We start from the raw sequence: 115343 nt of genomic DNA on the forward strand, positions 1-115343 counted from the left end.
CCTTATTTAATATAGAAGAAAGCGTATATTTAGCTGTGCGATAGTCATTATAAAAACGATTTCTCTCCATACCATCCCACTGGCTGTGAAGGCGGTTCATTGTGCTATCCAGACCGTTCAGCTGGTTATACAGTATGCCGTGGGCATTGGCAAATTGGGAGGCCACGTTATCCAGCTGCTCCGGTGTGACTTGGATTTTTGTCATGGTGATCACATCCCATCTTCGAAAATAGGAGATAGACATTAAAGTTTACAGTAATCCTTATTTCATATTGTAAGCTATAGAGGTCGGACATTCATGAGGATTTATACGTATTTGTGTATCCAGAAGCAGTTCCTTTGATATAATGAATCCATATGAGTTTATTTCGACAATATATTATTGAAAGTCAGGTGTAAGGACATGTCAGACAAAAAAATTATTTTTTTTGATATCGACGGTACATTACTGGACGATGAGAAGAAGATGCCGTTAACGGCTGAAAAAGCTGTCTTTGCTTTGAAAGAGCAAGGACATGAGGTAGCCATCGCAACAGGACGTGCGCCTTTTATGTTCAAGGATATCCGCGAGCAGTTAGAAATTGATTCCTACGTTAGCTTTAACGGGCAATATGTCGTGCTCCGTGGGGAAGTCGTCGCTACCAATCCGCTGAATCGAGAAGCCTTGCAAGCGATGACTGATCTGGCACTCACACATAATCATGCTCTCGTATATATGGATCATATGGACATGAAGGCTAATATTCCTAACGATGAGCTTGTGGAGAAATCGGTCCAAACGCTTAAGGCCAAGATTTCGGTTGGGTACGATCCGCTCTATTTCCAAGGGAGAGATATTTATCAGACGCTGTTAATGTGTACAGCAGAAGAAGAGCCTTACTATGAAGCGGTATTCAAAGCATTTGACTTTGTACGCTGGCATCCAAGTTCAGTGGACGTTGTTCCTCACTCTGGCTCTAAAGCAAAGGGAATCCGCGAAATTACATCCAGACTGGGCATTGCCGATGAGAATCAATACGCTTTTGGCGATGGATTAAACGATGTGGAGATGCTGACAACTATACATAACAGTGTCGCGATGGGGAACGGTTGTGATGAAGCCAAAGCCGCTGCTAAAATGGTCACAAAACGCGCAGATGAAGACGGTATTTTATACGGACTGCAAAAGCTTGGTTTGTTAAGCTAACAGAATTGTTTGACACACTGAGCATGTTTCGGGAAAAATCAAGTCGGTTTAATGACTTAGATATGAGAAAATAGGAGGTTGTCGTTGGTATGGAAACGGAAGGCTTACGCAATGTCGAACAGCTAGCCCTGAAGAAGTACAAAATTTACAAGCAAAGCCTGCTCCGGTATTTGGCGCGTTCCATGCTGGCGAGTATGTTTATCGGATTCGGCGTTATTGTCGCCTTCAAGACGGGTAACTTTTTTTACATGGAGCATTCTCCATTCACTTATCCCATGGCGGCGCTCACCTTTGGGGCAGCCATCATTCTGATCGCGTACGGCGGCGGTGATTTGTTTACTGGCAACACCTTCTATTACACCTATGCTGCGCTCCGTAAAAAGCTGCGCTGGGGTCAGGTGCTTCGATTGTGGACTGCCAGCTATGGAGGTAACTTGTTAGGTGCGGGGGTATTCGCACTCCTTATATACCTGACAGGGCTGTTTGACTCCTCCAGCGTGAACAGCTTTCTGCTGAACGTAGTTGAGCATAAAATGGAAGCGCCTGCAATGCAGCTATTCTTCCGCGCTATTTTGTGTAATTGGCTGGTCTGCCTCGCCTTTTTTGTGCCGATGTTTATGAAGGAAAATGGCGCAAAGATGTTCGCTATGATGCTGTTTGTATTCTGCTTTTTCATTTCGGGATATGAGCATAGTGTAGCTAACATGTGTACTTTCGCCATTGCGCTCGTGCTGGACCATCCGGGTACGGTCTCTGTCGCTGGCGTCATCCATAATCTCGTTCCGGTTACGCTTGGGAATCTGGTGGGTGGCGTGCTGCTTATGGGGGTTATGTACTATTCGGTGAATCTCCCGTTTTTGGACGAGGAAGAACATTAAAAAAGAAGCCGTGGAACCTGAGTTCCATGGCTTCTTTGCATTCATTTTGAAAAATAGCGTAAAACAGTGTCTGCAGATCCTTCTTTGCTGTTTATTCTGCTTGAGCAGGAAAATGAATAAATTCCTCCAACTCCTTGAACAGCTTTTTGGGATTGATGTTGTCAGGTACAACCAGAGTTAGCGGCTCATCCAGCTTGAGCACATACATGCCTAAAATGGATTTGGCATCTGCCATGCCGCTTTTGCCATGAATCCAGATGTCATACGTATAATTGGATACGATTTGATTGATCTTCTCAATATCCTTAACGTTTTTTACCTTGATGGGTGTCATCATTGCACAGCTCTCCCCTGCGTTGAATTGGGGCTTACGAAACAAGCCTTAACATCACTATACCCTATTTATTAAGAACGTTGCACAAACTTAATTTAGAAAATAACATGCGGCGCGGAGCTAACCTTCCAGTAGCTGCCGACCTTTTCAAAATTCACGGTGATTTTCTCGTTTGGCTGTTTGGCTTCTGCCGGATAAGGCACGGTCAGCAGGTAGCTGCGCTTCACCGGAGTCATAGTTACCATTTTCGCCGTAGCTCGGCTGAACTCTAGCAGATTGCCTCCGTCTGCGTTCAATTGAGCGAGTCTACCATTGACCTCAACAAAAAATTTACTGACAAATTGCTCGCTGGCCTGTTTGGTATATGCCTGCGTTAGATAGTTGATCAATTTGGTCTTCGTACCGATGTCCTCGGACAAATAGCGGTAGCTTTTACCGTTCAACTGGAACGCTTCACCCACCGAGTTGCCACCGCTGATGGCATACTGATAACGAGAATGTGCCTCCAGCACAAGCGGAATCGCACTCTCGTGGTTCAGCTTGTCCAGCTGGGTTGGTTTCACGCTGGTAGCCGTAGCTGCAGCTGGCGCCGAAGTGGACGGCTGCTGCGGCTTGGACGGCTTGGCAGTCGATGGTACGGACGGGACAGCCGCTGGCGCTACCGACGTAGATGGGCGCGGTGCTGGTGCAGACGGAGCTGCTGGTTTAGCCGTTTGGACGGAACCTGCGGCTGGGGCTGTTGTTGCTGGAACTGACGGCGCTTGCGCAGGAGCCGGCGTCGTAACAGACGCAGATGCTGCTGGTGCTGGCACCTGGGCCGGTACGGTAGCTGACGGAACGGCGACGCTTGGTTGCGCTGCGTTCGCTGGAGCGGACACAGCGGGCGCAGCAGCGGCAACCTGTGCCGCGCTCAAAAGTGTGGCCGCAACACATAGTGCGGATAGTTTCGTATTTATTTTCATACTTCTATACACCTCCATAATCATATGTCTGCATAAACTGCACACGTCTCTATTATAAGAATTTTGTTTCTCGATTGGGTTGCTAAATTGTTTCTATTTGCCTTTTTTTGTTCATTCTGCGCGAAGTTTGTCCGTATTTACCGGGAGCGTAGGTTCTGACCGCTTCTCCTGCTTTTCCTCGATCTCTTCCAGGGATCGTGACATTTGCTTCATAGATTGGTCCAGCTGCTCCAATCTACGGTTAAGGGTGACGAGAATGTATTTTAACAGAATCAGGCTTAGTGCTGCAGGGAATCCGACATTAGTTACGAGCTCGATCATGCTTTCTGTCGTTAAAGAACTCACAGATTCCGCCTCCTTTTCCATACATAAATTACCTCGATAAGAACTAATGTTCCCATTATTATGGAAATCATACGTACTCTTCTATGCCCATAACAAAAAGAGCCCCGATTAGCCTGGAGCCCTATCTGATACTATTCATTTAACCTGCACTCACCCCACTATCGAGCTGCTGCACATCAAGGAGTGTATATGTTCGGCTGCTGGGGCTTGGACATCCCTTCTCCCAAATAAAATCCGGTGTGCGGTGGCTGATTATAGGCTACGTTCTGCCAGGCCACACTCAGGCGGTACACCGGATCATGCATAAGCGTGTAAAATCGGTGTTCTGACTCATAAGTTGTTGTATAGATACGAAGCGCCGAATTATCACTTTTGCGCCAAATGACTTCCTCCCGCCAGTCACCGAACAGATCAGCCTGCAGCGACGGCGTTCCTTTGGTCCCGTTATTGGAACTCGTCCCTGTGGCCGTAAGCAAGTTGGAAGTCGTCGAGTTCGTATAGTTCCACTTGTCGATTTTACCAGCGCTTGAGGAGGTATGATCCAGCAGTTCACGGAGGAGATCCCCATCCCACCAAATTCCGAAGTTAATGGAGGACGGCATCGTGTTGGTAATGAGCTCTCCCTTGGCTGAACGTAACCCAATGCCCGGTGCCCATTGCTCGTTTCCTTTGGTACGCGGATCAATGTCTGCCGACATGCCTCGTCCGGTATCCTTGCCTGTTTTTACGCCCCATAAAATGTTGCCATTACGCGGATCATACATGGCGGCTCCGTAAGTGGCATTTTTGTCCTCGTTCACCTTGAACACTTCATAACCTGAACGATCCGGGTCCAAATCGCCGACATGAAGTGCATCGCCGTGCCCCATCCCCGTGTTAGCCAGCTTCGCCCCGTTATCGTCTACAACCAGCGAGCCATACACGATCTCATCCTTATCATCTCCATCTACATCTGCCACGCTCAAACTGTGATTCCCCTGTCCAGCCGTCCCGGCGTTGGTGGAGCTATTGCTGTCAAAGGTCCAGCGGCGGCTTAGATTGCCGTTCCGCCAATCATATGCGACTAGAACGGTGCGCGTGTAGTAACCACGTGCCATCACTATGCTGGGTCTTACGCCATCCAGATAAGCAACCCCGGCGAGAAAACGATCCACACGGTTACCATAGTTATCTCCCCAGCTGGACACCGTTCCGCGCGGAGGTACATAGTCAATCGTGCTAAGAGCCTTGCCTGTATCACCTGAGAACACAGTTAGAAACTCGGGACCTTTCAAAATATATCCACTCGTGTTGCGATGATCAGCCGAAGCGTCGCCAATCTTTACTCCTGTACCATCTACCGTGCCGTCTGCTGTCTTGCATACAACCTCTGCTTTACCATCTCCATCAAAATCATAGACGAGAAATTGCGTATAGTGTGCACCAGCCCGAATATTCCGTCCCAGATCAATTCGCCATTTGCGTGTTCCATCCAGCTCATATCCGTCCAAAAATACATTTCCCGTATAACCGGATTGCGAATTATCCTTAGAATTGGAAGGGTCCCATTTCAACACAATCTCATACTCGCCATCCCCATCGAGATCCCCCACACTGGCATCATTGGCATTGTACGTGTAGTTCACATGATCCGGGGTTGTGCCTCCTGCAGGCTGCTGGATGGGAACGTCCAGATAGTTGTTGTTCCATACCTTTACCGCTAGTGAAGCAGCCTGCTCTGCTCCATTGACCACAGCACGAACGGTATACGAAGATGATGTCGTACCTGCCTTGTCCAGAAAGTTGGTTCTCGATGTAATCGGCGCATCATTCACCTTGCTTGACCCTCTGTACAGATTGAAGCCAACCGAATCCGCTTCCGTACCCAATAAACGCCAGCTCACCAGTATCCCCTCTGGTACCTTCACTGCGACAGTTCCCCTGTTCAGCTTCTCCATTTGCCTCGTAGACGCAGCTGAGATTGGGCTATCCATTGGAGTGACTACTCCACACAACATGACACCAAGACAGAGCAACACAGTATGCCGAAATTTTTTGTTCATCTGATCATTAGCTCCTTTCATGGTTTGTATTTTCAATAAATTTATTTTATAGGACTGATAAGTTATGGTTGTTTAAATCTTATGATAGCGCTTGCATCATTGTAAAGGGACGATTCCGTCCTTTTTGTTCAAAAATCCGGGCTAATGCTTTAAAAATCAGAGGTCCATGAATAATCGTTCTTCGTCAGCTATGCTTTGGATATCCTCTGAGCTAATACTGATATATTGATAGCCTTCTGCCTGTTGTTTTTTCAATGCCAGTTCCTTCATAAAACGTGGGCTGCCCTCTCCGGCATCCTCATCGTACACAAGCAATAAACCGTCTGTTTTGCGGAAAAGGAGTTCATCCCGTGCCTTGAGTTGCCATATTCCCTGATACGGCTGGCGGCTAACCACTCCCACATAGTCAACTTCGGCACAAATCTGCTGAAAATATTCCTTTTTATCCTCTTTCCATTTTTCCTCCATATTTTGATAAGCCATCATAATAGAGCATTTTAAGTGAGGATATTGCTCCTTTAATGCAATGACGACCTCGCAAGCCCACAAGTCCACCCCGTATTGACCAGGGGTAATTACCCATTCCAGCCCTTCTTCGATCAGGGGAATCAGTCTGCCTGCAATCGCCTTTTTAATGTATGGAATACCTTCGTGCTTTTGACTAAAAATATTCAGCTCATGGGCACGATAGCCAGAAACGAGCAAGTTTTTCATCATCTCATCGTCCTTCTGAAATTATCATAAAGATTATTGTAAAAACGAACCTCTGCCCTATGGGCTTAACAAGGTTCGTTTTTGGGAAGCTGGTGTTAATTTAGCATTGCTTTTTGGTGCTTAATATTTTTATTACCTCCGCATATCACGCCTTGGACGAGTTTACACGCCGATCTTGAATTCTAACATTGTTGCTCAATATACCAGCATCGCTACTTACTTTGAACGATGGGTAACTTGGATCTGCCTCAAGCCGCATTTGGCTATCGAACTGCTGCTCCTGCTGCCGATCTACCCAAAAAGAATACGAATCGGACTGAATTGCTGTGTCGGTTGCATTCGGTGCATCGATCACCAAAATGGTAAGTACGCCGTTGCATCCACAATCCTCTGTATCATAAAACAACTTGAACATGCCTGGCCGTCCTGAAAGGACCATTGCTAGCCTTTCAACCGACAAGGAATCCAACTCTAAATGTATACTCATGAAATGAATTCTCTCCTTTGTAATTGAAGTGTTTGGATATATTAGGACTCTACAACTTCAAAAAGTCTAAATATAAACTATATTTTCATTATAATCATCTAAAAACTTTAAGTACAAGGAGATCATTAATGATCGCATTTACAAAAGGATACACTGCACCTAGCTTGGCAGCAGGTATTGCCTCTCTCCTGTTAGGTATGGTTCCTAGTGAAAAAGAAGCTCTCAAAAGTAGGATTATTAATGGTTAGTGGGAGATGGGATATCTTCAAGACTTTTTGGAGGACAACCGAGGGAAATATGATTTGATTGATGTCAAATTTTTATTTATTAAATATGAAACAGAGGGAGTCGCTCCCTTACTTGTCGATCAGTCAGTCTACTTGCTACAGATACCCCGGCTGGTTAAAACCAGCCTTTAGTTTCAACCATGTATTAAAAAGGGCTCTCCTGAATTTCTCCAGAAACCCCCTACTTCTCAATCAATCAGCATTGCAGCTTCAAATGTAGCGTTCGTTTTTTGAATGAAAACAATTCAACTGAAGGAACTGGTACGAGATCCCAATGTCTTCGGAAGACAACAATTGAGCCGAGGAACATGCCAAGCACGAGGAACATTAAAAAGACGTTCCTGCTTTCCCAGAAACGTCTTTTTCATTCCGATCAAGTCATTTTATTCCGCTTTCTTTTCCATCTTCTGATAACGATAAACAAATAAGTAAACAGAAATCCGAACAAAATAATACCTATTATGACTGCAATCAGAGCAAGTAGACATGCTTACCAACCCCTATTGTTTCCAAACCTTAGACACTCTTCTTGGCTATAAAAGACTTTCTAAATAGAAAAGGAGACAAGATAAGCAAAATCCCTAACAACAAGAAAATAGACCCGTACAAATATAGATAAAAATCTTGAGCAGGGATTAACATACCCATTTTGTAAATTGCTTCACCACGTCCACGAGTCGTAAGAATATCAATCGCCTGCTCGGTTACAATTAGACCAGCGATTAGCATAATAAAAAATACTACCGCTCTTTTCAAATTCCACTTTACTTTAGAGTTAGTTGATACTCTCTTTTCTCTGGTCATAAAAAACTTTCTGAATAGTAAAGGAGACAAGATAAGCAAAACCCCTATCAACAAAAAAATGGACCCATATAAGTATAGATAAAAATCTTGGGCAGGGATTAACATACCCATCTTGTAAATTGCTTCACCACGTCCACGAGTCGTAAGAATATCAATTGCCTGCTCGGTTACAACTAGACCTGCAATTAACATAACAAAAAATACTATTGCTTTTTTCAAATTTCACTCACCTCCCTTCACAAAATAGTATAGCTGTAAAAGCTAGTAAAAAAAAGAAAAAACAGGTTCCAGTAAAAAGGAAGCTGTTTTTAATTCACGTTTTAGTTTACGTAAACATTCCCTGCTCCGCTTGCACCGTAACCTTGTGGTTGGGTTAGTCCAGTGATTCTGATATGATATCCACTACCTGGCGGGATACCATCAAAGGTTCTACTGTACCAGGTTTTTGAATTGTTTTCAGAACTGTTTCCATATATTTTCTCTGGGACACTCCAATCTTTCCATCCATTCCATACATCTTCCACAATCTCATATTTATTTTTAGCTTCTACGCCATTAATACCTGTGTCTTGCCATCCTTGATTGTCGCAGAATGGGATGAACCGTACAGTTCCATATTGAACCCCACTAAGTCTATAATAGTCTACAGCCGCATTTGTAGAAATTTCAGATGGATTCAGTGCTTTAACGGTTGCAGGATTGCCATCACCAAGAACCAACTTCCACTCTTCACCATCTTTGAGTACTTTCAAATTTTGTTTTTCCCCATCCTCTTTGATTGTAACTGCTACACTCGAATCGGATTCTTTTTGGGCACCAACAACTTCAATTTTATCAAAATCAGTTTTTTTACTGCATCCGAAAAATTCTTTTCGTGCATAGCAGTTAAGTATTTTGTGACAACTTTTTGAGCCTCTTGCTCGGATTGATCGACAGCAGTTTCGGATGTAGCTTGATCTTTTGTTAAAGCTTCAGAAGCAGAAACCGAAACTGAAGTATCAGCCGACGGAACAACAGGTGCAGCGGATACAGAAGTACCTAATGCAGCCACCATTGTAAGTGTAGCATCATATATCCCCCGATATGTTTTTTATTGTGGTTTTATAACCTTAAAAGCCCCCTCTTGTATTAACAGAGAAGGCTTTTAAGCGCAAACAGATGTTTTTGATTACACTTATCGTTTTCCACATTTGCAAGTTTTCTTGATTTTTTTCACTTTCTTCACAACGCTGCTTTTACCACTATTTTTGCGCGAGCTGTTGTTGTTTCCGTTATGGTCTACTCTGCATTCCTCGCAAAGATCCCAGTGGTCACCATACCAGCAAGCTCTGCGACATCTTCTGTGACATCTGTGTTCTGGAGAGTTATATTGCGTTATTTTCTTTTTTACTGGACGACGTGTATTAGCCAATTGGATTCACCTCCCCTCATGCTCTATTACATGCTAAGAGGATGAAAAATGCTTGTACTAATAACAGAAGACAAATCAATCAAAATTGATAACGGATCGCTACTTCAATTACATTGAGGACACGAGGGAAGTTAACAGAGGCAAAACCGATTTGGTTACAAATATAGGAAAACTACATCATAAAAAAATACCTGGCATAAGCATAAGTAAGTAAAATATTAGACTAGATATACAGTTCCAAGCGTCTTTTCAATTTTCAAAATCGGCAAACTCGATAAAATAAGTATCCGATTGTCCCAAAAAAAAGACAGCAGCAGCCTTGGACGAGAAATAAAGTCCTAGACTACCGCTGTTTGATTAAACAAACGTTTCCCTTTAGCTTAATGCCAAAAGGAGTAGAGACCGCGAAGGAAAACTACTCCTTGGAGTGTTGAACTTTCATTCAAGGATACTATAATTCTCGCTCATTGAAGTCTTAATCTTTTGTTACAATTCTTCCATTCTTGTGTTAGCCGGAGAATATGACCCGGTAGATTGATGGGAAACGTTGAAAAGCAAGCTACTGCCAAGCATAACTCATGCATAACTACACATCTTTCTCCATTAGAAGCATCCAACCAAATCTGTATGGAAATCTCTAATTTTTTACCAAGCAATCCTTATAAACTAATTTCGCAAAAGTGAGTTTACCAAATATTGTAAGATACATGCAGTGAAAACCTTCAGCTTTTCTGTTCGAAGTTTTTTTGCCTCCCCCCAATATACACAATTAAGGTGTATGCCTTCCCACATATTGATAAGTACCTTTCGGGTATGCAATCCACTCATTCTGCTGATTAAAAACGGGCGATCCGCATGTTATACCTTGTTTACGAACAAATGTCCCACCTTGAGGAAACAATTGATCCTGCGAATGAGGCTCTCCAAGCACATCTACCACAGTTCCATGATATTTTAGTACATATGCGACCGTATTAAATTCGCTTGGGTTATAAAAATGACCCTCTTGATTAAAATAGGAAACATTTGTAACATCCATAAAATTGTAAAAGATGCTGTTTATGATCAGATACGGTATTAATGGGTTAACCGGATATAGCGCTATGCTGGACACGTTCATGCGGTTCGTATTTTTCATGAATTGGTGAACCTCCAGCTCATATCCTTCTATTTTATGAGAGAAGTCACATTCTCGGTTGTAAAACAATTGCAGCACGATGCGACCGTCTCCACCATCGACATATTGTGAAAAGAACAAAAAAAATGCCTCCTGTGGTTCCTAATGAACCTGAAATATAATCGCTCTGCCAGGCGGTACCACTAAATACAACGTGAACGTCCAGCTTTGTAACATCTAATTAGATCAAAGTTGAGCTATAAGTAGAGCCAGTGACTGTATAGGTGAAAAACACGCTCGCTCTACCACCTTTCCCATCCTCTGCTGTCACAAACACCTGTGTGCTTCCTGCTGATTTGGGCTTTAACGTAAGCTGTTGACTTGCTACTTCTGCTTTTACTACGTTTACATCTGAAGTGATCGCATGATACGATAGCTCATCCTGATCAGCACCAAAAAATACATTTTTTAAATCTACTAGTGTATCTCCAGAACCTACAATGCCATATTGATCGGGAGGAACTGTGGCTGTAACAGGTACATGGTTAGGTGTGGGTGTTGGATTCGTTATAGAACTACCACATTCCTCATGACTCACCGGAGCACCCGGGTGGAAAGCTCCTGTTGGGTCCTCAGTCATTAGACCTGCCGCACGCACCGCCTCGGTAAAAGATACTGTATTCGCTTTACTCACAATTACTGACGTGTCCCCTTTCTTTTCCACATGAACAAAGCTGTGGTCTTCATGCCATACCTGCCAGCAACATCACGATTAGCGCCTTCTGCCATTCTTTATTGGTTCTTGATCACCAGTTTTTCCTCGTACACGGTTCATTCTTTTGTTAGTGAAAAGATCTTATCATCCGCTTCTGAACCGATTCTGAACAATATTAAAATTTTATTTATTCACAATTGGAACTTGGTAGAGAAAAAAGAGCACTTAGCCAGTTAGGGCTAAGCACTCTAAAATTTTTATAAACATTGATGTAGAGACCGTATCAGGAAGTTGTAGGCTCCCATTGAAAGGTAGCTGCTGACTTGGATGGAAGGGTTGATTTGAAAACGTGATTTCCCTGCCGAACCTTAAAGGTCTTGGTGTTCTCTCCCGTATTGGCGGCAATCAGGACCAGCGTACCATCGGGGTTACGATAAGCGACTGTTTCGATACTTCCACTATAGTGGGTAGAATCAATACGTACCGCACCTGGACGAACAAATTTGCTGGCATGTCCAATCGCATAGTATTCTACATTTTTTGTAACGGCACCGCTTAACGGGTCGATGGTCACTACACCTCTGCAGTTGGTACATCCACCATTGGCCGGACCGCCGGATGGATCAAGTGCAATATTCCAAAAGAGGACGTTTTGCGACCAGTTTCGAGGTGCACCAATAATCAGCTTGGACATATCCCAGCTTAAATCATCTCCAAAGCCTGAGCTCCATGCTCCTCCGCTGCATTCTGTCATATAAACAGGCTTATCCGGAAAAGCATCGTGCACGTCTGTCATCGCTGTCGGCTCTCCTTGGTAGCAATGAAAGGCTGTTCCGTGCGTATAGCTTCGAGCCTGTTCGTCTCCCAGCACGGTCTTGGCATATTCACTCCCTGTATCCCAGTTATGGTCAAAGGCAATAATGTGGGTAGACAAATCGTTTCGACTTAAAGCAGGGCCTAAGTATTGCTTGATAAATTTCGCCTGCTCCACTGCTCCCATACTCATGCTGGGATACTTGGACGTGGTGAATTCCGGTTCATTTTGAATGGAAATCGCCTGAATTGGGACTCCCTCGTTCGCAAAGGCTTGTATATAACGAACAAAATAGTCAGCATACGCCTGATAGACACGCGGATCGGTATAGTCCAAATACCAGCCGTTATATATCTGCTCACCATATTTCATCCAGGGCGGGGCCGTCCAAGGAGTCCCCATAATCCGTAGATCCTGGTTTCTTCTCAGAATTTGCTTCAGCACATCGATCACATCCCGATCCTTGGCAATGGAAAAATGATTTAGCTCATAGTCCTTGCCGGTTGCCACATCATCGTAAGTATAGCTGCTAGGTTGTCCCTGTTCATCCACTGAATAATCTGATGCTCCTATGGTATGGCGAATATAGCTTAATTGAATGCCGCCAGCTGTAAACAAATCATTGAGCAACTGGTCACGCTGATTGGCAGACATGCCATGATTCATCAGATATGCGGACGAACCGGACACGGCTGCACCAAACCCTTCTATCGTCTGGTAACGAATATTGGGTCTAATCTCAACCGTCAGTGTATCCGCACTCGCTGCAGCTTCGTTACTGTCGTCTATTCTCCATGGAATTGGGGCTTGCTGTGTTAGACGATTCGCGGGGTCCGGTGTGGTTAGCCACATACTGACATTCTTTTCGCCTGCCGTGTTCACACCATTCTGCATAGCCAGACTGACCAGAATAGCACCAATCAAGATGATAGCTGCAACTATAAGCAGCAAGAAGTCAGAACGTCGTTGTTTTTGGAGTTTCTTCATCTATATCCTCCTCTCTCTATAATCATCCTGTCTCCATCGTTCCTACTATTACAGCTTTCACTCGGTTTTCCCTTTGCATACCTATTAAATCCTATTAGAATGGTTACCTACTTATAGCAAAAGAGAGCCGGTGCTAGTGCCCGTGCTCTCTTGAAATTTAACCACTTTAAAAGGAATATAACGGGATTACTTTTTTGCCTTTTCTGTAGAGGTTGCCGGAATCGTAACACTTCCTGTCAGTCTTGTATCCTGAGAGGAACTGCCTACATAAATCGGAACTTCACCAGATGGCATAACCCATGCTTTGGATTTTTCATCCCAATAAGAGAGAGCTTTCGGGTCAAGCTCAATGCGGACTTTCTTCTCTTGGCCCGGCTTTAATTCCACCTTGGCCCAACCTGCCAGTTGACGGGATGGGGTCTCTACATTGGTCGGGAGCTTACCGCTGTATACCTGTACAACCTCAGCTCCAGCTTTTTTCCCAGTGTTTTTCAATTTAAGCGAAACCTCGACTGAACTTGTACGATCGGATTTCTTTCCACTCGCATGCTGTTTTACCTTCAAATCACTGTATCCGAAAGTCGTGTAGGATAAACCGTGTCCAAAGGAGAACACAGGTTGGATACCCGATTTTTCATATCCACGGTAGCCTACAAAAATACCATCTGAATAGTCACCCACTCCATTGACACCCGGAAATTTCTCCGGTGAGGATACAGGTGTAGACTGCTCGTTAACCGGGAAGGTTACCGGTAGCTTGCCAGAAGGATTTACATCCCCAAACAAGACGCGCGCTATGGCATTCCCTTGCTCTTGACCAGCAAACCATGCCTGTACGATCGCAGGAACTTTGTCCTGCCAGGTGTCCATCTGCACAGCTCTGCCGCTCATTTGTACCACAATGGTTTTCGGATTGGCAGCGGCAACCGCACGGATCAGCCGATCCTGATTGTTCGGCAGCTCCATATCGGAACGCTCCACATATCCTTCGCTCTCATACGTACGTGTGACCACAATCGCAACATCCGATTTTTTGGCCAGCTTTACAGCATTGTCAATCAGCTTGTCTGTCGTATCTGCCGGAGGCTCCCAGCCCAGACGAACCATACCGCCAGAATCGCGACCATTTGTTGGATAATCGGCACGATATTCAATACGTATCTTATGTTTTTCCCCCGCTTTGAACGAGATGTTTTTCTTCGTTGTTTCCAGCTTCGTACCCTGATTATCTACAAATAGCTTATCATCAAGATACAGCTTGCTTGATCCCAAACTGGTTAATGACAATGCATAGTCACCATCCTTGGGAGCTGCAATAGCCCCTGTCCAGCGTGCAGATATCAAACCGTTCAGGGTCGTGGGTGTATTAGGAACTTTAGGGGACTTCGCATTGAAACCCTGATAATTATAAAAGCCAAGGTTCATATTGACTTGATCATCATTGCGCACAAGAATCGGATTGCCTTCCATCTTGTTATTCTTCCAGTATTCGCCTCGCAGTCCCTGCTCAGCATCGCCATAAGTCGCATATCCAACACTGATATTCTCTTTCTGATCGGATGTGGTCAGCAACGAAGACGGAACAGCTGATGGACCTGGCATAATGTCCCCCGCAGAAATAGGATCCGTGCCCGGTGCATACTGGACGGTAACTCCTTTGCCTACACGATTACGAATGCCCTCCAGCGGACTCACCGTGTACGTCGGGTTCACCAACGAACTGCCTCCGCCTGCCACAGTGCCGTTATCTGCATCTGGACCAATCACAGCAATGGATTTGAGTTTATCTTGAGACAACGGTAATACGTTGTTTTTATTTTGAAGCAGCACCATACTTTCCTCAGCCAATTGACGGGCTGTTTTACCATGGTCACGGGCATCAATTTGATTATTTTGAGCCGGGTGATCAAACAAACCTTTACTGAACATCTGCACCAGAATACGCTTAGCTTTATCATCAATCGTTTGTTCACTTACTTTACCAGTCTTGACCGCATCAAGCAGTTGATCTCCCCATTTACCATAAGGGGTTCCCGGTGTTTCCAGGTCCAAGCCGCTATTTGCCGATTCGACTGTACTCAGATTCGCGCCATAATCACTCATCACGAAGCCCTGGAATTGCATTTCCTTTTTCAAAAGGTCTGTCAGGATGGTCTTGTTCTCACATGCCGATTCGCCGTTGACCTTGTTAAAGGAGCACATAGCTCCGCCCAAATCTGCCTTGGCAATAGCCTCCTCAAACGGGCGTATGTAAATTTCATGCAGCGCACGGTCACTGACTTTGACATTTGTCGTGAAACGCTCCGTCTCCTGATTATTCATAAGGTAATGTTTCGCAGTCGCCAAAACAGGATGGCTTTGTACACCTTTGACATAAGCGGTCACCATTTGCGATTGCAGTAGCGGGTCCTCGCCCATAGATTCAAAGTTTCTCGATCCCCATGGAATACGGGCAATATCCATCCCCGGTCCAAGCACCACATTATGAGTTGTATTAAAAGCCTCGTCTCCAAGCAAATCTCCATATTGTTTGGCAGCCTGAGTATCCCACGTTGCAGCCAGTGCAATAGGGGCCGGCAACGCAGTTGATTGCTTGTCCTGCACATCCGGATTGGCGATCCGCACACCCGCAGGTCCATCTGCCATCTTTAACGCTGGAATACCCAACCGTTCCATCGAATTATTATAAAATCCATAATAATTGTTGACCTTACCAGTCACCAGATCTATTTTTTCTTCCAGCGTCATTTCTTGTAACAGCAATGCTGTCCGTTTCTCAGCCGACAGGGACGTGTTCATCCAAGGCCGATCTGTCCGGCTTCCTGCCGCTCCTGCAATATGCATAGGTCCGATCACAACAGCCGCAATGACTGTCATCATCACCATACGGAACACCCATGTTGATTTTACTTTCACGTTTGTAATTCCTCCTTGATGTTTGGTCATGAGGTGAATGCCTATTCAACGCTCACAGGCTTGCAAAGGCTCTCGACCCTGCGAGCTCCAACAAAAATCCAGAGCCACGGGGTAAGCAAGCAAATCAGCAAAAGCCGCAATGGCTCAAGTGACACGTTTACCACCCTACCGCACATTTTCGGAAATTTCATTGAAAGTTTTTGGAAGAAGAACACTAGGACCTTCATTCTTTCTCATAAAAAGAGAGCGCTAACAATTCAGTTAACCGATCATAAGATTACACTTTTGTAACTTTTTAATGACGTAATTTTTAACTATTTATAATCATAAAAAATGATTCATATGTCCCACACTTTGACATGCTTCTATGGTCTTTTTTAGCGTGTGACCAAAGCCTCTATTTTAGGGAATTGGGAATACTTATGTATAAAAAAGTTCAGATAACAAAAAAATCCAGGAACCTGAACGGTCCCTGGAAGCACTGTGGATTCAATGTGATTATTCAAACGGATACCGAAGTCCCCACTGTGAACGAATCTGATCCATCAATTTCATGATTCCTAATGATTCATCCAAAGAAATAGTAGAGCTTTCGAGCAAACCTTCGTTCAAGCAGCGCCCGACTTCTTCTGCCTCAAAAGCATAGCCTGTAGAGGAACGATCATCCTGAAAGTTCTGTGCCTCTTCACCGTCCACAACTAAAGTAGCCGATGTACCATTCAGGAACGACGGAATGTGAATATAGCCCTTGGTTCCATGGATATAAGCTTCATTCGTCAGTCCGAGACGAACTGCCCCATTAAGCATAGCTGTACGTCCTTTTCCATAATCCAACATGATTGAAAATGTCTCATCAACGCCAGTTTCCCCGATATAAGCAGTACTCCATACATGCTCTGGTTCAGGGCCAAACACCATCGAAGCAAAAGAAACGGGGTAAATTCCCGCATCTAATAATGCCCCTCCGCCCAGCTCGGGATTCAATAATCTTCCCTCTGGGTTCCAATCTATGCGAAAACCGAATTCCGCCTTCACCAGCTTCACTTCACCAATACGTCCCGCATGTATCCACTCCCGCACTTGGCGAATCGGAGGCAAAAAACGCGTCCACATTGCTTCCATCAGGAATAGCTTATGGTCACGGGCGTAACGGATTAGTTCCTCCAACTCTTTGCTGTTGACGGTGAAGGGTTTCTCACATAAGACGGCTTTGCCCGCTCGTAGAGCTGCTAGAACATTTTCTTTATGAAAAGGATGAGGAGTCCCTATGTAAATAGCATCGACCTCGGAATCTTGCACTAATTCCTCATAGCTACCATAAGCCTGTGCCATTTGATGCTTGGCTGCAAATTCGGTAGCGCTTTCAATATTGCGTGATCCAACGGCGTATCCTTCTCCATTCGTAACATGTTGCAGATCGGCAACAAACTGATCTGAGATCCATCCCGTACCGACAATTCCCCATTTAATCTTTTTGCTCATACTTGTATCCCTCCCAGTTGTATAGTTAACATTGGCTTACACGGTCTTCTTCATTCTAGCAAACACCTGTCCTAAACAAAAGGAATTCCTGCTCGGCGGCAGTTTGTATTGCAGCTCGGCAGGAAGGCAGCGAGGCGAGCACGAAGTCAGTTTTGAGCAGGAATTTCCTTTAGGATCATCTTGGTTCAGGCCATTTATTAAATGGTGTATTTGTAAAACTTTTTATCTACTTTCATAACTGGAAAGCCCATTGGCAATTCATCAAGAGCTATACTAACAAATCCATTCTTCTCATAAAAATGATGAGCGGCTACGAATTGCGGTGTTGTTCCAAGATAGATTCCCTCAACAGACCGTTCCTTGGCCCATCCTATGGCATGCTGAAGTAATTGATTCGAAACATTAAAGGCTTTGCCTCTATAGTTTTGTTTGACAAACATCTTTCTGAGCGCCGTCTTATGGTTTCCGATATTTAGTAAGGCAACCGTCCCTACTACGATTCCTTCGTGAAGAGCCACCCAGAAGTTGCCGTTACCATGCTGATAAAAGTTTTCAATATCAAGCAGATCAGGCTGATCTTCTTTAGTGATGGCGATATTATATTCGTTCTGTTGAATATGTAGAATTAAATCGACTACTTGCGATTGATACTCAGTTGTGTACTCTTGTAAAAGGATACTATTTATCATCGCTGTATTCTCCTATTATCGTCAATTGTGATGTCGTAAGCTTCCCTTCAAAACCAGGAACAACTTTTTACGCATATCTCCTTATTCGTGCTCGATTCATACCTGATATTAAATAACTCAACCTCCGCAGCTAAACTTAGCTTCCACTTGCACAGTCGATGATTTGAAACCTTGTCTAGATGCGAACGTTGAGTTAATTATGAATTTCTCTATATTACAATTTCTATCCTACGCTTGAAGCTGTTCAAGAATTTGTGGGTCCTTGATTTTCTGATCATCAGCCAGCAACGCTATTTTGGATAGAATCTCGGCTGTTCTTGGATCCTCATCCAGAAACGGCAGGAAGATGCGACCACGATGCTGCGAATGCACCGGAATAATGTGCAGTGCTCCCTTGGCTTGCTTGTAGACCCCACCGCTTCCGAGGTGCACCGCATACTCGCCAAGATTCCCATCTATACGTGCGTAATTCCCATCTAAGCGTACATTGCTAATTTTTAGCAGACGAAGGGATTCCTGTACAATGACCTTACGCATTTCAACGGTTGTCAGACTAGCCTCTGGATCAACGCCGCCTACATGAGCAACACTGACGACCAGATCCACGTCCCGCATAACTTCAGAGAACAGAACAGGTGGAACCTCCTCCAAAGGCACGCTCTTATATGTTGTCCGATCAAAGAACTGCACGGTCTCCAGTGTAGGAGCCTCAGTATCCGCTGGTGAGAACCAGTCGGCCATGGCATACAGGTTCGCAATCAGATTCTCGGCATAGTACACCTTCTGGAGTCCGTCTTCATAGCTGACTGTCCATTGGCGACTTTTTAGTAAGGATACCGTTTTATTCGGCTGTACCTGATGTCCCGCATACCGACGGGAAACTGTCGCGTTGGCACGTTCATCAGCATTCAGCAGATACAGCTCACGGAACACCTGCTTAAATGGCTGGCGTATCTGGCGGTCGAATAAGTCCTTCTGGAATTCGCTCCAACGACCACTTTCGTACAAATGAAGTGGATGTGCAATAACCAACTTATCCTCTTCTCCAATAGTATGCTGTTCAGCAGAAGGAGCAGTCAACACCAACGTATCCCCATTAAAATAACCGAGGTGATCACCAGCTTTGAAAACCAGTGTCCTCACCAGCGGAGCAAGCACAGGATTGCCTAACAATCCTCTTAATTCCTTCACCATAAAGGTCGTACCAGACTCCATAGAGCGTTCCAATTCTTTGCGAGCTCTGCGATATTGGTCTACCAGATCTCCTTTAAGCTCTTTCAACGCCGTAACATACTCATCCTTCTTGAAACGAGCCGGAATGGATTTCAGCGTCTTCCCTTTGCTGACAATTTCAATATCTGCCGTTCCTTCATCATCAATGACCAGTTGTATCGTTGTAGCCTCATCCAAGGCATGGGGCTCAAAATAAGAGCGGAGATCATCCAGCTTGCGAGCTTCCATGTCCCAGACGAGACGGGTTACGTCATCATAACCTGCATTACGTGCCAAATTCCCGAGCGCAATCCGTGAAACCAGTGCCTCACTAGCCTTCCGCTGTGCCCCAAATTTCTTGCTTTGTTCCAGAAACTTCTGGATAAAATCATAACGTTCGCGGACATCTGGTTCAGGCGGCTCGGCAAGTGGAATCAAACTGTAGGTCAACAAATGGTCTTTGTTTCGCTTATCTTCCACTGATTTTTCCATTTCACTCCGTTTCAGCTTACCCAGCGTTGCATCCGCAAACAATTGGGATCGACGATGATTGGCTCCAGCCGAAATATACTTGGCACAGTCGTACAGCAGATCAAATCGTTCCTCGCCCAGCGTCTCATAGGCCTCATGAAACCAGTGAATATCAAAGGCACCATCATTAAAATCCTGCGGAGCTATCGGTGAATAATGAGCTACAATCGTTTCCTTCTCAGCCGAAAAGCCTTCATTGATATGCGCATGGAAGTACCATGCTGCACTGCGAAGTCCTTCCCACCCGAGATAGCCTGCTACAATCTCAATCCATTGTGGGGCATACATTGCCGCCTCCAACAAACGTTTATCTGTAATTTTAGTTTTCTTCAGCTTCTCCTTGAGTAATGCAGCATCCTCGCCATCACTTGGATAACATGCCTTGAGCAAGTGGCTGAACGATTCTTTTTTGGTAATACGATCACCGTAGCCATACACATAACCACGCACGAACGTTTCCTTGTCGAGCCCCTCCAGAATACGGATAAAATAATCCATGCCTTCAATCCGGCTCAGACCCATCACCTTTGACGTGGCTTCGGTAGGCAAATCGCCTCGAACCAATTCAACCTCCAGCAGTCGATCAATAACCGTACGACGTATCTCCAAAAATTCTGGCTTGCTGGAAATCCATGTATTACGAGCATTGGTTAAGGTGCTCATATGCCTTCTGCTTTCACTACCGGCCAGCAGCTCCCGATACACTTCACCTACACTGATCAGTCCTTTTTCATAGGCTTTGAAGTGATCCTCCAGATCCAGCGGAGAATAAAAACGATTTTCCATGCCTGGCCATTCTGCGTAGTTCACAAAGGTATGGAAAAAGCGCTTAAAGGACTCATTATCATGGACTCGCCCTTTCTCCAATGCCAACCACGGGCCGGACAATAAATGAAACATTCCCATATCCTCTACAGGTCTATCCTTAGGCATACTTTGCATTAGTGAATTGAAGGCAAGGTCGATTACGTCAAATGTTTCGGAACCGGCTGTGTCCATAAAATAAGCATTAATTAATGTGCTTACCTGATCGGAATAGGTCAGCTCTGCCATCCACTTTTGAACCTCGTTAATCCGCTCTAAAGGATACATTTGTTCGGCGAAGTCTTTACGCCATCCTTCTAGCAGCTTTTGCTTGCTTTGTTCTGAATAGCCAAAGTTAAATGAGAAATATCGATAGTAGCGATCCAACGTTTGGTCCATTGGCTCCAATCGATCATAAAAAACAAGCTCCAGCAGATCACGTGCTTCTATGCCGCTTTCCTGCAAATAACGTTCCCATTCCTCATAAAGAGGATATAAAGACAGCCTGGAATCTACTTCTTCATCGACCTGAACCAGTCGTAGAGGGCGAAGATTCGTCCCAATAAGCAATGTATCTTTGTAGCCTGAATAATACTCCGCAGTATATTCCACATCACGATGATGATGAATAAGCTCATCCAGTCCACTCAAAAACTGCTTGAGCTTCTCCAATGGACTAGCAAAAACATCGGCCATTCGGAAATCACCCAGATCAACCTTCTCTTCCAACCAAGCTTCCTTGACATTCGGATCGTACAAGCCAAAGCCGTTTGTCCCTGTATAAGCATCCTCCTGTCCCAGCTTGGACAGCAGTTGCTCCTCTTTGGCGGTGGGTTGCTGAATGATATCCGCTAAAGCCCGCAGATTTTCATACTGCTGGGCACGATCCGGGTCTGCATATATCTTTGTCAATATTTCCAGTCCACCCAATCGTTGCAGTTCCGCCTTCGCACGAAGCAAGCGTTCCAATGAGCCAGCGAGCGGATCTTCCGATTGTGAAAGCAACACACCAATGACACTTTGTCGCAACGAGCCTGTCTTGAGCTTTAATAAAGCTTCCATTTGCTGCATTTCTGGTTCCGACAGCGTCAGCTTGCGCGCCTTGGCCACAGCGAACTCACGGATACTCATACTTTTGTCAGACAAGCTGGAAAAAATAAAATCACGCTGTACCGCATCCTCAGGGTTCTGCACAAAATGGTTCAATATCTCGCCGCGCAGATTAGGGCTAATCTGATCCTTTAAGGCTATAATTTCCCCAATCCAGGAAGCATCCATATCATAACCAGCGAGATACAGCATTTTTTGAATAGGTGCATCCGAGCGGTGATACAGGTTTACATAATCCAGCACCTTGGAAGGCTCGGTAGACTCACCCTTTTTCATATGTACAAATAGATTATGAAGTCGTTCAAAATCCTTACGACGCTCCTCTTTGCTCTCCAGCAAAGGAGTGCGCGCCACTTTAACGATTCGATCCGCGACCGTCCCGCCTTCTACCCATTCATAAAAATAATCAGTTGTATAGTTCGTCAGTATCCAATAGCGAAGCTCCGGGTCCGTCTCATCCAGATATTCTCTCGCAATTCCGAGGCGCAGATCCTTGTTTTTAGTATTAGACAGTACATACTGTGCTACAATCTTCTGGTATGCTGCTCCCTGCTCCATAAGTTGGCGAACCTGTCCATATAAATCACGTTCCTCATGTACTGCCGTAGCCCACAAGCTCATATACAGTTCGTTAGCATTTGAGCTGGTCAGCCATTCCTGGCGCAGTTCAGTGCGAGTTAATGCTTCATATGCCTGCTCGATCAGCTGGCGAACGACCCGCTGATTGGCAGATTCCAAGCCCATGCCCGTCCACACTGCAAGCGCCCGCACTACCGAACTGTATCGAATGAAGCCTTGGTCGATGATCACCTTTAACAGATAAATGAGAGCCTGAGGAGTTCCTTCATCCATTTGCTCCACAATGCTTTGGCGCAATCCCTCTTGAAGCCTGGCCGCTGCCAGCAGCTCGCCAATCATGTGATAATTCTCATCTTGATGGCTTAGCAGCATGCCTTTAATCATATTGCGCGTAAGTAGCGCCGCCTGATTATCCCCATAAATAATAGCTTTTAGCGCCTCTAGCACCTGTGAATTGCCGTTGTCTAGCTCGTAAGCAATCCAATCCCCAATCGTTTCCTGAATCCGGTAATCCCTGCCTGGTTCGTAATCCTTTTTCGTTAAATAATCCATTATAGAGAATCCGATACAGTCCATTCGGATCAACTGCACCATTTTTTTATAAACCCGGGAAGTATGAGCGGTAATTTCCGAAGTGCGAAACGGTCTGCGCTCATACCCAGTGCTGTAAGGATATTCGGTCACATGCTCGGTTAGATGTGCAAACACATCGCCAGCTGTTTGTCCAATTAGAGAACGCAACACTTCTGCCAGTGGCTTGAACAGCGGTTCTCCGCTTTCTGCCGCCCGTTCTTTCAGTATTTGCTGACATTTGATAAATGGCTCCTCAACCTCTTGTATGTAATGAAGCTTACCCAGTTCCACAACATACTGAGCCAACTCCTGCTGTTGTCCACCCAGTTGCGCCGCGCGCTCTTTCAGTGTGGCGAAATATTCTTGCTCATTGTTCTCCTGATGCATATTTCATCTCCTCCTCTACCATAGGCCTCCAGCCAACATTGTGAAGCGTATAAATACAATCTCATCCCCTGCATGAAGTGACAAAGGAGCGTCCAGTTCAATCGCTTCCTCATCACATACAAAAACCCTGTATAAACCATCCTCAAAGGCCTGCATCGCCGTGTTCACGGCAGCCTCAATATTAGGAACACCATCATTATATATGGAACCGAATCCAACTTTGCCTGTCTCGCCTTGTGCCTGAATTTCCTCTCCCGTGAGGAACGGAATCAGCGCGACACTCTCCTGCTTTTCCCGTAGCTTTTGAACATTCAGGGCAACGGTTGCTGTAATCAAATCTCGCAATGTTTCTGGAGTAGGGCTCAGCTCTATTTCCTGTTGTGCGAGTGCGGGTTTACGCTTTCCCAAACTTTTTACAGTTACAAACAGCTTCATATTGTTTCCCTTCCTTTTTATTGACGCTTTTGAACCGTTGTCAGCTGAATTTCTCGACCCTCCTACAAACATCGTTAATAAAACATAAAACGAATGTTTGTTCGTATATTTATTTTAATAGGTTCCTTATCATTACTCTATCACCCTTTATGACCAAAATTCACAGTGCTGTAATACACTAAAATCTTAAAAAATAAGACTTTGTACCCTGATTTCGATGAATTTTACCCATATTAAGGATGAAAAAGAAAAAGACCTGCACAAGGGAGACCATCTGCTCTTCACAGACTGCACTCCATTATACAGGTCAAATATCATCAAAAATAATGTTTCAATACTTATTTCAGGATTTTGCAAAATTCGATTCCAGTCGCTCCAAAGTGCAAGATATAGACGAACTAAACCATTTCGATCTATATCTTATTCATTGGAAGTCGCTTATTGGATTTTTGCAAAATCCTCATTTATTTAAAATGCTGGAACCACGCTATCCTTGTAATTGTCCTCAAAAAATTTGCGTACTTCCGGTCCGGTCATTCGTTTTGCCAGCTTTTGAATGGCATCGGAATCTGCATTATCCTTACGCGCTACCAAATTAATGGCAAAGTGCGTATCATCTTTTTCGGTAATCAGCGCGTCCTTCTTCGGTGTCAGACCGAGCGGCTTGGCATATGCGGGATACATGGCAGCCATGTCCACATCATCCAGCGACCGCGCCAGCATCAACAAATCCACTTCTTTAAACACAAACTTTTTCTTATTCTCAATAATATCAGCCTGTGTAGCATTATAGCCTACACCTTCTTTAAGCTTGATTAGACCGTTTTGCTCCATCATTACCAAAGAACGTCCGGTATTGGCCGGATCATTGGCAATGGCAATCGTCGCACCTTCGGGCAGGTCTTTAATGTTCTTGTATTTTTTGGAGTACGCGCCATAAATGGCGTTGTAAATCGGTTTTACCGCTACCAAATCAGATTTGTTGCTTTCATTATATTGTTGCATAAACGGAGCATGCTGAAAGAAGTTAGCATCCACTTCACGGCTTGCCAATGCGTTGTTCGGTTGGATATTGTCTGACAGCACAACAATTTCCAGATTGACTCCGTCCTGTTTAAGCAGTGGCTTCACGATATCCAGCACATCTGTCATCGGTGGGATCAGCGTGGCTACTTTCAAGGTCACTTCTTTTTGGGATGTTGCTTCTTTAGTTGTTGTTTCTTGTGTAGCCTGCTTCTGACCACCGCATCCGGCAACCAGCAGCATAACCACTGCAAATAGTGTAAGTAATTTCAAGTTCGTTTTCATGTTGTTTTTCCGACTCATTCGATGATGAACCTCCAAATTAGTTGTGATTGGGAAGATAAAAAATGAGTTACAGTGGGAGGTCGAGCCGCTTCGCGTGCAGATTGTTCTTCCGATCGCTGTTGAAATGGGATTCTCTCATTTAAAGTGATGATAGGTTAGAATCCCATTTCAAAGGCGAACGCTGACGCTTCTCCAGAACAATTCTGCCCGCTCCGCTTTTGAGATACTGTAAGGTCATTTTTATTTCCCATAGTGGGTGGTGCAAGTGTAATGCCATACAACTTACCATTTACCGCTTGTCGATCCGGCGGGATATGGTGCTTCCGGTGAACTGGATCGTTTGTACGAAAATAATCATAACGACGATGGTGAACGCCATCAAGCCTGTTTCAAACCGCTGGTAACCATAGCGAATGGCAAAATCGCCTACCCCGCCGCCGCCCACAATGCCCATCACCGTGGAGTAGGAAATGAAGCTAATGGTGGATGTGGTCAAACCCAGTACAAGTCCGGAACGGGCTTCCACGTATAGAAATTTAAAAATAAGCTGGAGGGTGGATGCTCCCATAGACGTAGCGGCTTCAATCACACCCTTGGGCACCTCAAGCAACGATTGTTCCACCAGCCTCGAATAATAGGCGATGGCTACCACTGACAAGGGAACCGTAGCTGCCATCGTGCCCAGCGCCGTGCCTACCACCAAACGTGTAAATGGAATCATAAACACCACGAGCAGCAAAAACGGAAACGAGCGGATGACATTGACCAGACTGTTCAGTATGGTGAAGAGCAGTCGATTTTCATATTTTTGCCCTTTACCACACAAATATAAAATCGTTCCTGCCGGAAGCCCTAACAGTACAGCTGCTGCGATAGAAATCCCCACCATGATAAACGTCTCCCCGATGGCTTTCCATATCTCTGACTGATACTGCGCAATGATGCTCAACATGTCATTCATCAGCTTCACCTGCTTCCAAGGTTGAACCTACCATAGGGTCAGCTACATGTTTCGTTGAAAGTAAATGCCCGTCCCGCATTTCGGATACACGGGTACAAATATTGCGTACCACGTCCATATCGTGTGTGACGATTACAATCGTAACTCCCAGTTCACGGTTGATCTCCCGTAACACACCTAGAATATCCGCAGTCGTCTGCGGATCAAGGGCCGAGGTCGGCTCATCACAAAGCAGCACCGCAGGACGATTCGCCAGTGCTCTGGCAATCGCCACACGTTGCTTTTGGCCTCCGCTCAGTTGTGCCGGATACTGTTCTGCCTTATCCGCTAAACCAACGAATTGCAGGCATTCGCGCACGCGTTCTGCTCTCTCTTTTTTCGCGACACCTGCCAGTTCCAACGGCATTGCTACATTTCCACTTACCGTCCGATTATGAACAAGATGATAATGCTGAAAAATCATCCCTATGGATCGCCGCGCTTCACGGAGATGTTTTTCCGGCATGCGAGTCAGATCTTCCCCGTTCACAACCACGTTTCCCTCATCCGGCCTTTCCAATACATTCATCAACCGGAGTAACGTAGACTTGCCGGCACCGCTGGCACCTATGATACCGTGAATTTCCCCTTCCTCCACTTGAAGAGACACGGATTGAACCGCATGAAATGGGCCGCTTGAGGTGGTATAATGCTTGTTTACCTGATGCAGCGTAATCATGAAACTTGGCCTCCTGATGATCCATTACTGCGGGAAAATGTAATAAGCCCGCCAGCCCAGGCGGGTCTGTACGAGCCGTCAATTCCCATTGCATTAATATACCACAGAGCAGAAATCGGGCAAAGCCTTTTGACAACAATTAACGTACATCCCATACCCCCACATAAGGAAAGCAGGTACCAAGTCCCCAAGCTAGCATCAGCAGCACCACAAAATACAAAATAAATATAATATCTACAGCCGAATAGCCGATCGCATAATAATACGTACGCTTGGTTTCATTAGCAAAACCCTTGGCTTCCATGGCTATAGCAATGCGCTGCGCACGCCGGATACTTTGAGCGAGCAGCGGAATGGCGTACCTGCGCAGCGTGGCATACATATTCCATTTGGACACATGCTGGTGCAAACCTCGAATACGGTGGGCATGTCTCAAAGCCTGAAATTCATCCAGCATCATCGGCATCAACCGCATAGCTGCCAAAAAGCTGTACGCATACTTGGGAGGGAGCTTCCATTGCTGCATCAGTGAATAAAAAAGGCTCACCGGACGAGTCGTTAAACCAAACAGCAACCCTGCTGCGGCCATACTCAGTGCACGAAAACCCAGATGCATCCCTCGGAAAAAGCTTTCCTGCGTAATATGGATCAGGCCCCATGTCCACCAGGTCGTCACTCCCTTGCCAAACATCATCATGCCTGTTGAGGTTGAAATAAACACCAATATAAAGGGAGATCCATACAGCAGCAGCCGCTTCCATGGATGGCCTGACCAGACAAGCAACAGCAGCATAGCACATGTAACATTAAACATAACGTTCGGATCATGGATGACTATAACGATCACAAACAGCAGAGAAAACATTACGAGCTTTAGGCCCGGATTCACACGATGCAGCCATGTTTCATGATGAGGAAAGGACAGACTCATACTGTAGTTCCCCTTTCTGAATCCGCCATATATCAGTACAATATCGACGGACAATTTCCGGGTCATGCGTAACCATCACAATGGCCGTGCCTGCCACTCTCAGCTGTTCCAACATATCCAGCATGACAAAGGTATTACGCGCATCCTGCCCAAAAGTCGGTTCGTCCAGCAGCAGCACTTCCGGCTCCCGGATCATTGCCGTAGCAATACTCAACCGCCTTTTTTGGCCCAGCGAGAGCTGATACGGATGGCGCTCATCCAGCCGCTCCAGTCCGAATTGCATAAGCATTCGATCCACTCGTTCCCTACACTGTTCAGCTGTAAACAAACTCTTGGGTAACGAATACTCCAGTTCACTTCGCACGGTGTTCGCTACAAATTGCAGCTCTGGATTTTGAAACGCGAACCCAATGCGCTCAGCCAGTTGCTCCGTATTGCCTGCCTCAGCTCCGCACACGCGATAACACCCCTGCGTGTGAAGTAAGCGCATCATAGAGAGCAAAAGCGAGCTTTTGCCAGCCCCGTTTTCACCGACCACACCAACCCAGTCGCCAGGCTTCACCTGCGCTTGCTCCACATAAATGACTGAGCTCCCTCCCCGAAGTCCGCTAAAATGTTCCAACTCCAGCAAATTTGTTGTACATGCTGAAGTGGACGGACTATCCGCAAGCAACGCATCATTCTGCTGCGTCATAGAATCATTCCAACGTGGTGAAGACGATTCATCCCATACTCCCGGATACCATACGCCATACTCGGATAATGCCTGCCGGTGTATATGAAATACTTCTTCCGCCCTTCCGTCCGCAATAATCTCCCCTTGAGCAGAAAGCACCACAATCCGATCCACATCCTGGACAATTTCATTAATTTTATGCTCTACAATCACCATCGTCTGGTCTGCCGAAATGTTGCGAATGGTATCCCACACCTGTGTAGTGCCTTCCTCGTCCAACAAGGCTGTCGGCTCATCCAAAAAAAGCACTTCCGGTTCCATAGCCAGCACCGATGCAATCGCCAGCCGCTGTTTCATTCCTTGTGACATGCTGGCAATGGGCAGATGTATATCATCCGTTGGAAGACCAACCTGCATTAGCAGCTCGCGAATACGGGATGGCATCTGCTCCCTTGGAACCTGCTTATTTTCCAATACAAAAGCCAGTTCCTCGTCTGCATATGACATACAAAATTGTGTGTCGGGATCTTGAAATACAATACCAGAGAGACTCGGGATCACGGCAGCATCGTATTTCATAGGCACTTCTATCGTGCGTGGAATCAGACCGCTCAGCACCTGAAGCAGCGTTGATTTGCCGCATCCGCTCGGCCCCAGTAGCAGCAGCTTTTCCCCTTTGCGAACAGATAAGGACATATTGTGAAAAAGCAGCTCTTGCTCACCGGGGAATTTCAACCGAAGACGGGTGATCGAAGCCACCACATCTTCGTTGGCCGGGCTCATCAATCCAGCCCCTTATAATCTTGTTCCGTTGCCGGTCTCAAACTTCGCGTAACGCCGGTTACTTCCAATGCCTTAGCCAGATAGAAAGCGAATATTCCAGCAATCACAATACTGCCAATCATCCGAAATCCAATATACAAAACATAGTTCCAGGTCGATAGCTGATCAATATACCCATAGCTGAAGTCTAAAATCAGAGAAGTGACAGCCGCTCCTGCCGCAGCTAGTGAAGCAATCCACAGGTTGGCGTTCCGATATAGAAAAATCGCAAAGAACAGCTCCGCTCCCAAGCCTTGCAGCAAACCGTAGTACAAGGTGGACATGCCCCATTCACTTCCCAAAAAAGCACTGACGGTTGCCGCGGCCACCTCTGCCAAAATCGCAACACCCGGTTTGCGAATGATGAGATAAGCGAACGTGCCAGCCATAAACCACATGCCATACATTAGTTGTTCGGCGTGCATACCGAATGGTTTCATCAAATCATAGGCAGGTCCCCATATTTTGTAGACCAGCCCAAACACCACGGAGATTACAATCGTGACCAAAATATCAGTCAGCTTCAGTCCTTTGGACGCCCTTACATTCGTATTCATTGTTGATACGCTCCCCTTTTTCTTTAAAATAGGCCATTTGGCCATAAAAAAAGCCTGTCCGGAGCTGAATCTCCAGGCAAGCTTTATGCGCAGTCATAAAATGATCACCATACATTATCAGTTGTCGACATATCTCATATAGCACAGCAGTCTACTGCACTAAAACCAAGCCAAAGTCAGGTACAGAACAAGACACGCTTGTCCGTCTGCAACTTTTTACAGACTGTAGCTCATTAACTTGATATAGGATATGAAACGTTTCTATCGACTAGCCGCCGCTAATCGGCGGTATTCCTGTTTCTTGTAAGGTGTTCTAGGTTTCTCTACGCTGGCATTACCCAGATCAGATTTCACGGTCGGCGGCAAGGGCCACCCTCTCAGCCTGACTATCTCAAGCTCCCGACAATGCTTTTTAATTCACTATAATATATACCACATCCATGGCTTTGACAATCCTATAATCCGAAGAAACGTTTGGCCGTTTCCGTCGTCGCAATTTCGATCTCCATCATGCTGCGGCCTGTGCACTCGGCAATCGTAGCGGCGATGTGAGCGAGATACACCGGCTCATTACGCCCTTCTTTGGGCTTCACGGGCAAATTACGCGGGGTCAAAAATGGAGCGTCCGTTTCAATCATCAACCGGTCCAATGGAATATCCCTGACCAGCTCCCTTAGATGCTTGCCGCGCCGTTCATCACAGATCCAGCCCGTAATACCGATATACAGTCCCATCTCCACATACGTATGCAATTCCTGTGCAGTGCCGGTAAAACAATGCACCACCGCTTTATCAACAAGCCCCTGATGCTCTCGCAACATAGCGACAAAGTCCTCATGCGCATCTCGTTCATGCAGGAATAAAGGCATATGCAGCTCCCCCGCCAGTTGAATCTGCTCTCCGAACCATCGGCGCTGTACATCACGCGGAGAAAAATCACGGTTATAATCCAACCCGCATTCCCCTATGGATACGACCTGCGGCTGAGCCGCAAGTTGGCGGAGCTGCTGAATTGTATCTCTGCTGCAACTTTTGGCATCATGGGGATGCACGCCAGCCGTCGTGTACAGTTTACCCGGATAACGAGCCGCATACTGAGCAGCCTCCCGACTGCTCCGGACACTGGTTCCGGTAATAATTAACGGTGTAATTCCTGCAGCCGCTGCTCTCTCTACCACCTGTTCCCGATCTGCATGAAACGAACGGTGCATCAAGTTCACACCAATATCAATTAACGGTGTACTCCTATCCATCTCAATCCCTCCTTCGCAAACTACAATCTCGGATCAATCGGCTCCGATTCCAGAGATAGCGCGGCAAGGACGCATTCATGAATACGATCCACCGTATCCTTGCGGACAAAACGTTCTACGCCCTCCATACCAAGCGCTCCTTCCATCAGGGCATGACGCTCCTTTTTGTTCGTTCGGCGCTGCTTCAGACGCTTTAAATTCTCAGGGACAAGATAATCCATACCGTAAATGATATGCAAATACTTCCGGCCTCTCACCTTGATTGCAGGCTGAATCATCTTGTCCCGATTTTTCATCAAAAAGCGTTCCGGCTTGATCACAATGCCCTCATGACCATCCTCTGTCATCTCGTTCCACCAGCGGATAACCTCTTCCTCGCTTGCTTCGTCCGTGATGACCCGATACTCTGTCTCCATAAACAGCGAGGACAGTCCTGCTAGCTCCCGGTTGTGCTCCATATGCCAAAGATGAGATTGGTCAAAAAACGTCCGGCCGCTGTGGGCCAGTGTATGAAACGGTGCAATACGAATTTCATCCAGCCCGTCTACATCCCAGCAATATTTTTGAAAAGCTTCTTGGAACGTTACGGCATTGCCATATTTCCGTTCCATTTCCTCCAGCCAGTCTCCAACCTCCCGGCCTGCAGCCTTCGCTTGCTTCAGCTTGTCTACCAGCTTACTGCGATCCAGCAGAGCTGCTTCACCCACATGCGCATACTGTGCGGCAATCAGTTCCCGAGCCTTGAGATTCCACGGTACTATTTCCGCATCCAGCAACACGAAATCCGTCTGATTCCGCTCAAAATACCCGGCAGTCTGTAGATCGACATTCAGCTTTTCCAGGACCTGCTTCGCAAGGCCTGGTTCAAAGAAAGGGCGGCCGCTGCGGCTGTAGATCGTGCCTAATGTCGGGTATCCTACATATTCGACAGCTGCCTGTTCGTTTTTGAATAATAGCAAAATCGCCCGGCTACCCATATGCTTTTTCTCCGCTACCATCGTCTGTACGCCTTGACCACGATAATAAGCCAGCGCCTCACGCGGATGCTCCAGATATCCTTCTTCTGCGGAAACCGTGGGAGCAGGACTCATAGTTGGTGGAATGTACACCAGTTCCTCCATCGGTACTGTCACATGTGACACGGTATCTATAGCGGATTTGACCCATTCTCCTTGTACGCGCACTTCGCCATACGATTCCGTCAGTACACTGTAACCAGCGATGAGCTTACGTAAATTCGGCGGGGAAAACCGTTTTTTCTGCCACCTGACAAGTGGGCTATCGGGGTCATTCGCATAATTCTCATGAGCCGGTACGCTGACAAATTCCTTTTCCGGATAACGATAAGCGGTCAGCATGCCGCCAAATACCACACCCTGATCAATATTCACCGTCTGGTTCACAATCGTAGGCTGCGGTCTCGGATCATGTCCCCATACTACTATTTCTCCCGATTCATGGTCTACGAACCAATCTTTGCGGATTGGTTTTCCGTCTGCATCCTGACCATCCGTATCTCCATAACGACAGTAATCAGAAATACGTGCCGACTGTTTGCCAATAAAATGATCCTTAATCCCCGCATGAGTCACAACCAGGTGTCGCAACCCATTTCTGCCGAAAATAAGATGAGAGGGCGCATGTAGCAGAAAATCCCTCAGCTCGCCTCTAAGCTGTTCCGCTGCTGCCTTACCCGCTTGTTGTTCATATTGAACCAGTTCCTCTGCAAATCGTTCATCTCCATGATTGAGAGTTACTTTTCTTCCATCAAGGTAACGACCGATTTTCCAGCCATGATTGCTGTCAATCATGTAGGCGAGTCCAGCATCCACGTGCTTTTTCCAGAACTGCACCGCTAATAACGATTCTGGGCCACGGCTCATCACATCTCCGACGGATACCAGTCTTCTGCCTTCTGGATGATGATATAGTCCTTCCGTATCTTCCATATATCCGAGCCGCTCTAGCACTTCCAGCATCTCCCGGTAGCACCCGTGGATGTCACCAATGATATCAATGCCTGCACCTATATCATGAAACAGCGGCTGAGCACGGCGGGCGAAGTTAAGCTTTTCTACATCCTTGAGGACATAACAAGCGTTAAAACCTTCTTCCCGGATACCGCGCAGGTTCCGCTTTAACAGCTGTGCCTGCTGCTTGACCCGTTGGCGACCACGCGGATGCGCCCTACCTGCATCACGTTCCAGCAGCACAGATTCGGGCACATCCAGCACCAAGGCCATCACTGGTACATGCGCTTTGGCTGCCAGCTGTACATATTTCTGGCGATCCTCAGCATACAGATGGGTGGCATCCACAACCGTCAGCTTATTCAGACGACAGCGCATAGCCAGAATGGTATCCATCGCTTCAAACGCCTTGGCTGACATCTGCTGGTACTCATAAAACAGCACGTCCGATTCCAGCCTTGGAAGTCCGCTCCAGTCTATAAATTCCGTATCTCCGACCAGCTGGCGAAAATGATCTGAGGATACCACTTCCGTTTTCAATAGAATCCCTTCGCTCACCAGCCTGTCCAGTAAAGTGGTTTTGCCACTATTCGAGGCCCCTACCAACACAACCAGTCCAGCATGCGGTAGATTAATCGTTCGTTCGGATGAAATGCTCATGAATTCTTCGGCTCCTTTCTGCGCGTAAATACAGCCATTTGGGTCGGTTGTCCAAAGCCTTCGACCTCTTCTCCGATCCCTTCCAGCGCTAATGAATAAGGAGCTTCCTCAATCCAATGCTCGCATCGTTCACGAAACTCGCTTCTGCTCCATTCAAAACGGTGATCGCCATGCCGCAGCTCTTGCTGATCCATACGATACACCTCATTATATTCTCGATTGGGAGTCGTCACGATCAGCACACCCGGCTGATATTCTGTCACAATCGTATCCATCACCCGGTTCAGACGATGCTTATCCACATGCTCAATGACTTCACACAGGATCATCACATCTTTTCCCCGCAGTTGTTCATCATAATAAAAGAGAGAGCCCATCATAGGTGTAGGGCGAATTGCATCGGCATGCCTTTCCAGCTTGGCAAAACGCTCCACAGCCCTCACCTGTGCATATGCAGACGGCTCCACCGCCCAAATCTCTTCAATGCCCTTCATTCGAGCCATCCGAGCCGAAAGCTTCCCTTCCCCTGATCCAAAATCTACGATTTTCTGTCTTCGGGGCAGCTTGCGAATCACATCCATAATGGCTTGATACCGCAGCTCATTTAGCCGCATTACAGGCTGTTGCTTTCCTTCCTCCAGTGACTGATCTTGCTGCTGATCCTGTTCGTGATTACGGTTTTGTTCTTGGACCGCATGTTTTTCAGTCTGTGTAGCAGCAGAATCAGATTGCTCAAATTGCTCAATCAGATTGGTAAAATGAAGCGTGCGTCGAATGATGAGCTCGCGCATCGGATGCTCTTGCAGCCAGCCTTCACCGTAACGTCTCAGCTTGTCAAACTCTTCTTCGCTAATATAGTAGTGCTTATAATTATCCAACACTGGAATCAACAGCAATAACTGACGCAGCGCATATTGCACCGTCTGATGGCCACTTAGCGTGACATATCTGACGGTGCTTCGATTTTTCAGCTGAAAAGAATAATCCGCTTCACCTCGTTCGATGGTCACTTGATAGCCCAGCGGCGCAAATAGTCCCTCCACCACAGCATCCGGCAAATCCGACGCAACAGGCCCAAACGATAACTCCAGCGCAAAAGGATGCGTCACCCACGCTGTATAGTCTTCCTTGGGTTTGCCGTTCAGGGCTGTGCCAAGCGCGCCGCGAATATAGGTACAGAACAAGCTGCTGGTTACAAACTCCCGGTCATTAATATATTGTGTAATGTCATAGCTATCCGGACTGTTTTTGACCAAATCTATTGAATCTGGTGAAGCCTGAATGACGATTTCTGCCTCTTCCTCTGTAAAAGTGGTGTACACCATGCGTACACGTGCACCCTTTTCCGTGCGATCATACGTATTGTAAGGGTTCTTGGCGAGCAAATGCGAAATCATCCCAGCATTGTTTCCGGTTGCTTTTAGCGTGATGTGCATACTCCACTTCTCCTTCCCTGCTTATGTTTTCCATACTTCATTCACCGCAGCGCGGAACATCTCGTCCAATTGCTGATCCCGTCCGCCCTCCATATGCTGAAGCAAAGGCGCCTTCTGTTCAAAATAAGCAATTTGCTGTTCAATAAAGTCATTCACCACCGAAAGCTGCGGCTCCATATCCAGCTCCTCACCCGCTTTTTTACGCTCCAGCAAAAGCTCGATCACCTGATAAAGTTCGGTATCAGCCGGAATGAATTCCTCCAGCAAGTCTACGAATTCCATCGGAGGCATGCTGTTGTATCGTTCAATCCAGCCACAGGCCAGCAGCGGGCGCAGCACGTAAAAATACTTTTTAATCTTCACCTGTTCACCTTGCAAATAATCCCGATAATTTCCCCGCGCCATATTCAGATAATGGTACATACATGACTTCGGAGAGAAGGTTAACGGCGAGATCGCACGAATCTGATCAGCCACTGAATACTGCTCCAGATAGGGAATCGGAGATTGCAGCCATTCCAGCAAAGGCGGATTGGATTTGCGAAATAAATGGAGCGCCTTTTTCAAATCCCAGCCGTTTATATCCAGCATATTGCTGATTGGCCGCTCAATCACATCCCGCTTATCAAAAATAGATAAATACCATTCTATGGGTCTTACATAAATAAATCGAACATCATAGTCACTGTCCTGTGAAGGAAACCCCCATGCCCGACTGCCTGATTCACAGGCGTATACAATGCGCACCTGCTCCTCCTGCTCCAACGCGCGCAGCTCACGCAAAATCGTTTCGCGCATTTCCGGTTGAATGAAACCCTGCCCATGCTTCACATCTGTCATGTTGTTCCCTCCCTTATCATTAAAGTAATTCCCGAATCTGTTCTCTAATCGACTCCTCCGTTTCAGCTACCGATAAGCGGCGAAGACGCTCTGTCGTTTCCTCACCCCACATCTCAGAAGGCCATTCCTTGAGTACATGAAGCGCTGCATGACGATTGGAGGTCACCGGACTCCAGAGTCCGGCAGCAACTAGCTCTTGCCCCATTCCTTCGTAAGAAGACAATAGCTGAAGCAAAATACCCAGACACTGATGCGCTTCATACTCCGGTCCAAAGCCTGGCACATCAGCAGGACCAGAAGCAATCTCTTCCAGAGGCAAGCGCTTGTCTGCAAAAGCCACCAGCTTACGAGCCCGTTGTTCATCCTCTGTCCTGATGAGTTCAAAGTACAGATTAGGCTTGACTGGGTGTTTGCTTAATTGATCAAATAGCACGGGCCATACATCTAGTGCTAACATTCGAGCTGCGCGAATGGCACAGTGAAGATGCGGTGAATCTGCATGATGTAGTTCCTGCTCTACCAGCTTCATCCACTGCGGATCGTCCATCATCTGCTGGCATATCGACGCGTAACGTTTACGTAATTCCGGCGTCCATTCATGCTCATAACGTGCCTCCCATGAATCGTCTTCTTCATCGAGGAAGTCCGCAATATCCATGATGATCGTAAGATGCTTCACAGTCGTACACATAGTCTAGCATGACGAAGGTAGTTGCCTATGACCATAGCGGCATGCTCATAATCGTCTATACTTTCCGCAGGTCCGCCTGCCGCCAGCAAAGCCGACAGTATATCGCCTGCTCCGTCAAACAACTCCCGATCAATGTGCGGTACAGCCATGGCTGTATGCAGCTCGCCTTTATGAGCGCATTCATAAGCAAGGTACTCATACATGACATTATTGCGGAATCCTTCCCGTAATAACCAATCACGTATTTCCTGCCGCGCCGGCTCCAGTCGTTCCACGACGTGAATACGTCCCCAACCATGTACCTGTAAGGCTAAATTATACAACTGCTCATTGGCCTGATCCGAAATATTACGGATAGCTACAGCCGCATATAGCGTGAATTCATCATGCTTGGCTAGTGTTAAAATAAGCTCGTGGTGCTGCTCTGTCTCCAGCAATCCGAGCAGCGCAATACCGACCTTCACCACATTGCGATGTGCTCCGTGTTCGGCCAGCCAACGCGCCTCCTCATACAATCGATCCGGCTGAATTGCTGGATGTTCGCGCACCGCATCTAGCAGCGGATCAATCAGGCTGAGCGCATTTCCCTCCATCAAGCGTACATACGTCTCACGTCTTGTTTTCATCCCTGGCTTGCGGCATTGTCTGGACAACAAGTGTGCTAGCTCCTTAATTTTCTCAGTCTCTCCATCTCCGCCAGCGCCATGATGTCCAAACGCTCCATCTAGCCCTCCTGCCACCCAACGCATCGTATGACCTGCCCAATATTCCTCATCATCCGGCAAATGATCATCCGTAAGCCTGCCCTGAGGGTCCAATCCCTGCTTAATCGTTTCATAAATCGAAAGCTTACCTACCCATGGATATAACACTTCATTTTTGAATCGTCCAAACATGTTGCCTCACCCTTCTGTTATGTATGACTTTTTACTTATCGTGCTACCTTATGTCCCTATAATCCTTTATTTTGGAAGTCATGAACATGGTGAAAGTATTACAAAGATGAATAAATTACCTTTTTCCTGCATCCCTTCCCTGATAGAATAAAGGGATACTTGTTTTCGGAGAACGGCTACAGAAACGGGGAATGCATCATGGCGAGAGAGAGTTTTGATAAAGAAATTCAATTCCTGCGTATGCTCACACTAACAAGCGGCGCTTATAATCGGCAGCAGTTTGCAGACAGACTTGGCATTTCGGTACATACCTTTGATAAAACGATCCGGCGCCTCAAGGAAATCGTCCAATCCGTACAACAGCAGTTGCCTGCGGAACAGGGACATGATTTTAATGAGATGCTGCGCTTTAATTATTACGAATCCACTGATCCGTTATTGTTATTCCTGTTTCGGGCCAAATCGCTCAAGGAATCGGAAAGCGTCCGCTTATCCCTTCTGCTGACAGCGCTGCAATCACAGCCTATGACCACCATGGAACTGCTGGACGCTTGCTGCAATGGGCTGCCTTCCGACAGTGCACTGCCGGATGAAAAAACAATCCGTTCTGATCTGAAATATCTGGTCGAAGTCGGCGTAGTTCGTAAGGAGCCTGGCGGCAGACCCTATCGCTATGCTGTCCGTAATGATCTGGTGACAGAACTGACGGACGAGGAATTACTGGACTTATATGATTTTGTGGACGTTATGGCCAACACTCAGCTCCCCTCTGTGCAGGGATATCTGTTGCGAGATCATCTTAAAAAGGCCATGCGCCGCCAGCTCGGAGATCGGGAGATGGCAGAGCCTTTTTTATATAAATACCATTATTATTCACGCATTCTGGACGAAGCCCATATTCATCCGCTTCTGCATGCCATTCGGCAACGCCGCTGCGTAACCTTTTTATATTTTTCGGCATCCAAACGAAGCATGTACGGGTCACAGAACACAAACCCACGATTTGAAAAAGAGACTGAAGGCCGTGAACATACCATTCTGCCCTTGCAAGTCATCTATGATCATCAATATGGACGTTGGTACGTGCTTGGTCATGTGGGCGGCAAAGGAATCATGAAGTTTCGTATGGAGGGCATGACCCAATTGGTGGAGGGCAAGCCTGTCCCAGAACAGCTTTATGCCGACCTGTTAGCCGTGTTGGAGGAAAAAATGCGGTACAGCTGGCTTGTTGATACGGGTCGTCCCGTGAAGGTAAGGGTACGTTTTTTTAATCCCGAAGGGGCAAAACGCAACTTTATTCGGGAACGTGTGCTGTCACAAGGACAATGGGGTACGATTACGGAGGAAGAAAGTGAATCCTTTATCTACGAAATCACAGTGAATGGAATCACTGAGATTAAACCGTGGATTCGCAGCTTCGGATCAAGCTGTGAGGTATTGGAGCCCCAGCGGCTGCGTAAGGAATTCAGACAGGAATGGAAGGAGCTGCAAGCCTATTATGAGCCTGTTCGAGAAAATATTTAACTATCAGATTGTCTCACGGTTGGATGAATCGGGCGCTTTTGCTACCACCTCGCAGGAAAGAGTCTGGCTTAAGTCCATGCTTGCAGACTCGGCAGCGACAGAGGCTTTTACCCCGTCTACACTTGATAAGCTTCGGCAATTACTTGCAGACGACGAGCCATTGGAGGCCGATGGCAGCCTGCGCGAAAAGGCAGGAGTTCCTGCTGCTTCGGTTTATCATCCGCTCCTGCGTGAATTGCGTTCCATTCTGCGATCCCGTTCAGGCATCTGTATGACCTACAAACTGCGCAACGGACGCCTACATGAGCGAATGTCCGGATTTCCCTATAAGCTGGAGTTTTCCATGGTCAAAAAAGAATGGAGTCTGCTATGGTATAATCGCCGACATCGCGCATTCATGTCTACTAAACTATCCAACATCGTAACCGTTACGGAGGATGAGATTCTTCCTGAAGAAGCCGAGAAGTTTACCCAACGAATACTCGGTATACTGGAGTCGCGCAAAGAACAGGGCATCATTGAAATTATTCCTGTATACAACGGTGAAATGTCTCGTATTTTATATGCTTTTTCCTGTTTTGAAAAAGAGGTCGAATATGTACAGGAAGCTGATACCTATCGTATTACGCTCACCTTCCAGGCAGACGAATGTGAATATGTGCTATCCAAAATCCGTTTCCTTGGCAAACGTGTCAAGGTCGTCCAAGGCTCACGGCTGATCTCACGAATGAAAGAAACAACAGCCAAAGCCCTCGCACGGTACGAAGAGGAATAGCTGCTGCAGAAATTAGGATCTATCCATGTAAAAAGCCCCCCCTCCGTCTGTTAATGAGACGAAAGGAGGGCCTATTAAATACAGTACGTATAAACGAAACGAGGTCATGTACTTACATCCGCACACGTCTGCTGTAACAAGCTAGTCCGTAATGTCAGTTACGGCAAGGCTTGTCCACGTGCACTGACATACAATTGATACCATTCCTCACGGGTCATCAGCTCGCTCTGGCGTTCAGCATCCTGACATGCTTGGATTCGTTCAGGATTGGCGCTGCCAATGACAGGCTGAATCCGTGCCGGATGCTTCATAAGCCAGCCCAGGACGATCGCTTCGCGTGTCGTCCCCTTTTCAGAGGCCAGCTTCTGCACCAGTTCTGCCGTCTTATGGATATGCTCAGGTTTTCCTTCCAGAGAACCTCCGCTAAAACGCCCCTGCGCCAGCGGTCCCCAAGCCTGGAGCTGAATATCCTCAGTTTGGCAATATTCCAGCAAACCTTCGCCAAAATGTACATTCGTCCCCGCCTGCTGGTTCACGTGTACGGTCTGATCTATAAAATGCAGATGTGCCAGGCTCATCTCCAGCTGATTAGCAATCAGCGGCTCCGTTAGGCTGCGCTCCAGAAAACGAATTTGGCTTACATTCATATTGGAAACGCCAAAATGCCGTACTTTGCCGGATGTCTTAAGCTCGCTGAACGCCTTTGCTACTTCTTCCGGCTCTACCAGCGGATCGGGGCGGTGCAGCAGCAGGATGTCTAAATACTCAGTACCCAGACGCTTCAAGATACCATCTACGGACTCCATAATATGATCATATGAGAAATCAAAACGGCCTGGGAGCGTGCCATCCGGCAAAAAAATGCCGCATTTGGACTGAATTACGATTTGTTCACGCAATCCGGGCTGTCCCTTTAAAATCCGACCGAAAATTTCTTCCGCTTTTCCCATACGATAGATATCCGCATGATCAAACATCGTAATCCCGATGGATTGTGCAGCTTCTACAGCTCTCTCCGCTTCAACGACATGCTCCTGTGTATACGGTGCATGGCTCCATTCTCCACCAAAAGGCATGCAGCCAAGTACCAGCCGACTATCGGAGATTCCACGTTTCTGTAAAGGCATAATTTTCATGCTGCTCCTCCTTGAACCCTCAAAGTATTCCTTGCTTCATCAACATTCGAATAGTTCGTCAAACCGCAAAAATCAGACGGAAAACATGTCGTTTCCCGTCTGATTTTATTTTAGTTACTTATTAGACAGCCCTTCTTATATGTAATAATCAATAGCCAACTTCAGCAGATAAAGCGCGAGCAAATGCAGCGGATAAAACAAATAGAAGAAGGTTCGTGGACCTTTTCCCCTCTCTCCGTTATATCGGGATAGCAAAGGGAGTGCAAAAATACAGGCCCCGCCGATCGCAAACGGATAAAGATATTCGTTCATTGTGCTGGCGTTGATGCCCATGATGCTGAGCGAATCGGGAACAGCCCATATAATGATGACTCCGAAAATGAACATAAGCGCAATTATTGCAATAATCCATCCGTTGTAAATCTTCTGTTGTTTGCGAGCCACATAGAAAGCCAGAACCAGGAACACTCCAATCACACTCCAGTCTCCCAAAAGAGAGACTACGCAAAGAGCCGAAATAGCCAAGTATTTAAGCACAGGATTGGTCGTGTTGTCATAGAACCATATTGCCAGTAGGCCCATCAACAACGTTAGCATGATGTTTCCCGAAGTATACCAATCTTTAAATACCAATCCGTAAGGCACCACACTGGCTAGCCCGGTTAGAGCAAGGCGCATTGTATATTTTTTGAAGCTTCTGGTATGGATATATCCTTCGGCTACAAAAAAAGCCATGATAGGCAATGTAATTCTGCCTACCACCTGAAAGCCCAAAAAATCGGCAAAAAATAGCCCTCCAATATGATCAATTAGCATTGCCAATACTGCAATTAATTTTAAACTGGTGGCATCAATGCCTTTCACCTCTGCTTGAACGGATAATCTTTGTTCCATATTCCTCCCCTTTTCTTCCCGAAGAACTATGCCCTCCGTATCTATTCTATTCGTAAACAGGTCTGTTCAGGAGGCTCCGGTCTCCCATCTTATCTAAGAGGTGCTTCAACAATTGGCGGGAAACGGGAATAATGCGCCTTGCTTCTCCGGAATTCTGATTGGTTTGAAAAATGATCTCCTTCTTGCTCTTATCTATAGATTCCACCTTCATCAGGTTTACGATAAATGCCCGATGACACCGGAACAACCTTGGGTCCTTAGCCTCAATATCTTTCAGATCGCCGTAAAACTCAAGAGTTCTGTTTTCGGAAACCAGACGGATTTTGTGGGGAACACCGGTTGTTTCAAAGTAATAAATGCTGGAGAAGGAAATTTGAAATTTCGTAAATTTATTGTCGAGTATAAACCAATCATTGACATCCAACACAGGCTTTCTTTGATGGGCAACAACAAGAACTTCTCTGACCTTTTTTTCCATTTCATCCTGAGTAGCATCCTTGATAATGAAATCAAGAGCTGCTACCTTATATTGGAAGGTAAGCGGAGACAGATGACCGTGGGTAGTTACAAAGACAATATGCCCATACATATCATATTTTCTGATTTCCTGGGCAACTTCCAGTCCCTTCATCTGACAACCAGAGATTTCAATATCAAGGAAATACAAGTTATTCGCACAAGCTTTAGATTCAAAAAGCAGGAGATCCGGCTTACTGGTGGCAATGAGATTGCTGCAGCAGATGCCAAGTTCCTCGCAGCTTTTACGGACCATCTTTTCCATTATGCGCTGCTGGATAAACTGATCTTCCAGAATAAAAATATTCATGATGTCGCTCTCTTTATAATTAATGTTTGCGTGAAAAAATCCGGTTCCTTTTTGGTATCCAAAGTTACATACTTGTTGCTGCGCAGCACCTTTGCTATATTGTACAAGCCAAGACCTCGATTGTCCGCTTTCGTTGAAAAGTTCCGTTTGTAGAGATCATTCACCTTAATCCCGTCAAGTGCAGAATGATTATAAGAGTTTCGTATCGTCACCGTCTGAATATCGTCTTCATGGATCAGCACAATATTTATGGACGGATTGCAGGTCTCTAGTGCCGCATCGATTGCATTGTCCAGGAAACAAGAGATTACTCTGCAAAGGTCTATAATATCCATATACATTTCACTGATACCGCTATCAATTTCCAGTTTTACGTCAACTCCACGCTTCTTTGCCACCAGCACCTTGGATGTAATAATACTCTTGAGCTCACTCACGTCCAGATTAATCAGGTTATCCAGACTATAGGAATATCCGTTCAACTGTGAGGCAGTAGGTTGGATAGAACTCTCATATATCCGCTTGATCATCGCCAAATCCCCAGTTCTGATCCCCTCGTCCAGCATTAACAGGATATTGGTATAGTCATGTCTGAAGCCGCGGATGTCTTCGTACATTTTTTCAATCTCCATAATATAAGCCTCCAGCTGCAGGTATTGTTCCGTCTTGTTCTTCTCTAGCTCACGTTCACGCAGGAAGCGATACAGCCAATTGATCGTCATCAGGAAGATGGAGGTCAAGCCGATCAGCATCAACACAATCTTTAATCTGCTTGGATACGGATTGTTGCTTTCACACTCCGAATAGATAATCAGTCCTAGTCCGATGATCCCCAAGACTAAGATTAAAGAAGCTCCGACGATAAGCTTAATCCGATATATCTTCAAAAGCCTGACCGCCGGAGTAGGAAACAAATAAGACACAAGCTTTCGGAGCGCCAAGTAGATCAGCGGAGGTGAACAAGCGGTTAGGAAGGGCGCCGTCCATTTGTTTTTATATTCATAAGGAACCGCATAGCTGATTACCGTTATGAAATAACCCAGCAGTGTCGTAATGAAGATGGTAAGGATGGCGTAGAAGCCTATGACCCACAAGGATTCATATTTGTCGGTCAACCACCCGTATAATGCCAGTAGCACAAATAGAAATAGGTAAACAATCAGTCCGAAGTTATTCAGAGCTGTTATTCCGATAAAATAATACATGACTAAAAACAGCAGCAGCTTATAATTCATACGGAAAACGCTTAGACCATTGCCGCTGACCATATGATATATTACAAGATAGCTGGTGTATTGCAAAAAATAAATGCCGGATGTAATCATTTTTTGTTCAATTTCCAAACTTTTGGGTTGACTGGTTCATAGAACAACCCGAAACAAATCCCTCCTCCTTCACCTCTTTTACTCATATGCTCCAGTAGCTTAGCCTTGAGTCTCTGAGTATGGTTATTTCTGTATTCTTTAATATTCTTGATATTGTTCATAATTGGCATAACTCCTTCTCATTATGGAATAGAATACTGGTGTGATGACAACTGCTTCAAGAAACAGCCCAAATATTAACCAAGGATAAAAATCTAGTGCGATGGCCATGAAAACAAACACTATACTTAAAAAGATAGCTTGTAATCTGCATGCTCTTCTGAACTTCGGATCTACCAATGGATTGCACTCCGTATCGGCCGGAGCGTATCTGACAATCAGAATGATAGAAAGCAGACAGAGCGTCGCCAAAAAAAAGCGGTTCCATTCTACTTCCTTTAAGAGCCAGGGAACAAACACAAAGGTCAGTAGACTGACCCAGGTGCAATGATGCGACTTGCGAGCATGCCAGCCAAAGGACTTTCGCCGGACCACTGTATAGGAAAGCAGCATCGCAGCCGTTTCGGCTAATACACCGAGCAAACAGGCACTGATCAATACAAGAAGTATTTTTTCTGTGCCAGCCAGTATGTTCTCCAGATAATAAAGCACATAAGCACGCTTCTCCGCTTCCAATTCTTCGTCTTGAAAGTATTTATCAACGATCCACGTTGACAATTGATGATACAACGCCACCGCCCCTCCCTAACTTAATTGTGCGGGAAGCTGGAATTGAACATAATCACGATATTTATCATGCCAACTCATTAATTCGTGATGCGTGCCTACCCCGTTACTTCTCCTTTATCCAAAAAGATTATCTGGTCCGCTTTGTAGATGGTTGACAAACGATGAGCGATAACAATGGTCATTTTATTCTTGGAGAGAAGCTTGATTACATCATGGACGAGCTGCTCTGACTCGCTATCCAGGTTGGCGGTAGCTTCATCAAACAGCAGAATCTCATGGTCTGAAAGCAAGCATCTGGCAATCTGGATTCGCTGCTTCTGTCCCCCCGATAATTTGACTCCCCTTTCTCCAACAAAGGTATCCAAACCATCCGGTAATTGATAAATTACCTCCTTCAAGCCTACTGTATCAAGAGCCGCATAAATCTCATGGTCATCCGCGTCTCTGTTTAGGCCATATACCAGATTGTCTCTCACTGATCCTACCAGTAAGTCACTATCCTGCATAACATAGGATATTTTGCGACGCCATTCTTCTGTCCTAATCTTATCCAAATATACATTATTGTAATAGATTTCTCCATTATATTCTGAGTAAAATTTCTCTATTAAAGAAAATATTGTTGTTTTTCCCGAGCCGGAAGGCCCTACGATCGCTGTAGTGGTACAGCCTCTGAAGGTTAACTCCACGTTGGATAATACCGGTTGGCCCTGGTTGTACGAGAAAGAAACATTGGCAAAATGCAGGATATCCGAATTCTGATCATGACTTTTCATGTCCGGCACACTGCCTAACTTTTCTTGCTTCTCATCTCGCTGGTTATATATGGTATAAATTTCCTTACTTGCTCCCTTGGCCTTTTGATACTGCGAGAAAAAACTGCTGAGCTGGGTCAGAGGCGAAACCATTGTAAACAAATAAAAGATCATGGATACCAGAGTACCTGTAGTGATATGTCCAGCGGCAATGCCGGCGCTTCCATACCAAAACATTCCTACCAAAGCTAGCATGATGATAATTGTGACAATCGGCTCAATGACAGCTGACAATATTCCCTCTTTGATGTTCAAGCGAAAGATACGTCCAAGTATCTCCCGAGTATATTTCATTTCAAGCTTTTCCGACGTCGTCGCTTTAATGAATCTGATGTTATAGAGAATTTTGGATAACTCACCGGAAAAGTCTGCGGCTGCATCCTGTGCCTCAACCGCTACCCTATTCATCCTTCTTCCAATGGGATAGATTAGTAGCGCCGTTATAGGAATCAGAGCAACGAGTACACTCATTAATCTCCAATCCAACACAAATAACATGATGATGCAACCAGTGACCATCAGGACATCAGCCAGAATAGAAGGCAGAGTGATAGCTAGAAAATTACTTACAATAGCAAGGTCGTTCGTCATTCTGCTGATGATTTTGCCGTTCTCGTTGTTATCAAAATAATTAACCGGCAAATGGATAATTTTTTCCCAAATTTTCAGTCGCAGTTCCTGAAAAAACTTGCTCCCCACATATCTGAGGAGCAGAGAAGACACGGCGTTTAAAATCCCTCCGGCCAGAAACAGCGAAATAAGCACAGCTGCGGTCTGGATCGTCAGCTCCATAGCTGAGATCTTATCGACAAGCTTGCCTGTCATGATCGGCAATACTAATGAAAAAGCGGCGGAAATCAGTGTAAATACGATGCTCCAAGCAAGCGCAAGCTTGGGCCATCTCGCAATTTTGATTAACTTCAGCAAGGAATGGGCCGTTTGTTTTTCTTCACCGATCTTTTTATATGCCGTGCTCTCCATATTCAATTCCATTATGGCTTAATCACCTATTTCTCTTTGTGATTTTCGTATTCTAGCAAAAACTTCATTGCCATTGTATAGACACCTGCGGCTATCGCTACCATGACAATATAGGAGAGCGACAGCTTGGTTCCTATCCAGTCCGTTTGGTTGCTTAACTGGAACAGTAAGAAGCACACGGCGCTTCCGGCAAGAAACTCCAAAGAGTAGGAGAATTTCCGCCCTCTCTTCAACCTATCTAGTATAATATCCACTATAATTACAGCGGATGTAAGCATAAAAGAAATTTTATACAGCATAATCTTATCTTCAGCAACAATCTGCTGATCCTCAAAACTTGCAAAGTATCTGGCCAAAATTGTACCGATTACTAGGTATAATACGACAACTAGCACATTTATTCCGACACATTCGGCTGTGCTGTAGGTAATAGTCCCTTCGCTTCGTTGAACCAGGGTCGCTGCCAAGCTTGAAATAAACAGGACCAGAAACCAAATATAAAAATATGCATCCAGTTGAAAAGAGAGAAAATCGGTAATCAGTCCCACCATGACTGTAATAATTTCTTTTAATAAAATGAACATTACCGTCTCCTCCTGTTAGCTAAATACCAGCATCTGCTTCCATGTACTCAAGTTCTCATTATCACAGGTCAGCAGTGTCAGCAATACACCTGCACATCCATCGAGCAGCCCAACTTTATCGAGAGATAACGGATCATCGACGCTTCCCTCAAGGTCTATAAAAGGTACTCCCTCACCAGTATTTCGATATGATAACAAACGATGCAAAAATTCATCCTTAAACGGCATGGCTGCCGCACGGCTGAAATGGTGCTGAATCAGGACCAAGCCTGCATAGCCGTGACAGATCGTCGGTGAAATTACCTTTCTTAGCGAATCTGGTCTGGAGTAGACGGTATTGAACAATTGCAGAGCCTGCTGCTGCAGTGCTTTGTCCTCCAGGGCCAATCCCAGCCGGAACATAGCCACAGAAGCTCCCGGTGTGCCGTAACACCATGCATCTCTGTGATAACCTGGATTCCGACTAGTCTCTGCGGATTCATCCGGTGTGAACATATTAGGTATGACAAGGGTGCCGTTCCACTCCCTGATACTTCCGTGTAGAAAAGTCTTGGCAACTTCCAGTACTTCTCTCAATCCAGTTAACGGGTAGCGGCGGAGATGTGCAACGGCCAGCAGATTAATGGCTCCTGTAATTCCGTGCGCCATGCCAAGATTATAATAAATGGTCTGTTCGGGAAGTTCCTCGAAATGTCTCAGCTTGCCTACAGCATCCGTAATCAGTTGAAGTATCTTAAGGAGCACTGCATCCAGCTTCCCAACGTATCTGTCCTGGCGTTCCTTAACCTCCATTAATGTAGCTGCAATCCCCGTCCAGCCTGAAATCAAATCCAAGTCGCTATCCTCAATCAAAGAGTCTTCCAATTTCCCTCTTGTCTCCTCATAGAACTCCCCGTAGCTGCTAAGAAACATATCCAGCGTCTGCGAGAGCACATTTGTATATCTTGTTGAACCTCTTGAACACTCGTTGAACAGATAAATAACGCCTGCTAATCCGGTATACAGTGACAATGAATGGAACGGTATATTACCGATTAAACGCACAATCTCCTGATTGTACTTGAAAGCAAGCGCAGCCCACCCTTCCCCCGGGTAAACTTCATCTAGCTTATCCAGAAGAAGGCTGATCCCGGGGTATCCTGAAGCCAGCGATATCAGCTCCATTTCAGGGTAATCATGCATGGCGTGCTTCTTGATTAGCAGGGTTACAGTATCTATATCTTTGTAAATTTCTGCGCTTTGCCTGACTATTTCAGATAAATTTCCCGGGACTTGTTTGACCGCCATAAGCTCCTCCTCAATAGGCAACATGATATTTGCTTACCTGTAAATAATCTTCCAAACTGAAGTAGCATAGGTGTAGGGCAAGCTCTTCTTTTTCCCGGTCCAGGCCGAACACTCTGTTGCAGAACATGTGCATGATGCTGAACATAATATCATCGTAGTAATTGGTTCTGTCGTCAGCTTCCCGGATAGCCGTGAAATATGCAGCGTATTGCCGCAACCTGTCGTCTTTATCGCTTGCTGGCATGGATATGGAACGGGTCTGTTGAATCCTTTGGAATAGCGCTTCTTTGTGTTCCCGGTACTCCTGTCTGAATTTCTTTGGATCAATAATCGCAGCCATAGCCTTCAATTGATCTTCTACCAGCGGATACGCGCAGTTCACAACCTCAAAAAGTCCGGTGCAGCAAAATAACATCTGATCGGTTGCATTAATTGACCTCTTCCCTGCATAATAGCCTGAAACTAGATAAGAATCGATAGCAAATAACCTCTCCGCTTGTTCAATGAAGGCTGTGCCGCCATACCGCAAAATTTCAGGCCGGTAAGGAACAACCGAATAGGAACTAACCAATCCGGACGAGGTTACAGTATTCAGGAAATCAAAAACATAGTTCAAGGCCGTGAAACGCTGATGCTCTACGCTTCCCGACATTTTGCACCTTAGCCTGATATGCGGCTCCTTATCTGCATACTGGACAAAAAAAACCTGGTCAATGAAGTACTCGGCGCTATTGTCCATGAATGTCTTAAATGCACTGCCCAGCAAATCGGTTAGCAGTTCCTGATTGTAATATACCTGCAGGGATATCCAATCCGAACCTGGATAATAAACAGCATTCACCGAAGAACTCAGCACTTTATTTAAGCTTTTATCGGTAGCCTGTGCAGACAATCTGTCTATCGGCAAGTACTGAAACATCGGGCTTTTGCAAAAAAATACGCACTCCTCCATATACCGGTTAACGGAAGCGAACAATTCTTTCTCCGTCTCCATAATAACAGCCGCCTTGCCTTCCGGATTCCGCGTATATTCTTTGTGCAAAAGCTTTCGATGATGATGGCGATCCAAATCCAGCAATAGCTTATTGTCCAGCTCCACCAAATATACATATCGCGGAATGTTATACTTTATGATCCAATCCTCCAAAAAGGCCAAAAACTGTTCTTCGCTCTGGAGCCGTTTATCCGCATATAATGTCCATTTTTTAGGGCAGATGATGATATTTTTATAGGTTACTCTCGGTGTAAAAGAAGAATCATAGAGATACTCCTCCAGATGGGACCATCCGGTCTGATACTGCAGATTAATATCATTCAGAAACCGGATCAGATAAGGAGCCAGCTCTGTATTGTACATGCTACTGAGTTTTGGAAATACCAGTTCGCCTGTTTCCCTGTGCTTTAGATAAAAGTATCCCGAATCCTCCACACCTACCAATAATTGGGAAATATCCAAATTCCGATTCTCGGGGAACGTGGCCATATCCATGGATTGATCCGGTGTTGGGCCTGCCGTCATAATATTAGTTATTTTGGGGCTGAATGGGTAAAATGAGATTTCAGCGGCGCTCTCCCCTGCTTTCTGATCCTTCGGGTTCCTGACAAAACGGAAGATTTCATCACGGCTATCTTTGTCAAACATGTAGGCAAATCTTCCGAAGCTCTGACACGCTTCCAATGATCCGGCTCTGTTGTTTAAATAAAACGTAACTTCACCTTGTTCATTCTCCATGCACGAATAATACAAATCGAACGAGACATGGACATTCTCCAGACTCAATTCAGACAGCTGTTGGATTTTGGCCTCGTCAAGCACGATATCCGAATGATTGGCAAGCGCTTCAGTCTGCCACTCAGCAATTAGCGCCTTGAGCTGTCGGAACCTGCCTTCATCCTTATGCCTGTGCTTATCTCCATTCTGGTAGTGGCTCTTGTACTCTTCAGGTTTGCCGAGCCCCAACGTCTTACTGAACAACTGCAATAAAGGCACTTCTTCATATACTCCGTACTTCTCAGTAAATTGCTGACGATAGTCGGAAAGTGTATCCTCTTTCCTGTACGTAGAAAGCATGCTCAATATTGAAGCTACTTGGGCCAACGCTTGCCTATCGCTGTCCGATAAGTGAATTTCATTTGCTTGATTCAGCCTTACGTCTATTTTGACCAAGTCGCCCTGATACTCGGGAAGGATAAGCTGGACTAGTTTTCGGACAGCCTCAATGCCTTCGCGTTTGACCGCAGCAACTGTGATGTCCTGAATGGCATGTCCAACTCTCTCCAAAATATCTGCGTAATATGCTGCCTTGGGAGCAGCGAGCATCTTTAGTGTACGGATCAGATGCTCCAAAGGAGCGCTATCCCGAGGATTGGGAATCATCTCACTTACCAAAAAGCCTTGTTCTATCAATTGCTGCAAAAAATCTGTGCTGATCGTGTCATCCACGCCGAAGGCATCTTTTATAGCTTGCATAAGCTGCAGAAAAGTCTGCTGCTCTTTATCAAGGATCTTCATGATGAAATCTATGACCGGGGTTTTGAGAATAGATATATTTTCAGTGCTTCGTTCCTCCTGATCTGCTGCAAACAGAGTCTGATAAGAGATGACGAGCCTGTGATGGTCAATGTAAGAGGTGTTATTTACACTCAGTCTCAATTCATTGCGGACATCCGCATCCCCATGGAAAAGCCCTATTAAGCGGTAAATTAGGCTATAATCCGGAGTTGCCCAGACGACATGTTCTCCGGCGCCTCCCGTGTTTCCAAACCGGGAAATGCCTACTCCCGCGAACAGTCCAAACGGTGTTGGTCTACAAATTGCCCGCGAAATGAACTTGCTTAGACTAAGGATAAGATTCCGCTTTTTTTTGGACTTCAATGTTCTGCCTTGTTCCAGGCTTTGCAGTGCAGCGTAGGTCGAGGGGCTGGAGACATAAATGGAATCCATCAACCCCTGCTTCTGAACGAACCGTACAAGTCTTTCAAGATATTCATCATCGTCTAGTTGTTCATGATCAAATATCCGCGTATAATACTCCATGCCAAGCAACGTCTTCCGGTACATGTAATTTTCCGAGATTTCAAAGTTTTCCAACATGCAATCAACCTCTCATCTGTCTTAAAGCACGAATTGAACCGGCAAGGCTTACTTCATAATAATTCCGCTGAACATCAATCGGTCTCGCGCCTTGACGGAGCAGACACTCCATTTCTCTGCGCCCGGCATTCATCCCCTGCGCGATAAGCTCTCCGCTAAGAGAGGCAACAACTCCGCTGAATAAGGCGCTGGCAATACTCGTACCGATACCTACTGTGTATGCTTTGTCAAATCCCAGCACTTCGTATAAATAATCCTCTGTGTCGAAGCTTGATTTGGCAACCATTACCCAATCATTGTTGTAATTGATTTCATACTCATCACCACTAGGCGCAAAAAATTGGCCGCTGAGCGTATTACTGAACCCGGAGATATCCCCGTTCTTATTAGTTGATCCAATTGGGTATACTCCCTTTAAATTCGCAGGCACTCTGTACTCCTGCGTAATATCGCGTCCATCGTTTCCTGCGGAACAGACTACCCAGATGCCTTGCGCATTAGCGCAGTCAACCAAAGCCTGAAACCGATTGAACTCGAATAAGTCGACCTCATATTCTGTACGATAGCTGATGTTGATAATTGGATATCCTTTAGCAATACCCTCTTCCAGCGCTCTATACAACCATTCAAGCTTGCTTATTCCTTTTTTGTCCGTAATTTTGTAGACAACAACCCGAGCGAAAGGGCATATCCCCTTCAATATATATTTGCCGGTAACAGAGCTAACCATTTTTGTACCATGCCCGACGTAATCGCTTAGACAAGGCTCATAAGGTACAAATGACTTGCATTCTGCCTCAACTAGATTACCTTGGATCTCTGAGTGGGATTTATCGACGCCTGTATCAATAAACAGGATAGTAAGCGGCTGACCAACAGTTGCACCACAACTAAAATGATCGGTCAGCCGGGCTACATGCCAATTATATATATTAGGTTTTATCATGCAATCTCCATAATGTAAGTAGGGGTAGCCCATTTCACTACCCCTGACTTACGAATCGCTTATGAATTATTTACAATTGGAACAAGAACCGGTACAGATACAGGTAAGAGTTTTACATACTGCTTTGGATACCTTAATGGTTGTCTTGATGATTGAAGCTTGTGGGCTAAGCTCACTGGCCTCATAGCTCTTTCTTAAATCAAGGTCAAACATTTGATCTACTTTCATTTTCCTCTTCCTCTCTAAATTAAATTCTAATAAACATGATTTCAGTGGTACCCCTTAATCATGTTTATTGTGAGTGACTGTATGTCATATCTTGCTGTCGATGAATAAAGAATATATCTAATTCTCCCGTTTTTTAAACTTTATTCCTAAAAGGTATTCCAAACCTCCTAAATTGCAGTCATTTTGCTTCCCATGCGGCATGACAAAAAAAATACCGACACAGAGCGGAACGATTGACGCTTAGAGCATGACGGATGCTTGCAAGAATCCGGTATGTTCCTATACAGGTGTCTCGTATAAGTCGGCTGAAGAAGAGATGCTTAGCAAAAAGCGCTCGCCCTATGTTTACGATACGCTGGATCTTGTGGACGAACTGCGATTTTTTTCAAACAGGACATGACTGTAAAGGAATTGACCGACGCACTACGTGTACACGGCATCTCATAAGTTGACCCGTTTGAGGCAGCTCTTGCTGAAATGGAGAATAGGCTTGGTGTTTCCTTCTCTGATTACTTGGTTTTTTCAAGAGGATCCTGAAGAAACAAATAAGGTCGAAGAACGGAACATGAACCGTGAGACTTTTAAAATTCTCACGAATATAAGCTATAATCGACAATTAATTAGCCATAACCTTATGAATTGTGGCTTATTGATTTGTCAGGAGTGAAATTAACCTATGAATATGGCAAAGATGTATTCAATGTTTATGTCTACCATATCGCCAATTCACTTCTGTAACTTCGATTAATGAGGCTGGATCTTACATATAAATGAGTCGAATCTCTTTGACCCGATCCCCATCTTTTTATCCGAATATCCCCATGCTCAGATAACGCTCTCCGGTATCCGGGGCAATGCAGAGTACCCGTTTGCCTGCTCCCAAACGCCGGGCTTCCTGAATGGCCGTCCATATTGTAGCCCCACTGGAGGGCCCGACGAGAATCCCTTCCTGAGCAGCAATCGCCCGTGTCATCGCAATCGCATCCTCATCGGAAACCTGTATGATTTCGTCATACACTTCCGTATTCAGCACGGTGGGAACAAAGCCCGGACTCGTTCCCACCAGCTTATGCGGACCGGGTTTTCCCCCAGATAGGACGGGCGAACCCTTGGGCTCGACCACAACAATCCGCAGATCCGGCAAATGCTGGCGCAGCACTTCACCTGTACCCGTAATGGTACCACCCGTTCCCGAAGAAGCGACGAACACATCCAACCGCCCCTCCGTCTGCTCCAAAATTTCAAGTGCCGTGGTTGTACGATGGATATCAGGATTTGCTTCATTTTCAAACTGATGCGGGATAAAACTCCCTTCAATTTCTGCCCCCAGTTCGAGAGCTTTACGAATCGCTCCTGGCATCCGTTCTTCCGCTGGTGTCAGTACGACCTCAGCCCCATAGGCTTTTAAAATATTGATCCGTTCCTTCGTCATATTCGAAGGCATTACCAAAATCGCACGGTAACCTCGAGCTGCCGCATTCATCGCAAGACCAATCCCCGTGTTGCCACTGGTTGGCTCAATAATCGTGCCTCCCGGCTTGAGATGTCCCGCCTTTTCCGCCTCGGCAATCAGATTGCCCGCCGCCCGATCTTTAACACTGCCGCTTGGATTAAAATACTCCAGCTTCACATACACTTCCGCATCCTGCGGTCCTGTGAGCCGTTGCAGCCGCACACAAGGCGTATCTCCGATTAAGTCCGTAATACTATGTACCACTTTAAGTGTCATTGTTATATCCTCCCCGGATCATTCCTTACAACGTCATTTCCTATCTTCATATCATACTACCACCAAAATAACATAATTGGCTCCTTCCAACCTGTCGCTTTTGTAAATTACACAAACCTTATCAGCTTAGTATGTAAAATTCTTGCAAAATGGGTCGCCAGATGTCGGCTGGAATGATATACTCGCATTACTATTTTTCAGGAGGATACAAGAAACTTATGAGTACTCAAGAAAATATGACAGCTAATCGCTTTCCCCCCTCCTTGCTATGGTTAACCCTTGGTGCCTTCGCCATCGGCATGACCGAATTCGTCATTATGGGACTTCTGCCCAATGTAGCCCATGATCTTCATGTTACGATTCCGCAAGCCGGGCAATTAATCACCAGTTACGCGCTTGGTGTAGCCATTGGCGCACCTGTGCTTACTGTATTAACCCATAAGGTTCCACAAAAGAAGCTACTGTGTCTGCTGATGTCCATATTCATTCTAGGGAATCTTTTTTCCGTCATTGCTCCTAACTACGAGCTTCTGATTGCAGCCCGTATGGCTACTGCGTTATCGCACGGAACCTTCCTGGGTGCCGGTTCCCTGATCGCTGCCCGGCTGGTCCGTCCTGATAAGCGGGCAGGGGCCATCTCTATGGTGCTAACCGGATTGACGGTAGCGAACATTATTGGCGTGCCCTTCGGCACCTTTATCGGACAGCAGCTCGGCTGGCGCGCTTCCTTTGGAGCCATTGTTGTGATCGGCTTGATTTCTCTCTTCGGAATTATTCGTTACATTCCGGTGATTCAGCAGGACAAGCCTTCCAGTCTCAAACAAGAAGTCAAAAGCTTATTTAATCCAAAAGTGCTGCTGATGCTGCTGACAGGTGCAGTTGGCTGTGGTAGCTTGTTCACTGTCTTTACGTACATTACGCCCATGCTTACGGATATTAGTGGCTTTGCCGAACACAGCATTACCTGGATTCTCGTCCTGTTCGGCCTAGGCGTCACGATTGGCAACATTGTTGGCGGCAAGCTCGCAGATTGGAAGCTGCTTCCGTCCTTGGTTGCAAACTATGCTGTACTGGCCATTATTCTGGCCATTCTGACGTTTACGCTTCAAAACAAGGTACTGGCCGTGATCACTGTCTTTATCTGGGGGATTGCCGCATTCGGCATCATGCCGGGGATTCAGGTTCGTATCATGAATCTGGCCTATGAGGCTCCTTTGCTAGCCTCTACCTCCAGCCATTCCGCATTGAATCTGGGCAACGCAGGCGGTGCTTTTATCGGAGGAGTCGTTATTAACCAAATGGGGCTACCCGCCATTCCATGGGTTGCATCACTCATTACTGTCGGCGGTCTGCTACTGATGCTGGTCAGCTACATGATGGATCGCAAGACCGCTCATACTGAAGCGATAGCAGAGATACAGTCATAAGAAAAAGGACTTTCGTTCATTAGAGCGAAAGTCCCTTTTTTATGGTCTACATCCACGCATCCTGCCTCGTCGTTCAGCTTAACCAATCATCAAAAAAGTCTCGGTATCCCTGCTTCATCACCTGACTCGAAAACTGTTCCATGGCGTATGTCTGATTCTCCGCAGAAACCCGGCGAGGTGAAGCCGCAGCCATATTGACCAGCTCGAACCAGTTTTTCTCATTTCCTGAAAAAGAATGCGTAGAGCTGATGTGCCCATAGCAAGGGTGCTCGGGTTTCACCACGATTTTCCCCATCGCGAGCGCTTCGGTCAGCGGCATTGCGAACGTATCGAATTTGGAGCAGCTCCAATACACCTTCGCTGTGTTCATCAGTGCAAACACCTCGTCTTGCGTCAATGCAAATTGAAGTTTTACATTGTCCGGGATGTCGTACTTCTTCATGCTCTCCTTGTAGCGTTCACCACCAAACACCATATAGACATCCTTGTCAGGATTATGCCGCGCATACTCCAGCACCAGATCCGGACGCCGATTTTCTTCATCTCTACCAATCCACATCACCCGGTTCTCCACCACTTGTGAGGGATCAAAATGCTTTTCCACCAGCCGCTCATTAAATCCGATCGGGATGACTGTCACATCGGTTACGCCAAACTTCGAGGCCATCTCCTGCTTGAGAAAGGCAGTCTGTACGATAGCCTTGTCCACAATCTGATAAAAAGGCTTCATCATCTCATAGCCTGTCAGTGCCGGATCTGGAAAACTATGTGGAAAGAGTACGCTGTTTTTAAAAAACATGTTCAAATAAGTAAAGCCAGATACCGTATAAATAACGTGCTCAATCTGCTGCTCATGCAGTTGATCCAGTACAATGTCATAATTGACCAGGTCACTCTTTTCATGCTCATAGCCTGGAAGCCAGTCATGGCTACTTACGTGGCGCTCCGGCGATACAAATACGATATCTACCCCCAGTTCCAATCCGATCTGCTTCAGACGTTCTGCAAAAATACGAGGCCCTTGTGCTTCAGCAAATTGTATTTTTCTCATGACCAAACCGACTTTTTTCATGGATTTATTTCCCTACCTTCTTTGGCTGACTATATAGAATCTGTGCCTTAAGCCACTACTTGCATGGTTGGACTTGTACCCCATCCATCATCGCTGTACATTGGTTTAAACAAGCTAACGTTGCATCCAATTGGGACTCTAATTGCTCTTTTGACCATTTGTCGCTATTTCTATGCAGTTCTGTACCCATCCTTTGCAAATCACTTGTGATTAGCAATAGCATCCAGAGCGAAAATACCACAGCAAACATACCATACTCCTGTATAAATGCCGTTCGATCACCCTTTATCCCCAACAGCTCCAGCTGTTCCAGATAGGTGTCCAGCATACGAATACGCAATTCAGACGTCATACGTCGAGGGAACAACGGATGCGACATGTCGATTAGGTGATATACATCCCACAGCGGTGTGTTTAGATGAGCATGCTCCCAATCCAGCACCCTTAGCCTCTCCCCACTCAACGCATAGTTCCCCGGATGAAGATCACCATGAGACAGTACAAGCTGGTGTGAAAAAGATAGATGCTCCAGCTGTGCATAAATACGCTGCATCTGCTGCTTCGAAAAACCGAGTGAGCTGCAAAGCTCTAACATATCTGGCTTGCGTGTGTGCAGCTCGGAAACCATCTCCTGGATGAGCGGCTTCGGTCCACGCAATGGCATCCCGGCAAAACGACCCGGCGGCAAAGCATGCCACCTTGCGACAAGTCCAACAGCTTGCAATAGGGTTTCGTCTGCATGTAGATGATGTAACGGACCAAGATCCTCAAACACCATCCATTCTCCTCCGCCATCTGCGTCTGTATCGGAACAAGCTAGCAATTGGGGATAGATGGGTGATAATGCTGGAAGCACATGCTCATACACCCATCTCTCCCGTCCCTTCTGATCATCATTGGTCAGGGGTTTAAATATATAACTTTCAGAGGAGGACACGTAAAAACGTTCCACATGTCGGCCATTCGTACCTGTATATAAAATTTCACGACTGTGCACCAGCGTATCATTTAAAGTACCGTCATGATTCACATATTGATGAAATAGATTCATAGCCACCCAACTTTTTTGTATAAAATGTAATAGCACGATCATAACATAGTCCTCGTTCTGAACGAAGCCCAGATCATCTTAGGGTTAACTTAACATACCAAAAAAGGGGCATGTCCTATCAGATCATCCGACCTGTTGGACAGCCCCTTTCCTATCCGTACTCCTATCCTACGCTAACGATTAGTATTTAGTATTGCCGGACTCGCTCGTATTGCCAGATTTAAAACCTTTGAACAATTGTTTTACATTATGATAACGAGTATTCGTAATTTTAGCTTTGCTGTTAGGACCGTCCGATCTCAGGATCGAATCCTTGACGTTGGAAATATCCGAGTTATCCAAAGTCATATTCACTCTAAACGTAGAGCCCCCAAGTTGGCGAACCAGCTTACCGATATCATCGGCTCTAAAGTTTTTAATGTTAATCGTGCCTTCGGCATTGATTTGGAATACTTTATCATATGCATGGAACGCTCCACCACCTGTAATGTTCACCGTGCCTGGTTCTTTAAGCGTCAATGCATCTTCACCGACATCCTCCCACGTTACGTTGGAAATGGTGCCATTGCCATATACATGCACACCATCCGCAGCAGGCGCAGCGATGATCACATTTTTCAGCGTTGCATTATTTTCTAGCTTAAAGATAGGCTTTTGAGCCTCTTTCTGGCTTCCATCTCCCAAGGTATCGGGGTCAGCCACTACGGTCTTGCCTTTACCATCGTATACTTCTCCAGCTTTAACAAGTATGGTCTTGTGAACGACCTCTGGAGCTGCATGGGCAGAGTAATTGCCGACAAATAACGCGATTAACATACCGGATAAAGCGATACTCATTCCCTTTTTCAATACTTTAGCTGTGTTTGTTTTCATTTCAATTCATCCCTCTCCTAGATCGTTTTTTATTCTTATCTCCAATTCTTCGTTGACTAGAGCGCAAGCGCGTAGACCGTATCACCACCTTCGTACAATGAACCCATTGACCGATACATGTCCGTAAAGTTATATTTAACTATTTGCATATGTATACTTGGTTTTTGGTTCAAAGTAGCTTCTTTTTTATAAATTAAATCAATCACAAATTGTAAATAGAGCGATTACATTTACAATTTGCATAACTCTATTATATTCCTACTTCCAATAATTTCAATACGTTTTTCGGCAAAATATGTCCTTTTTTTCAATTAAGTACACAATATTGCCTCTTTTATACTTGTACAAGTTTGTTTTTCTTCCATTTACGCATTACATAACACTTGAATACCTAGTTTTTTATCTGCTGTTCTATCACTCCATTGGTAATCAGAGTCTCTTTTATCGTATACCTCATTGCTGATGTGCTCTGTACTATTGAATGACACGGTTGATGAACGTATAATGTATTTAGTGCTTTGAAGCGTTACATCTCAACATTACTGGTGAGAAAAGAGTGGTTATGTGCAAAACAATAGTGAGATTCCATTAAAAGAACAAAATATTGTGCTCATCGGCTTTATGGGCGTGGGCAAAACAACGATCGGTTCCCATCTAGCGCGCAAGCTGTATCGCGATTTCGTGGATATTGATCAGGAGATTGAACAAGAGTACAACATGCCTACAACAGAAATTTTCAAAACTTACGGAGAGAAGCGTTTCCGTGAGATTGAAAAAGAGCATATTTTGAAGTTGTGCAGCAATACGCGTCTTAAAATCATTTCTGTTGGCGGTGGCGCGTTTCTACAGGAAGAGGTGAAGCAGGCTTGTTTGGCTTCCTCCATTGTGTTCTTCTTGGATTTAAATTGGGATTCCTGGAAAGATCGGCTCAAGATGCTGATTGACACCCGCCCTAATCTGCAAAACAAGACGTTAGAGGAAATTGAAGATCTTTTCCGTTCCAGACAGGACATTTACGCGGTGAATCACTCCAAGATCGATACCGATCAGTTGGATGCGGAAGAAGTCGCAGACTATATTATTCAAACACTGAATCTGGGTTGGGAATTGTATGAACCTACTCGGGGATTGAATTAAGCATTACAAAAAGGAGGACCCCAGCATGCTTATCGCATGGGGTCCTCCTTTTGTGTTCACTATGAATTCCTTGCTCGCTAATGGGTATTAATTGCATCTTTTAAGAGTGGCTATGCAGCACCTGCAATATTTCTCTCAGTTCAGTGACAGGAATCTGTCCCGGTGCAGAAGCCTTCTTGGCAGCACCAAAAGTCAACGCTGAACCAAATAGCTCTCCGGTCAGACGGCTCACGACACCTTTTCCCGCCATCGACATCGTGATAATCGGACGATCCGCATACTCTTCTGCCATGGTGCGTGTGGCGTCCAACAAGGTTAGGACATCGGCCGTATTGGTTGGCATCACCGCTATTTTAGGCAGATCGCCGCCCAATTCCTGTGCCTTACGCAACCGGGACACAATTTCCTCCTTCGGCGGTGTCTTTTGAAAATCGTGGTTAGAAATAATCACATACACGTTATGCTTATGTGCCGCTTCTATCAGCATCTTCACATCAGCTTCCTCATTAAAAAGCTCTACATCAATCATATCTACTTGTCCCGTTTCGGCTATTGTACGATTCAATTCTACATAGCTTGCCGCACTGATTTCCTTTTCTCCACCTTCTCGGGCGCTACGGAACGTAAATACGAGTGGAATATTGGCTAAAATAGACCGAATCTCATGTAAGGCAGCCTTTACCTTCTCCAGCTCCTCCACATGCTCGAAAAAATCGACTCTCCACTCTACGATATCCAGGTCGAGTGTACGTAAATGGGCAGCCTCTTCCTTCAACTCCTCCAACGTTTCTCCCACCATGGGGACACATATTTTAGGCGCTCCTTCACCGATCCGTACATCTTTTACCTTTACGATTTTTTCCATATCTATCTCACTCCCCAATTACAGTTTCAAGTCGAACATTCACAATAATTCATAGTATAACGCATTCTGAATAAGCATGCAGATGATTAGGTTCAGTCGCTAGTTATTTCGTATCCAGTACAATTTGAGGAGACAATTCTCGTTTTGCAGGAAAAACGGCACTGTAACGAAAGTTAACAAACACCGCCAGTACGATCCCGAGCACATTCACGATAATAGCCAGCATAAACACACTGGAAATCTGAGAATGCTTCAAAAGAAAGCCTGTAAACACGGGAATAAGCGTATAGGACAGCGAAGTTGCGGTATAAATAAACCCGGTAATCTGTCCTTTTCGTTGACTAAAAAATTCACTCATTACGGTTAACGTCAGCTGAAGTACACCCGATATGGAAAACCCGATGACACTCGCACAGATAATGGCGGCAGCCCCTGATTTGAAAAGAAGAAGCGTACCAAAAGCCAACAAGGAAATACAGGGATAAATAAGGATGATATGAACAGGTTTAACCCATTTTCCCAACACAATGACCAATACAAACACGGAAACCAGCGAACCCATATTGTAATAAACTAATAGTCTGAGAGACTCTGATTCCGTCATGCCGATAAACTGTTGTCCAAACGTAGGCAGCCATAACTGCACAATATACAGCAAAGTAGGTCCCGTAAATCCAAGCAGAATAAGACATACACCTTCCTGCCAAAACCGCGGTTTACTCGCATCATTAGCCTTTAATTTTCCTGTCTGCTCGGCACTAGATACAGTAGTACCGCTCCTTTGCTCCTTGGCGGGCTGTACGCGCATGTCTGGAAACTTCATTCTGAACAAGTAGATCGCATTCAATGCAAATATCAATGCTGGTATAAAGAAAGAGAACCCGTAAAAAATATCGTGATTCATAAAAAAGATAATCATTAGCGGTAAAAATGCCGCCCCAATGGATATAAAACCTCTCACCAACACTGTAGCCGAACCAGAGGATTGGGGGAAAGCCTCGATCAGAGCCGGATAAGTACCTGAATCAAGAAAAGAATTCGCTACACCTGCCAGCACAGCCAGTACCATCGCCATCTCAAAGGTGGGACTCAGCGGTATACCGACCAAAAATACGGCCATCAGCAGCCCTGCGGCCACAATGAACGGTTTGCGACCATAGCGGTCGGAGAGCACGCCGGATATGTACAGCGTAAATAGTCTGCCAAATCCCATCGCGGAAACCAAAAGGCTAATGCCCGCCTGATCTGTATGCAAATGCTCTGTTAAAAAGGACATGTGCGACGCCAGCATAATATTAAACATGCCGAACAAAAGATAGTTCACATACAAACCTGTCGCCACTGGAATAGAAGAACGTTTCATCATGAAATCACCTGCTTTTGTAAGTAAGTCTTGTAGTATCAAAACGTGAATCATTTCACATTGCTTGTGTCGATGATGAAGTATAGAACACAATTTAAAATTTATCAAGTTTAAATATTGCGAGACTCCAGCTTAGACACGCTGATGCGTTTTCAGATAAAACTCCTTGCCATAACTTAGGGCAAAGTTCCGAAACTCCACAACTGCCGGGGATAAATATCTATTTTTAATGCTGGCTAGGTAGATAAAACGCTCGTATGCTGGATTTATAATAGGCAATGTTTTGACGTTAAAATAATCTAACGATGAAATGCGGGGCATAACTCCGATCCCGTAATTAATAGACACCAGCCCAGCCATTGCCGTATCTTCTTCAATCTCGCAAATAATCTGTGGCGTAACGCCTGCCTTGGCGAACAAATTTTCAATAATGGGCCGAACCCCACTCTTTTTGTTGAAGAAGATCACCGGGTAATCCGCTGTATCTTTGAGGTCAATTTGGCCCAGAGAAGCCAGCGGATGATCAGGAGAAACAATGACCACCAATTCCTGCTGAGCCAGCGGAATAAACTCTACATCTGGTTCATTTTCCACGTGAGAGCAGAACGCCACGTCATAGTGTTCCTGCTTCAGGCCTTGAATAATATCGTTCGTATTCCCTTGGTGAAACGAAAAGGAAATGTCTTTACGGGCATCCAGAGCTGAAAAGGCTTGGATTATCGCTGGAATGAAGTGTGAACCTAACGTGTAAATGAACGCCAAATCTATATTCCCATGGCTTGGACTCACTAATTCCCGTAAGTTATACTCCCCCTTTTCCAATTCATCCATCGCGTGCTCCACATACTTCAGAAAAAATAGCCCGTATTTGTTTAGCCGAATATTCCTCCCCTGCTTTTCAAACAGATGAACGCCCAAATCCTTTTCTAATTCTGAAATCGCATGACTTAAACTGGGTTGAGTGATACATAGCCGCGCAGCTGCCTGGGTAAAATGCTCCATCTCTGCAAGTACACGAAAATATTGTAAGTGCTTCAGATTCATAAGGATGTACGCTCCCTCTTTAATTCATATTTTAAATTATAGATTCAAACTATGAAAAACGATAAAAATATGCATTGGATTTATAATAACACCCCTTATATAATTAAGACATAGACATTATGTGAATATTTTCACTTGTTTGTGGGAGCACTTTAATAGACCTGGACGATGCCTATCTAGGCCATTGATCTAAAATTTAAGTTGGGAGTTACACTTATGAAAAATCCTTATATCAGAATGGCAACAGGGCTTTATATCAACTATTTTCTTCTGGGTATGATTAATGTTATTCTCTCGTCGAATATGAGCTTTCTGACCGTGCAATTGAACACGGATAAAGCAGCCATCGGCTATCTGGTGTCAGCGATTGGAATCGGTAAACTGCTTGCTCTCGGAGTAGCCGGAAAAATGTCAGATAAATACGGAAGGAAACCACTCATTGTTATTGCATCATTTGCTTATTTAATCTTCCTGATCGGCATTCCGCTTGCACCTAACTACACGTTGGCATTCGTGTTTGCCATTATCGCAGGGCTCTGCAACTCTATGATGGATGCGGGGACTTATCCAGCACTCATTGAAGGGTTCGGAAAAAAAGCCGGGTCTGCAACCGTCCTGGTCAAAGCATCCATCTCGATCGGTGCCATTGTTATTCCGTTCATGATTGCATTTTTTATTAACCACGATATGTTCTATGGATATTCCTTCTTTATTCCTGCAGGAATTTATCTGCTGAACGGGATCTTCTTGTCGATGACCGGTTTCCCCAACCACAAAGCAGAGGAACAAAAGGCTCCAACCGAGACTGGTCAATCAACGGATTCGTTCCACAGCGAGCCCAAGTTTTGGCAAGAAGGTTTGTCTCTGATTATTATCGGTTTTACTTCCACTGTATTGTTCATGATCGTGCAGCTATGGCTTCCTACCTTTGGACAAGAGGCTCTGGGCATGGACAAAGCCAGCGCCATTAAGCTGCTTAGCTACTACAGTATAGGTTCACTAGTTTCCGTTATTTTGTTGGCTGTGGTACTTGGTAGATTCATTAAGCCCATTACCGTCATGATTGTGTACCCGCTTATTGCCCTGCTTTCTTTGCTGGCTTTAATTGTATGGCACAATCCTGTCGCTACTTTGATCAGTTCATTCTTAATCGGCTTGTCCACCGCAGGCATATTCCAAATTGCCCTCACGGTTATGACGGAATTTTTCCGCAAGAACAAAGGAACTACGACTTCTCTCGTGAACATAGCAGCCAGCCTATCGTTCATCCTGATGCCTTTGGCTACCGGGAGCATGTCCAAAAGTCTGGGAATTACCTCGGTATTCATTCTGGATATCGCAATTGCTGTAGTCAGTATTTTGCTGGCCGTGTTTGTTGCTTATCGATATAAAAAAGTGTTTCATTAAACTACACAGATCACTTGGAGGCTTATTATGAAAAATGCTGGACGTATTGACGGAAGAACACAATTAATCGGACTGCTTGCTACACCGATCGGACATTCTTTGTCCCCGGCTATGCATAATCTTGCGTTTGAAAAACTGGGGCTGAACAACGCATATATGGCCTTTGAAGTAGGCAATGAACAACTCGAAGAAGTAGTACGGGGAATGCGCGCTCTAAACATACGCGGCTACAACGTGTCCATGCCTAACAAAACAGCGATCTTACAGTACCTTGACGAGCTGGACGACAGCGCTAAATTTACAGGTGCTGTCAATACCGTCGTGAATACGGATGGTAAGCTGAAAGGCTACAGTACAGATGGATCTGGTTATGTTCGTAACTTGCAGGAGCACGGCATTGATCTGAAAGGTAAGAAAATGACACTCGTCGGCTCAGGCGGTGCTGCAACGCCGATTGCTATTGAAGCCGCTCGGGCTGGTCTCGCTGAAATTTCAATTTTCGCTCGTAATGACCAGTTCTTTGCCCGGGCGGAAGAGAATGTTCGTATTATTAATGAAGAGATGAAACATGCCCAAGTCAAGGCGAATATCTATGCATTAGAGAATCAAGAGAAGCTGCGTGAAGAGATTCTTACAAGTCATATTTTCGCTAACGGTACAGGTGTCGGTATGAAACCGCTGGAAGGTAAAAGTGTCATTGAAGATGTGTCCATGCTTCGTTCCGATCTGATCGTGACCGATGTTGTATACAGCCCAGCCAAATCCAAGCTGATTGAACAAGCTGAGTCTGTAGGTGCAACCGCCATTAACGGTCTGGGCATGATGCTGTGGCAGGGCGCACTTGCCTTCGAATTATGGACAGGACAAGAAATGCCTGTCGCTTATATTAAAGAACAGCTTTTTGCTGATCAACTGTAAGATTGAGAGGCACTACATAACTCAGAAGGACTATGCCCGACGAATGATCATTCCTGTCGGGTATAGTCCCTTTTTATTGTTAAATCATTTCATTAATCCTTATAAGGGTCAAACTCATTGGCCCCAGCCATGCATACCCCGATCGGCTTCAGCACATGCATAACTTCCACGGTCTCGGAATGAGCGTCCAGCACCTCACGCAGTTTGCGGTAGACGAACGGACTCTCATCAGTACCTGCTCCGCGCAGCTCGACACCGTAGTTTCGAACGGCCTCCTTCATCTGTAGGTCCGTAATCTGCCCACCGCTACGCGTACGGGTTTTCCAATTCATTTTACCAGCTGCCTGGGTACGACTCATAATACGCCCTGCACCATGAACTGTACTATAGTAGGAATCCCGATTTTCTACCGAATCTTTTCCACGTACAATCACCGAGATATCGCCCATGCTTCCTCCAATAAAGCCCATTTGACCAGGGGCCGAGGGGGTTGCACCTTTGCGGACCACAATGGTGTCGCGTCCATCATGCTGTTCTTTCCACGCGTAATTATGGTGGTTATGCACCGTAAAGTCCGCTTCAGTCCCCATAATACCAAGCACTTGTTCTATCACATAGTCACGTCCGGCATAAGCATAACGTCCGGCAAGGCGCATCGCACGGTAGTACATGTCCCCCAGCTCACTGTTCATATCCAGCAGCACAGGCGGCTGATCCATATGTTCTCCTGGCGCCTTACCGAGGAACTCCCGTCCTGCGGCCAAATTTAGAAACCCGCTTGCTGTTTTGTGTCCAAAGCCCCGGCTACCGAAATGATTGGCAATCCAGACCTGTCCTGTCACTTCCTCCACAAATACATCAACAAAATGATTACCACTTCCTACTGTACCCAGTTGTTCTCTCGCCAAGGACTTCAGTTTGTCATGCTCTTGCTTCCCAATCGCTCTATATACCGCCCAATCCGGGTCATCGAACAGCTCATGGTCTACCTGAACCTCATTCACACGACCTACGCCAAACGAAATCTGACGTGCAATCTCATTCATCACGGTTGAAATACGCGGCATAATATCTGCTGCAGACAGCTTGGTTCTTACCGCCTTATTTCCACAGCCGATATCATACCCCACACCTGAAGGTGAAATTTGTCCGTCATATACCACCACACCACCAATCGGCTGACTGTAGCCTTTATGATGATCTGCCATCAGCAGCGCCTGAATCACATTGCCATTTTCGGCACATGTGCGGGCTTGAGATAGTGCCCCCGGATCAGGTGCTCCCCATACGCGTACTCCATTCATTTCTTGATAAGCCATCGTTGTATCCTCCCTTATTTTGCAAAAAAATTATCTATGTAAAATTGAATACTCTACTTTTAAACTTTGGACTGTTAATAGCATTATGTACGATGTACCCGCTTCCGAACAGGGCGTAAGTATTACAAGCACCACTTCAGACGTCTCTCTATAAGAAAGTCCCGGCCCTATAAGGAAATGAAAAAGGATATCCTTGCAGCCAAACAGACTGTAGGATATCCTTGTATGATCATTTAGAGACCATTAAATCAATATATACTAATATTTTTTGATGATTCCGAACTGATCCACAATAAAAGGTTTGGCATCATTTTTGTTTTGATCAATTTCATACGTTACGGCTGTAAGTTTATTTTCGTCTACGGTGATGCCCACAAAATTTTGTACCTGTCCTCGTACAGGTCTACGATTGTCACTCGGATCTGGGCCATAGACTGCCGCATGATTCTCTTCAGCTAGTTCAAAGAGATTATAGTACTTATCTCCAAGTTTTTCACTTGGGTTTTTGTAGTAGACCTTGGGGCCAGCGGTTGCCGGGATGACATAGATACTTCCATCCGGATTCACACTATATTCAATCGTCTTTTCATTTAATCTATCTTTTAATTTGGTTGGCGTTGTTGCTTTACCCTCTTGGTCGATTGGTTTCGTCCGAGCATAAATATGATCGTGCCCCTGCACGACAAAGTCGATATCAAGTTTGTCCATGAGTGGAGCGATTTGGTTACGAACTCCATTGTTATCCATGATGTCAGCATCTGTTGCATGGTTAGAGGTAGTGTAAGGACCTTTATGAATATTCACAATGATCCACTTTGCACCTGCCTTTTTGGCTGCCGCAGCATCTTTCTTTAACCATTCAACTTGATCTTCAGAAAAATTGGCATATTTCTCTGAGTCCTCATTGGAGTTCAGTACGATAAAGTGAGCATTGCTGTAATCAAAGGAGTAGTACGCTCCTGGTTTAGTAGCTGAACCAGCTGGTTGGTTAATATTAAAGTGATCATAAAAAGCGTAGTTCTCATCCTCATGATTACCTGCTGAAGGAACAATGGTTGTATTCAAAAGGCTTTTTTGTGAATGCCCCAACAACCAGTTCCACTGTTCTTCTTTGGTACCGGTATCTACGATATCCCCGTTGTGGACTACAAACTGAGCATTATTTACGGTTTGAAGTGCTTTTTCGAGCGTCTGTGAAGACAATATGGCTTCATCTTCGCTTTTTGCTTGTGTATCAGCTAGATCAATGAAGGTAAATTCACCACTCTTAGGAGCTGTTTGGAACGTACCTGTTTCGCTCCATATCCCCCGCGCTGCATCACCCACACGATAATAATAAGCTGTGTCCGCTTGAAGACCTGTTGCTACGGCTTTATGGACAAGCTCTTCTGGAGAATTGGTTGATGGAGAGGAAGTGCCTTCAAATGTAAGAGCACTCGTAAAATCAGCTTCAGAAGCGGTTTTCTTGGTTACTTGAACCGTGCTCTTCGTGAAAAGTTTTGAGGTATACCAGGTAAATCCTTTGGAGGCTTTGGTGTCTCCATAAAATGTAGCGGTAACTTTACTAATACCTTGATCTGTGTTCCCTGGTGACTCAGCATGAACAGGCAAAGCTGACATGCCAGTAATCAAACCTAGTGCAAGAGCAACAGACATAGATGTTGCTGACCATTTTTGAAACTTCTTAAACATGTGTACACTCCTCTGTGCAGTTAATATGTAAAAGTTATAAACATGATCATAACAATCAATTGTTAATACGTTATTTGCTGAGATGCAGTGCTTTGTAAAAATAAAAAAGGATATCTTTACAGTCAACAAGACAGTAAGATATCCTCTTTATGCTATTAGTATAGAAGCTATTAAAGCGCTGATGCTTACTGCGCCGCTGGATGCGTACGCTTAAAATCCTCCTTCACCGCAACCAGCAGGATTTCATTCACCAGTAGCTCCAAGCCTGACAAGGCTAACGCTTTGGCTCCAGTCACCAAGGCTTCCTCTCCCTTGACAGAACCCGCTGCTTCCCGGAACTCTACCGTATGAGCGATGAGATCATCCGGGCCGATTTTAATGTAAGCATGTGCAGTTGGGACAACATGACTCACATTTCCCGCATCTGTCGAACCCAGCCCGGCACGAGGGCCACGATCCACCTGTTCTCCCAGCGCTTCCAGTTCACGACCGACGACCTCGTCCAGCGTATCGTTCAGTATGAAGTCGCGCACTTCATTTTGAAAACGTTCGATTTTCACAGTGGCTCCCGTTGCCAAAGCAGCAGCGTCAGCTATGTGGCGAACTTTCGTGGAAACCTCCTCTGTGCGCTGCCAAGTGCTTGCCCGAATGAAAAAGCGCGCCGACGCATAATCCGGAATGATATTGGGTGCGTCACCTCCATGCGTAATGATGCCATGAATACGCACATCGGTCGGCAGTTGCTGGCGCAAAGCATTGATCCCGCTGAACAATTGCAGCACCGCATCGAGCGCATTGATTCCCTGCTCTGGTGATCCTGCGGCATGAGCCGCTTTGCCGTAAAAATGAAAGTCTAGCGGGTCAACTGCCAGGCTCGGTGAGGTCAGCCGGGTCACACCTGATGGATGAACCATCAGTGCAGCATCAATTCCTTCGAACAGCCCGTGCTTCACGAAGCTGCCTTTTGCACTTCCATTAGGACCGCCTTCTTCCGCAGGAGTACCGAACACATACACCTCGCCCCCCGTCTCATCAATCACCTGTGCCAAAGCGATAGCTGCTGCCGTACTTGCGGTCCCGATAATATTGTGGCCGCAAGCATGGCCCAGACCGGGCAGTGCATCATATTCAGCCAGATATCCAATTTTCGGACCTGGTCTAGCCGAAGTCTTGCGAGCAACAAATCCGGTTTCGTGTCCTGCTACATTACGGGTTACCTCAAATCCCGCTTGCTCCAAAATACCCGTCAGTGCCTTGGAAGCTTGAAATTCCTGATTGCCGATTTCGGGATTAGCGTGAATAAACCGGCTCGTCTCCGTGTAGAGCTGACGAGACTCCTCAATTTTCTCAATAATCCGCTGTCTTTGGGTATCCACCGTATTCGCTGTACTCATCGCAATCTCTCCTCATTTCAATAATAGTAGTTTTTATATGCTTCCAAGTTAACTTCTATCAGATATCCTTATTTCTTTTGCGCTTTAACATCCGCCACCAGCTTATCCAATGTAGCCTGCAGCTCCTCGGCAGACTGGTCTACTACGACATTAGCTCCTTTGGAATCCTGCTTTACAGCCTCGGCTACATCAGCGTCATGGTACAAATCCACGATCGTCTTGTAGGTCGCATTATCTTTATCCTCTGCACGGGCAGCAAACACGTTCACATATGGCTTCGCTTCTTCACTGCTTGCATCATCCTTGTAAATGGCTCCATCCAGCTTGAGCCCGGCATCCGTAGCAACACCGCTGTTCACGGCTGAGGCAGCTACATCAGACAAGACGCGCGGCGTCTGTTGGGCGACAACAGGAACAATCTCTAGCTTTTTGGGATTCCCTTCGATCTCATCTGGGGTCGGATACAGGCCTGAGCCTTGCTTCAATGTAATCAATCCGGCAGACTGGAGCAATTTCAAAGCCCGTCCCTGGTTGGAGGGGTCATCCGGTATAGCAATTTTGGAGCCAGTAGGAATATCCGATACGTTTTTGAATTTTTCGGAGTACAGCGCCATGGGAGCGATAATCGTTGCACCAATAGGGACGAGATTCACATCATTTTCTACATTAAATTGGCTGAGAAAGGCCAAATGCTGAAAGGAATTCAAATCTACCTCTTTATTCGCAAGTGCCTTATTGGGTAAGGTATAATCCGAAAAGCTGATCAGCTCAATTTCAATGTTTTTGGCTTCTGCTTTCTTCTTAAGCACATCCCAATACGTATCCTCTGATCCTGAAACCCCAATTTTAACATGTACTTTTTCATTACCATTGGAGCCTGAACCATTAGCTGAGCAAGCAGAAAGAACCGAGACACTAAGAATAGCCAGCAAACCTAAGCGAAATATTTTTTTCATTTTCATTTCTCCTTTATCATTATGTATAATCCTTGTTTTCCAATTAACGACGTAGGAATTTACGAGACAAGTAGTTCCCCGCATATTGGGCGACCTGTACAAAGACGATCAGCAAAACAATCGTGACGATCATAACCGAAGTATCGAATCGTTGATAACCATAGGTCATGGCCAGATTCCCGAGACCCCCTCCGCCCACAGTGCCAGCCATAGCAGAGAAATCGATCAAGGCCACCGTAATAAACGTCAAACCAAGAATTAAAGGTCCCAGTGCTTCCCGAATCAGCACACCCGTGATGATCTGAAAGGGAGTTGCCCCCAGCGCCTTGGCTGCTTCGATCATCCCTGGATCAATGGAGACCAGATTGTTTTCTACAATTCTTGCAACTGCAAAGGCTGCTACAATAGTCATTGGAAAAATAGCTGCCGAGGTGCCAATCGTAGTTCCTATGACTAAACGTGTAACCGGACTAATCGCCACTAAAAAAATAATAAACGGAATCGGGCGAATGATATTAATCAGCAGGTTTAAAGACATAAACACAAATTTGTTCTCAAACAAGCTCCCTTTACGTGTCACATACAGCACTAAACCAATCATAAGTCCCAGAATACTAGCAAAAATCAGCGTGACAACAACCATCAAAAGCGTTTCCCCTGTAGCCTCCACGATTTTGAGCCAAAACGTATCCCAATTAACTCTCATGATCGACCACCTCCCTGACTTCCACCGTCGTTCGCAGTTCCTCCACGACCTTGTTAACTTCATCCTCTGCACCGATTAATTCAACAATTAAACTTCCAAACAGCGCCCCCTGCAGCTCATTAATGCTTCCATATACAATGTTGTAATCCAGATTATACTTACGTGTCGCTCTTGAGAGCACTGGTTCACTTGTCGCCCCATCTCGAAAAACAAGTCTGTACAATCGGCCGACGTGATGCTCCCGAATCTTGTCCAGCAGCTTGGGTGAGAGTTGGTCATTCAGTACAGAACGAATAAAATTTTTCGTCGTCTTCGTCTGTGGATTGGCAAATACATCGAATACACTCCCTTGCTCAATCACCCTACCATTCTCCATTACTGCCACACGATCACAAATACTACGAATCACATTCATTTCATGGGTAATGAGCAAAATGGTAATCTGATAATCCTCATTTACTTTTTTCAGCAGCTTCAATATGTCTTCTGTCGTTTCCGGATCGAGTGCTGAGGTCGCTTCATCACAGATCAGAATATCAGGCGAATTCGCCAGTGCTCTGGCAATGCCGACCCGCTGCTTTTGCCCACCAGATAGCTGCTCTGGATAGGAATCCGCTTTGTCCTCCAATCCAACAAATTGTAGCATTTCCTTAACACGGACATCGATCTGAGCCTTAGGCAGTTTAGCCAGTTTTAGCGGATAAGCCAAATTCCCGTACACAGTACGAGAGTTAAACAGATTAAAGGTTTGGAATACCATCCCGATCCGCCTTCTTAAATTCCTCAGCTCCTTGGGACGTATCTGGGTAATATCCTGATCATTAACGACAATCCGTCCCTCTGAGGGACGCTCCAGTAGATTGACAAGCCTCAGCAGCGTACTTTTGCCCGCACCACTAAAGCCAATCACGCCGAAAATTTCTCCCTTTCCAACCGATAGCGATACCTCTTCCAGTGCACTTACCTTGCGATTGGGTAAGGAAAATATTTTGCTAACTTGCTCAAACTTTATCAAACCGCTTCCCCCTTGCGCCTACAATTGATGTATTCCTCCATTTTATTTAGTAATCCTGTTGATTTAATCGGATTTAAAACTTAAAAAAACTCCCTAATCTTCGTGGACAAAAATGGGATAATTTAACTGATATTGATCATGTATTGTTAACACCTTAAGACATGAAAGAGAATCTGTCAATAAAAAAAGAATACAATCTGCTTACTCTCGTCATCACCATGGATTACCTTTTTAGACCTACAAAGCCAAATAAGGCTAACCGTATATTTGCAAAGTTATGCAAAATCGGCAGCCTTTTGTGCATTGTTAATCTTGATTATGCGCCACAGACTAATGTGCAGAAGTATTTTTCAAATCCGCTTCATAACGAAGGCCAAATTGTTGTCTTGCCTCCTCCATCACTTCAGCGACTGCCAGTGAACACTCCAAAGAGTTAATAGAACTGTTGCGTTCCCCACTCTTGATCAGATCCATAAATTCCTGAATTTCATAATACATGGGCTCACGCGTCTGAGCCTTGGTCAAATCCTCAATCGTGCCGTCCCGATAATGAATTTTCACCTCATAGGGCTGGCTGATTTTGTCGATCACCATCGTTCCATACTCACCCTGAATTTCGGCAGGCAAATAGGAATCTGTAATTTTGGAATGCATGACGATCGCATCCATATCCGGATACTTCATTACGATGCTGCCCTCGCCGTCGACCCCAGAGGATAACAGCACGCCCACCGCTCGGATCTCATCCGGTTTGCCGAACAATGCCACCATCGGATACAAACAATACACTCCCAGATCCATCAAGGAACCATTTGAAAAAGCCGGATTAAAGGCATTCAGCACCTTACCCTGCTTAAAAGCATCAAAGCGTGAAGAGTATTGACAGTAGCTTGCAAAATAACGCCGAACCCGGCCTATTTTATACATATGATCCTTTATAATTTTAAAGTTGGGCATAAGCGTGGATTTAACAGCCTCCATCAACAGAACATCGTTGTTGCGCGCGGCTTTGATCATGCTCTGCACCTCTGCTGCATTAGAAGCAAAAGGCTTCTCACACAGCACATGCTTTCCATGGTTCATACATAAGATCGCTTGCTCTGCATGTAAGGAATTAGGACTGGCAATGTATACGGCATCCACCTGATCACTTGCAGCCATTTGCGCCAGATCTGTAAAAACCTCTGGCTGGCTGCTATATTTATCAGCAAAGGCTTGGCCTTTCTCCTCTGTTCGTGAGTACACCGCAGTCAGGGAAAATTCGTCTGTCTCTATCGCAGCTTGAATAAATCTTTCCGTTATCCAGTTCGTTCCAACGATACCAAAACGCATCACAGTATCCCATCCTTTCCCGTGAGTCATTACAATTAATATATGTTCCTATTCTCGCATTCCAGCCAAGACTTGTCCACTATACTGCCTGTCATCCCTCATACTTCCACATATTAAAAAAGACTGCGGTCTATCAGCTTAATTTATACTGATTGTACCACAGTCCTTGTATGCTTTTTGGGGTTATATCTCTACTTTGTGGAGATTACCTTGCCCACTTCTGTCAAAATGGCATCCATGGAGGCAGGGTCATGTACATCGTACTCATCAATGTTTAGACGCAGTACAGGACAGGCATCAAATTCGTTGATCCAATTGGAATATCTGCGATGCATTTGCTCCCAATAGGATCGCTCGGTCTGAATCTCCATTTCGCGGCCGCGTTCTTCGATCCGACTCAGTATGGAGGGCAAGCTGCCTTCCAGATAGATCAGCACATCAGGGTGCGGAAAGAACGGGGTCATGACCATCGCCTCAAACAGGCTAGTATATGTTTCGTAATCGGTAGGGTTCATTGTTCCCTGATCGGCATGCATTTTCGCAAAAATGCCTGTATCCTCATAAATGGAACGATCCTGCACAAAACCTCCACCAGACAAGAAAATGTTCTTTTGCTCCTTGAAGCGTTCCGCGAGAAAATAGATTTGCAGATGAAAGCTCCATCGTTCGAAGTCGTGATAAAACTTCTCCAGATACGGATTATGATCGACTTGCTCTAACGAGGTTTTAAAACCAAGACGACTGGCCAAAGCACCTGTTAACGTGGATTTACCTACACCTACCGTACCCGCTACCGTAATCAGGGCATTTGCAGGAATGTTGTAATTATTCACTATATAAGCTCCTTTACATCGGAAACAATTTGTTCAAATTGTGCCTGGTTTTCTACAAAATCAATTTCATTCCCGTTCACGGTCAATATACGTGGGGCAGGTGACTGTTCGGCGAGAAACTGAATGCCTTTATCATAATCCGTAATCAATTGCTCCAGATAGGCAGGGTCCATCTCCTGTTCAAAGGAGCGTCCGCGCTTACGGATTCTGCTCAGCAACGTATCCAAATCTGCTCTAATATAAACGATAATGTCCGGCTTAGGCATATCATCGGTGAGCAAATGATAGATTTGGCGATATTTTTCGAGTTTTACACCTTTAAGTGTACGTTCAGCAAAAATCAGATTTTTATAGATATGGTAATCTGAAATCACAGGCTGAGCTTTCTCGATATATTGCAGGCCAGTATCCTCTAGCTGCTTATACCGATTGCAGAGAAAGAACATTTCCAGCTGAAAGCTCCACTCATCTATATTTTGATAGAATTTATCGAGAAACGGGTTTTCCTCGACAATCTCTTTGATCATCGGCAAATGTAGCTCGGTTGAAAGCATCGAAGCCAACGTCGTCTTGCCGGCTCCAATCGGCCCTTCAACGGCTATAAACGGGGCTTGTTTCATGCGGTTCTGCTCCTCCTTGTACTCCGGGTCCATCCTGTGGACAACTATCCTATTGTATCACAAGGAAGTACGCTAGAGGCATAGCAAATCTATGGATAAAACAAAAAAACAGAGCAGCTATGTTTGGATTCATAGCGCCCTGTCCTGCTTAATATTTTGTCTGTCTCTCATTTAAACCAACCTTTTTCATTAAAACGTGTAATGGCCTCAATCCGGTTGCTGACACCCAGCTTATCGAGAATGACTGAAATATAATTCCGCACTGTCCCTGTTGTTAAATACAGTTCACCAGCAATTTCTTTGGTGTTCTTTCCGTCAGCAATAAGCGCCAAAACGGTCTTTTCACGCTCAGTCAGCGGGTTGACCTCGGCGTAAGCATCATCAACCAGTTCTGGAGCGTAAATACGCCGACCTGCCATAATACTGCGAATGGAGGAAGCCAGTTCTTCACTGGGACTATCCTTGAGTAAATAACCGTGTGTGCCCGCCTTAATCGCTCGTTCAAAATACCCGGGGCGAGCAAACGTTGTTAAAATAAGCACCTTGCAATTCAAGCCTTTGAGTTCCTCTGCCGCATCCAATCCGCTCTTGATAGGCATTTCGATGTCCATAATGCATATGTCTGGCTGATGCAGCTTCACCAGTTCTATAGCTTCTTCCCCGTTGCTTGCTTTTCCGACTACTTTCATGTCTTCTTCCAAGTCCAACAGGGAGGCTAGAGCACCCAGCAGCATACGCTGGTCTTCTGCGATGACGATTCGAATCATGGCCCCACCTCCTCATTCGGCTTTTCAGTGATGTTAGGCACTTTAATGACCAGGGTCGTTCCCTGATCTGAACGCAGTTCCATACATCCGTTCACGAATTCGAGCCTTTCCTTCATGCCTTGCAGACCATTTCCCCGAAGAGCCCCATATTCTCCAGTAATGCCGACTCCATTATCCTGAATCCGCAGGGTCAATTCCTTACGAGACGGCTCAATGGTGATGGAGCAAGCGGTAGCTCCACTGTGTTTCACTACATTGGTTACGGCTTCCTTCATACACATACTCAGCACATTTTCATTCATTAATGACGTATGCTCCAGCTTCGGGTCGCCCTCCAAGGTCAGTTCGATGTGAGCAGCCTTTAAAATTTGCCGAATACGCAGCAGTTCATCTTCTAGTCTCATGCCGCGCATTTGAGTAACCATTTCTCGTACTTCTTTTAACGCACTTCTCGCCGTAAGACGAACATCGTTAATTTCGGCATGAGCCCGTTCCGGGTACTGGTCCAGCAGCTTGCCCGCCAAATCGCTCTTCAGTCCAATGAGTGACAGCTTCTGACCCAAGGTATCGTGCAGGTCACGCGCGATTCTTTGCCGTTCCTCCAACTTAATCAATTCCGATATTTTTTTATTGGCATCCTCCAATTGGACCTGAAGTCGATCACTTTTGTTGCGATTAAAGTTCGTAATCGGCAGGAGGATCACACCAATCAGATTGAGCAGGATAAAAGGAATCTGCTTAATGAATACAGGATTTTGAGAAACAAACCCGTAATTAATTAATCCAATCGTAATCACCATTAAAATAATATACAGCGTCGTAAATGCAGCCTTACTTTTCATATTACCAATCAGATAAGCGATAAATATGGAAAAGTACATATAGCTAAATAGCAGCGTCATCGTAATCGATATAGCAATCTGCACACTGGTCCAAAAGTATATGAGCCAGCCTTGAGAGACAAAAGCCAGTACATAACAAGCAAAAAACACCAAAATAATAGCAGTTCCCAGAATAATATGACTTGTAGATGAAGAACTAAAATAATAAAAGGGCAGGATATAAAAGACAACCCACACATAAGGGCTAAGTCCCGTATTTCTTTGGAAAATCTGATACCACTTTTGCATCCTGCCACCCTTTTCTACTTTAGATACCCCTTATTTTATCATACCAATTTCCGTACAACGTTATTTTCGTTCCGTGCCTACAACAGGCGTAGGGATTGGCTTTGAAGTGCCAACACGTTTGCTAAGCAGCGGCTTTACTTGTTTAAAGGTCAGAAAGGTCTTTGTACTTTCATCCCATAGTCGGAACTTCAAAGATTCCAGACTGCTACTCACCGTAATCGTGGTCGCCTTTTGCAGCAACGGTGTCGCTTCATGCGCTTTCTCCAAATTGTAATTTGGTACTTTCGGGCTCAAGTGGTGGACATGATGAAAACCAATATTACCTGTAATCCATTGCAATACTTTAGGAAGCTTGTAGTAAGAACTGCCCTCGACGGCCGCATTAATATAACTCCACTCTTCATCATGCTCAAAATACGAATCCTCAAACTGGTGTTGCACATAGAACAGCCAGATTCCCAACATACCAGAGACAAAAAAGATAGGCGTCTGTACCAGAAGGAATGCCTGCCAACCAATAGCCCAGCACAACAGTGCATACAATGCAACAATGGATATATTCGTCACATAGGTGTTTATCTTTTCCTTACGTTTGGCTGTCTTGACATTAAACCGATAGGAAATCAAAAAAGTATAGATTGGACCTAGACCGAACATAACCCAAGGATTTCGATATATACGATAGGCCAGCCGTGTCCATGTGGAAGCTGCTGTGTACTCTTCTACTGTGAGCACCCACATATCACCTGTGCCTCTTTTATCCAGATTACTGCTGGTTGCATGGTGGATCGCGTGACTATTTTTCCATTGGTGATAAGGGCAGAGCGTAATAATACCTGTAATCGTTCCCACAATATCGTTCAGCTTGCGACTTTTGAAAAAAGATTGATGACCACAATCGTGAAAAATAATAAACGTCCGTACCACAAACCCTGCCGCAATAATGGTAATGGGAAGCGTCAGCCAGTAAGAAACCGCTAGGCTAAGATAAGCGGCATACCACAATAGGATCAGCGGTCCCAAGGTATTGAACAGTTGCAGAACGCTGGATTTCGTGTTTATTTTCTCGTAGGGAGCCATATTTTTTTTCAATTGAGCTAACGGAAGTTGTGTCATACCCATTATGATCCTCCTTTAAAATGCAGCCCATACCTTAATCCTGTCAGGCGTACATGTTGATCTAAGCTCAGTATAAGGAGACCGCTGTATCTGCTGTAGTCATAAACGTCAGTTCGGGCATATGACATTTGTCATATAGACAACTAACCAAACCTGTTTGGCAAATGTTCACGGGTTTCTTTTCTGCTGTTTTTTTGTTAAAATATAAGGTATATAACGCTGTATGTGACTGGCGAAGTCAGTGGAATGAACCACGAGGGAGCATACAATCAAGCGTACCGTTCGCCTGGGAGAAGTATTTGCAGAGGATTCGTCTGTCTTGACGACCTTGTGCAAATACTTTTTTTCGTTTTCTAAGACCATGACACCCTGTTGATTCCATTATGCGATAAATTCAGAGGAGGCTCGGACTATGGCTATTATCATGAAATCCAAAGAAGCAGCTGAGCAAGTGTATGCAACGATCCGTTCCCAAGTAGAGCAAATGAAACAGCAAGGACACCGTCCCCATCTGGCAACCCTGTTGGTAGAGGGTGATCCGGCATCTGCATACTATGCACGGACCAAGCAAAAAATAGCAGAGAAGCTGGGCATCTCATTTCATCTCCATACTTTTAATCGTCATGTAAGCGAAGCCGAGCTTCTGCATCTGATCGGCACCTTAAATGATGCATCCCATGTACATGGCATTATGCTGGAACTCCCGCTTCCGCAACATCTTTCTGCCTCCGTTATTAAACAATCCATCGCCCCCTACAAGGATATTGATGGAATTACGCCTGATAACAAGCTGGCTACCGTTACGGGTGACGCAGGGCTATACCCCGCTACACCTCAAGCCTGTATTGAACTGCTCAAGCATTACGGCCACTCCTTGGCAGGCAAAAATGTCACACTCGTGGGCATCGGGCAAACAGTGGGACTTCCCCTTTTCCACATGCTGCAAAGAGAAAATGCCACCGTCACCGCCTGTCATGCAGGTACGCGTGATATTGCAGAGCATCTGAGCCATGCAGACATTGCCTTCGTCGCAGTCGGATGTCCTGATGTGATTACGCAGGATATGGTTCATCCAGGTCTGATTCTCGTGGATGCAGGAATTAATGAGACGCTGGAGGGTAAAATTGTGGGGGACGCTGCTCAGGACGTTGTAGAAAAGGTACATGCCATTTCTCCCGTTCCCGGCGGTGTAGGCACCTTAACGACCGCAATTTTGTACAAAAACTTGCTCAAAGCGATACATCTGCAACATTACTCCAGAGAGGTGGTTTATTCATGAGTGAACTGTCGTGGAACCAGTCCATCGGACATTTTCTGAAAGAAGCTGCAAGTGCAGCGCCTACCCCTGGTGGAGGAAGTGTATCCGCGCTGGCTGCGGCACTAGGCGCAGCGATGACCTCCATGACCGCCAACCTTTCACAAGGAGAAAAATACACGCAATTCCGTGAACAAATGGTGCAAGTCATTAGCAGTATGGAAAGATTGTCTACGCATTGTGAGGAACTGATGGCCGCAGACATCCAATCCTTTGAACAGTACATGACCGCGCTGCGTTTGCCCAAAGAAACAGACGAAGAAAAGCGCTATCGTACCCATTCCTTACAAACAGCTGTGATTGCTGCCATTGAAGTACCTATGCGCCTGCTGGAAGTATGCCGGGACGGACTATCACAAGCCTACAATATTGTGGAAATATCCAATAAAAATGTGATCTCTGATCTGGGCATCGGTGCGATTTTGCTTGAAGCAGCCGCTCAATCCGCCCTGCTCACCATTGATATTAACCTTGCCTCGCTAAAAGACTTGGATGTCAAACAATCCTACGAAGCCAAAACAGCCACAATCCTCCGTGAAATCGGACAAATTAAAGAGCAAACCTTGTTGACCGTACGCAGTCGAATCGCAAGTAGTTAGCTCATACTGCGCTCTAGCTGTGCTAACCCATATATTCTACCTACTTGCTAACAGAAATAACCTCCAAATCCATCTCTATTCGTTGGGTTTGGAGGTTATTTTATTGCAATTCATTATATTTGGAAAACTTTTCTATACTTTCTTCGTCTATGGATTAGGGATATTCTTTAAGATTACTTTTTCTCTTATACACATTGATCAAGAAATGAGGAAAATCGTATGAAAAGACGTGGTCTATTACTCAGTATAATTACGTTATTACTGATCAGTCCCAGGGTGTGGGCGGCCGGAAATGATTCTACATCGCATATTCGCTCCTATGATTCCGGAAGTCTGATCCAATCCGATGGAAGCTTGTGGCTGTGGGGCTATAATCAATCCGTACCGACTCGTGTAGAGGGTAAGCCAAACGTAATAAAAACATTCTCTAATATCATCAACGAAGGCGATCTGGTATTTACCTTGCAAGACCACTCTGCATGGTATGTGCCTAGAAACAACATTTCTGAATCTGTGAAGTTTGTTCCTCTGGAAGGACTACAGAACCTCGCTGCTGTAAGTAGTTTGAATGATCATGTACTCGCTCTGACCAACGAAGGCAGCATATTTCTCGCTGATCAACTCGACAACAGAAACATCTCCAGTCCTTTTCAAACCCTGTCTGGCATCGACGAGGTTGCCGATATAGTCAGTTACTATGAAGAAAGACCGGATTATGAGGAACGCTGGATATTTCTTAAGAAAGACGGCAGTGTATGGAAAAACACAACAGCCTTACAGGGCTTCGAACCTATTTCACCATTAAAAGACATTACGGCAATTGCTAAAAATATAGCCTTAAAAAAGGATGGTACCGTGTGGACGTGGCCCAAAGAATTTGATAAAAATGCAGCTCCGTCCGAAACGCTAGCCGTATCACAAATTCAAGCCTTATCGGGCATCAAGACAATCAAGGCTAATAGGTATTCCAATCTCGCCATTGATCAGCAAGGTCGGCTATGGTTCTGGGGGGCTACAGTTACAGGTGCCTTAGACAATACGACCTATCACAACACGAATATCCCTGTACTGCTAACAGGAGTACAGGACGTTAAAGACGCCTTTTTCGTTGAGCGCTCCCTTCTTGCTCTAACCACTGCTGGTAATGTATATGTTGCATCTCTAGATGGCGAAAAATTATCCTCCCATGTCCCTTTTACATTACTTGTTCAAAATATTCAAAGCATCAAGGCAGGCCCACGGCACGTCATCATGCAAAAGGCAAACGACGCACTGTGGGGCTGGGGTGTTAACAAACACGCGCAACTCGGCATAGGCGATTATGAATTTCTTTATAATACGCCAGTTCCTGTACAAAAGCCGATTCTCGTCCGTCTCAACAGTACACCTGTCCCTCTAAGCAACGGTGTGATTACCCGCAATGGGCAGGCGTTTATTCCCCTGCGTTCTGTTTTTGATCAACTGGGGGCCGACATCACTTATGATTTCAACAGCAAAATAGCGAAAATGAATCAGTCCAAGGCGGGAGACCATCCCGTCTCTCTAGAAATTAATTTTAAAACCAGCCAAACAAAAGTGAACGGTAAATCTGTAGAACTCACTAATCCGCCCTTCATGGTGAACGGTATTGGTTATCTTCCACTGAGGCTCATCAGCGAGACACTGGGAGCCAAGGTAGATTGGATACAAAAAGAAGATACTATCGTAATTACGACGAAATAATATATAAAAGACCAGTCCAAACATGATTTATGTTGGACTGGTCTTTTATTGCTATATACTGCGTGTAGTATGCAGGAAGTCTTACTCGTTTTGTTTGACGCTTTGTTTTCTATCTCTGTAAGCTCTACATATCTGCTAATAAGTCAGGCAGAACTTTATAATTTCTAGCAAGCCAGTTCATTTCTTTAGCGAATCGGATAGGCACAGAATGTTCGTCCATATTGACGTTGATCCACCAAACACTTTCCATATACCACAGCCATTGTAATGATCTTGTTAAACTGCCCTCTATCATCGTACGCTCTTCCCTGTACCCCGCCATAAATGCTGAAACAAGGGGAAGTTTTAACTGCTTATCCCAAGCAAAAGACATGACTGCTCGGGCAATATCCAACTGTGGATAGTCATAATCTAGTCGATCAAAATCCAGAATTGCACTGAGCATATCATTGTTAAACAGGACGTTGTCCGCCCAAAGGTCACGATGGGCCCAACCGGGCGTAAGTGCATCTATCATCTCGATATTAACCATTTCTGTTGCTTTACGCTGGGTTTCGATATCAGCCAAAAGCTCTTTTTTATCAGCTTCCTTCGCTTGTTTCCATACTGAATCCCAATGTGCTAAACGTTCCTTACGGCTGGAAAGCACAAGTTTCGGGGTATTTTTGCTCCTAAGCGTACCGTCGTTTAACAAGCAGTGCATTTTTCCAGTTGCCTTGCCTAGCTCATATAATTGGTAAACATTAGCCTTCCCTGGTGCAACCAGTGTACCTGGACAAAATTCCATCACTAGGAAGCGTTCTCTCCGTTCAGATTCCATAAAAACCTGCCCCTCATGATTTAATAACCGTGGACAGGCCAGACCAAGCCCGTGCAATCTTTTTTGTTGAGAAAACGCCCTCAAAAGATCATCAAAATTATAATATTTATATCTTTGTTTATTATATTGTTTTAATAAAAAAGTCCCATTGTTCGTGGCGATTTTCCATTTTAGATTTAACCACCCTCGTTGGATGGGCACAGATTCAATTATATTTAAACCGAAAAATCGATGAAATGTTTCCATTAGATCAGCCTGAATGATTTCATTTGTTGAGAATGTTTCCAATAGACTCCCTCCTTTCTAATTTGCGTAAATTACTCCTTGAAAGATCACATATTTGCTTATTATACTTTGTGTTGTCATTTTTCGTTATTCAGTAATTCAACAAAAAAAGCACCTCACCGCGGTCTGTTGTCCGTGTAGTGAAGTGCTTATTCCAGGTGAATCTCACACCTATTTTTTAACTTTATTTTCTTTCTCTCTTTCAACCAGCATATCCACAATCATATCAATCTGTCCGGTAATAGCGATCGGATCATAGCGATAGTACGTATCAAAATCATTAAAGAACACTCTATTATTCTTCACCGCAGGCAGATTGCCCCACACAGCGGACGATTTCAGTTGCTTAAGCGCGGTTCCCTTTTTGTCTGGATCATAGGTTGTCAGGAACATGTAATCTGCGTCATACTGCGGCAGTACCTCCATTGAAAGCTGTACAGTTTGTTCCTTGGAATTAGCTGTCTTCTTCGGCATGTTCAGTTTGAGCGCATTGTATACGGCTTGTCCGCCTCGTCCTGCATTGTCGCCAAAGATCCAAAGTGCGTTTTTGTCCGTCAGCTCATACAACCCGAAAGTTGCCTTTTCGTCAATAACACCTTTCAGACGAGCGCGGCCTTCAGCAGCCTTTTTATCAAAGGCGGCAATAAATTGCTCAGCCTTCTCCTTTTCCCCAGTGATATCGCCGAACAGCTTGACCGTATCATAGATATTAGTCGTGGTGCCGTACGGAATATACAGGGTAGGTGCAATTTTAGACAAAGCTTCATAATTCGTATCCTTCATAACCACAATCAGATCGGGTTTGAGTTCCAGCGTCTTTTCCAAATTGGTAGGATCACCCACCTCTTTGGTTCCTTTTTCCTTTAGCAAATCAGTCAGAAAAGGATTTTGAAACGCAGTCGGCTCCACCCCCACCACGTTAGCACCCACGGACAGCAGCTCTCCGCCGTAAAAATCCGTTACAATACGCTGTGGCTTAGCGGGAATCTGAATATCCCCTTTAACCGTTTTAAAGCTTCTCGTCTCTCCAGTAGCAGTGGATTCTTGCTTATCTCCTGAAGTTGAAGCGGTATTACCTTCAGTGTTATTTCCGCCGCATGCGCTGACAAATACAGACAATACAAGCATCAAAGTAGCCAGCATAAATATCGATTTTTTCCTCAACCTATTAGCCCCCTATGTAATATGGTAATAGCCTTATACCATCATGATAATGATTATCAATATCGTAAGAAATATATCAAGCGTCATCCTTGCTGTCAACTGCAAAGCGAACTTTTTATTATTTCACTTTTAAAATAAAAAGACCTGCCAAAATGATGGCCAGGTCTTTTGGATGCGGCTGCTTCTTAAACCTACAAATTGGGGCTAGGTTGCTGAAGGGCTGCTTTCCGGTGATCGCTGTTTTGTTTTATATTCTTCTCCCCAATCCTTCATCAGATTAATAATCGGGATGAGTGTTTCTCCAAACTCGGTGAGAGAGTATTCAACCTTAGGCGGAACCTGCTGGTAGACTTCACGATGAACGACACCGTCCTCTTCCAGCTCGCGCAATTGGAGTGTCAGCATACGCTGGGTAATTCCCGGGCAGATCCGCCGAAAATCACTAAATCGCTTAGTCCCATACATGAGATGGTATAAAATAATCCCTTTCCACTTGCCCCCAATCACATCCAACGTGTACTCAACAGGACACGCCTGATCATTCCCAGCGGTACATTCACCAAAACCGCCTTTCCGATTGCGCATTGGCCCTTCTCCTCCTTGGTATCATTTTATATACTACAGCACATTAATGTGCGTACTTCAAAAATGGTCATGTATATTCTAATATTAGTCATGCACTTAGTAAGCGTCAATTTCAATCACAACCATAAGGAGTGGAATCACGATGGAAATCTTAACAACCACTAAAGATCAAATCTTGTCTGCATACAAGTTCAGACATGCTACAAAAGAATTTGATAATCATAAGAAAATTAGCGATTCCGATTTTGAGTTTATTCTTGAAACCGGTCGTTTATCCCCAAGCTCGTTTGGCTTTGAACCCTGGAAATTTGTTGTCGTCCAAAGTAAAGATATGCGTGAGAAGCTGCTGCCCTATTCTTGGGGGGCCACAAAACAGTTGCCAACAGCAAGCCATTTCGTACTTATTCTCTCCAGATTGCCTAAAGATATGGTAGCTTCATCCGATTATATCAAGAATATGATGGTAAACGTGCAGCAATTACCTGCTGAAGTGATGCAAGGCAAAGAGAAGGTATATGACGCCTTCCTAAAATCAGATTTTGCGCTTGAGGAAAATGAAAGAGCTATGTTCGAGTGGGCATGCCGACAAACCTATATCGCACTGGGCAATATGATGACTGCCGCAGCTCAAATCGGCATTGATTCCTGCCCTATTGAAGGTTTTAATAAACAAGAAATTGAACGCATCCTCTCCGAAGAAGGCATTATGGATGCCGAGCATTTCGGTATTTCTTGTATGGTGGCTTTTGGATACCGCCTGAACGAGCCGCGCGACAAAACTCGGCGACCTGTAGATCAGATTGTGGAGTGGGTATAAAGCGCGGAATATCCTTATTAAAAACAAAGGGCGCTCCAAGCCATTTCCATGGGCTAGGGGCGCTCTCTTTACATAAAGCTATAGTTCCTAAAAGTGTTGTCACTTCATAATAACGCCTACTGATAATTCACTTCTTCCACGAAATAGATTTCCTTCAAACGAGTTTTCACACGCTGAATTTCATCTACTGTTAAAGGAGCCGTTGGACATAGCTTGAAGTTCCTTCCAGTGACATAGCTTACGTCCGTGTGACTATTTTCCGGGCTGTAAGCCAGCTTCGGAACCGGTTTTGAGGTATAATCGGTAAAGTCAATAATGGACCAAGCCGCATCTCCATCCTCTTTGGATAAAATAATCCGCTGTGAGGCATTTTCAGTCCACAAATAGCGCAGATTTGCCGGTGAATTATTGGAATCCATAGCCGTCTTTATTCCTGAACCTCTAAACATAAGCGTAAACTCAGTATGATCATTATTAGCTCCTGCTACCGATTCATAAATCTGTTTCAGCCCGTCAACACCCACAATCTCGACCTTGCGATCAAGCGGGAAATGATTCACAAAGTTCTCCCATATTGGACCCATGTTATGGGTGTTGGCAAGTGCGTTGATGTCCAAAATAATAGACAAGTAGTTTACCGTATTTATACGTTGATAAGGGTTATCCAAATATTGCTGTACTATATACAGTTGTGGTGCCGCATCCGTCTCCGTCACATAGGGATCACCCGGATGAAGAGTCCAGCGTGAGGAATCTTTCGTATAGCGTGATCCAATTGGATCAATCGTAACCGAGTTCATGAATACGGTACCGCTATTATCAGCAATTCCTTGTGCGGGAACAATCGGATTGTCCTTATGGGACCAGTAAGGCATCAAAGGTGAGCCCTCACCATACATACCGTTGACATTATATTGTGTAGCCGACCATCCCATCGCCGATGTAATCCGATAGTGATCCTTAAGCCATTGAGTCTGTTCGGGATTCACCGTAAAGCTGGTCAATGATTTCGGCAGATACTTCCGATATTGGTCTGTATCCATGCTTTCAAACACGGATGGTGATCCCATCGAACCAGATTGGTGCAGCTCATTGAATGCATTATAACGATACATATACAGCCACTCATCCATCTTTGCTTCCCAAACAGGAAGCCCGGGCTCGGACTGGTTCGGGTATCCCGCCAGAATCCCAACTTCATCTCCATACTGATCGACGAATGCCAGAACCTGTTCAAGCTGCGGCCGATTCGCTTCTACAAAAACAAATCCGTTTTGCATCGCCCATGTCACTTTAATGTTGGGACCAAAGTGATCCATCAGCAATTGACGAGATTGCTTGATTTGATCTACGGTAGTTGCGCTTCCCTGCAGCATGATGGAGACAGCAAAGTATTGTTTTTTACGTTCCCCGGGTTCTACCGTTAATTCCGCATCGGATGTGAAGAGAATCCCTTGGGATGGAGACTCAACTGTGATTTTTAATGGAATAACCGAGTTCACTGCTGGAATCAAATGCAGGTTGGCAATCTTTCCATCCTCTTCAAATATTCCTCTGGAATCCTTTATCCGAAGTATCAAGTCTGATGGCAGCATTTCAGGAGCTATAATCTCTCCTTTAGCATTACGAAATACGTAGGACATTTTCCAAGCAGCCGGATCTAAAGCTGCCGCCTCTGAAATGGTATACGTGGCCAAGTATACAGACCTGATTACGTTCGGTGGCTCTGCCGGCGGAGTCTTCCCTTTTACGATCAGCTTGGTCTGAGCTGTAAGAACCCGATAAGGTTTTGCAATGGTGACCTTCATTTCTACCGGAATGAAGCTGTCCGCAGCCGGTATATTTTCGGGATGTGCGATTTTCCCTTGTACATCAAAGACACCTAACCCATCACTAAATGTGTACGTAACACTTGTGACACTGGCAGCAGGAATGCTTACTGGTCGTCCTTCATTGTATAGCTGAAAGGATAGCTGATACGAAGGGTACGTTTCCGGCTGATTTACTAGCTCCTGCGCCTTGATTACGACTTCATCGACCAAAAAATCCGAAGAGTGGTCCGGTGGAATCACCGATGGGTCAACCGGAATTATTGGTGGTTTGGGATTAGGCACCGGTGGTGTGATTGGCGGTTCCGGTTTCGGCTCCGGTGGTGTCACCGGAGATACTGGTGAATCAGGCCTTGGGCGATGCCTTTTAGGCTCATCAATTTCCAAATTCACAGGTTGTTGCCTAATTTCCGGTGTCAAATCGACCGCAATCTTCTGCGATTCTTGTTGGCTGGTCGCCTGAGGCAGCGTTGCAGCTCCATTTCCTAATGACTCCAGCAAACGCTTGGCACGTTCTTTCAGAACGTCACCGCCTAACCATATCCGATAAGCAACCAGCGTGGCGTCCTGCCGACTCACAGACTCTTTAGGGTGGAAATAATGATTTGTATCCCCCTCAATCAGTTCCAACCGTTCCATCAGCCATACGCTCGTTTGTGCATAATTTGATATATTAGGTTGATCCACAAAACTGGATATACCAGCATATCGGGTATCATCAGTAACACCAAAATACCGGGCATACCAAACGGCCATATCCTGACGAGTCATATTGTGCTTGGCACCGAATAATTGATCACTAATCCCTTTCGTAATGCTTTCTTCCTGCAAGGCCTGTACATAAGGTAAAGCCCATGGTGACACATCCCGAAAAGAAGTTACGCCTCTGTTATTCGATGTTCGCTTTAAGGTTTTAGCGAAAATGCTTGCCCATTCCTGACGCGAGATAAAATGTAAAGGTCGAAAGCTCCCATCCTGATAACCCGTAACATAACCTTGAGCAGCCATGGCCTCAATCGCATCCGCTGCATAGGAATGTTCGATATCGTTAAAGGCTCTGTCCGCAAAAACAGGCGCACTATGTATACAGAACAACCAGACAGCCAGTAAACCAGCCATGTAATGCCTAATTTGTTTTAACTTTTTTTCATAATTCATTATTTGAGATCATTACACCTCCTTTACGAGATAGCACTGGGCCACTTTCACCTGTACCTTCATATCAATTTTGAAAATCATCCTCTTTTGTTTTCAAACGGTTTTTCATTACTGTTAACACCAAACTGTATATACTTGAATTATCGGAATAATCTCCCTAGGATTGAAGAAAGCCAGCAAAAAAAGTGGTTTGAGCAATCTGCTGTCCTGCTCTTTCACCATATTTTTTTAAGCCTTAATTCCCTATCACTAAACAATGGTTTTCATTGGCAATTAAATACTTATCACCTTTTGGGCCTATCATTTTAATCATGTACACATAAATAAAAAAAGAGATGACATCTGTATCCGCATTCGTCTGAATACAAAATGTTATCTCATTTTTTGTGTAAGATACACTTATTAAGTCCTGGCTGCTCGTTAATCCTTTTTCAACTCAGAACCCTTATAAATATAAAAGTAGCCCTTTAGAGTTCCGTTTTGCGGATAAGCAGCAGGATCTTTGTCTTTTATTTGACTTACCCACTCTCGATTTATAAGCGTAGAGGGTCCTTCCTCAACTAGTGCTTCAGCAGACATTCCCGTGATTGATTGTGCTGTGCTGGACCATAATGTAACTAAGTAGACATCGTTAGCATTAAAATGATAGCGTCCTTCACTTGGAGTTCCCTCATAAAACAGCTCAGCCAAAGAAGCAGCCTCAGATCCTCTCATAAAAATTCGAATCTCATCAGTTCCGTTCCATGTATGAGGAATTCCGCCTTTTGGATTCACGTATTCTACAATTGCTGGCTCCTTATCGGTATTAAAATCAACAATCGCATAATGATAAACCTCATCCGTTACACTTTTGGTTGCAAATTCAGTTATTTTATCTGTTTGATAGCCACTGAACTTTCCATACACATTTGGAGTTTTGCCAATAGCAGCAAGGGCCTTTTCCTGATCCATAGATCCGGCTCTACCAGCTACTGGTGTCAGCCTGTAGGTCTTGATTTCAGTCCCCTTGTACTGATCCCAAGTGTATTCGTAATAATATTTTGCATAAGATATTCCACTGTTCCAGCCTACAGATACCAGCATGATAATACCTAGCATGAATACTACTGGCCATTTTTTCAACTTCATACCCACAACCTCTTTTCTTCATATACACTCAAATCATCATTAGAATTATAGCTTTTCAATAATTCTACTAACAGTTAAATATTAGAAGGAAGTGTGGATAAATTATGTCTTTTCTGTTAGTTAGTCATGTGACTCCCTATATTATTGTTTTTATGAATATTTTCCGTTCCGGCATCCAATGCAGTTTTGTAATATAAGCATTTATGTTCAATAACCTCCATTGTTTTTCTTAGTTCCTCCATTTGTGCTTCTACAGTCGCTTTTCGTTCCAAAAACATGTCATATCTTTGTTGTAGTGTGGAATCTCCCCCAGAACACCAATCAATGAAATTTTTAATTTCTTTGATCGGCATTCCGGTGGATTTTAGACATTCAATTATTTTTAAAGCGTCAATATCGGATTCTTTAAATAATCTTGTTCCGCTAGATGTCCGTTCTACAAAAGGCATAAGTCCCTCCTTGTCGTAGTAACGCAATGCATATGCTGTAAGATTCAATTCTTTAGCAACTTCGCTGATCGAATATGTCTTCATCATGTATCTCCTATCCTTAATGATATAGACTTCGAGTTAACTCTAGGTATAAAGGGATTCTATCAAGCTATTGGTTGAGTGTCAAAGTCCCCTAGCATAATTTTTTAAAAGGAATATAGGTAGTTGCTTGACTTAGAGTTAACTATAAGGATTAACATTGATCTGCAAGAGGAAAACTTCAATCGACTTCACTTAGTTTTCACTTTGTATTCAATACAATTACTTTCTCTTGAAAAATATAAGTAATTAGGAGGCTATTTATGATTACTGCTAAAGCACGAGCTGTCGACGGCCCAGACAAACCGTTTCGAGCGGCTGAAATTAAACGACGGGATCTTGATTCACATGATGTATTGATTGAAATTAAATATGCTGGCATATGCCATTCTGACATCCACACTGCTCACGGCGAATGGGGACCCGTGAACTATCCTCTTGTACCTGGACATGAAATTGCAGGGATTGTTACGGATGTAGGAGCTGAAGTTACAAAGTACACAGTTGGTGACCGGGTAGGAGTTGGCTGTATGGTTGATTCCTGTGGCGAATGTGAGAACTGTCGTAAAGGAGAGGAACAATACTGCCTTAAAGGAAACGTCCCTACCTACGCTGGTGTTGACAAATACGGCGAGCCTACACAAGGCGGGTATTCTACCCACATTGTCGTAACTGAGGATTTTGTAGTAAGAATTCCAGATAATATTGAGCTTGACGTGGCTGCTCCATTACTTTGCGCAGGTATTACGACTTATTCGCCGTTAAACCACTGGGGAGCTGGCCCAGATAAGAAAGTGGCAGTTGTGGGTATGGGAGGCCTTGGCCATATGGCTATCAAGATCGCACATGCTATGGGTGCTGAGGTAACCGTTCTATCACAAACATTAAAGAAAAAAGAAGATGGCTTGCAATTTGGCGCGGATCACTATTATGCCACAAGCGAGCCAGAAACATTTGAAAAACTGGCTGGACGCTTTGACTTGATTATTAATACGGTAAGTGCCAACATCGATCTGAACGCTTATTTTGCACTACTCACTCTTGACGGAACTTTGGTGAACGTCGGTGCCCCTGGCGAGCCGATGTCACTCAATGTGATGTCCCTTATCGGACATCGCCGTTCATTTGCAGGATCAATGATAGGAGGCATCCGCGAGACACAGGAAATGCTGGATTTCTGTGCGAAACACAATATTGTTCCTAAAATTGAAGTGGTATCAGCTGACCAGATTGACGAAGCCTACAAACGAGTATTAGCATCTGATGTGAAGTACAGATTCGTGATTGACATTAGCACAATGTAAGCTAGGTAAATCAATAAGTTGTAAAAGCAGTTTTAATTTGAAGGTGTCTCCAAGTATAGCTTGGGGATACCTTCGCTTTATTTTGCAATGATCACACCCTTCTGTAGCTCACTCACAGCCTTCCCATTGCTCTATTCCTCTTCATATAAAAAGAAAAGCCGAGTGCAACTCAGGACATCTGAATTACACTCGGCAAATACTACATCTTGAGCAGCCTATTCGTGTTTCTCTAATTCTTCAATTCTCTGCCGCTTTCCTATGCCAAAGACAAAATATCCAACAACGACGATCGCCATGAATGTTGCCCCGACAATCAACGACAAGCGTGTATCCGGATTAAACCACATTCCAACGATTACCAGCAACAAAAAGATAATAGTGATGTAATTACTGATCGGGAAAAAACGAGACTTAAAATTATGATCTTCCATTTCGTTTTTCCACTTTTTCCGGAATTTAAATTGACTGATGGCTAATGCAAACCACGGTACCATACCCGGGAGAACACTAGCGCTGTAAATATACAAAAACAGTTTGGAATCAGGCATTAGGTAGTTAAATAACACGCCTACCAGTAGCAATGAAATGGTCGTTATTATACTATTTCTAGGGACACCGCTTGCGGAAACCTTCCCGAAGAACTTAGGAGCTTGTCCGTTCTTAGCCAATGTATATAACATTCTGCCCGCACTATAAATACCACTGTTGCAACCTGACATCGCAGCTGTAAGTACAACAAAGTTAATAATACCCGCAGCAGCTACAATTCCCACCTTGGCAAAAGTCAGAACAAACGGGCTGCCAATCTCGCCAATTTGGTTCCAAGGATAAATCGTAACAATGACAAAGATTGCCCCTACGTAAAAAATCAGAATACGCCAGATGATGTTTTTAATAGCTTTTCGCAGGGTCATTTTCGGATTTTCTGCTTCACCCGCTGTAATGCCTACCATCTCAATCCCCTGGTAAGCCGCCGTTACAATACATAGTGCAAATAGGAACCCTTTTAACCCTCCTGCAAAAAAACCACCATGGCTGACTAGATTGGATAGACCTATCGGTTGTCCGCCGTTACCGAGGCCAAAGAAGATCATCCCCGTACCAACTACTAGCATGAAGATAATAGCGATAATCTTAATCATCGCAAACCAAAACTCAAATTCTCCATAGAATTTCACAGCCGCTAAATTGGCCAGCGCAATAATAATTACACCTGCCAAAGCCGGCAACCATTGCGGGATATCCGGGAACCAGTAGCCCACATATACCCCAATCGCAGTGACCTCCGCCATTCCTACAGTAACCCATAAGAACCAATAGCTCCAAGCGGTCAAGAAACCGGCCAAAGGGCTGATGTATTTATGAGCAAAGGTAGCAAATGAGCCCGTCACCGGTTCAAGAATCAGCATTTCCCCCATGATCCGCATGACAAAAAACATAATAATCCCAGCTAAGAGATAAGCCAACAGCACCGAAGGACCTGCCCATTTTATCGTACTTGCCGATCCCATAAACAAGCCAACGCCAATCGTGCCTCCAAGCGCAATCAACTCAACGTGTCGTGGCTTCAGCCCTCTCGTTAATTGTTTCGATTCCAAAAGAACGCTCCCCTTCGTATATGTTCGTCATCAAATGCTAATGATCCGGAAAACTGCCCCCAAACATTATTAATTTTCAGACTGACGTGGTTGATCGAACGACTACACAGTAGCTCCACGATTCATAAATATACAAAGTCAACCACGTCCTATTTGCCGTCCAAACCTTACTGTTTCTAAGACCGAGTCCGTAGCATTAGATGCATTGTATGACAAAAAACGTCTAAATACAACTGCTAATTAGCAGACATTTTTAGACATGAAATGGAAAGGAAGGAGATTCATTTTACTGAACATTGGTCAATTCAATGTAATGCATTAGAGCGTTGAAGATACTTGTTTTTTCAATGATAAATATCACGATATTAAGCTTGTTTAAAGCCTATATCCATACAGTGTAAAACATAAGCTCCGAATGAAAGAGCAACATTTCAAACATACCCTTGTGATATAACTATGCATGAATTCCAAACAAGGAGATGAAGACATGAGTAAGTTAAAAGGTCAAATCGCTTTAGTAACTGGTGCAAGTCGAGGAATCGGTCGTGGCATTGCATTACGTCTGGCTCGGGAGGGGGCCATTGTCGCAGTACACTACGGAAAAAGGCATAGAGAAGCAGATGAGGTGGTTCATCAAATTGAGCAACTTGGAGGGGCTGCATTTACGATTGGTGCTGACTTCAGTGCCCTGAACGGCATTCATGATTTATATGCGAAATTGGATGAAGCGCTTCGGGAATGTACAGGCGATAATCGGTTTGATATTCTCGTCAATAACGCTGGAATAGGTCAAATTGTCCCTCTGGAAGAGACAACAGAAGAATCTTTTGACGAAGTCATGAACATGAATGTCAAAGCACCTCTTTTTGTTACCCAGCAAGCTTTGCCGCGTCTAAAAGATGGAGGCCGCATTATCAATCTCTCATCGTTTGTTACACGCGTGGCCTCCCCTAGTGTTTTCGCATATAGCATGTCAAAGGGGGCCATCGACACACTAACGCACGTTTTGGCTCATCAACTTGGGAGCCGCCATATTACCGTCAACGCCATCCAACCAGGCATTATCAATACAAAGATGAATAGCGGAACCTTACAAGATCCTGACGGGCAGAAATTTGCCGCTGGCCTTTCGACCTTTAAACGTTGGGGAGAGCCTGAAGATGTTGCAGATATAGCTGCCTTTCTTGCCTCAACGGATAGCCGCTGGATAACGGGTCAATTGATTGATGCAAGTGGTGGATCTCATCTGTAAATGAACAGATTCAAAATAAAAACAAAATGCGTTGGTGAGAGAGAGTCGTTCTTCTCCACCAACGCATGAAATACGTTATCAGCCAATTGTTCAACATGACTACTACAGATCAGGTACCGCAAAATGTTCGGTAAGGACAAGTGGATTCCTCAGGCAATGTAGAGTAAATTTCCTGTTCGGTAGAATAAGCATAAGGGTTCGAAAGAACTTCAAGAAGCTGCTCCATCACTCGGTAATCTTCTCGTTCCACCGCAGCCTCCAGTGCTTCTTCTACCCGATGGTTGCGCGGGATAATTGCGGGATTGCTGTTGCGCATCAGCTGATGTGAGGAGGCTTCGGATTCCTGCTGTCTGTCCAGCCTCGCCTGCCACTGCTCGTGCCACGGGGTAAAATCCGCCGTGCTGAACAAAACCGTATCCTCCAGCTTGTTTAAAGTGAGGGCACGGAAGGTATTGGTGTAGTCCGCGCGATGCTTCTGCATGATTTTAAGAAGATCCTCAATAAGGGACTCATCCTGCGACTCTTCGTTAAAGATCCCCAATTTGGCCCGCATTCCCGCAAGCCAATGATGGCGAAACATGTTTGCAAAATCTGAAATTGCATCCTCGGCCATTTTGACAGCCTGCTCTCTGTTGTCATGCAGCAGTGGCAAGAGGGTCTCCGCCAATCTCGCGAGATTCCACGCAGCGATATGCGGCTGATTGACATAAGCATAGCGGCCCTGCATGTCGATGGAACTGAACACCGTCTCAGGATTATAGGTATCCATAAAGGCGCAAGGACCATAATCAATGGTTTCTCCGCTAAGGGTCATATTGTCGGTATTCATCACTCCGTGAATAAAACCCACCAGCTGCCATTGAGCGATCAGCTTCGCCTGACGCTTAATCACTTCCTGAAGCAGTGAAAGGTAACGGTTTTCGTCATTGGCAACTTCCGGATAGTGTCGTTCCAATGTGTAATCAGCCAGAGTCTGCAGATCTTGGGACGTGCCCCATGCTGAGACATATTGAAAGGTGCCGACGCGAAGATGACTGGCAGCCACACGAGTCAGAATGGCACCGGGCTGCTCTGTTTCCCGGACGATCGCCTCACCCGTGATTACCACCGCCAAGCTGCGGGTGGTAGCGATACCTAGCGCATGCATCGCTTCGCTGATGATGTATTCGCGGAGCATCGGCCCAAGTGCCGCACGGCCATCACCACGACGGGAGTACGGCGTTCTGCCTGAGCCCTTGAGCTGAATATCAACCCGTTTGCCCGAGGGAGTGATCTGCTCGCCGAGCAGCAGAGCACGGCCGTCTCCTAGCATGTTAAAATGCCCAAATTGATGTCCTGCGTAAGCTTGAGCAAGAGGCGTAGCACCCTCGGGAACCTGATTGCCGGCCAATATCGCTACGGCATCATCTCTTTGCAGAGCATTTTCGTTCAAACCCAGTGAGACTGCCAACGGATGATTTAAAATGATCAGCTTTGGTGAGCGAACAGGATTTGGATTGAGCTTCGTAAACATGGATTCCGGCAGACGAGAATAACTGTTGTCGAAGTTCCACCCTATTTTATCAGCTATTTCTTTTTTCTCCGTCATAGTGTCTCCTTTTCTGCTGTGGTATCTTGGATTTGCCCATTTTAGTTTTTACTTCTATCCATTTATTATCCACTTTTCACCATGCTGTTGTACCTTTCAGCCTGCTTTTTTTATTATAATCGATGATCATACATGAATTGTATTTGGATACCGAACGGGTCTTCTACAATACCGTAGGCTTGGCTAAACACATTACCAGATAAAGGTACAATGATTTTCACTCGCTCATCTGTTATTAGACTATGATAAAAATGTTCAATTTCTTCTCTGTCAGCACTTTGAATACATAATGAAATGTTATTCCCTACGGTATATTCCTCATTGGGATTCATTGGTTCTTCTGCTATCATAACCTTTGTTCTTCCGATCAATAAGACAGAATGAGAAATATAATCTTTATTTTCATCAGTAAGCTGTATTGAGCTGTCACGTTTGGCCATGTCCTGATAAGTAACAAGAAATCGTTCCTCTGCGTTAAAATGTTTTTTGTAAAAAGCTATGGCTTCCTTTGCTTTTCCGTTCATGGATAAGAAAATAGCTACTTCCAGTGTTGTACTCATGGGTTCAATCTCCTTTTTTATCATGCTCTTAGGTAGATATCTTATAGATTTGATATATTCCCTTGAACCTATTATCATTTGTAAAGGTATCAAAACATGACACCTTTTATAAGGAGATTTATGTATGAAGAAACCCGAAAGATTAAATGACATGATTAGATACTTAAACAGTCGTGAGTACTTTAATTTAAATGATCTCATGGATAAATACCACATTTCAAAAAGTACAGCCCTACGTGATATTAGTTCATTAGAACAATTAGGTATGCCTATTTATTCGGAACATGGCAGACATGGACGATATGGTATCTTAAAAAATAGACTGTTATCCCCTATTATTTTTACGATGGATGAAGTGTATGCTCTATACTTTGCCATGTTGACCTTAGAAGCTTATCAATCTACACCCTTTCATTTAAGTGTTAATAAACTCAATGAAAAGTTTGAACACTGTCTTTCTAAAATACAAATAAACCAGATTCATAAAATGAAAAAGGTTCTACAATTTGAAATATATCAGCATAATCATATTAGTCGTTATTTAGATAAAATTCTAACCAGCGTTCTTAATGAGACGTACTGTAAGATTCAATATTCAAAAAATAACCAGAACAAAAGTTACCATGTTCAATTTTTCAAGATTTCCGCTAAGTTTGGCCAATGGTACGCTACTGGAATAGAGTTAAATACGAACAAATATAGGGTTTTCAGATGTGATCGAATCACCTCAATAGAAGAAGAGGAAATCAATTCTCACTGTTCTATAGATGAACTCCTTATTCGTTCATTAGAAATGTATCAATCTGAGAAGAGCATTGATTTTGAAGTAGAAATTGTAGAACAAGCCAAGGATATCTTTTATAAAGAACATTATCCTTCTATGAAAATAGAACAGGGTCATAAAACAGTCATAAAAGGATTTTATAATCCTGGAGAAGAAGAGTTTATCGCTAATTTCTTTATGAGATATGGTCATTATGTACGATCCGTGAAGCCTGAATCTTTAAAACAGATTATTAAAGAAAGAGTTGAGCACCTCTTAAACCATTATCAAAAATTATAAGATCATCGAAGGTTTGTTCAAAATGCTCTCTACATTTAGCAGGGAAAAGAAGCCTCAAGCTCCTTTTCCCTGCTAACGATGACATTGGTATTATGGCTTCCGTTTGGCGATAACAGCATAAGATACCGTTCTTGTGGTTCCAGTTGGATTCCATGCAGTAAAGAACCATCTGTCTTCCGCCGCAGAATAGTTATCGAGCAGAAACCCTTGCTGATTTCCCGAGAAAATCCATGAACCGCTAATCAGATTGTAGTCGTTACCGTTAATCGTAGTGCTTCTAAAGCTATTAGGAGAAATAGTGACCGGAGCGAAAGTGAAGCGTGCAAACCCATCTCCAAGTTGAGTTACACGAATGGCTTTTTTAACATTCATAACCACATGGCTTGTTTTTTTCAGTTTTTTCCCCAATTTTGCTTCTGCTTTTCTAATTTTCACTAAAGTTGCCTTTCGCAAAGAAATCATCTCCTTCATTGTTATACTTATAGTTAATGAAGGACTAAATGCTTTTGAATGGACAAAATCCCCGGTAAATTGGCTGGATTTTCTGGAGGTGCTGAAACAAAAAGCCCTTCCTTAAAATAAAGGAGGGCTTGATACCGCTACTTCTTATGTCCTATACCGATTTTGTTAAGCCGATATGGGTGATCATGGTGTCATATGGTTCTAACTCCATGGTTTGTTTGCCATAGTCCGTTTCAATCGTTGTTTTTTGCAGTTGATCGCTATTGTTAATAACAACCAACATTTTACTTTCTGGATAATAAGCACACTCTGTATATAAGTTATCCGTAATATACTTCGTTTCATTGAGCTCATTGCCCGCAAAGCGGATTATATTCAGCAGCAATCTTGTATTTTCCCAGCTGAATTCGAAGGAAGGAAGGTAAATTCCCTTTCCTTTACCGAAGGCATGAGTGGATAGCGTTACCATTCCATTCATTTCACCCGCTATCGCAGCTGCCCCATCCGTAAGATAAATCCTATTCTTCGGCGTTATACTTGCCCCTTCAGGCACCAAACCATGCTCATCCCTAACCTCATATGTCCATCTTCCATGAGCTACTCTGGAGCCTGTATCCTCATCCAGACCGAGGACATGTGCCATTCTGAAAAAGCTGTCATGACCTTCAACCGCCGAAGGCTGATTGATGCCAATAAAGGTGCCGCCCTCATAAACCCATTGGGTCAGTAAGTCTACACATTTGTTGTCATCCCAGTACTTTCCGCCACTCCATGCTGTACCAGCAGAGCCCGCATTAATCACTACATCACAATCCTGTAGTATTCCCTGACGGATATCGTCAAAATCAATGAACTGAACTTCAACCGGCAATCCGGATAAAGCCTCATTGATATGAATCAAATCATGCATATATGTTTCGTGGAAATGACCAGACAAGGTCCACGATCTCAATTTTCCCCAGCTGTGCAGAATAGCTACCTTCGTCTTCATGTGATAGGGTTTGCCTTCATGATGCAGTTCTTTGATTTCTCTGAACTCGTTGGCAATCTTTTCGATGTAATCGCAAAAATCCGGGTAAGGCTCTACAAGATGCAAATATCCACCCAGTCCAATCCGGTCAATAGGCTCCCTCAACAGGGCGCGCCGGATATTAATCCAATACTTTTTGGCATCCAGCGTGGGGTCGCCCCCTTCCATAAAGGTAGGAAGCCCGCCTAAGCCAACCGGAAATAAGTAGGGATGCAGCCGAATCTCATGCGTATTCACTTTTACACCTGAACACAGCCTCGCCTCATAACCTGAGAACACACATTTGATCAATCCGTCAAATCCAAACTCTTGAAAACGTTCATTATAAGGCTCCATGCCAACCCAACTGTCATCATAAAACACATAGGCCAGCTTGCCGTGCTGATGCACGATATCAATTAATTTCTTGCCAAATTCGATTACAAAATCATTGATAAATGCCATCCAGTCCAGCTTGCGCTGCTCAGCCGGGATATGTGTGACGCGATACTTTCCACCATTCACAAAATCCTCGGCAGTCATCGAATACCCATATCTCTTGGCAAATAGATCCAGCGCTCTTGAGCTTACCGTAAAATCGTATGACCCCCAATCAGAGAACAGATGGCGATTGCGCTCATTGCTGCCCCAAATCCAGGCGAAGTTATAAAATAAGGAGGTAAACCGGACAACCGTGGTTTCCTTATGATGAAGACACCAATCTTCCATCCAATCCAGCAGATACTGTTGCGTTTCTGTATAGATAGGATCAATCTGCATCAAATGCTCTTTGTCCCAATGGTTCGTGGTGTGATTGTACATGGAAATCTCTTCCCAGATCCGGTAGACCATGAAGCTTACCGTGTATTTATGCCAAGGAGCAATTCCGGTAATGACCACATTTCCGGATTCCCTTTCATAATTCCATTGTTCTCTTGGAACTTCTTCCCCGGTCGTTCTGTCAAAAACCTGCCAGTAGTTAAGCGCCTCTTTGGAATCATTCACTTTGAATTGTTCTGCAAAAAAATCCTCCATCAGATAGATGGATACATAATCCTGTACAGCTACCTTCGGATTCGTAATTAAAAAACACTGCTGCAGCTTATCCAGATTGCGGGACGCCCACTCGTTATGATCTCTGATGATACAGATTGTAGAATAAATGCCGTATCCAGCGTTTATAATCTCATCGGACAATTGCGTGCCGTCACTGTCACGGATGACATCGGCGCCCCATCGTTCAGCTAATTTCAGGGTCAGCGCCTCGTAACCAGATTCCCCCGGTAGTGTAAAGGCCCCCGTTGTTTGTTTAGACAACTTCAATCCCTCCTAATTCAACATATCGGATAGAAAAGCCAACGCCAAGCCTTGTCCCCAGCCCTGAATCCAGTCTTTAGGAATATTGCGATACCCTTCCCGATCTTTCATAACCGCTGTGCCGCCCGATACACCCAGTACCCGTCCGTCTTCGCTAATATGGTTCAAGATGCCCTCCAATGCCTTTTGCACGTATTTGGTATGCAGCGGATTGCCGTTATTGATCATGGCCGCCGCAATACCGCAAGATGCAGATACTTCTTCATAGGACTCCTCGTCATCCAGTACCGTCCGCCATAAGCCGTTCTCTGTTTGGACACCTTTCAGTGCCGCCAGTTGATCCCGAAGGGAACATTCCACGTCCATACACGGCGGATACAAATACCAGTCTTTCAAATGAATTTTGACTTGCGACATGGTATATGCTCCCCAAGCATTCGCTCTTCCCCAGAAAAATCCGGACATATGATCCTGTTTGACATTGTTGTAGCCATGGTACCAGAGACCACTGCTAGGGTCTTGCAGGTATTTGATATGCCAGTAATATTGATTTAAGGCATCCTGGATCATTTTCTCGTCCTTTAATTTGGTTCCTACTCGAAGCAGAAAAAATGCCGCCATAAACAACGTATCTGCCCATGCCTGTTCTGGAAAGTCATTAGCAGTGGATACCGTATGCTGCAGAACACGATCTCCGAACCGGAGAGCATTATTTTGGATGTAATCCACCTTGCTCATCACAATATCCCAATATTTCTGGTCCCCTGTTTCTTCATACAATGTGATCAGCATATGACCCATGGCACATGTGTTTACCGTCCAGTGCGGCAGACCAAGCTCGATGTATTCATCTGCCCACTGGACAAGCATATTTAAATAATCTTTATTTCCTGTTTGGGTATAGGCTCTGGATACACCATAATAAGCCACACCGCAGGGCCAATCCCATGTTAAATCCATCGCCATCGTTTTTCTGACGACTTTATCAATAACTCTTAGTATCTCTTCCTTGTCATAAGTTAATTGAAGCATTGTTATTCCCCTCTCTTAGTGCACACGCCCCCAAAGGCGCTTGAGAGCGGTTCGTCACTGTTTTGGAAACGCTTTACTTATTCCATTGTACGCAGTAAAATAGTCTCAATCTAAGCACATTCGCAACAAAACTGCGCAATTTCAATCATTTATGTGAGAATTTTGCAAAAATCCAATAAGCGACTTCCAATAAACAATATATAGATCGACATGGTCTAGTTCGTCTATATATTGCACCTTGCAGCGATTGGAATCGAATTTTGCAAAATCCTGATGTATACCTGCTGGCTGAACCTGTTGTAAGGTTGATCTATAATCCACTCAAATCCAAGTTATGGGAGTATCGAATATGCCCAGAAAAAAGAAGCCCATTATAGAATACCGACATTACAGCTTGCCCATAAACTTCCCGATCTTGCTGTTAAGCGGTGAACGTTGGAAGATTTCAGATATTAAAAGCGAGCATCTCCATTTTCATAACCATTTGGAGATTGGTATTTGCTATTCGGATGGCGGTTTCATGGAGATCAAAGGAGAAACTGTCCCCTTCAAAGCCGGGGATGTAACTTTCATTCCCAGGTATCTTCCTCACACCACGTATAGTTCGCCAAATACAGCCAGCCTTTGGTCTTATATCTTTTTTTCGCCAGAGGACCTTTTCCAACATTCTTTTAAAAGCGCTTACAGAAACTTTGAGCCCAATTTGTGGGTGATGAAGGGAACGAACTGTATATTAAACAAGGAGCAGCATCCCAAGGTGTATACACTTGCGACTTCGGTCGTAGAGGAATTACAACAACAGAACCCTTACTACCAAGAAAGCGCCTACGGCTTATTGCTATCCCTTTATATAGAGCTCCTTAGAATTCATTCCAGGAATGAACCAATGGCTAATCAAGAAACAGAGCATAGCTTGAAAAGCGAATTTGTCATTTCTCCGGCTTTGGAGTACATCACTAAACATTACATGAAGCCCGTTACCATAGATTTTTTGGCTGATCTGTGCCATTTAAGCACAACCCATTTCCGCAGAAAATTTCATGAGATTATGGGAACGTCGCCTCTCGATTTCCTAAACAGCACCCGAATCGAAGAAGCCTGCAAGCAGTTAAAAAGCACAGAAGACTCCATTCTTTCGATCTCCGAGCAAGTCGGTTATCGCTCCATTTCCAGCTTCAACCGATGCTTCTCCAGGCTTATCGGAGAGCCCCCAAAGAATGGCGTAAAGGGGCGCAATCCGAAGCACAATCAGCGAAAGCGTCTATACTGGAGTTTACAGGATGGGTTTAATTTTGCCAAACTAAATCAAGCAGCTCGTCCACTTCCTGAATTCGGGTCACTGATGGTGTTGGTATAAGATTGCCCCTCACCATAACCATAGCTACATTTGACAAAGCTTTTATGTTGTCCAAAGGATTGTGCTCCAGCACGATTAAATCCGCCTGTTTTCCGATATCAATGCTCCCTGTAAGGTGATCAATGCCTAGGATTTCCGCATTAGACTTTGTTGCCCGTTCGATGACCTGACCCGCATTCAGTTTCGTTTGTCTCATATGGTGGTCTAGTTCCCGCCACATATCATAGTGAGTGACGTAAGACATTGCGGCATCCGTTCCAATCCCAATTTTGATCTCATGTTCTACAGCCTGACGCAGCCCCTTTAGCATGGAGTCGTACACAAGCCGCGAATTTCCCTTAACCGTTTCATTCACCTTCGTTAGGCTTGTGTCCAATTTTGCAATGGGATACCCAGCCTGCAAAGTAGGAATTAAGGCGGTATAGCCCTTTAATGCTCTAGGATTGTTTTGGTACAGTCTTATGATCTCCTCATCCATCTCCGCACCATGTTCAATGGTATCCACCCCGCCCTTTAGCGCGATTCTTACGCCTTCGGTACTTTCCACATGGGCTGCTACACGCATACCGTTTTTATGAGCTTCCTCGCAGACGGCGGCTACTTCTTCCTCCGTCATTTGCAAGCGGCCCGCTTCGCCGACCATGGTGGCATCGGTAATCCCGCCAGTCACGCATATTTTAATTAGGTCTACTCCGTTTTTCACATTAATTCTTACATTTCTTCTCGCTTCCCATGGCGAATCGCCAGTCAAAGCCAAATAAGGTGCCCCATGACCGCCCGTTACGCTCAGGAAATACCCGGACGCCAAGAGGTTGGGACCGACAAACTGGTTTGCATTAATTTCATTTCGGAGCTGTGCATCAGTGTAAAAAAATTCACCGACGCTGCGCATCGTGGTTACACCGGAATGTAGTGCCGTCAGAGCATTTTTCTTCACCCGTTTTTTTAACACACTTCGCCCTAGTCTCGTATCCAAAATATGATGGAATGCAAAATTCAACAGCCCTTCGCTTACAGACAGCGTAAACGGCTTTCCATCTGCGAATAGATGGACGTGCGCGTTGATGAGACCAGGCATCACATATTTCCCCGATAAATCAATCGTTTGATAATGGCTGGGAATAGCCAAATTGTTTGCCTTCCCGATCTCCTGAATCAGCCCGTCTTCATGAATTAAAATCGTCATCATTTTTTCAACGTCTTTTTTCGTATCTCCATAAATCACATTGCAGTTCTTAAGTGCATAACCTGTCCCCATTGTTTCTCCCTCCTGTTGCGCTCATGGTGTTTAATAATGAATTACCCATTCATTTTTGAAACAAAAAAAATAGGGACTATCTTGATGTCAAAAAAATGATAGACTGTCCCGAGAATATTTCCCTACGTGTAGACATTATTCATTCAAGCCTTCTAGTCCATGCAGTCTGTACAGGTTAAGCGCCTCAAAAATCCGTTTCCGGCGATCAGCGCTCATATCCCTCTTTAACAAATCCAAAATCATATTGATAACACTATTGGCAATGATACTGAGCAAAATCATATTTTCATCAGTTTCGATTTCATATCTTTTATACGTATTTTTCAAATAGGGCTTCTTGGTTTCGATCATCAGATCAATTAGTTCTTTTTTTGCATTGCTGTAGATTGTCCCTTTACTTTTTTCAAAAATAATGACAATCTGCATGCTGTATTGAGTTAATAGGTTGATTTGCTCCTGAACAATCGCCGATTTTTTTTCGTTATGGGTTTCTCCAAAAAAAGTCTGGTTATCGATATGAATGCTTTCCACTAACACATTCTTCAAATAATCCACTAAAGATGGCGGAACAACCGAATAAAATAACTCCTTTTTATTCTTAAAATAAGTATAAATATTCCCGACAGAAATTTGGATCTCATCCGCAATATCGCTCATTTTGGCATCTACAAAGCCTTTTCGAAAAAACACCTTTAAAGCGGCTGATTCAATTTCCTTTTTCACTTCATCTTTTTTGGCCTGTATGATGAGCACCCTCATTCAATAATGAATAATTCATTCATTTTTAGTGTAGTTCGGTGGTTTTGATTTGTCAAACCGGAGGAAGATAACAGAAACTTTGACATTTACGATAGGTAATAATTCCGTTGTATGGCCGCACCTGTATAGATAGACTTATGCTACCAAGCTGGGAATTCTAGAATATAGCCGAGACAAAAAAACAGGGAAAAGTCATGGTAGAAGCCGGTTTGCCCCGTTCTCCACTCAACCTTTCCCAAATTTCTTTCACATCCTATATTCATATCTTCAGTGAGAACAACCCTGACACGATGGGCCTCCATCAATAAAAGTTATTTATTTTCATAACGTACTATGCCGTAACTCATAAAAATACTGAACAATCGGATGCTTTAACTTCATCTTCTCGGTCATGTTTAAAATTCGCTTTTTTCCTACTCGTCTGTCCACTAAAGCTAGAATATTCAATAAGATATCATTACTCTCCAAGCTGTCTTCTATAGAAGTAGTTAAAAATTTATTAGCTACAACATTAAAATTAGACTTGCTTAATGAGGCCTGTACTGATAAAAGCTCCTTTGCATGTTCTGATATTTTTCTACCTCTTGCAATTACTTGTAGACGATCCTCCGGAACGTTCCCATTAGTGTCTTTTCTGACCGCTTCAATTTCTTCATTGCTGATAGGAACTTGGATATTGGGATCATTCTTGATTTCCTGCTCCGTCTGATACCATCTGATTGGGTTAGTTATATCACTCATATTGAGTATGTTCTTCTTATCTACAGTTATATAACAAATTCCAGATTTATCAGGTAAATAACGGTAACTGGTAGCTCGGTATTCGACCCTTCCGTCTAACGCAGGAGAGAGGAAGCTCTCCAGTTGTTGCTTCAATTTACTCCAGGACATATATCCTCCTTTGTTTTCAATGCCTACTAACAGCCCGTCCCCAACTTGGGAATTTAATTTCCACGTTCCTCTACCTCATCATGATCCTTGCTTCCAAACTCATCAAGCAATGTACGCACTTCACTTGTTGATTTGGCGTTCATTAAGCTGTTTCTGAGTTCACTTGCCCCCCGGAATCCACGGACATATATTTTGAAGAAGCGGGCGAGAGGGCTGAACGAACGTGGCTCCTGCGCTGAATATTGATCATGGAGATCTAAATGAAGCCGCAGCAGTTCAAGCAATTCTTCACTGCTATGTTCCTTCCGCTCCTTCTCAAACGCAAATGGATTCTGGAAAATACCACGCCCAATCATAATACCATCCACTCCATATTGCTCAGCGAGCTTCAAGCCGGTCTGACGGTCCGGAATATCTCCGTTAATGGTCAGCAGTGTATCTGGTGCCACCTCATCACGAAGTTTCTTAATCTCCGGAATCAGTTCCCAGTGGGCGTCTACTTTGCTCATTTCCTCTCTTGTCCGCAGATGAATGGACAAATTCACAATGTCTTGTTTCAAAATATGGGTCAACCAGTCGCGCCATTCGTCCACGGTAGTGAAACCGAGCCTTGTTTTTACACTCACGGGCAGTCCCCCGGCTTTGGTGGCCTGAATGATATCCGCTGCGATTTCGGGACGGCAGATCAGACCGCTTCCCTTCCCATTCTGGGCTACATTCGCTACGGGACAACCCATATTAATATCGATGCCTTTGAAGCCTTCTTTCGCCATACCGATGCTCATTTCACGGAAATATTCCGGCTTATCTCCCCAGATATGGGCCACCATGGGCTGTTCATCCTCTGTAAAAGTCAAACGCCCGCGTACACTTTTGTTCCCCTCCGGGTGACAATAACTCTCTGTATTCGCAAACTCCGTAAAAAACACATCCGGTCTGGCTGCTTCACTTACGACATGGCGAAACACAACATCCGTCACATCTTCCATCGGTGCCAGTATAAAAAAAGGTCGTGGCAAATCACGCCAAAAATTATTCGTCATATCAAAAACTCCTCTATAAATACCAGGACAAATCTTTGGTCCCAAAATGGTAAATCTAACCTGTTCATGTCCTTGCTTCTTCTTCACATATAACATATTTAAGCAACGTAGTTCAAACGGCAGTATATGTTAAGCATAGACATCTAAATGAGTATATCACACTCAATTGAGGAGCATACTCCCCAAAAAACTCGCAAAAAAAGGAAGAGCGCCGCAGTTCATAGAAATACTGCACGGTATAACTTCTCCCAGCTTACGCCGTTCCCAAGCGAATGGCTTAAAAAAAGAGCCGAGGAATAATATCCTTGACCCTTTTCGTCAATTTCTACACATGAATACCCAAAATTTTCAGCTGTTCATTGATTTTAGCTTCAAGTTCAGCGATTTCTTGTTTATCTTGCTCTAAAAGCTTACTCACTTCGGCAAGGTCAATGACTTGCTCTTCTTCAAACGTATCCACGTAGCGAGGAATATTTAAGTTAAACTCATTTTCTTTGATTTCTTCAAGTGATGCCACGTGAGCATATTTATCAACATCTACACGATTTCGGTACGTTTCGATAATCTTATTGATGTTTTTATCAGTAAGTTTGTTTTGATTTTTACCTTTTTCAAATTCATTGCTTGCATCGATAAACAAGATGTCTTTTGTTTTACGATTTTTCTTGAATACTAAAATCGTAGTTGGGATGGATACGCCGTAAAACAAGTTGGCAGGTAATCCTATAACTGTATCAAGATAGTTTTTCTCAATGATCGTTTGGCGAATCGCACCTTCTGCTGCACCACGGAACAAGACACCATGCGGTAATACAATCGCCATTGTTCCAGTATCATTCAGATGATACAAGCTGTGTAAAATGAATGCATAATCCGCCTTAGTTCTAGGAGCGAGTTTACCATATTCCCTAAAACGTGGATCTTTGAGTTTCGTTTCGCTATTGTCCCAATGAGCAGAATAAGGAGGGTTCGCAACCACGGCATCAAATGAGCGTGGATGGTCAGTTCCTTGGGCATCTGGTCCATCAGGCCAATCGCTTTCAAGTGTGTCAGCATTAGACAGAGTCATATTATTAAATGAAACACCATGCATCATCAGGTTCATACGAGCCAAGTTGTATGTTGTCGTATTCTTTTCTTGACCAAAAAATTTAATCGCCCCGGGTTTATTTCCACCAGGCAGCTCACCTTGAACCGTTAACAGCAATGACCCAGATCCACAAGTCGGGTCATACAGCGAGAAAGTATGTTCCGACTCTTCTACACCATCGGTTACGATTTTAGCCAAAACTTTAGAAACTTCGTGAGGAGTGTAGAATTCTCCACCTTTTTTACCTGCACTTGCTGCAAATTGACCGATGAGGTATTCATAGATTGCACCAAGAATATCCTTGTTATCTTCACCCTTGTATTCAATGCCATGAACAAGCTTTACAATTCGGTTAAGTGATTTCGCACGTTCATTTGTAGAAGAACCTAGACGTGAATCCCCAAGATTAATATCGTTAAATACGCCACGAAAATCTTTCGCAGCTTCTCTATTTAATTCAGCGTTTCGATTGAAGTTATCAAAAATAGTCTGATAATCACTTGGAATCACCATGCTATTATCAATCTTATGAACTAAAGATTCCCAAGTATCAAGCGGTGCAATGGCATAACCTAAACTTGAAGAAATATCTTCTAGGTAGTCATTCAAATCGTCACCAATTGCTTGTTCTAAATAAGCTTTATTAATTGATTCACCAACGGCAACATCAATAACATTATTTTTAACTAAATACTGTTCTTGATGTTCTGACAGATAACGGTAAAACATAAAGGCTAAAATGTAGTTCTTATATTCTGCAGCATCCATGCTTCCACGAAGCTCATTTGCCATCGCCCATAGTTTTGTTGTAATAGTTTGCAGATTATTGCTCATATTGTTATTTTCCTCCTAGATAAACATTTGTTGTAGTAGTGCTTTCTTCTGTTCTTGCAAGTGTTCCAACTTATGCTGATGAAGGGTGATGAGGTTGTCAAGTTGTTTGAAAAAATTAGAAATTCTTTTTTGTTCAATAATGTTTGGAAACATAATCATTGCCCCAAAAAAGCCCTCCGTTGTTATTCCCGTCAAAGCGGTTTGAGTTGATACATTCATGAGGTACTGGCGAACGGATTTGTTGTAGTTGAGCAGCAAAGTTATAAAGTGAGAATTCGCCACTTCGTTATCAATTTTGAATCTACGAGTATGCCACGCAAACGCAGTCCCAGAGCCATTTTCATCGACGCACATCACACGAGCAATCCCCTCTGGAACAAGAGAAGACTCTCCATAAATCAAGTCATTTTCATTAAGAATAAACTTGTCGTCCTTTACGGGAGCCAAACGATAAATTTTTCCGTCAATAATGTCGCTGTCGTACATATTACCGACACCAATTATGTTCGTTCCTTCGCCATAATTTTCTTTCTTGATATAGACTCCAGAGTTGTGGTGTATAGTGATTTCCGATACCTTACGCTGTTCCCAAGCGTCAGTGAATCCAGGGAAACGAATTTCGGGAAAATCTTCACCATTTTTCGGAAACATTTTTTGAAGCAACCCAGCCTTCAAATTTTTCACGTTATTTAATTTACGCTGATGAAGGGTGATGAGGTGGTCTAGGGTGTCAAAAAAGTCGGCAATTAGTTTTTGTTCACTTACAGAAGGTAAAATAATCGGAAGTTTTTTTATTAATTCAGCGTTGTAGCTTTGTTGCTTTGTTCCTTGTGTGTATTGTAATCCGTATTCTTCGCCTACTTTTCGATACCATTGAAACAAGAACGATGAATTAAGTAATTTTTCGTTAGGATACAGTGCCATACATGATTGGTTTAAAGTAGTGTCTATTCCTAATTTTGCACAGTTACCCCGAGTTCCAGCTGCTTCTAAACCGGTTATTGCCATCACAAATGTACCCTTTGGAACAATTTTTAGATTAGCATTTTTCCTTCCGTTCTCTGTAATTTTTTCGATTGTTTTAGAAACAACACCTCTGTTTAACTCACCACTAGAAAGCCAATTAATATCTCCATTCCAAAAACTAGAATTCGCTCTGGAAGGGGTTTGACCATTATACTGATTGTCTATAACCTCCCCCAACTCACGCTGTTCCCAAGCATCAGTGAATCCATGAAATCTTATTCTAGGTGTATTTTCTTTGTTTTCGTTCATTTCTGCTCTCCCTGTATGGTCTTAATGACTCTATCAAAACCAGAAACTATTTTTTGATGCTTGTTGAATTCTTTATACTCGTGAATAGCCTTTTCCTTAGCTGCACTTTGTGAAATGCGCCCATTTCCATCCAAGATTTCATAGCGATTTAAATGTTAAGAATTCATCAATGCTTTTCGTAGACCCTCGGGCGAATTCTTCCAAGAAGTAAGCCCCATATGATCTTTGCCTTTATCGGCACTGTCATAAGCAATTTCAGCAGCCGTTTTGCCTGTAATGGCATAATGAAACTTATTTTGAACTGTTGCATAAAACTTCTTGGTGATCTCTGCGTTCCTGTCATAGTCGTATGAAATTTCCGCAAATACATCTGATATTTGTTGCCATATCCGTCGTTCACTTGCTCGAATGGAACGAACGGTTTCAATCAGCTCACTGAAGTAATCCTTGCTAAAAACATGCTCACCTTGTTTCATACGTTCAACATCAATTTTAAAACCTTTTTGGATGTAATCTTTTAAGACATCCGTTGCCCATATATGGAACTTTGTTGCCTTTTGTGAATTTACACGATAGCCAACTGATATAATGGCATCCAGATTGTAATATTTAACAGCGTTTGTCTGTGCCTTTCCTTCTATTGCTCCATGTTGAGTGGTATGTGCAATTTCTGCACTAACCACTTTTTCATCGGCATCATACATTAAAAATTGTAATTGGTTCATCACAATCTCCCATCTGAACCCCTTATTGGACAATTTCAACTAGATTAACTTTCTGCCAATTCATCCGCTAGTTCGTAAATTGCGTCGCGCAAACCGTTGCGATATTTAATTTTAGATAATGACTGCACTTCTTCATCATGAGCAAGTGTCTTATAGTCAGAACTGGCTTGAGCGATTATATCACGGATTTGACCCGTATCATCCAAGTCTTGTAAGCCGTAGCGATGGCGACTAAACAACTCTCGCATTTGAGCACTTGTGATAATATCAGTAATTCCCCACTTCACTCGGAAATCAAGAAACCTTCGATCCAGGCTGACGTTGTTCGCTTGCTGGATAATATGTTCACTGTCACTCAGCTTCACGGGATACGTGAAGTTAGAGCCTGCAGGTGGGAAGTGACCTTTGATAATTGCAGTAGCTGCATTCATAATTTTAGTTGCATAGTTACGATCATCCAACCCATTGGCAAATTGATTAATTTTTTCTTGTGTCTCTTTGGCTTCTTCATCTTTGCCTTCGTGGACTTCGTTCAATAATCGTTCCACGAGTTCAGTAAGATAATCATAGTCAACTCTAATATCCTTCACATGTGTCATCCGCAGTTCGATTTGATAGATAGGGATTTTCTTCTCTTTAGCAATATGTGACTTTAGTTCATTCGTTAAAACGGTTGTTAACATTTTCTCTTGATCTGAAGTCATTCCCAGCTTCTCTATTAACTCATCTCGATCATCATAGTTAAATCCAACTTTTTCACCATCAACTTCATCGGAATCATATTGCTTTAATTTTGCCATCCCTCTGTTATATTCACGGAGCAGATCGAGCATCTCGTCCTTTTTCTTTTCAGATGGAGGCAACTGTTGAAATTCAGTCGTTAAGCTACCTAGCTTCCCCACCACTTCTTTCACTTCATTAAATACATCTTCAAATGGTTTGGCAATGATACCATCTTTCTGATTAGATTCACGTTGATCTTCTTCAGACAGAATGGCTGAGTCTTTATTCGCATAAACAGCAAGTGCTTTATTCATTAACTTCTCATTTTGAGCAGGCCAGCGGTAATTCACCACACGCCCCCATGGCTTCTCTTGCATATCTGCAATACGATTTGTTCTTGAATAAGCTTGAATTAACCCCGCGCCTTTTAAGGTTCGATCCACATAAAGCGTGTTAAGTTCAGGTGCATCAAAACCAGTCAATAATTGGTCAACCACAATAACCAAATCGAGGAAATTTTGATCAGTGACCGATTTATTTAAGCGTGAAGTCACGTCTTGGGTATAGCCAGAAACATCATCCATCCCAAAAGATGTGCCAAATTCAGTATTATAAGCTGTCATAGCATGGTGCAAACCTTGATTTGTGGCAAGCATACTATCATTGTTTGACGTGTTTTGACTAAATGTCACCGCAACTTTTAATGTTTGTCCGCCATTCTTCTTATTTTCTTCGTTGACACGTTGAAACTCCTTAAAATACATCATTGCCATTGGCGTACTTGCTTTACCACCACCCACATGAGTTGTGAACAAAGCATTATACTTGCCTTCATTAGAACGATTACGCCAATTTTTGAAAATGTCTTGCACTACTAATTTGATATGATCCGAATTTTCATCGTAGAAACTGGGTTCAACAGCATCATCCATATCTTCCTGGGAGAGATTGTTGATTTTCTCTTGAATTCGTTCTTCATTCCAGTTGGGATAGCGTTCACGGTAGAACGCAGGAAGATATTTTTCTTTCATTTGTTTTTCGTCAATTGTTGTCTCAAAATCCACCTTGAATCCTAACACATTACGGTCAGCAATCGCTTCACGAATGGTATATGCATGTAATAGTGGACCAAAAATATCTTCTGTTCGAAGACCAGTGGTCGTTTCATCAAACATCGGTGTTCCCGTATAGCCCACCCAAGCAGATTTCTTAAAAGCTTTTTGGATATTCTTGAATGAGTCACCGCCAGTTGAACGATGGGCTTCGTCCACGATAAATACGATATTCTTATCTGGAGCTTGAAAGGTTTTGCGTTTCACCAAGGTATCTAGTTTTTGAACCGAAGTAACAATAATGCTGTTGTCTTTACTTTTAAGCTTACGACTCAAATCAGTCGTATTGTCTGTGTTTTGAACGCTACCAAATGTGTCTTCTGTCGCATCAGGATCATAGGCATTGTAATTTTCATTGGTTTGCTTAGTTAAAGCAATTCTATCCACAACAAAGACAACCTTGTCCACTTTCGGCATACGACTTGCCAGCCATGCCGTTTTGAAGCTTGTGATCGTTTTACCAGATCCCGTTGTGTGCCAGATATAACCGATTTTATGGGTACCAAGTTCAAAATCTGAACGTTTCAAGCCCTCGATCACATTTTGTGTCGCATACACTTGATACGGACGCATCACTTTCAACGTTTGTTTGTTCTTTGTTCCGTCCAAAATCATGTAGTTAGTAGCCATTTGATGCGCCATTGGAATCGAAAGCATAGAATCAGCAAATTCTTTCCAGTTACGCACAATGGTATTGTCACTCTTGCGTTGCCAGTTAAAAGCAAAATCCTTATTAAATTTATCTGCCGTCGTATTCGCCATATACTTCACATTATTTGGTGTCATTGCCACCAAAATTTGCAAGGTTGAGAAAATATCACGATACTGATGATCTGCAGCATATTGCTGCATCTGATTGAGCGCTTCATCGACATTACGCGTATCACGCTTTTCTTCAATTTGAATTATTGGTAAACCATTAATCAAGAGAGTTGTGTCAAAACGACAGTCTCCTTTTCCTGTGATCACTGATGGTCGTTTGATTTGATTGACCACTTGATAAACGGTATCTCCAGCCCCTATTTGTTTTTGATCAAACACAGTAAGAAACACATGACGTCCATCATCTAAATCTATTTCGATTTGCGAAACCCCATTTAAACCATATAAGAACTGCCCTGCTTCATAGGGGGTCTGAATATCAGAGATAATTTTCTTAACTTGATTAAATTCCACAACACTTAAAGGATGGTCAAGCGTATTCTGATTGTGTTGTTCCAGGATCGCCTTGAAATTATTCCAGAGTTGTTCTGTAGATTTAATATGCGGTTCATATTTCCATAATTTTGTTTTCACTATGTAGCCAGCACTTGATTCTTTGATATCAAAGTTACCCGTTCCTTCAGGATGTTCTTGTTCTACAATTGTGCGACTCGTCAGGTATTGAATTAATTCTGTTTCAAATTGATTCTCGGTCATTTATTGATTGCCCCCCTAAGCTTTTCTAATACTATGATAGTTTCCAAATTTGCCGCTCTAATTTTCAATGCTTCTAGTCGCAATTGGTTGAAATAGAGTTCACCGATTATGCGCTGTTTTTCTATTATAGGCAGATCTGGTAGCTCAAGTTCTTTCACTTGTTTTAGTGTGTATTTTAGAACTTGAGACCCCTGTAGTCCCATTTGAAACTGTTTATTAATGAATTTATCTTCATTAAGTAAGTAAACAAGATATTTTGACTCAATTTTTTCATCAGTTACTAATTTAACGTAGTTTTGCGTGTATAGATATCCCTGATGCTTCACACCAACCATAGTAGATTTTCCCGATATCAAACTAAAAACAATATCCCCTTGACATAACGTACTGACCTTATCCAAGGTTCGTACTTGTTTGCTGTCACTACCATTAGAATCAATACCAACCAAATCATCTTCAATATCTTGTTGTCCATAATAGGTGTAAAGTGGTGCTTTATCATCAAACACTTCTATAATTCTAAATTGCGGTGAACCACTCACGAACTCTACTATACTATCTAATCTCTTCATATAAATTCGTGCCTTTCTTAAATTAACTTTTATTGTTGATACTTGTATCTTATAAGAATTTTTTCGAAAACGCAATCGATATTTTTTAATTTTAAAAAATTACGTTTTCTACATGTGTCGAGGCGATGGAAAGGATATATTTAACCTTATTGTATTTTTTATCTATTATAATAAATAGCCCTCTCAATATGTCTGCCTTCTGCATAATACATTCTTGCCAACTGTTTTCACCTCATTGAAATATCTCAACTAAATCAAAGGTCTATACACCTGAGGCAAAAAAATACTACAATTCATTTTTTATACCAAATATTCCATAATTGATCTTTACTTATTACGCAATATCATATTTATGTGTATATATGGAACCGAAAAAGCCCTTGAATAATACCAAGGACCTAATTTATTGTAAAGCTAATATTATTACTTTGACTATTCGAGTTTGTAGCAAAGATAGACAATGAAGAGAGGCTATTCAATCAACATTGATTAAAATTATTATCAAAGTAGTTTTTCATGATTGCGTTTACTATATATAACTCGTCGGATTTCTACAATATCATCAAAAACAACGTAGAATACAATATAATTCTCAACAACAAGCATTCGAAATTCATCCTTAAGCTTAAAGTTGTTTTTATAGAGATGTCCAGAGAAAGGAAATTGTTCTAACTTTGAAATGGCCCTATCTAACTTATCAACAAGATTAATTGCA

98 protein-coding genes and 1 riboswitch (2 of these 99 running past the window's edge) are annotated in these 115343 nt (G+C 44.3%); of the genes, 16 read left to right on the forward strand and 82 right to left on the reverse strand.

Annotated features, from left to right (window positions below):
• Positions 1-205 carry the 5' portion of a WXG100 family type VII secretion target gene (locus tag G7035_RS03695; RefSeq protein ID WP_016819919.1) on the reverse strand. Its footprint begins 815 nt before the window's first position, so the window shows 205 of its 1020 coding nt (coding positions 1-205); its start codon is at positions 203-205; the stop codon falls past the left edge of the window.
• A 198-nt stretch (positions 206-403) separates the two neighbouring features.
• On the opposite strand from G7035_RS03695, the gene G7035_RS03700 reads away from it, so the two are divergent.
• Both G7035_RS03700 and G7035_RS03705 read left to right on the forward strand, forming a co-directional pair.
• A complete protein-coding gene (locus G7035_RS03700; protein WP_019686264.1) occupies positions 404-1186 on the forward strand; it encodes a Cof-type HAD-IIB family hydrolase in 783 nt (260 codons plus the stop codon).
• An 89-nt stretch (positions 1187-1275) separates the two neighbouring features.
• Positions 1276-2064, forward strand: coding sequence for a formate/nitrite transporter family protein (locus G7035_RS03705; protein ID WP_016819917.1), 789 nt, complete (start codon positions 1276-1278; stop codon positions 2062-2064).
• Positions 2065-2155: 91 nt separating this feature from the next.
• On the opposite strand, the gene G7035_RS03710 is transcribed toward G7035_RS03705, so the two are convergent.
• The 29 genes from G7035_RS03710 to G7035_RS27225 all read right to left on the reverse strand — a co-directional run bounded on the left by G7035_RS03710 (position 2156) and on the right by G7035_RS27225 (position 37520).
• Positions 2156-2401 (reverse strand): HPr family phosphocarrier protein, encoded by a 246-nt coding sequence (locus G7035_RS03710; RefSeq protein WP_019686263.1) that lies wholly within the window; start codon positions 2399-2401, stop codon positions 2156-2158.
• Positions 2402-2493: 92 nt separating this feature from the next.
• On the reverse strand, positions 2494-3360 hold the full coding sequence (locus G7035_RS27790) for a DL-endopeptidase inhibitor IseA family protein (protein ID WP_019686262.1): 867 nt from the start codon (positions 3358-3360) through the stop codon (positions 2494-2496).
• A 111-nt stretch (positions 3361-3471) separates the two neighbouring features.
• A complete protein-coding gene (locus G7035_RS03720) occupies positions 3472-3705 on the reverse strand; it encodes a hypothetical protein (protein WP_016819913.1) in 234 nt (77 codons plus the stop codon).
• A gap of 176 nt (positions 3706-3881) precedes the next feature.
• Positions 3882-5747, reverse strand: coding sequence for a rhamnogalacturonan lyase (locus G7035_RS03725; RefSeq protein WP_445648554.1), 1866 nt, complete (start codon positions 5745-5747; stop codon positions 3882-3884).
• A gap of 156 nt (positions 5748-5903) precedes the next feature.
• Positions 5904-6461, reverse strand: coding sequence for an SLOG family protein (locus G7035_RS03730; protein WP_025364125.1), 558 nt, complete (start codon positions 6459-6461; stop codon positions 5904-5906).
• 145 nt (positions 6462-6606) lie between these two features.
• Entirely contained in the window at positions 6607-6948 is a 342-nt protein-coding gene (locus tag G7035_RS03735) for an iron-sulfur cluster biosynthesis family protein (RefSeq protein WP_016819910.1), read from the reverse strand.
• An 803-nt stretch (positions 6949-7751) separates the two neighbouring features.
• Entirely contained in the window at positions 7752-8258 is a 507-nt protein-coding gene (locus G7035_RS27215; protein WP_019686260.1) for a hypothetical protein, read from the reverse strand.
• A gap of 101 nt (positions 8259-8359) precedes the next feature.
• Complete coding sequence (locus G7035_RS03750; RefSeq protein WP_019686259.1) at positions 8360-8791, reverse strand: hypothetical protein; 432 nt, start codon at positions 8789-8791, stop codon at positions 8360-8362.
• 35 nt (positions 8792-8826) lie between these two features.
• Positions 8827-9093 (reverse strand): hypothetical protein, encoded by a 267-nt coding sequence (locus G7035_RS03755; RefSeq protein WP_019686258.1) that lies wholly within the window; start codon positions 9091-9093, stop codon positions 8827-8829.
• A 1126-nt stretch (positions 9094-10219) separates the two neighbouring features.
• Positions 10220-10708, reverse strand: a complete 489-nt coding sequence (locus G7035_RS03760; protein WP_019686257.1) for a hypothetical protein — start codon at positions 10706-10708, stop codon at positions 10220-10222.
• Between the two features lie 100 nt (positions 10709-10808).
• The gene (locus G7035_RS03765; RefSeq protein ID WP_019686256.1) at positions 10809-11261 is read right to left on the reverse strand and encodes a hypothetical protein; all 453 of its coding nucleotides are present in this window, start codon (positions 11259-11261) and stop codon (positions 10809-10811) included.
• A 304-nt stretch (positions 11262-11565) separates the two neighbouring features.
• Complete coding sequence (locus G7035_RS03770) at positions 11566-13083, reverse strand: glycoside hydrolase family 30 protein (protein WP_019686255.1); 1518 nt, start codon at positions 13081-13083, stop codon at positions 11566-11568.
• A 186-nt stretch (positions 13084-13269) separates the two neighbouring features.
• On the reverse strand, positions 13270-15999 hold the full coding sequence (locus G7035_RS03775) for a beta-glucosidase (RefSeq protein ID WP_019686254.1): 2730 nt from the start codon (positions 15997-15999) through the stop codon (positions 13270-13272).
• Positions 16000-16497: 498 nt separating this feature from the next.
• Positions 16498-17481, reverse strand: coding sequence for a Gfo/Idh/MocA family protein (locus G7035_RS03780; protein ID WP_019686253.1), 984 nt, complete (start codon positions 17479-17481; stop codon positions 16498-16500).
• Between the two features lie 197 nt (positions 17482-17678).
• Entirely contained in the window at positions 17679-18170 is a 492-nt protein-coding gene (locus tag G7035_RS03785; protein ID WP_019686252.1) for a GNAT family N-acetyltransferase, read from the reverse strand.
• Positions 18171-18398: 228 nt separating this feature from the next.
• Positions 18399-23366 (reverse strand): DUF4132 domain-containing protein, encoded by a 4968-nt coding sequence (locus G7035_RS03790; protein WP_019686251.1) that lies wholly within the window; start codon positions 23364-23366, stop codon positions 18399-18401.
• A 15-nt stretch (positions 23367-23381) separates the two neighbouring features.
• Positions 23382-23801, reverse strand: coding sequence for a hypothetical protein (locus G7035_RS03795; protein WP_016819899.1), 420 nt, complete (start codon positions 23799-23801; stop codon positions 23382-23384).
• A gap of 468 nt (positions 23802-24269) precedes the next feature.
• The gene (locus G7035_RS03800) at positions 24270-25127 is read right to left on the reverse strand and encodes a MetQ/NlpA family ABC transporter substrate-binding protein (RefSeq protein ID WP_016819898.1); all 858 of its coding nucleotides are present in this window, start codon (positions 25125-25127) and stop codon (positions 24270-24272) included.
• A gap of 271 nt (positions 25128-25398) precedes the next feature.
• Positions 25399-26070, reverse strand: coding sequence for a methionine ABC transporter permease (locus tag G7035_RS03805; RefSeq protein WP_019686250.1), 672 nt, complete (start codon positions 26068-26070; stop codon positions 25399-25401).
• Positions 26063-26788 carry a methionine ABC transporter ATP-binding protein gene (locus G7035_RS03810; RefSeq protein WP_019686249.1) on the reverse strand — a complete coding sequence of 242 codons (726 nt, stop codon included), beginning with the start codon at positions 26786-26788 and terminating at the stop codon, positions 26063-26065. Before G7035_RS03810 ends, G7035_RS03805 begins: the two co-directional genes overlap by 8 nt.
• Before the next feature lie 139 nt (positions 26789-26927).
• Positions 26928-27719 (reverse strand): energy-coupling factor transporter transmembrane component T family protein, encoded by a 792-nt coding sequence (locus G7035_RS03815; protein WP_019686248.1) that lies wholly within the window; start codon positions 27717-27719, stop codon positions 26928-26930.
• A complete protein-coding gene (locus tag G7035_RS03820) occupies positions 27694-29178 on the reverse strand; it encodes an ABC transporter ATP-binding protein (protein ID WP_019686247.1) in 1485 nt (494 codons plus the stop codon). Before G7035_RS03820 ends, G7035_RS03815 begins: the two co-directional genes overlap by 26 nt.
• The gene (locus G7035_RS03825; protein WP_014599504.1) at positions 29178-29774 is read right to left on the reverse strand and encodes an ECF transporter S component; all 597 of its coding nucleotides are present in this window, start codon (positions 29772-29774) and stop codon (positions 29178-29180) included. The genes G7035_RS03820 and G7035_RS03825 overlap by 1 nt, the downstream gene beginning before the upstream one ends.
• A gap of 455 nt (positions 29775-30229) precedes the next feature.
• Positions 30230-31027, reverse strand: coding sequence for a TatD family hydrolase (locus tag G7035_RS03830; protein ID WP_019686246.1), 798 nt, complete (start codon positions 31025-31027; stop codon positions 30230-30232).
• Positions 31028-31047: 20 nt separating this feature from the next.
• Positions 31048-33657 carry a polynucleotide kinase-phosphatase gene (locus G7035_RS03835; RefSeq protein WP_019686245.1) on the reverse strand — a complete coding sequence of 870 codons (2610 nt, stop codon included), beginning with the start codon at positions 33655-33657 and terminating at the stop codon, positions 31048-31050.
• Positions 33654-35093 carry a 3' terminal RNA ribose 2'-O-methyltransferase Hen1 gene (locus G7035_RS03840; RefSeq protein ID WP_019686244.1) on the reverse strand — a complete coding sequence of 480 codons (1440 nt, stop codon included), beginning with the start codon at positions 35091-35093 and terminating at the stop codon, positions 33654-33656. The genes G7035_RS03835 and G7035_RS03840 overlap by 4 nt, the downstream gene beginning before the upstream one ends.
• Before the next feature lie 21 nt (positions 35094-35114).
• Positions 35115-35933: a nucleotidyltransferase domain-containing protein gene (locus G7035_RS03845; protein WP_019686243.1), complete on the reverse strand. Its 819-nt coding sequence runs from the start codon at positions 35931-35933 to the stop codon at positions 35115-35117.
• Positions 35934-35952: 19 nt separating this feature from the next.
• Positions 35953-36612, reverse strand: a complete 660-nt coding sequence (locus G7035_RS27220; RefSeq protein ID WP_230877399.1) for a hypothetical protein — start codon at positions 36610-36612, stop codon at positions 35953-35955.
• Positions 36609-37520: a hypothetical protein gene (locus G7035_RS27225; RefSeq protein ID WP_230877400.1), complete on the reverse strand. Its 912-nt coding sequence runs from the start codon at positions 37518-37520 to the stop codon at positions 36609-36611. Before G7035_RS27225 ends, G7035_RS27220 begins: the two co-directional genes overlap by 4 nt.
• Positions 37521-37718: 198 nt before the next feature.
• On the opposite strand from G7035_RS27225, the gene G7035_RS03855 reads away from it, so the two are divergent.
• Both G7035_RS03855 and G7035_RS03860 read left to right on the forward strand, forming a co-directional pair.
• Positions 37719-39044: a helix-turn-helix transcriptional regulator gene (locus tag G7035_RS03855; protein WP_019686241.1), complete on the forward strand. Its 1326-nt coding sequence runs from the start codon at positions 37719-37721 to the stop codon at positions 39042-39044.
• A complete protein-coding gene (locus G7035_RS03860; RefSeq protein ID WP_019686240.1) occupies positions 39019-39819 on the forward strand; it encodes a WYL domain-containing protein in 801 nt (266 codons plus the stop codon). The genes G7035_RS03855 and G7035_RS03860 overlap by 26 nt, the downstream gene beginning before the upstream one ends.
• A 158-nt stretch (positions 39820-39977) precedes the next feature.
• On the opposite strand, the gene G7035_RS03865 is transcribed toward G7035_RS03860, so the two are convergent.
• The 12 genes from G7035_RS03865 to cysK form a co-directional block, all read right to left on the reverse strand.
• Positions 39978-40955 carry an aldo/keto reductase gene (locus G7035_RS03865; protein ID WP_019686239.1) on the reverse strand — a complete coding sequence of 326 codons (978 nt, stop codon included), beginning with the start codon at positions 40953-40955 and terminating at the stop codon, positions 39978-39980.
• Between the two features lie 135 nt (positions 40956-41090).
• Positions 41091-41849: a TraX family protein gene (locus G7035_RS03870; protein WP_017426268.1), complete on the reverse strand. Its 759-nt coding sequence runs from the start codon at positions 41847-41849 to the stop codon at positions 41091-41093.
• A 46-nt stretch (positions 41850-41895) separates the two neighbouring features.
• Complete coding sequence (locus tag G7035_RS03875) at positions 41896-42675, reverse strand: LytR/AlgR family response regulator transcription factor (RefSeq protein WP_017426267.1); 780 nt, start codon at positions 42673-42675, stop codon at positions 41896-41898.
• Positions 42672-44018: a sensor histidine kinase gene (locus tag G7035_RS03880; RefSeq protein WP_230877825.1), complete on the reverse strand. Its 1347-nt coding sequence runs from the start codon at positions 44016-44018 to the stop codon at positions 42672-42674. The genes G7035_RS03875 and G7035_RS03880 overlap by 4 nt, the downstream gene beginning before the upstream one ends.
• 120 nt (positions 44019-44138) lie before the next feature.
• Positions 44139-44729 (reverse strand): accessory gene regulator AgrB, encoded by a 591-nt coding sequence (locus tag G7035_RS03885; protein ID WP_019686238.1) that lies wholly within the window; start codon positions 44727-44729, stop codon positions 44139-44141.
• A 95-nt stretch (positions 44730-44824) separates the two neighbouring features.
• On the reverse strand, positions 44825-46537 hold the full coding sequence (locus G7035_RS03890; RefSeq protein WP_230877826.1) for an ABC transporter ATP-binding protein: 1713 nt from the start codon (positions 46535-46537) through the stop codon (positions 44825-44827).
• Positions 46538-46551: 14 nt separating this feature from the next.
• Positions 46552-47109 (reverse strand): DUF5823 family protein, encoded by a 558-nt coding sequence (locus G7035_RS03895; protein ID WP_017426263.1) that lies wholly within the window; start codon positions 47107-47109, stop codon positions 46552-46554.
• Positions 47110-47124: 15 nt separating this feature from the next.
• Positions 47125-48396 (reverse strand): lanthionine synthetase C family protein, encoded by a 1272-nt coding sequence (locus G7035_RS03900; RefSeq protein WP_017426262.1) that lies wholly within the window; start codon positions 48394-48396, stop codon positions 47125-47127.
• A gap of 10 nt (positions 48397-48406) precedes the next feature.
• Positions 48407-51490, reverse strand: coding sequence for a lantibiotic dehydratase (locus G7035_RS03905; protein WP_019686237.1), 3084 nt, complete (start codon positions 51488-51490; stop codon positions 48407-48409).
• A 4-nt stretch (positions 51491-51494) separates the two neighbouring features.
• Entirely contained in the window at positions 51495-52436 is a 942-nt protein-coding gene (locus G7035_RS03910) for a S8 family peptidase (protein ID WP_228552540.1), read from the reverse strand.
• A 66-nt stretch (positions 52437-52502) separates the two neighbouring features.
• A complete protein-coding gene (locus G7035_RS03915) occupies positions 52503-52664 on the reverse strand; it encodes an epilancin family lantibiotic (protein WP_080561132.1) in 162 nt (53 codons plus the stop codon).
• 805 nt (positions 52665-53469) lie between these two features.
• Positions 53470-54393 (reverse strand): cysteine synthase A, encoded by a 924-nt coding sequence (gene cysK / locus G7035_RS03920; protein ID WP_017426260.1) that lies wholly within the window; start codon positions 54391-54393, stop codon positions 53470-53472.
• Between the two features lie 218 nt (positions 54394-54611).
• Here cysK and G7035_RS03925 point away from each other — a divergent pair, with 218 nt between their 5' ends.
• Positions 54612-55820 (forward strand): MFS transporter, encoded by a 1209-nt coding sequence (locus tag G7035_RS03925; protein ID WP_016819870.1) that lies wholly within the window; start codon positions 54612-54614, stop codon positions 55818-55820.
• Between the two features lie 73 nt (positions 55821-55893).
• Here the strand turns inward: G7035_RS03925 and G7035_RS03930 are convergent, their stop codons facing one another.
• The 3 genes from G7035_RS03930 to G7035_RS03940 all read right to left on the reverse strand — a co-directional run bounded on the left by G7035_RS03930 (position 55894) and on the right by G7035_RS03940 (position 58816).
• Positions 55894-56892: a glycosyltransferase gene (locus G7035_RS03930; RefSeq protein WP_019686235.1), complete on the reverse strand. Its 999-nt coding sequence runs from the start codon at positions 56890-56892 to the stop codon at positions 55894-55896.
• 55 nt (positions 56893-56947) lie between these two features.
• Positions 56948-57985: a phosphotransferase family protein gene (locus tag G7035_RS03935; protein WP_029514847.1), complete on the reverse strand. Its 1038-nt coding sequence runs from the start codon at positions 57983-57985 to the stop codon at positions 56948-56950.
• A 138-nt stretch (positions 57986-58123) separates the two neighbouring features.
• Positions 58124-58816 carry a pectate lyase gene (locus G7035_RS03940; RefSeq protein ID WP_016819868.1) on the reverse strand — a complete coding sequence of 231 codons (693 nt, stop codon included), beginning with the start codon at positions 58814-58816 and terminating at the stop codon, positions 58124-58126.
• Positions 58817-59380: 564 nt separating this feature from the next.
• On the opposite strand from G7035_RS03940, the gene G7035_RS03945 reads away from it, so the two are divergent.
• Positions 59381-59953 carry a shikimate kinase gene (locus G7035_RS03945; protein ID WP_016819867.1) on the forward strand — a complete coding sequence of 191 codons (573 nt, stop codon included), beginning with the start codon at positions 59381-59383 and terminating at the stop codon, positions 59951-59953.
• Between the two features lie 100 nt (positions 59954-60053).
• Here the strand turns inward: G7035_RS03945 and aroD are convergent, their stop codons facing one another.
• The 3 genes from aroD to G7035_RS03960 all read right to left on the reverse strand — a co-directional run bounded on the left by aroD (position 60054) and on the right by G7035_RS03960 (position 63225).
• A complete protein-coding gene (gene aroD / locus G7035_RS03950; protein ID WP_019686234.1) occupies positions 60054-60818 on the reverse strand; it encodes a type I 3-dehydroquinate dehydratase in 765 nt (254 codons plus the stop codon).
• A gap of 103 nt (positions 60819-60921) precedes the next feature.
• Positions 60922-62181 (reverse strand): MFS transporter, encoded by a 1260-nt coding sequence (locus G7035_RS03955; protein ID WP_019686233.1) that lies wholly within the window; start codon positions 62179-62181, stop codon positions 60922-60924.
• A 132-nt stretch (positions 62182-62313) separates the two neighbouring features.
• Positions 62314-63225, reverse strand: a complete 912-nt coding sequence (locus G7035_RS03960) for a LysR family transcriptional regulator (protein WP_019686232.1) — start codon at positions 63223-63225, stop codon at positions 62314-62316.
• 216 nt (positions 63226-63441) lie between these two features.
• Between G7035_RS03960 and G7035_RS03965 the strand changes: the two genes are divergently transcribed.
• The gene (locus G7035_RS03965) at positions 63442-64632 is read left to right on the forward strand and encodes an MFS transporter (RefSeq protein ID WP_016819863.1); all 1191 of its coding nucleotides are present in this window, start codon (positions 63442-63444) and stop codon (positions 64630-64632) included.
• A gap of 27 nt (positions 64633-64659) precedes the next feature.
• Positions 64660-65550 carry a shikimate dehydrogenase gene (locus G7035_RS03970; RefSeq protein ID WP_016819862.1) on the forward strand — a complete coding sequence of 297 codons (891 nt, stop codon included), beginning with the start codon at positions 64660-64662 and terminating at the stop codon, positions 65548-65550.
• A 92-nt stretch (positions 65551-65642) separates the two neighbouring features.
• Here the strand turns inward: G7035_RS03970 and G7035_RS03975 are convergent, their stop codons facing one another.
• The 12 genes from G7035_RS03975 to desA form a co-directional block, all read right to left on the reverse strand.
• Positions 65643-66869 carry an RtcB family protein gene (locus G7035_RS03975; protein ID WP_019686231.1) on the reverse strand — a complete coding sequence of 409 codons (1227 nt, stop codon included), beginning with the start codon at positions 66867-66869 and terminating at the stop codon, positions 65643-65645.
• Positions 66870-67127: 258 nt separating this feature from the next.
• Positions 67128-68561 (reverse strand): purple acid phosphatase family protein, encoded by a 1434-nt coding sequence (locus G7035_RS03980; RefSeq protein WP_019686230.1) that lies wholly within the window; start codon positions 68559-68561, stop codon positions 67128-67130.
• Positions 68562-68746: 185 nt separating this feature from the next.
• Positions 68747-69955 carry a M20 family metallopeptidase gene (locus G7035_RS03985; RefSeq protein ID WP_019686229.1) on the reverse strand — a complete coding sequence of 403 codons (1209 nt, stop codon included), beginning with the start codon at positions 69953-69955 and terminating at the stop codon, positions 68747-68749.
• 68 nt (positions 69956-70023) lie between these two features.
• Positions 70024-70911, reverse strand: a complete 888-nt coding sequence (locus tag G7035_RS03990; RefSeq protein ID WP_019686228.1) for a MetQ/NlpA family ABC transporter substrate-binding protein — start codon at positions 70909-70911, stop codon at positions 70024-70026.
• A gap of 43 nt (positions 70912-70954) precedes the next feature.
• Entirely contained in the window at positions 70955-71617 is a 663-nt protein-coding gene (locus tag G7035_RS03995) for a methionine ABC transporter permease (RefSeq protein WP_016819857.1), read from the reverse strand.
• Positions 71607-72632, reverse strand: a complete 1026-nt coding sequence (locus G7035_RS04000) for a methionine ABC transporter ATP-binding protein (protein WP_019686227.1) — start codon at positions 72630-72632, stop codon at positions 71607-71609. The genes G7035_RS03995 and G7035_RS04000 overlap by 11 nt, the downstream gene beginning before the upstream one ends.
• A gap of 330 nt (positions 72633-72962) precedes the next feature.
• Positions 72963-73964, reverse strand: a complete 1002-nt coding sequence (locus tag G7035_RS04005; protein ID WP_019686226.1) for a Gfo/Idh/MocA family protein — start codon at positions 73962-73964, stop codon at positions 72963-72965.
• A gap of 191 nt (positions 73965-74155) precedes the next feature.
• Complete coding sequence (locus G7035_RS04010) at positions 74156-74797, reverse strand: deoxynucleoside kinase (RefSeq protein ID WP_017426248.1); 642 nt, start codon at positions 74795-74797, stop codon at positions 74156-74158.
• On the reverse strand, positions 74797-75417 hold the full coding sequence (locus G7035_RS04015; protein WP_016819853.1) for a deoxynucleoside kinase: 621 nt from the start codon (positions 75415-75417) through the stop codon (positions 74797-74799). The genes G7035_RS04010 and G7035_RS04015 overlap by 1 nt, the downstream gene beginning before the upstream one ends.
• 167 nt (positions 75418-75584) lie before the next feature.
• A complete protein-coding gene (locus tag G7035_RS04020) occupies positions 75585-76184 on the reverse strand; it encodes a response regulator transcription factor (RefSeq protein ID WP_017426246.1) in 600 nt (199 codons plus the stop codon).
• On the reverse strand, positions 76181-77314 hold the full coding sequence (locus G7035_RS04025) for a sensor histidine kinase (RefSeq protein ID WP_019686225.1): 1134 nt from the start codon (positions 77312-77314) through the stop codon (positions 76181-76183). The genes G7035_RS04020 and G7035_RS04025 overlap by 4 nt, the downstream gene beginning before the upstream one ends.
• A 60-nt stretch (positions 77315-77374) precedes the next feature.
• Positions 77375-78436: a Delta(5) desaturase DesA gene (gene desA / locus G7035_RS04030; RefSeq protein WP_016819850.1), complete on the reverse strand. Its 1062-nt coding sequence runs from the start codon at positions 78434-78436 to the stop codon at positions 77375-77377.
• A gap of 212 nt (positions 78437-78648) precedes the next feature.
• Positions 78649-78732, forward strand: a riboswitch (ZMP/ZTP riboswitch).
• 113 nt (positions 78733-78845) lie between these two features.
• On the opposite strand from desA, the gene G7035_RS04035 reads away from it, so the two are divergent.
• The 3 genes from G7035_RS04035 to G7035_RS04045 all read left to right on the forward strand — a co-directional run bounded on the left by G7035_RS04035 (position 78846) and on the right by G7035_RS04045 (position 82069).
• A complete protein-coding gene (locus G7035_RS04035) occupies positions 78846-79712 on the forward strand; it encodes a bifunctional 5,10-methylenetetrahydrofolate dehydrogenase/5,10-methenyltetrahydrofolate cyclohydrolase (RefSeq protein WP_019686224.1) in 867 nt (288 codons plus the stop codon).
• Positions 79709-80347 (forward strand): cyclodeaminase/cyclohydrolase family protein, encoded by a 639-nt coding sequence (locus G7035_RS04040; RefSeq protein WP_019686223.1) that lies wholly within the window; start codon positions 79709-79711, stop codon positions 80345-80347. The genes G7035_RS04035 and G7035_RS04040 overlap by 4 nt, the downstream gene beginning before the upstream one ends.
• Before the next feature lie 219 nt (positions 80348-80566).
• Positions 80567-82069 carry a stalk domain-containing protein gene (locus G7035_RS04045; RefSeq protein WP_019686221.1) on the forward strand — a complete coding sequence of 501 codons (1503 nt, stop codon included), beginning with the start codon at positions 80567-80569 and terminating at the stop codon, positions 82067-82069.
• A gap of 124 nt (positions 82070-82193) precedes the next feature.
• Here the strand turns inward: G7035_RS04045 and G7035_RS04050 are convergent, their stop codons facing one another.
• From G7035_RS04050 to G7035_RS04060, 3 genes are all read right to left on the reverse strand, one after another.
• A complete protein-coding gene (locus tag G7035_RS04050) occupies positions 82194-83177 on the reverse strand; it encodes a phosphotransferase (protein WP_019686220.1) in 984 nt (327 codons plus the stop codon).
• A 168-nt stretch (positions 83178-83345) separates the two neighbouring features.
• On the reverse strand, positions 83346-84338 hold the full coding sequence (locus G7035_RS04055) for an ABC transporter substrate-binding protein (RefSeq protein WP_019686219.1): 993 nt from the start codon (positions 84336-84338) through the stop codon (positions 83346-83348).
• A 204-nt stretch (positions 84339-84542) separates the two neighbouring features.
• A complete protein-coding gene (locus G7035_RS04060; RefSeq protein WP_017426240.1) occupies positions 84543-84923 on the reverse strand; it encodes a winged helix-turn-helix transcriptional regulator in 381 nt (126 codons plus the stop codon).
• 142 nt (positions 84924-85065) lie between these two features.
• Here G7035_RS04060 and G7035_RS04065 point away from each other — a divergent pair, with 142 nt between their 5' ends.
• Positions 85066-85740 carry an NAD(P)H-dependent oxidoreductase gene (locus G7035_RS04065; protein WP_019686218.1) on the forward strand — a complete coding sequence of 225 codons (675 nt, stop codon included), beginning with the start codon at positions 85066-85068 and terminating at the stop codon, positions 85738-85740.
• A gap of 116 nt (positions 85741-85856) precedes the next feature.
• Here the strand turns inward: G7035_RS04065 and G7035_RS04070 are convergent, their stop codons facing one another.
• The 3 genes from G7035_RS04070 to G7035_RS04080 form a co-directional block, all read right to left on the reverse strand.
• Entirely contained in the window at positions 85857-88727 is a 2871-nt protein-coding gene (locus G7035_RS04070; RefSeq protein ID WP_019686217.1) for an S-layer homology domain-containing protein, read from the reverse strand.
• Positions 88728-89147: 420 nt separating this feature from the next.
• Complete coding sequence (locus G7035_RS04075; protein ID WP_016819843.1) at positions 89148-89855, reverse strand: hypothetical protein; 708 nt, start codon at positions 89853-89855, stop codon at positions 89148-89150.
• 116 nt (positions 89856-89971) lie between these two features.
• A complete protein-coding gene (locus G7035_RS04080; protein WP_019686216.1) occupies positions 89972-90388 on the reverse strand; it encodes a MerR family transcriptional regulator in 417 nt (138 codons plus the stop codon).
• Positions 90389-90648: 260 nt separating this feature from the next.
• On the opposite strand from G7035_RS04080, the gene G7035_RS04085 reads away from it, so the two are divergent.
• On the forward strand, positions 90649-91689 hold the full coding sequence (locus tag G7035_RS04085; protein WP_019686215.1) for an NAD(P)-dependent alcohol dehydrogenase: 1041 nt from the start codon (positions 90649-90651) through the stop codon (positions 91687-91689).
• Between the two features lie 215 nt (positions 91690-91904).
• On the opposite strand, the gene G7035_RS04090 is transcribed toward G7035_RS04085, so the two are convergent.
• Complete coding sequence (locus G7035_RS04090; protein WP_019686214.1) at positions 91905-93287, reverse strand: amino acid permease; 1383 nt, start codon at positions 93285-93287, stop codon at positions 91905-91907.
• A 487-nt stretch (positions 93288-93774) separates the two neighbouring features.
• Between G7035_RS04090 and G7035_RS04095 the strand changes: the two genes are divergently transcribed.
• Positions 93775-94539: an SDR family oxidoreductase gene (locus G7035_RS04095; RefSeq protein ID WP_019686213.1), complete on the forward strand. Its 765-nt coding sequence runs from the start codon at positions 93775-93777 to the stop codon at positions 94537-94539.
• Positions 94540-94648: 109 nt separating this feature from the next.
• Here G7035_RS04095 and G7035_RS04100 read toward each other — a convergent pair whose 3' ends face one another.
• Positions 94649-96127, reverse strand: coding sequence for a protein adenylyltransferase SelO (locus tag G7035_RS04100; protein WP_019686212.1), 1479 nt, complete (start codon positions 96125-96127; stop codon positions 94649-94651).
• 113 nt (positions 96128-96240) lie between these two features.
• Positions 96241-96687 carry a VOC family protein gene (locus tag G7035_RS04105; RefSeq protein WP_019686211.1) on the reverse strand — a complete coding sequence of 149 codons (447 nt, stop codon included), beginning with the start codon at positions 96685-96687 and terminating at the stop codon, positions 96241-96243.
• A 124-nt stretch (positions 96688-96811) separates the two neighbouring features.
• On the opposite strand from G7035_RS04105, the gene G7035_RS04110 reads away from it, so the two are divergent.
• Entirely contained in the window at positions 96812-97750 is a 939-nt protein-coding gene (locus G7035_RS04110) for a helix-turn-helix transcriptional regulator (RefSeq protein ID WP_019686210.1), read from the forward strand.
• Positions 97751-97840: 90 nt separating this feature from the next.
• Here the strand turns inward: G7035_RS04110 and G7035_RS04115 are convergent, their stop codons facing one another.
• The 3 genes from G7035_RS04115 to G7035_RS04125 form a co-directional block, all read right to left on the reverse strand.
• Entirely contained in the window at positions 97841-98212 is a 372-nt protein-coding gene (locus G7035_RS04115) for a hypothetical protein (RefSeq protein WP_230877449.1), read from the reverse strand.
• A 151-nt stretch (positions 98213-98363) separates the two neighbouring features.
• Positions 98364-100538, reverse strand: coding sequence for a 1,3-beta-galactosyl-N-acetylhexosamine phosphorylase (gene gnpA / locus G7035_RS04120; RefSeq protein WP_019686208.1), 2175 nt, complete (start codon positions 100536-100538; stop codon positions 98364-98366).
• Between the two features lie 12 nt (positions 100539-100550).
• Positions 100551-101570, reverse strand: coding sequence for a glycoside hydrolase family 88/105 protein (locus G7035_RS04125; RefSeq protein WP_019686207.1), 1020 nt, complete (start codon positions 101568-101570; stop codon positions 100551-100553).
• Positions 101571-101919: 349 nt separating this feature from the next.
• Between G7035_RS04125 and G7035_RS04130 the strand changes: the two genes are divergently transcribed.
• Complete coding sequence (locus G7035_RS04130; RefSeq protein ID WP_230877402.1) at positions 101920-102927, forward strand: helix-turn-helix domain-containing protein; 1008 nt, start codon at positions 101920-101922, stop codon at positions 102925-102927.
• On the opposite strand, the gene G7035_RS04135 is transcribed toward G7035_RS04130, so the two are convergent.
• The 10 genes from G7035_RS04135 to G7035_RS04180 all read right to left on the reverse strand — a co-directional run.
• On the reverse strand, positions 102857-104185 hold the full coding sequence (locus G7035_RS04135; protein WP_019686205.1) for a metal-dependent hydrolase family protein: 1329 nt from the start codon (positions 104183-104185) through the stop codon (positions 102857-102859). The two genes, G7035_RS04130 and G7035_RS04135, sit on opposite strands and share 71 nt — an antisense overlap.
• Positions 104186-104320: 135 nt before the next feature.
• Complete coding sequence (locus tag G7035_RS04140) at positions 104321-104944, reverse strand: TetR/AcrR family transcriptional regulator (protein ID WP_080561128.1); 624 nt, start codon at positions 104942-104944, stop codon at positions 104321-104323.
• 321 nt (positions 104945-105265) lie between these two features.
• Entirely contained in the window at positions 105266-105835 is a 570-nt protein-coding gene (locus G7035_RS04145; RefSeq protein ID WP_019686203.1) for an SF0329 family protein, read from the reverse strand.
• Between the two features lie 53 nt (positions 105836-105888).
• Positions 105889-106878 (reverse strand): tRNA dihydrouridine synthase, encoded by a 990-nt coding sequence (locus G7035_RS04150; protein WP_019686202.1) that lies wholly within the window; start codon positions 106876-106878, stop codon positions 105889-105891.
• Positions 106879-107203: 325 nt separating this feature from the next.
• Positions 107204-108802, reverse strand: coding sequence for a type I restriction-modification system subunit M (locus G7035_RS04155; RefSeq protein ID WP_019686201.1), 1599 nt, complete (start codon positions 108800-108802; stop codon positions 107204-107206).
• Positions 108803-108817: 15 nt separating this feature from the next.
• Positions 108818-110077, reverse strand: coding sequence for a restriction endonuclease subunit S (locus tag G7035_RS04160; protein ID WP_019686200.1), 1260 nt, complete (start codon positions 110075-110077; stop codon positions 108818-108820).
• A 155-nt stretch (positions 110078-110232) separates the two neighbouring features.
• On the reverse strand, positions 110233-110802 hold the full coding sequence (rhuM, locus tag G7035_RS04165) for a RhuM family protein (protein WP_019686199.1): 570 nt from the start codon (positions 110800-110802) through the stop codon (positions 110233-110235).
• 44 nt (positions 110803-110846) lie between these two features.
• On the reverse strand, positions 110847-114056 hold the full coding sequence (locus G7035_RS04170; protein WP_019686198.1) for a type I restriction endonuclease subunit R: 3210 nt from the start codon (positions 114054-114056) through the stop codon (positions 110847-110849).
• A complete protein-coding gene (locus G7035_RS04175) occupies positions 114053-114628 on the reverse strand; it encodes a restriction endonuclease subunit S domain-containing protein (RefSeq protein ID WP_019686197.1) in 576 nt (191 codons plus the stop codon). The genes G7035_RS04170 and G7035_RS04175 overlap by 4 nt, the downstream gene beginning before the upstream one ends.
• A gap of 501 nt (positions 114629-115129) precedes the next feature.
• Positions 115130-115343 carry the 3' portion of a type II toxin-antitoxin system RelE/ParE family toxin gene (locus G7035_RS04180; RefSeq protein ID WP_019686196.1) on the reverse strand. The gene runs 98 nt beyond the window's last position, so the window shows 214 of its 312 coding nt (coding positions 99-312); its start codon lies off the right edge, out of view; the stop codon is at positions 115130-115132.

The organism is Paenibacillus polymyxa, assembly GCF_015710975.1.
Taxonomy (GTDB): Bacteria; Bacillota; Bacilli; order Paenibacillales; family Paenibacillaceae; genus Paenibacillus; species Paenibacillus polymyxa.

Coding starts and splice junctions, on each gene's coding strand:
- G7035_RS03875 (WP_017426267.1), bottom strand. CDS start 42,675: ATGAATATTTTTATTCTGGAAGATCAGTTTATCCAGCAGCGCATAATG.
- G7035_RS03990 (WP_019686228.1), bottom strand. CDS start 70,911: ATGAAAAAAATATTTCGCTTAGGTTTGCTGGCTATTCTTAGTGTCTCG.
- G7035_RS04150 (WP_019686202.1), bottom strand. CDS start 106,878: ATGACGAATAATTTTTGGCGTGATTTGCCACGACCTTTTTTTATACTG.
- G7035_RS04160 (WP_019686200.1), bottom strand. CDS start 110,077: ATGAACGAAAACAAAGAAAATACACCTAGAATAAGATTTCATGGATTC.
- G7035_RS03810 (WP_019686249.1), bottom strand. CDS start 26,788: ATGATTACGCTGCATCAGGTAAACAAGCATTATACCACCTCAAGCGGC.
- G7035_RS04135 (WP_019686205.1), bottom strand. CDS start 104,185: ATGGGGACAGGTTATGCACTTAAGAACTGCAATGTGATTTATGGAGAT.
- G7035_RS27225 (WP_230877400.1), bottom strand. CDS start 37,520: ATGTTTGGACGATTCAAAAATGAAGTGTTATATCCATGGGTAGGTAAG.
- G7035_RS03835 (WP_019686245.1), bottom strand. CDS start 33,657: ATGAGCATTTCATCCGAACGAACGATTAATCTACCGCATGCTGGACTG.
- G7035_RS03770 (WP_019686255.1), bottom strand. CDS start 13,083: ATGAAGAAACTCCAAAAACAACGACGTTCTGACTTCTTGCTGCTTATA.
- G7035_RS04140 (WP_080561128.1), bottom strand. CDS start 104,944: ATGAGGGTGCTCATCATACAGGCCAAAAAAGATGAAGTGAAAAAGGAA.
- G7035_RS04040 (WP_019686223.1), top strand. CDS start 79,709: ATGAGTGAACTGTCGTGGAACCAGTCCATCGGACATTTTCTGAAAGAA.
- G7035_RS03805 (WP_019686250.1), bottom strand. CDS start 26,070: ATGAATGACATGTTGAGCATCATTGCGCAGTATCAGTCAGAGATATGG.
- G7035_RS04125 (WP_019686207.1), bottom strand. CDS start 101,570: ATGCTTCAATTAACTTATGACAAGGAAGAGATACTAAGAGTTATTGAT.
- G7035_RS03905 (WP_019686237.1), bottom strand. CDS start 51,490: ATGTTGGAAAACTTTGAAATCTCGGAAAATTACATGTACCGGAAGACG.
- G7035_RS03860 (WP_019686240.1), top strand. CDS start 39,019: ATGAGCCTGTTCGAGAAAATATTTAACTATCAGATTGTCTCACGGTTG.
- G7035_RS03930 (WP_019686235.1), bottom strand. CDS start 56,892: ATGAAAAAAGTCGGTTTGGTCATGAGAAAAATACAATTTGCTGAAGCA.
- G7035_RS04170 (WP_019686198.1), bottom strand. CDS start 114,056: ATGACCGAGAATCAATTTGAAACAGAATTAATTCAATACCTGACGAGT.
- G7035_RS03960 (WP_019686232.1), bottom strand. CDS start 63,225: ATGAATCTGAAGCACTTACAATATTTTCGTGTACTTGCAGAGATGGAG.
- G7035_RS04145 (WP_019686203.1), bottom strand. CDS start 105,835: ATGTCCTGGAGTAAATTGAAGCAACAACTGGAGAGCTTCCTCTCTCCT.
- G7035_RS03985 (WP_019686229.1), bottom strand. CDS start 69,955: ATGAGTACAGCGAATACGGTGGATACCCAAAGACAGCGGATTATTGAG.
- G7035_RS03855 (WP_019686241.1), top strand. CDS start 37,719: ATGGCGAGAGAGAGTTTTGATAAAGAAATTCAATTCCTGCGTATGCTC.
- G7035_RS03995 (WP_016819857.1), bottom strand. CDS start 71,617: ATGAGAGTTAATTGGGATACGTTTTGGCTCAAAATCGTGGAGGCTACA.
- G7035_RS04110 (WP_019686210.1), top strand. CDS start 96,812: ATGAAGAAACCCGAAAGATTAAATGACATGATTAGATACTTAAACAGT.
- G7035_RS03955 (WP_019686233.1), bottom strand. CDS start 62,181: ATGAAACGTTCTTCTATTCCAGTGGCGACAGGTTTGTATGTGAACTAT.
- G7035_RS03975 (WP_019686231.1), bottom strand. CDS start 66,869: ATGGCTTATCAAGAAATGAATGGAGTACGCGTATGGGGAGCACCTGAT.
- G7035_RS03940 (WP_016819868.1), bottom strand. CDS start 58,816: ATGAAAACAAACACAGCTAAAGTATTGAAAAAGGGAATGAGTATCGCT.
- G7035_RS04025 (WP_019686225.1), bottom strand. CDS start 77,314: ATGCAAAAGTGGTATCAGATTTTCCAAAGAAATACGGGACTTAGCCCT.
- G7035_RS04130 (WP_230877402.1), top strand. CDS start 101,920: ATGCCCAGAAAAAAGAAGCCCATTATAGAATACCGACATTACAGCTTG.
- G7035_RS04115 (WP_230877449.1), bottom strand. CDS start 98,212: ATGATTTCTTTGCGAAAGGCAACTTTAGTGAAAATTAGAAAAGCAGAA.
- G7035_RS03790 (WP_019686251.1), bottom strand. CDS start 23,366: ATGCATCAGGAGAACAATGAGCAAGAATATTTCGCCACACTGAAAGAG.
- G7035_RS03935 (WP_029514847.1), bottom strand. CDS start 57,985: ATGATCGTGCTATTACATTTTATACAAAAAAGTTGGGTGGCTATGAAT.
- G7035_RS03845 (WP_019686243.1), bottom strand. CDS start 35,933: ATGACAGATGTGAAGCATGGGCAGGGTTTCATTCAACCGGAAATGCGC.
- G7035_RS03825 (WP_014599504.1), bottom strand. CDS start 29,774: ATGAATACGAATGTAAGGGCGTCCAAAGGACTGAAGCTGACTGATATT.
- G7035_RS03800 (WP_016819898.1), bottom strand. CDS start 25,127: ATGAGTCGGAAAAACAACATGAAAACGAACTTGAAATTACTTACACTA.
- G7035_RS03705 (WP_016819917.1), top strand. CDS start 1,276: ATGGAAACGGAAGGCTTACGCAATGTCGAACAGCTAGCCCTGAAGAAG.
- G7035_RS03700 (WP_019686264.1), top strand. CDS start 404: ATGTCAGACAAAAAAATTATTTTTTTTGATATCGACGGTACATTACTG.
- G7035_RS04175 (WP_019686197.1), bottom strand. CDS start 114,628: ATGAAGAGATTAGATAGTATAGTAGAGTTCGTGAGTGGTTCACCGCAA.
- G7035_RS03820 (WP_019686247.1), bottom strand. CDS start 29,178: ATGAGCCCGGCCAACGAAGATGTGGTGGCTTCGATCACCCGTCTTCGG.
- G7035_RS04085 (WP_019686215.1), top strand. CDS start 90,649: ATGATTACTGCTAAAGCACGAGCTGTCGACGGCCCAGACAAACCGTTT.
- G7035_RS03710 (WP_019686263.1), bottom strand. CDS start 2,401: ATGATGACACCCATCAAGGTAAAAAACGTTAAGGATATTGAGAAGATC.
- G7035_RS04070 (WP_019686217.1), bottom strand. CDS start 88,727: ATGAATTATGAAAAAAAGTTAAAACAAATTAGGCATTACATGGCTGGT.
- G7035_RS27790 (WP_019686262.1), bottom strand. CDS start 3,360: ATGAAAATAAATACGAAACTATCCGCACTATGTGTTGCGGCCACACTT.
- G7035_RS03730 (WP_025364125.1), bottom strand. CDS start 6,461: ATGAAAAACTTGCTCGTTTCTGGCTATCGTGCCCATGAGCTGAATATT.
- G7035_RS04015 (WP_016819853.1), bottom strand. CDS start 75,417: ATGAAACAAGCCCCGTTTATAGCCGTTGAAGGGCCGATTGGAGCCGGC.
- G7035_RS04020 (WP_017426246.1), bottom strand. CDS start 76,184: ATGATTCGAATCGTCATCGCAGAAGACCAGCGTATGCTGCTGGGTGCT.
- G7035_RS03895 (WP_017426263.1), bottom strand. CDS start 47,109: ATGTTCATTTTATTAAAAGAAATTATTACAGTCATGGTGGGACTGATT.
- G7035_RS03830 (WP_019686246.1), bottom strand. CDS start 31,027: ATGGATAGGAGTACACCGTTAATTGATATTGGTGTGAACTTGATGCAC.
- G7035_RS04005 (WP_019686226.1), bottom strand. CDS start 73,964: ATGCGTTTTGGTATCGTTGGAACGAACTGGATAACGGAAAGATTTATT.
- G7035_RS03890 (WP_230877826.1), bottom strand. CDS start 46,537: ATGGAATTGAATATGGAGAGCACGGCATATAAAAAGATCGGTGAAGAA.
- G7035_RS03735 (WP_016819910.1), bottom strand. CDS start 6,948: ATGAGTATACATTTAGAGTTGGATTCCTTGTCGGTTGAAAGGCTAGCA.
- G7035_RS04045 (WP_019686221.1), top strand. CDS start 80,567: ATGAAAAGACGTGGTCTATTACTCAGTATAATTACGTTATTACTGATC.
- G7035_RS03910 (WP_228552540.1), bottom strand. CDS start 52,436: ATGATAAAACCTAATATATATAATTGGCATGTAGCCCGGCTGACCGAT.
- G7035_RS04105 (WP_019686211.1), bottom strand. CDS start 96,687: ATGAGTACAACACTGGAAGTAGCTATTTTCTTATCCATGAACGGAAAA.
- G7035_RS03970 (WP_016819862.1), top strand. CDS start 64,660: ATGAAAAATGCTGGACGTATTGACGGAAGAACACAATTAATCGGACTG.
- G7035_RS03900 (WP_017426262.1), bottom strand. CDS start 48,396: ATGGCGGTCAAACAAGTCCCGGGAAATTTATCTGAAATAGTCAGGCAA.
- cysK (WP_017426260.1), bottom strand. CDS start 54,393: ATGACACTTAAAGTGGTACATAGTATTACGGACTTAATCGGAGATACG.
- G7035_RS03870 (WP_017426268.1), bottom strand. CDS start 41,849: ATGGAACAAAGATTATCCGTTCAAGCAGAGGTGAAAGGCATTGATGCC.
- G7035_RS04080 (WP_019686216.1), bottom strand. CDS start 90,388: ATGAAGACATATTCGATCAGCGAAGTTGCTAAAGAATTGAATCTTACA.
- G7035_RS03915 (WP_080561132.1), bottom strand. CDS start 52,664: ATGAAAGTAGATCAAATGTTTGACCTTGATTTAAGAAAGAGCTATGAG.
- G7035_RS03755 (WP_019686258.1), bottom strand. CDS start 9,093: ATGGTGGCTGCATTAGGTACTTCTGTATCCGCTGCACCTGTTGTTCCG.
- G7035_RS03965 (WP_016819863.1), top strand. CDS start 63,442: ATGAAAAATCCTTATATCAGAATGGCAACAGGGCTTTATATCAACTAT.
- G7035_RS03815 (WP_019686248.1), bottom strand. CDS start 27,719: ATGAGTCTGTCCTTTCCTCATCATGAAACATGGCTGCATCGTGTGAAT.
- G7035_RS04155 (WP_019686201.1), bottom strand. CDS start 108,802: ATGAGCAATAATCTGCAAACTATTACAACAAAACTATGGGCGATGGCA.
- aroD (WP_019686234.1), bottom strand. CDS start 60,818: ATGGAAAAAATCGTAAAGGTAAAAGATGTACGGATCGGTGAAGGAGCG.
- G7035_RS03925 (WP_016819870.1), top strand. CDS start 54,612: ATGAGTACTCAAGAAAATATGACAGCTAATCGCTTTCCCCCCTCCTTG.
- G7035_RS03980 (WP_019686230.1), bottom strand. CDS start 68,561: ATGTTTAAGAAGTTTCAAAAATGGTCAGCAACATCTATGTCTGTTGCT.
- G7035_RS04060 (WP_017426240.1), bottom strand. CDS start 84,923: ATGCGCAATCGGAAAGGCGGTTTTGGTGAATGTACCGCTGGGAATGAT.
- G7035_RS03840 (WP_019686244.1), bottom strand. CDS start 35,093: ATGCACATCACGCTAAAAGCAACCGGAAACAATGCTGGGATGATTTCG.
- G7035_RS04035 (WP_019686224.1), top strand. CDS start 78,846: ATGGCTATTATCATGAAATCCAAAGAAGCAGCTGAGCAAGTGTATGCA.
- G7035_RS04100 (WP_019686212.1), bottom strand. CDS start 96,127: ATGACGGAGAAAAAAGAAATAGCTGATAAAATAGGGTGGAACTTCGAC.
- rhuM (WP_019686199.1), bottom strand. CDS start 110,802: ATGAACCAATTACAATTTTTAATGTATGATGCCGATGAAAAAGTGGTT.
- G7035_RS03865 (WP_019686239.1), bottom strand. CDS start 40,955: ATGAAAATTATGCCTTTACAGAAACGTGGAATCTCCGATAGTCGGCTG.
- G7035_RS04075 (WP_016819843.1), bottom strand. CDS start 89,855: ATGAAGTTGAAAAAATGGCCAGTAGTATTCATGCTAGGTATTATCATG.
- G7035_RS03725 (WP_445648554.1), bottom strand. CDS start 5,747: ATGAACAAAAAATTTCGGCATACTGTGTTGCTCTGTCTTGGTGTCATG.
- G7035_RS03795 (WP_016819899.1), bottom strand. CDS start 23,801: ATGAAGCTGTTTGTAACTGTAAAAAGTTTGGGAAAGCGTAAACCCGCA.
- G7035_RS04065 (WP_019686218.1), top strand. CDS start 85,066: ATGGAAATCTTAACAACCACTAAAGATCAAATCTTGTCTGCATACAAG.
- desA (WP_016819850.1), bottom strand. CDS start 78,436: ATGGGTATGACACAACTTCCGTTAGCTCAATTGAAAAAAAATATGGCT.
- G7035_RS03785 (WP_019686252.1), bottom strand. CDS start 18,170: ATGATAAATAGTATCCTTTTACAAGAGTACACAACTGAGTATCAATCG.
- G7035_RS03780 (WP_019686253.1), bottom strand. CDS start 17,481: ATGAGCAAAAAGATTAAATGGGGAATTGTCGGTACGGGATGGATCTCA.
- G7035_RS04095 (WP_019686213.1), top strand. CDS start 93,775: ATGAGTAAGTTAAAAGGTCAAATCGCTTTAGTAACTGGTGCAAGTCGA.